106 protein-coding genes, 2 tRNA genes and 1 pseudogene (1 of these 109 running past the window's edge) are annotated in these 115,343 nt (G+C 63.7%); 40 read left to right on the top strand and 69 right to left on the bottom strand.

What is annotated here, in order from left to right; translation table 11 throughout:
* The 10 genes from phoB to R2N16_RS19445 all read right to left on the bottom strand — a co-directional run.
* Positions 1-63, bottom strand: partial view of a phosphate regulon transcriptional regulator PhoB gene (gene phoB / locus R2N16_RS19490; protein WP_039597542.1) — the beginning only. It extends 651 nt beyond the left edge of the window; 63 of the gene's 714 nt are visible here — the first part of the coding sequence; it begins with the start codon at positions 61-63; the stop codon falls past the left edge of the window.
* Positions 64-86: 23 nt separating this feature from the next.
* Positions 87-794, bottom strand: a complete 708-nt coding sequence (gene phoU, locus R2N16_RS19485; RefSeq protein WP_316667676.1) for a phosphate signaling complex protein PhoU — start codon at positions 792-794, stop codon at positions 87-89.
* A gap of 40 nt (positions 795-834) precedes the next feature.
* A complete protein-coding gene (pstB, locus tag R2N16_RS19480) occupies positions 835-1,626 on the bottom strand; it encodes a phosphate ABC transporter ATP-binding protein PstB (protein WP_428984147.1) in 792 nt (263 codons plus the stop codon).
* Positions 1,623-2,507, bottom strand: coding sequence for a phosphate ABC transporter permease PstA (pstA, locus tag R2N16_RS19475; RefSeq protein WP_316667672.1), 885 nt, complete (start codon positions 2,505-2,507; stop codon positions 1,623-1,625). Before pstA ends, pstB begins: the two co-directional genes overlap by 4 nt.
* Before the next feature lie 38 nt (positions 2,508-2,545).
* Positions 2,546-3,520, bottom strand: a complete 975-nt coding sequence (gene pstC / locus R2N16_RS19470) for a phosphate ABC transporter permease PstC (RefSeq protein ID WP_316667670.1) — start codon at positions 3,518-3,520, stop codon at positions 2,546-2,548.
* Positions 3,521-3,636: 116 nt separating this feature from the next.
* Entirely contained in the window at positions 3,637-4,671 is a 1,035-nt protein-coding gene (pstS, locus tag R2N16_RS19465) for a phosphate ABC transporter substrate-binding protein PstS (RefSeq protein ID WP_316667668.1), read from the bottom strand.
* A 191-nt stretch (positions 4,672-4,862) separates the two neighbouring features.
* Positions 4,863-6,206 carry a phosphoglucosamine mutase gene (gene glmM / locus R2N16_RS19460; protein ID WP_316667666.1) on the bottom strand — a complete coding sequence of 448 codons (1,344 nt, stop codon included), beginning with the start codon at positions 6,204-6,206 and terminating at the stop codon, positions 4,863-4,865.
* Between the two features lie 108 nt (positions 6,207-6,314).
* Positions 6,315-7,178 (bottom strand): dihydropteroate synthase, encoded by an 864-nt coding sequence (gene folP / locus R2N16_RS19455; protein ID WP_316667754.1) that lies wholly within the window; start codon positions 7,176-7,178, stop codon positions 6,315-6,317.
* A gap of 145 nt (positions 7,179-7,323) precedes the next feature.
* Entirely contained in the window at positions 7,324-9,210 is a 1,887-nt protein-coding gene (gene ftsH, locus R2N16_RS19450) for an ATP-dependent zinc metalloprotease FtsH (RefSeq protein WP_316667664.1), read from the bottom strand.
* Between the two features lie 132 nt (positions 9,211-9,342).
* Positions 9,343-10,008 (bottom strand): RlmE family RNA methyltransferase, encoded by a 666-nt coding sequence (locus R2N16_RS19445; RefSeq protein WP_316667752.1) that lies wholly within the window; start codon positions 10,006-10,008, stop codon positions 9,343-9,345.
* A 108-nt stretch (positions 10,009-10,116) separates the two neighbouring features.
* Here R2N16_RS19445 and R2N16_RS19440 point away from each other — a divergent pair, with 108 nt between their 5' ends.
* Positions 10,117-10,617, top strand: coding sequence for a YhbY family RNA-binding protein (locus R2N16_RS19440; RefSeq protein WP_004634261.1), 501 nt, complete (start codon positions 10,117-10,119; stop codon positions 10,615-10,617).
* A 57-nt stretch (positions 10,618-10,674) separates the two neighbouring features.
* Here the strand turns inward: R2N16_RS19440 and R2N16_RS19435 are convergent, their stop codons facing one another.
* The 8 genes from R2N16_RS19435 to gloB form a co-directional block, all read right to left on the bottom strand.
* Positions 10,675-11,142 (bottom strand): DUF4149 domain-containing protein, encoded by a 468-nt coding sequence (locus R2N16_RS19435; protein ID WP_316667660.1) that lies wholly within the window; start codon positions 11,140-11,142, stop codon positions 10,675-10,677.
* Between the two features lie 20 nt (positions 11,143-11,162).
* Positions 11,163-11,639: a transcription elongation factor GreA gene (gene greA / locus R2N16_RS19430; RefSeq protein WP_316667659.1), complete on the bottom strand. Its 477-nt coding sequence runs from the start codon at positions 11,637-11,639 to the stop codon at positions 11,163-11,165.
* Between the two features lie 193 nt (positions 11,640-11,832).
* Positions 11,833-15,078 carry a carbamoyl-phosphate synthase large subunit gene (gene carB, locus R2N16_RS19425; protein ID WP_316667657.1) on the bottom strand — a complete coding sequence of 1,082 codons (3,246 nt, stop codon included), beginning with the start codon at positions 15,076-15,078 and terminating at the stop codon, positions 11,833-11,835.
* A gap of 16 nt (positions 15,079-15,094) precedes the next feature.
* Positions 15,095-15,769: a leucine efflux protein LeuE gene (leuE, locus tag R2N16_RS19420; protein WP_316667655.1), complete on the bottom strand. Its 675-nt coding sequence runs from the start codon at positions 15,767-15,769 to the stop codon at positions 15,095-15,097.
* Between the two features lie 21 nt (positions 15,770-15,790).
* A complete protein-coding gene (gene carA / locus R2N16_RS19415) occupies positions 15,791-16,927 on the bottom strand; it encodes a glutamine-hydrolyzing carbamoyl-phosphate synthase small subunit (RefSeq protein ID WP_316667653.1) in 1,137 nt (378 codons plus the stop codon).
* 345 nt (positions 16,928-17,272) lie between these two features.
* A complete protein-coding gene (gene prpE / locus R2N16_RS19410) occupies positions 17,273-19,174 on the bottom strand; it encodes a propionate--CoA ligase (protein WP_316667651.1) in 1,902 nt (633 codons plus the stop codon).
* A gap of 144 nt (positions 19,175-19,318) precedes the next feature.
* Positions 19,319-20,869 carry a transglycosylase SLT domain-containing protein gene (locus tag R2N16_RS19405; protein ID WP_316667649.1) on the bottom strand — a complete coding sequence of 517 codons (1,551 nt, stop codon included), beginning with the start codon at positions 20,867-20,869 and terminating at the stop codon, positions 19,319-19,321.
* Positions 20,870-21,007: 138 nt separating this feature from the next.
* A complete protein-coding gene (gene gloB / locus R2N16_RS19400) occupies positions 21,008-21,847 on the bottom strand; it encodes a hydroxyacylglutathione hydrolase (protein ID WP_316667647.1) in 840 nt (279 codons plus the stop codon).
* On the opposite strand from gloB, the gene R2N16_RS19395 reads away from it, so the two are divergent.
* Together R2N16_RS19395 and rnhA are read left to right on the top strand one after the other, a co-directional pair.
* Positions 21,846-22,751, top strand: a complete 906-nt coding sequence (locus R2N16_RS19395) for a class I SAM-dependent methyltransferase (RefSeq protein WP_316667645.1) — start codon at positions 21,846-21,848, stop codon at positions 22,749-22,751. The genes gloB and R2N16_RS19395 overlap by 2 nt on opposite strands.
* Before the next feature lie 39 nt (positions 22,752-22,790).
* Positions 22,791-23,237, top strand: a complete 447-nt coding sequence (rnhA, locus tag R2N16_RS19390) for a ribonuclease HI (RefSeq protein ID WP_316667643.1) — start codon at positions 22,791-22,793, stop codon at positions 23,235-23,237.
* Positions 23,238-23,254: 17 nt separating this feature from the next.
* On the opposite strand, the gene R2N16_RS19385 is transcribed toward rnhA, so the two are convergent.
* From R2N16_RS19385 to R2N16_RS19370, 4 genes are all read right to left on the bottom strand, one after another.
* The gene (locus tag R2N16_RS19385) at positions 23,255-23,764 is read right to left on the bottom strand and encodes a hypothetical protein (RefSeq protein WP_316667642.1); all 510 of its coding nucleotides are present in this window, start codon (positions 23,762-23,764) and stop codon (positions 23,255-23,257) included.
* Between the two features lie 34 nt (positions 23,765-23,798).
* A complete protein-coding gene (locus R2N16_RS19380; RefSeq protein WP_316667640.1) occupies positions 23,799-24,251 on the bottom strand; it encodes a lysozyme in 453 nt (150 codons plus the stop codon).
* Positions 24,241-24,915: a DUF2589 domain-containing protein gene (locus tag R2N16_RS19375; RefSeq protein WP_316667638.1), complete on the bottom strand. Its 675-nt coding sequence runs from the start codon at positions 24,913-24,915 to the stop codon at positions 24,241-24,243. The genes R2N16_RS19380 and R2N16_RS19375 overlap by 11 nt, the downstream gene beginning before the upstream one ends.
* 211 nt (positions 24,916-25,126) lie before the next feature.
* Positions 25,127-25,795 carry a DUF2589 domain-containing protein gene (locus R2N16_RS19370; RefSeq protein WP_316667636.1) on the bottom strand — a complete coding sequence of 223 codons (669 nt, stop codon included), beginning with the start codon at positions 25,793-25,795 and terminating at the stop codon, positions 25,127-25,129.
* 248 nt (positions 25,796-26,043) lie between these two features.
* On the opposite strand from R2N16_RS19370, the gene R2N16_RS19365 reads away from it, so the two are divergent.
* Entirely contained in the window at positions 26,044-26,703 is a 660-nt protein-coding gene (locus tag R2N16_RS19365; RefSeq protein ID WP_316667634.1) for a response regulator transcription factor, read from the top strand.
* Positions 26,704-26,871: 168 nt separating this feature from the next.
* Positions 26,872-27,150 (top strand): DUF1488 family protein, encoded by a 279-nt coding sequence (locus R2N16_RS19360; RefSeq protein ID WP_316667632.1) that lies wholly within the window; start codon positions 26,872-26,874, stop codon positions 27,148-27,150.
* Positions 27,151-27,240: 90 nt separating this feature from the next.
* On the opposite strand, the gene R2N16_RS19355 is transcribed toward R2N16_RS19360, so the two are convergent.
* The 7 genes from R2N16_RS19355 to R2N16_RS19325 form a co-directional block, all read right to left on the bottom strand.
* Positions 27,241-28,749: a SpoVR family protein gene (locus R2N16_RS19355; protein WP_316667630.1), complete on the bottom strand. Its 1,509-nt coding sequence runs from the start codon at positions 28,747-28,749 to the stop codon at positions 27,241-27,243.
* A gap of 118 nt (positions 28,750-28,867) precedes the next feature.
* A complete protein-coding gene (locus R2N16_RS19350; RefSeq protein WP_316667628.1) occupies positions 28,868-30,130 on the bottom strand; it encodes a YeaH/YhbH family protein in 1,263 nt (420 codons plus the stop codon).
* A gap of 53 nt (positions 30,131-30,183) precedes the next feature.
* On the bottom strand, positions 30,184-32,106 hold the full coding sequence (locus R2N16_RS19345) for a PrkA family serine protein kinase (protein ID WP_316667626.1): 1,923 nt from the start codon (positions 32,104-32,106) through the stop codon (positions 30,184-30,186).
* A 665-nt stretch (positions 32,107-32,771) separates the two neighbouring features.
* Positions 32,772-32,846: transfer RNA gene (locus tag R2N16_RS19340), tRNA-Val, on the bottom strand.
* Between the two features lie 71 nt (positions 32,847-32,917).
* On the bottom strand, positions 32,918-33,646 hold the full coding sequence (gene dnaQ, locus R2N16_RS19335) for a DNA polymerase III subunit epsilon (RefSeq protein ID WP_316667624.1): 729 nt from the start codon (positions 33,644-33,646) through the stop codon (positions 32,918-32,920).
* A 25-nt stretch (positions 33,647-33,671) separates the two neighbouring features.
* A complete protein-coding gene (gene purU, locus R2N16_RS19330) occupies positions 33,672-34,538 on the bottom strand; it encodes a formyltetrahydrofolate deformylase (RefSeq protein ID WP_316667622.1) in 867 nt (288 codons plus the stop codon).
* Positions 34,539-34,546: 8 nt separating this feature from the next.
* Positions 34,547-35,401: an NUDIX hydrolase gene (locus tag R2N16_RS19325; protein WP_316667620.1), complete on the bottom strand. Its 855-nt coding sequence runs from the start codon at positions 35,399-35,401 to the stop codon at positions 34,547-34,549.
* A 104-nt stretch (positions 35,402-35,505) separates the two neighbouring features.
* On the opposite strand from R2N16_RS19325, the gene R2N16_RS19320 reads away from it, so the two are divergent.
* Complete coding sequence (locus tag R2N16_RS19320; protein ID WP_316667618.1) at positions 35,506-35,901, top strand: hypothetical protein; 396 nt, start codon at positions 35,506-35,508, stop codon at positions 35,899-35,901.
* A gap of 20 nt (positions 35,902-35,921) precedes the next feature.
* Here R2N16_RS19320 and R2N16_RS19315 read toward each other — a convergent pair whose 3' ends face one another.
* Positions 35,922-36,482 carry a hypothetical protein gene (locus tag R2N16_RS19315; RefSeq protein WP_316667617.1) on the bottom strand — a complete coding sequence of 187 codons (561 nt, stop codon included), beginning with the start codon at positions 36,480-36,482 and terminating at the stop codon, positions 35,922-35,924.
* A 261-nt stretch (positions 36,483-36,743) separates the two neighbouring features.
* On the opposite strand from R2N16_RS19315, the gene lpxO reads away from it, so the two are divergent.
* The 12 genes from lpxO (at position 36,744) to R2N16_RS19255 (ending at position 50,568) form a co-directional block, all read left to right on the top strand.
* The gene (gene lpxO / locus R2N16_RS19310; protein ID WP_316667615.1) at positions 36,744-37,646 is read left to right on the top strand and encodes a lipid A hydroxylase LpxO; all 903 of its coding nucleotides are present in this window, start codon (positions 36,744-36,746) and stop codon (positions 37,644-37,646) included.
* Between the two features lie 308 nt (positions 37,647-37,954).
* A complete protein-coding gene (locus R2N16_RS19305; RefSeq protein ID WP_316667613.1) occupies positions 37,955-38,572 on the top strand; it encodes a BPSL1445 family SYLF domain-containing lipoprotein in 618 nt (205 codons plus the stop codon).
* Positions 38,573-38,780: 208 nt separating this feature from the next.
* Entirely contained in the window at positions 38,781-39,932 is a 1,152-nt protein-coding gene (locus R2N16_RS19300) for an ABC transporter substrate-binding protein (RefSeq protein ID WP_316667611.1), read from the top strand.
* A 166-nt stretch (positions 39,933-40,098) separates the two neighbouring features.
* Complete coding sequence (locus R2N16_RS19295; protein ID WP_316667609.1) at positions 40,099-41,073, top strand: LysR family transcriptional regulator; 975 nt, start codon at positions 40,099-40,101, stop codon at positions 41,071-41,073.
* Positions 41,070-42,569, top strand: a complete 1,500-nt coding sequence (locus R2N16_RS19290; protein WP_316667607.1) for an FAD-dependent oxidoreductase — start codon at positions 41,070-41,072, stop codon at positions 42,567-42,569. The genes R2N16_RS19295 and R2N16_RS19290 overlap by 4 nt, the downstream gene beginning before the upstream one ends.
* The gene (locus R2N16_RS19285) at positions 42,566-43,549 is read left to right on the top strand and encodes an ABC transporter permease (protein ID WP_316667604.1); all 984 of its coding nucleotides are present in this window, start codon (positions 42,566-42,568) and stop codon (positions 43,547-43,549) included. Before R2N16_RS19290 ends, R2N16_RS19285 begins: the two co-directional genes overlap by 4 nt.
* Complete coding sequence (locus R2N16_RS19280) at positions 43,546-44,475, top strand: ABC transporter permease (protein WP_316667602.1); 930 nt, start codon at positions 43,546-43,548, stop codon at positions 44,473-44,475. The genes R2N16_RS19285 and R2N16_RS19280 overlap by 4 nt, the downstream gene beginning before the upstream one ends.
* Positions 44,472-45,479 carry an ABC transporter ATP-binding protein gene (locus R2N16_RS19275; protein WP_316667601.1) on the top strand — a complete coding sequence of 336 codons (1,008 nt, stop codon included), beginning with the start codon at positions 44,472-44,474 and terminating at the stop codon, positions 45,477-45,479. Before R2N16_RS19280 ends, R2N16_RS19275 begins: the two co-directional genes overlap by 4 nt.
* Positions 45,476-46,477 (top strand): ABC transporter ATP-binding protein, encoded by a 1,002-nt coding sequence (locus R2N16_RS19270; RefSeq protein ID WP_316667599.1) that lies wholly within the window; start codon positions 45,476-45,478, stop codon positions 46,475-46,477. Before R2N16_RS19275 ends, R2N16_RS19270 begins: the two co-directional genes overlap by 4 nt.
* Before the next feature lie 49 nt (positions 46,478-46,526).
* On the top strand, positions 46,527-48,095 hold the full coding sequence (locus R2N16_RS19265; protein ID WP_316667597.1) for an ABC transporter substrate-binding protein: 1,569 nt from the start codon (positions 46,527-46,529) through the stop codon (positions 48,093-48,095).
* Positions 48,096-48,100: 5 nt separating this feature from the next.
* On the top strand, positions 48,101-49,981 hold the full coding sequence (locus tag R2N16_RS19260; protein WP_316667594.1) for a CMD domain protein: 1,881 nt from the start codon (positions 48,101-48,103) through the stop codon (positions 49,979-49,981).
* Positions 49,978-50,568 (top strand): peroxidase-related enzyme, encoded by a 591-nt coding sequence (locus R2N16_RS19255; RefSeq protein WP_316667593.1) that lies wholly within the window; start codon positions 49,978-49,980, stop codon positions 50,566-50,568. The genes R2N16_RS19260 and R2N16_RS19255 overlap by 4 nt, the downstream gene beginning before the upstream one ends.
* A gap of 68 nt (positions 50,569-50,636) precedes the next feature.
* Here the strand turns inward: R2N16_RS19255 and R2N16_RS19250 are convergent, their stop codons facing one another.
* Positions 50,637-50,879, bottom strand: coding sequence for a hypothetical protein (locus R2N16_RS19250; protein ID WP_316667591.1), 243 nt, complete (start codon positions 50,877-50,879; stop codon positions 50,637-50,639).
* Positions 50,880-50,939: 60 nt separating this feature from the next.
* Positions 50,940-52,316 (bottom strand): FAD-binding oxidoreductase, encoded by a 1,377-nt coding sequence (locus R2N16_RS19245; protein ID WP_316667589.1) that lies wholly within the window; start codon positions 52,314-52,316, stop codon positions 50,940-50,942.
* Positions 52,317-52,568: 252 nt separating this feature from the next.
* Here R2N16_RS19245 and R2N16_RS19240 point away from each other — a divergent pair, with 252 nt between their 5' ends.
* A complete protein-coding gene (locus R2N16_RS19240) occupies positions 52,569-52,826 on the top strand; it encodes a DUF4242 domain-containing protein (protein ID WP_316667586.1) in 258 nt (85 codons plus the stop codon).
* Positions 52,827-52,838: 12 nt separating this feature from the next.
* Complete coding sequence (locus R2N16_RS19235) at positions 52,839-55,910, top strand: AAA family ATPase (RefSeq protein ID WP_316667584.1); 3,072 nt, start codon at positions 52,839-52,841, stop codon at positions 55,908-55,910.
* Between the two features lie 24 nt (positions 55,911-55,934).
* On the opposite strand, the gene R2N16_RS19230 is transcribed toward R2N16_RS19235, so the two are convergent.
* The 4 genes from R2N16_RS19230 to R2N16_RS19215 all read right to left on the bottom strand — a co-directional run bounded on the left by R2N16_RS19230 (position 55,935) and on the right by R2N16_RS19215 (position 59,351).
* Complete coding sequence (locus R2N16_RS19230; protein ID WP_316667582.1) at positions 55,935-58,232, bottom strand: xanthine dehydrogenase family protein molybdopterin-binding subunit; 2,298 nt, start codon at positions 58,230-58,232, stop codon at positions 55,935-55,937.
* Positions 58,229-58,696, bottom strand: a complete 468-nt coding sequence (locus tag R2N16_RS19225; RefSeq protein ID WP_316667580.1) for a (2Fe-2S)-binding protein — start codon at positions 58,694-58,696, stop codon at positions 58,229-58,231. Before R2N16_RS19225 ends, R2N16_RS19230 begins: the two co-directional genes overlap by 4 nt.
* A 152-nt stretch (positions 58,697-58,848) precedes the next feature.
* A tRNA-Ser gene (locus R2N16_RS19220) sits at positions 58,849-58,939 on the bottom strand.
* 130 nt (positions 58,940-59,069) lie between these two features.
* On the bottom strand, positions 59,070-59,351 hold the full coding sequence (locus R2N16_RS19215) for a DUF7696 family protein (RefSeq protein ID WP_316667578.1): 282 nt from the start codon (positions 59,349-59,351) through the stop codon (positions 59,070-59,072).
* Between the two features lie 529 nt (positions 59,352-59,880).
* Between R2N16_RS19215 and R2N16_RS19210 the strand changes: the two genes are divergently transcribed.
* The 4 genes from R2N16_RS19210 to R2N16_RS19195 all read left to right on the top strand — a co-directional run bounded on the left by R2N16_RS19210 (position 59,881) and on the right by R2N16_RS19195 (position 66,104).
* On the top strand, positions 59,881-61,887 hold the full coding sequence (locus R2N16_RS19210; RefSeq protein WP_316667577.1) for a CocE/NonD family hydrolase: 2,007 nt from the start codon (positions 59,881-59,883) through the stop codon (positions 61,885-61,887).
* A 526-nt stretch (positions 61,888-62,413) separates the two neighbouring features.
* Positions 62,414-63,976, top strand: coding sequence for a methyl-accepting chemotaxis protein (locus R2N16_RS19205; protein WP_316667750.1), 1,563 nt, complete (start codon positions 62,414-62,416; stop codon positions 63,974-63,976).
* 306 nt (positions 63,977-64,282) lie between these two features.
* The gene (locus R2N16_RS19200) at positions 64,283-65,296 is read left to right on the top strand and encodes a hypothetical protein (RefSeq protein WP_316667575.1); all 1,014 of its coding nucleotides are present in this window, start codon (positions 64,283-64,285) and stop codon (positions 65,294-65,296) included.
* Between the two features lie 4 nt (positions 65,297-65,300).
* Positions 65,301-66,104, top strand: coding sequence for a bestrophin-like domain (locus R2N16_RS19195; RefSeq protein WP_316667573.1), 804 nt, complete (start codon positions 65,301-65,303; stop codon positions 66,102-66,104).
* A gap of 123 nt (positions 66,105-66,227) precedes the next feature.
* On the opposite strand, the gene R2N16_RS19190 is transcribed toward R2N16_RS19195, so the two are convergent.
* Entirely contained in the window at positions 66,228-68,291 is a 2,064-nt protein-coding gene (locus tag R2N16_RS19190) for a sodium:solute symporter family protein (RefSeq protein ID WP_316667571.1), read from the bottom strand.
* A gap of 22 nt (positions 68,292-68,313) precedes the next feature.
* Positions 68,314-70,296, bottom strand: coding sequence for an acetate--CoA ligase (gene acs, locus R2N16_RS19185; RefSeq protein ID WP_316667569.1), 1,983 nt, complete (start codon positions 70,294-70,296; stop codon positions 68,314-68,316).
* Positions 70,297-70,499: 203 nt separating this feature from the next.
* Here acs and R2N16_RS19180 point away from each other — a divergent pair, with 203 nt between their 5' ends.
* The 4 genes from R2N16_RS19180 to murI all read left to right on the top strand — a co-directional run bounded on the left by R2N16_RS19180 (position 70,500) and on the right by murI (position 74,674).
* Positions 70,500-71,471 (top strand): DMT family transporter, encoded by a 972-nt coding sequence (locus tag R2N16_RS19180; protein ID WP_316667567.1) that lies wholly within the window; start codon positions 70,500-70,502, stop codon positions 71,469-71,471.
* 87 nt (positions 71,472-71,558) lie between these two features.
* Positions 71,559-72,098 (top strand): TIGR00645 family protein, encoded by a 540-nt coding sequence (locus tag R2N16_RS19175; RefSeq protein WP_316667565.1) that lies wholly within the window; start codon positions 71,559-71,561, stop codon positions 72,096-72,098.
* Between the two features lie 189 nt (positions 72,099-72,287).
* On the top strand, positions 72,288-73,811 hold the full coding sequence (locus R2N16_RS19170; RefSeq protein ID WP_039599659.1) for a fumarate hydratase: 1,524 nt from the start codon (positions 72,288-72,290) through the stop codon (positions 73,809-73,811).
* A gap of 14 nt (positions 73,812-73,825) precedes the next feature.
* Positions 73,826-74,674, top strand: coding sequence for a glutamate racemase (gene murI / locus R2N16_RS19165; protein WP_316667561.1), 849 nt, complete (start codon positions 73,826-73,828; stop codon positions 74,672-74,674).
* A 60-nt stretch (positions 74,675-74,734) separates the two neighbouring features.
* Here murI and R2N16_RS19160 read toward each other — a convergent pair whose 3' ends face one another.
* The gene (locus tag R2N16_RS19160; RefSeq protein ID WP_316667559.1) at positions 74,735-76,012 is read right to left on the bottom strand and encodes a dicarboxylate/amino acid:cation symporter; all 1,278 of its coding nucleotides are present in this window, start codon (positions 76,010-76,012) and stop codon (positions 74,735-74,737) included.
* Between the two features lie 369 nt (positions 76,013-76,381).
* Between R2N16_RS19160 and R2N16_RS19155 the strand changes: the two genes are divergently transcribed.
* The 5 genes from R2N16_RS19155 to R2N16_RS19135 all read left to right on the top strand — a co-directional run bounded on the left by R2N16_RS19155 (position 76,382) and on the right by R2N16_RS19135 (position 80,455).
* Positions 76,382-76,723 (top strand): DHCW motif cupin fold protein, encoded by a 342-nt coding sequence (locus R2N16_RS19155; RefSeq protein ID WP_316667557.1) that lies wholly within the window; start codon positions 76,382-76,384, stop codon positions 76,721-76,723.
* A gap of 135 nt (positions 76,724-76,858) precedes the next feature.
* Positions 76,859-78,922 (top strand): ribonucleoside triphosphate reductase, encoded by a 2,064-nt coding sequence (locus tag R2N16_RS19150; RefSeq protein WP_316667555.1) that lies wholly within the window; start codon positions 76,859-76,861, stop codon positions 78,920-78,922.
* On the top strand, positions 78,919-79,095 hold the full coding sequence (gene nrdD / locus R2N16_RS19145; protein ID WP_316667554.1) for an anaerobic ribonucleoside-triphosphate reductase: 177 nt from the start codon (positions 78,919-78,921) through the stop codon (positions 79,093-79,095). Before R2N16_RS19150 ends, nrdD begins: the two co-directional genes overlap by 4 nt.
* Entirely contained in the window at positions 79,058-79,771 is a 714-nt protein-coding gene (locus R2N16_RS19140) for an anaerobic ribonucleoside-triphosphate reductase activating protein (RefSeq protein WP_316667551.1), read from the top strand. The genes nrdD and R2N16_RS19140 overlap by 38 nt, the downstream gene beginning before the upstream one ends.
* Before the next feature lie 6 nt (positions 79,772-79,777).
* Positions 79,778-80,455, top strand: coding sequence for a Crp/Fnr family transcriptional regulator (locus R2N16_RS19135; RefSeq protein ID WP_316667549.1), 678 nt, complete (start codon positions 79,778-79,780; stop codon positions 80,453-80,455).
* A 14-nt stretch (positions 80,456-80,469) separates the two neighbouring features.
* Here R2N16_RS19135 and R2N16_RS19130 read toward each other — a convergent pair whose 3' ends face one another.
* The 6 genes from R2N16_RS19130 to R2N16_RS19105 all read right to left on the bottom strand — a co-directional run bounded on the left by R2N16_RS19130 (position 80,470) and on the right by R2N16_RS19105 (position 86,928).
* Entirely contained in the window at positions 80,470-80,859 is a 390-nt protein-coding gene (locus R2N16_RS19130) for a putative zinc-binding protein (RefSeq protein ID WP_316667547.1), read from the bottom strand.
* 13 nt (positions 80,860-80,872) lie between these two features.
* Positions 80,873-81,298 (bottom strand): ubiquinone anaerobic biosynthesis accessory factor UbiT, encoded by a 426-nt coding sequence (ubiT, locus tag R2N16_RS19125; RefSeq protein WP_316667545.1) that lies wholly within the window; start codon positions 81,296-81,298, stop codon positions 80,873-80,875.
* A complete protein-coding gene (locus R2N16_RS19120) occupies positions 81,295-82,179 on the bottom strand; it encodes a U32 family peptidase (protein ID WP_316667543.1) in 885 nt (294 codons plus the stop codon). The genes ubiT and R2N16_RS19120 overlap by 4 nt, the downstream gene beginning before the upstream one ends.
* A gap of 10 nt (positions 82,180-82,189) precedes the next feature.
* Positions 82,190-83,206, bottom strand: coding sequence for a ubiquinone anaerobic biosynthesis protein UbiU (ubiU, locus tag R2N16_RS19115; protein ID WP_316667541.1), 1,017 nt, complete (start codon positions 83,204-83,206; stop codon positions 82,190-82,192).
* Between the two features lie 45 nt (positions 83,207-83,251).
* Positions 83,252-84,532, bottom strand: coding sequence for a hypothetical protein (locus tag R2N16_RS19110; RefSeq protein WP_316667539.1), 1,281 nt, complete (start codon positions 84,530-84,532; stop codon positions 83,252-83,254).
* 74 nt (positions 84,533-84,606) lie between these two features.
* Positions 84,607-86,928 (bottom strand): AAA family ATPase, encoded by a 2,322-nt coding sequence (locus tag R2N16_RS19105; protein ID WP_316667537.1) that lies wholly within the window; start codon positions 86,926-86,928, stop codon positions 84,607-84,609.
* Between the two features lie 516 nt (positions 86,929-87,444).
* On the opposite strand from R2N16_RS19105, the gene R2N16_RS19100 reads away from it, so the two are divergent.
* From R2N16_RS19100 to hemP, 4 genes are all read left to right on the top strand, one after another.
* Positions 87,445-88,101 carry an energy transducer TonB gene (locus R2N16_RS19100; protein ID WP_316667535.1) on the top strand — a complete coding sequence of 219 codons (657 nt, stop codon included), beginning with the start codon at positions 87,445-87,447 and terminating at the stop codon, positions 88,099-88,101.
* Positions 88,102-88,149: 48 nt separating this feature from the next.
* Complete coding sequence (locus tag R2N16_RS19095; protein ID WP_316667533.1) at positions 88,150-88,878, top strand: MotA/TolQ/ExbB proton channel family protein; 729 nt, start codon at positions 88,150-88,152, stop codon at positions 88,876-88,878.
* Positions 88,879-88,887: 9 nt separating this feature from the next.
* Positions 88,888-89,298 (top strand): ExbD/TolR family protein, encoded by a 411-nt coding sequence (locus R2N16_RS19090; RefSeq protein ID WP_024975369.1) that lies wholly within the window; start codon positions 88,888-88,890, stop codon positions 89,296-89,298.
* A 244-nt stretch (positions 89,299-89,542) separates the two neighbouring features.
* Entirely contained in the window at positions 89,543-89,824 is a 282-nt protein-coding gene (gene hemP, locus R2N16_RS19085) for a hemin uptake protein HemP (RefSeq protein WP_316667530.1), read from the top strand.
* A 196-nt stretch (positions 89,825-90,020) separates the two neighbouring features.
* On the opposite strand, the gene R2N16_RS19080 is transcribed toward hemP, so the two are convergent.
* From R2N16_RS19080 to R2N16_RS19060, 5 genes are all read right to left on the bottom strand, one after another.
* Positions 90,021-90,434: a GlcG/HbpS family heme-binding protein gene (locus R2N16_RS19080; protein WP_316667529.1), complete on the bottom strand. Its 414-nt coding sequence runs from the start codon at positions 90,432-90,434 to the stop codon at positions 90,021-90,023.
* A 308-nt stretch (positions 90,435-90,742) separates the two neighbouring features.
* The gene (locus R2N16_RS19075) at positions 90,743-90,958 is read right to left on the bottom strand and encodes a hypothetical protein (protein ID WP_316667528.1); all 216 of its coding nucleotides are present in this window, start codon (positions 90,956-90,958) and stop codon (positions 90,743-90,745) included.
* A 247-nt stretch (positions 90,959-91,205) separates the two neighbouring features.
* Positions 91,206-91,547: a hypothetical protein gene (locus R2N16_RS19070; RefSeq protein WP_316667527.1), complete on the bottom strand. Its 342-nt coding sequence runs from the start codon at positions 91,545-91,547 to the stop codon at positions 91,206-91,208.
* A gap of 146 nt (positions 91,548-91,693) precedes the next feature.
* Positions 91,694-91,933: a hypothetical protein gene (locus R2N16_RS19065; RefSeq protein ID WP_316667525.1), complete on the bottom strand. Its 240-nt coding sequence runs from the start codon at positions 91,931-91,933 to the stop codon at positions 91,694-91,696.
* A gap of 301 nt (positions 91,934-92,234) precedes the next feature.
* Positions 92,235-92,702, bottom strand: a complete 468-nt coding sequence (locus R2N16_RS19060) for a phasin family protein (RefSeq protein WP_316667748.1) — start codon at positions 92,700-92,702, stop codon at positions 92,235-92,237.
* Positions 92,703-93,140: 438 nt separating this feature from the next.
* Here R2N16_RS19060 and R2N16_RS19055 point away from each other — a divergent pair, with 438 nt between their 5' ends.
* The 3 genes from R2N16_RS19055 (at position 93,141) to R2N16_RS19045 (ending at position 95,293) form a co-directional block, all read left to right on the top strand.
* Entirely contained in the window at positions 93,141-93,341 is a 201-nt protein-coding gene (locus R2N16_RS19055) for a YMGG-like glycine zipper-containing protein (protein WP_004634401.1), read from the top strand.
* Positions 93,342-93,499: 158 nt separating this feature from the next.
* Complete coding sequence (gene nodI, locus R2N16_RS19050) at positions 93,500-94,462, top strand: nodulation factor ABC transporter ATP-binding protein NodI (RefSeq protein WP_316667520.1); 963 nt, start codon at positions 93,500-93,502, stop codon at positions 94,460-94,462.
* 9 nt (positions 94,463-94,471) lie between these two features.
* On the top strand, positions 94,472-95,293 hold the full coding sequence (locus tag R2N16_RS19045; RefSeq protein ID WP_316667518.1) for an ABC transporter permease: 822 nt from the start codon (positions 94,472-94,474) through the stop codon (positions 95,291-95,293).
* A gap of 69 nt (positions 95,294-95,362) precedes the next feature.
* Here R2N16_RS19045 and purF read toward each other — a convergent pair whose 3' ends face one another.
* The 19 genes and pseudogenes from purF to sdhB form a co-directional block, all read right to left on the bottom strand.
* Positions 95,363-96,901 carry an amidophosphoribosyltransferase gene (purF, locus tag R2N16_RS19040; protein WP_316667516.1) on the bottom strand — a complete coding sequence of 513 codons (1,539 nt, stop codon included), beginning with the start codon at positions 96,899-96,901 and terminating at the stop codon, positions 95,363-95,365.
* Positions 96,902-96,999: 98 nt separating this feature from the next.
* Positions 97,000-97,497: a CvpA family protein gene (locus tag R2N16_RS19035; RefSeq protein WP_316667514.1), complete on the bottom strand. Its 498-nt coding sequence runs from the start codon at positions 97,495-97,497 to the stop codon at positions 97,000-97,002.
* Between the two features lie 90 nt (positions 97,498-97,587).
* Positions 97,588-98,448: an SPOR domain-containing protein gene (locus R2N16_RS19030; protein ID WP_316667512.1), complete on the bottom strand. Its 861-nt coding sequence runs from the start codon at positions 98,446-98,448 to the stop codon at positions 97,588-97,590.
* A 13-nt stretch (positions 98,449-98,461) separates the two neighbouring features.
* Complete coding sequence (folC, locus tag R2N16_RS19025) at positions 98,462-99,760, bottom strand: bifunctional tetrahydrofolate synthase/dihydrofolate synthase (protein WP_316667510.1); 1,299 nt, start codon at positions 99,758-99,760, stop codon at positions 98,462-98,464.
* A 93-nt stretch (positions 99,761-99,853) separates the two neighbouring features.
* Positions 99,854-100,726, bottom strand: coding sequence for an acetyl-CoA carboxylase, carboxyltransferase subunit beta (accD, locus tag R2N16_RS19020; protein ID WP_316667508.1), 873 nt, complete (start codon positions 100,724-100,726; stop codon positions 99,854-99,856).
* Positions 100,727-100,756: 30 nt separating this feature from the next.
* Entirely contained in the window at positions 100,757-101,554 is a 798-nt protein-coding gene (gene trpA, locus R2N16_RS19015) for a tryptophan synthase subunit alpha (protein ID WP_316667505.1), read from the bottom strand.
* 15 nt (positions 101,555-101,569) lie between these two features.
* The gene (locus R2N16_RS19010) at positions 101,570-102,388 is read right to left on the bottom strand and encodes a DNA-methyltransferase (protein ID WP_316667504.1); all 819 of its coding nucleotides are present in this window, start codon (positions 102,386-102,388) and stop codon (positions 101,570-101,572) included.
* 15 nt (positions 102,389-102,403) lie between these two features.
* Positions 102,404-103,597 carry a tryptophan synthase subunit beta gene (gene trpB / locus R2N16_RS19005; protein WP_316667502.1) on the bottom strand — a complete coding sequence of 398 codons (1,194 nt, stop codon included), beginning with the start codon at positions 103,595-103,597 and terminating at the stop codon, positions 102,404-102,406.
* A 95-nt stretch (positions 103,598-103,692) separates the two neighbouring features.
* Positions 103,693-104,394 (bottom strand): phosphoribosylanthranilate isomerase, encoded by a 702-nt coding sequence (locus tag R2N16_RS19000; protein WP_316667499.1) that lies wholly within the window; start codon positions 104,392-104,394, stop codon positions 103,693-103,695.
* Between the two features lie 14 nt (positions 104,395-104,408).
* Complete coding sequence (gene truA / locus R2N16_RS18995) at positions 104,409-105,233, bottom strand: tRNA pseudouridine(38-40) synthase TruA (protein ID WP_316667497.1); 825 nt, start codon at positions 105,231-105,233, stop codon at positions 104,409-104,411.
* An 83-nt stretch (positions 105,234-105,316) separates the two neighbouring features.
* Positions 105,317-108,226 (bottom strand): FimV/HubP family polar landmark-like protein TapV, encoded by a 2,910-nt coding sequence (tapV, locus tag R2N16_RS18990; protein ID WP_316667495.1) that lies wholly within the window; start codon positions 108,224-108,226, stop codon positions 105,317-105,319.
* Between the two features lie 387 nt (positions 108,227-108,613).
* The gene (asd, locus tag R2N16_RS18985; RefSeq protein ID WP_316667493.1) at positions 108,614-109,717 is read right to left on the bottom strand and encodes an aspartate-semialdehyde dehydrogenase; all 1,104 of its coding nucleotides are present in this window, start codon (positions 109,715-109,717) and stop codon (positions 108,614-108,616) included.
* A gap of 82 nt (positions 109,718-109,799) precedes the next feature.
* Positions 109,800-109,985: a hypothetical protein gene (locus tag R2N16_RS18980; protein ID WP_316667491.1), complete on the bottom strand. Its 186-nt coding sequence runs from the start codon at positions 109,983-109,985 to the stop codon at positions 109,800-109,802.
* Positions 109,986-110,057: 72 nt separating this feature from the next.
* Positions 110,058-111,128 carry a 3-isopropylmalate dehydrogenase gene (leuB, locus tag R2N16_RS18975; protein WP_316667489.1) on the bottom strand — a complete coding sequence of 357 codons (1,071 nt, stop codon included), beginning with the start codon at positions 111,126-111,128 and terminating at the stop codon, positions 110,058-110,060.
* Positions 111,129-111,157: 29 nt separating this feature from the next.
* Positions 111,158-111,808, bottom strand: a complete 651-nt coding sequence (gene leuD / locus R2N16_RS18970) for a 3-isopropylmalate dehydratase small subunit (protein WP_316667487.1) — start codon at positions 111,806-111,808, stop codon at positions 111,158-111,160.
* A gap of 23 nt (positions 111,809-111,831) precedes the next feature.
* Positions 111,832-113,241, bottom strand: a complete 1,410-nt coding sequence (leuC, locus tag R2N16_RS18965) for a 3-isopropylmalate dehydratase large subunit (RefSeq protein WP_316667485.1) — start codon at positions 113,239-113,241, stop codon at positions 111,832-111,834.
* A 213-nt stretch (positions 113,242-113,454) separates the two neighbouring features.
* Complete coding sequence (gene gltA, locus R2N16_RS18960; protein ID WP_004634431.1) at positions 113,455-114,756, bottom strand: citrate synthase; 1,302 nt, start codon at positions 114,754-114,756, stop codon at positions 113,455-113,457.
* Positions 114,757-114,880: 124 nt separating this feature from the next.
* Positions 114,881-115,168 (bottom strand): FAD assembly factor SdhE, encoded by a 288-nt coding sequence (locus tag R2N16_RS18955; protein WP_009241006.1) that lies wholly within the window; start codon positions 115,166-115,168, stop codon positions 114,881-114,883.
* 71 nt (positions 115,169-115,239) lie between these two features.
* Positions 115,240-115,343, bottom strand: a pseudogene (gene sdhB / locus R2N16_RS18950) (succinate dehydrogenase iron-sulfur subunit); the annotation flags it as partial.

The following is a 115,343-nucleotide window of genomic DNA, read 5'->3' as shown; positions in this document are numbered from 1 at the left end:
GTTGACGGCGATCAGTTCAGCGATCGCCGGTTCGTCTTCTACGACGAGAATGCTGCTCGGCATGCTTACGTCTCCAGTCCTGCCTTTTATTCGCCCAGGATCTCGCGTTCCAGCGTTTCACGCGAAGCGTGCCGGACGTCCGTTCCCTTGACGATGTAGATAATAAACTCGGCGATGTTCTTGGCGTGATCGCCGATACGCTCGATGGCCTTGGCAATGAACAGCAGATCCAGCGCCACTGAAATCGTGCGCGGGTTCTCCATCATGTATGTGATGAGTTCGCGCATGAAACCGCGGAATTCCTCATCGATGGCCTTGTCTTCCTGCAGGATCGACACGGCGGCAGCGGTGTCCAGGCGCGCGAAGGCGTCCAGCGCGTGGCGCAGGATGGTCGCGGCCATCTCGCCCGAGCGCTCGACACCGGCGTAGTTCAACGCATGTGCCGACGGGTCCTGCATGATGCGCTTGGTGCGCTTGGCGATCTTCTCGGCCTCGTCGCCGGCGCGCTCAAGGTTCGTGATGGTCTTGGAGATGGCCATCACCAAACGCAGGTCGCGAGCGGTGGGTTGGCGGCGCGCGATGATGTTGTTGCAGTCGCCGTCGATCTCGATCTCGAGCGCGTTGATTTCCAGCTCCACGGCCATGACCTGATCGCACATGGCGGTGTCGAAGCTGGCCAGCGCGCGCATGGCGCGTGCAATCTGCGCTTCCACCAGACCACCCATCTGCAGCACCTTGGTGCTGATGGAGGTCAGGTCGGTGTCAAACTGCGATGACAGATGCTTCTCAGACATCGGTTTCTCCTTGTCGCTTCAGCTTCAGTGTTGTTGCAGATCAGCCGAAGCGGCCGGTAATGTAGTCTTCTGTTTCTTTGCGCTGCGGCTTGATGAAGATCTTTTCGGTATCACCAAATTCGATCAGCTCGCCTAGGTACATGTACGCCGTGTAGTCGGAGCAACGCGCCGCCTGCTGCATGTTATGCGTGACGATGACGACCGTGTAGTCGTCCTTCAGTTCGGCGATCAGCTCTTCGATCTTGCCGGTGGAAATCGGGTCGAGCGCCGAGCACGGCTCGTCCAGCAGCAGCACTTCGGGGCGGATGGCAATGCCGCGTGCGATACACAGACGCTGCTGCTGGCCGCCCGACAGGCCGTACCCCGACTGGTTGAGCTTGTCCTTCACTTCGCTCCACAGCGCGGCCTTGGTCAGCGCCCATTCCACGCGGTCGTCCATCTCGGAGCGCGACAAGCGCTCGAACAGCTTCACGCCGAAAGCAATGTTGTCGTAGATCGACATCGGGAACGGCGTCGGCTTCTGGAACACCATGCCGACCTTGGCACGCAGCAGAGCGATGTCCGTGCGCGAGGTCAGCAGGTTCTCGCCATCCATGTTGATCTCGCCTTCGGCACGCTGCTCCGGATACAGCGCGTACATCTTGTTGAACGTACGCAGCAGTGTCGACTTGCCGCAGCCCGACGGGCCGATGAACGCGGTCACCTGCTTCTCGGGAATCTGCAGTGAGATGTTCTTCAGCGCGTGGAACTTGCCGTAATAGAAATTCAGATCGCGAACATCGATCTTCGGGCTTTGCGTGCGCACTTCGAGGGACGTAGCAGTCATGATCATTTCTTGGTGAACAAGGCACGCGCGAGGACGTTCAGCCCCAGCACACCCAGCGTAATCAGGAACACCCCGGCCCAGGCCAACTGTTGCCACTCGGGGAACGGGCTCATCGCAAACTTGAAGATCACGGTCGGCAGCGTGGCCACCGGCTGATTCAGATCCAGACTCCAGAACTGGTTGTTCAGCGCGGTGAAGAGCAGCGGCGCGGTTTCGCCGGCAATGCGGGCGATGGCCAGCAGTACACCGGTGATCACACCGGCATACGATGCCTTGAGCGTAATCGACAGGATCATCTTCCACTTGGGCGTGCCAAGCGCCATGGCGGCTTCACGCATCGCGTTGGGCACCAGGTTCAGCATGTTCTCGGTGGTGCGCACCACGATCGGAATCTGCAGCAGCGCCAGTGCAAGCACACCTGCAATGCCGGAGAAGTGCTGCACGCGCGCCACCACGACGGCATACACGAACAGGCCGATCACGATGGACGGTGCCGACAGCAGGATGTCATTGATGAAGCGCGTGGCGCTCGCCAGCATCGACGTCTTGCCGTACTCGGCCAGATAGATGCCGGCCAGGATGCCCAGCGGCGTGCCGACCAGCGTGGCCATGCCCACCAGCAGGAACGAGCCTGCGATGGCGTTGGCAAGGCCACCTCCCGGCGTGTTGGGCGCCGGCGTCATCTCCGTGAAAAGCGACATCGACAGGCCGCCCACACCCAGCGAGAGCGTGGTCCACAGAATCCACGCCAGCCACACCAGGCCGAAGGCCATGGCGGCAAGCGAGAGTGCCAGCGCAATCCCGTTGACGTTGCGGCGGCGGGCCTGCAGGCGTGCCTTGACCTTTTCAGAGTCGGCACGGACGGCAGGGACGGAAGGCGTACGCATGGTATTGGGTCTCATAGCGTCAGGCAGATCGCGTTGGTTCACTTCTGACCCTCGCTCTTCTGCAGGCGCAGAAGCAGCAACTTGGAGGCCGCCAGGACGATGAACGTGATGACGAACAGGATCAAGCCCAGCTCCATGAGCGCCGCGGTATGCAGGCCCTGGCCCGCCTCCGCAAATTCGTTGGCCAGCGCAGAGGTGATGCTGTTACCCGGCGAGAACAACGACGCATCGGACAGCAGGTTGGTGTTGCCGATCACGAACGTCACGGCCATGGTCTCGCCCAGCGCACGACCCAGGCCCAGCATCACACCGCCGATCACACCAGCCTTGGTGTACGGCAGCACCACGTTCCACATAACTTCCCACGTCGTGCAGCCCACGCCGTAGGCAGATTCCTTGAGCAGCGTCGGCGTGATCTCGAACACATCGCGCATCACCGCCGAGATGTACGGAATGATCATGATCGCCAGGATCACGCCGGCGCACAGCAGGCCAATGCCGATCGGCGCGCCCTGGAACAGCGCCCCGATGACCGGGATCTTGCCGACGGTGGCAGCCAAGGGCTTTTGAAAGTACTCGCCGAAGATCGGCGCAAACACGAGCAGACCCCACATGCCATAGACGATGGACGGCACTGCGGCGAGCAGCTCAATGGCGGTACCCAGCGGTCGACGCAGCCAGGCTGGCGACAGCTCGGTCAAGAACAGGGCAATGCCGAAGCTCACGGGCACGGCAATGATGAGCGCGATCAGCGACGTGACCAGGGTGCCGTAGACGGGCACCAGCGCACCGTATATGTCGGAGGGCGGATCCCACTCCGAATTCCACAGAAACGACAGGCCGAATTTCTCGATCGTGGGCCACGAGCTGATGATGAGCGAGAGGATGATGCCGCCCAGCAGCAGTAGCGTAACGATTGCGGCAAGGCGGGTCAGACCGCCGAACACCAGGTCGCCGAAGCGGCTGGGTGGTCGCATACGGGAAGCGCCGGAGGAATCAGAGAGCGTGGCCATGAGGGAAACCGGTCAGCCGTAAAAGAAGCTTTTTGGAATGGTGCGGGCGGCCAATTCACCGCCTGCCCGCACCTTGTACCGCACTTACTTACGAGCCCTTATGCAGCAGGCAACGATCAGTGGTTGTAGACAACCTTGCCCGATGCATCCTTCACGCTCGACTTCCACGTTGCGCGGATCTGGTTCTTCACGGCGTCCGGCAGCGGCACGTAGTCCAGGCCCTTGGCAGCGTCATCGCCACCCTTGTAGGCCCAGTCAAAGAACTTCATGACTTCAGCGCCCTGCTCCGGCTTGGCTTGCGTCTTGTGCAGCAGGATGAACGTTGCACCGGCGATCGGCCATGCGTCCTTGCCCGGCTCGTCCGTGAGGATCTGGTAGTACGACTTGCTCCACTCGGCGCCGGCAGCGGCAGCCTTGAAGGCTTCAGCGGTCGGTTGGACGGTAGCGCCCGCCTTGTTCTGCAGGTTCACGTACGTCATCTTGTTCTGCTTGGCGTAGGCGTACTCAACGTAGCCAACTGCACCACCCAGACGCTGCACGAAAGCGGCCACGCCTTCGTTGCCCTTGCCACCCGTACCGGTCGGCCAGTTCACGGTCGTGCCTTCGCCAACCTTGCTCTTCCACTCGGCGTTCACCTTCGACAGGTAGTTCGTGAAGATGAACGAGGTGCCCGAACCGTCAGCACGGCGCACCACCAGGATGTCCTGGTCCGGCAGCTTGGCCTTCGGGTTCAGCTTGGCAATGGCCGGATCATTCCACTTCTTGATCTTGCCCAGGTAGATGTCACCCAGCAATTGGCCGTTCAGGGTCAACTCGCCCGGCTTCACGCCCGGCAGGTTGATCACGGGCACCACGCCGCCAATCACGGTCGGGAACTGGATCAGACCATCCTTGGCCAGCTCTTCGTCCTTCAGCGGCATGTCCGATGCGCCGAAGTCGACGGTCTTGGCGGTGATCTGCTTGATGCCACCCGACGAACCAATACCTTGGTAGTTCACCTTGGTTTGGGTCGCCTTGTTGTAGTCGGCCGCCCACTTGTTGTAGACGGGTGCCGGGAACGTTGCGCCTGCACCAGTGATGTCAACAGCAAATGCGGCACCAGCGAACGCCAATGCAGCCACGCCAGCGATTGCGGTTTGGACCAGTTTCATGAGTTCTCCAGAGGAGCGGTTGAGCGATGACAGATTTTTGACACCCGAACTTTAGGCCGCGCGAATGACAGTTCTGTGACAACACGAAAACTTCTCATAACTGACCTGCAAGGCACGAAAGTCGGCTCACGTGCATAAAAAAAGCGACCCGGAGGCCGCTTTTTGACTTGCTTACTTGATCTGGCAGCAACTTACTGCAACGTCGCGGCAAGACGCTCCGCATGTTGGTTGGCCAGTTCGGCATCCTGCGCTTCCACCATCACGCGGACGACCGGCTCCGTACCGGACGGGCGAATCAGCACGCGTCCCTTGCCGTTCAGCTCGGCCTCGCTGGTCTTGAGGGCAGCCTGCAAGCCCGCGTGCGATTTCCAGTCGAACCCCTTTTCGACCCGCACGTTGATGAGTTTTTGGGGGAACAGGCGCACGCCGTCCAGCATCTGATCCAGCGTCTGGCCGCTGCGACGCAATGCCGCAAGCACCTGCAACGCCGAGATGATGCCGTCGCCAGTGCTGTGCTTGTCCAAGCAAAGCAAGTGGCCCGACCCTTCGCCGCCCAGCAGCCAACCATGCTTCTTCAGCTCTTCCAGCACGTAGCGATCGCCCACCTTGGCGCGCACGAACTCCACACCCTGCGCCTTGAGCGCCAACTCCACGGCAAGATTAGTCATGAGGGTGCCGACCGCACCCGGCACCGGCTGGCCCGCCGCACGCCGCGCCTGCACCATCACGTAGAGCAACTCGTCGCCGTTGTAGAGGCGGCCATTGCGGTCCACCACCTGCAGGCGGTCGGCATCGCCGTCGAAAGCCAGGCCGATGTCGGCGCCATGCTCGCGCGTGGCCTCGACCAGCTTGCCCGGCGCCGTCGCGCCATAGCCGTCGTTGATGTTGCGGCCATTCGGCTGGTTGCCGATCGACACTACGTCCGCACCCAGCTCATGGAAGACGTGCGGTGCGATGTGATAGGCCGCGCCATGCGCGCTGTCCAGGACGACCTTCATGCCGAACAGGTTCAGGTCGCTCGGGAACGTGCTCTTGCAGAACTCGATGTAGCGCCCCGCGGCATCCTCGATACGGCGGGCACGGCCCAGCGCGTCAGAGGCGGCATATTCCATCGGTTTTTCCAGCTCGGCCTCGATCTGCAGCTCGGTTTCATCCGGCAGCTTGTCGCCGGTGGCCGAGAAGAACTTGATGCCGTTGTCGTAATACGGGTTATGTGATGCAGAAATCACCACCCCCGCCGACAGCCGCAGCGCGCGCGTGAGGTACGCGACGCCCGGCGTGGGCAGCGGCCCGCTCATCAGCACGTCTACGCCCGCTGCGGTAAAGCCCGCTTCCAGCGCGGCTTCGAGCATGTAGCCCGACAGGCGCGTGTCCTTGCCGATCAGCACGGTCGGACGGCCGTGACCATGCGCTTCCCCGCCATGGGCCAGCACGCGGCCGGCGGCATAACCAAGGCGCAACACGAAATCCGGCGTGATGGGGCTTTCACCGACACGCCCACGGATGCCGTCGGTGCCGAAATACTTCCTGGACATTGGGAGTCTCTCCTGGAGAATGTTTCTTTCTTTGTTTGTAAGGCGCCGGCCATCGCCGGGCAATCCTCTGTTCGCTTGACCCCCAGCCGCTTGAGGCTGGGGCGGCTGTCATTCCAGTGGCGGATTCACGCGTTCGTGACGCATAGCCCACCAGAGTTGGATCGCTTCCACGGTCGGTTGCACGTCGTGCACACGCACAATGAACGCACCCCGCTCCGCCGCTAGCAGCGCTGCCGCCACACTGACCGTCACGCGTTCGGCTGGCGGTTTGCCGCCCAGCACGGCGCCCAGCGTAGATTTGCGCGACAAACCGGCCAGCAGCGGCAAACCGATGCGCTCGAACTCCGCCAAGCGATTGAGCATGATGAGATTGTGATCCGGCGTCTTGCCAAAGCCAAATCCCGGATCGAGCGAGATACGGTCGGCCGCCACGCCCGCTGCCGTCAGCGCCTCCGTCTGCGTGCGCAGAAAGGTCTCAACCTCGCCCATCAGGTCCGTATAGCTGGGCGCTTCCTGCATCGTTTCTGGATCGCGCTGCATGTGCATGACGCACAGCCCGGCGTTGCCCTTGGCCACGGCTTCAATCGCGCCAGGCCGGCGGAAGCCCCAGATATCGTTGATCAGGTCGGCGCCTGCATCCAGCGTGGCGCGCATCACCTCGGGCTTGTAAGTATCGATCGACAGCGGCTTACCGCATTCGCGCAGCGCCTCGACGATTGGCATCACGCGATCCAACTCGGCTTGCAGGCTCAACGGCTCGGCGCCTGGCCGGCTCGATTCGCCACCAATGTCGATCATGTCGACGCCTTCGGCGATCAGTTGTTCGGCGTGGCGCAACGCCGCGTCGCGCGTGGCGTGCTGCCCGCCGTCCGAAAACGAATCGGGCGTGACGTTGAGAATGCCCATGACCAGCGGACGCTGATCGCGTGCGTAGCGGAAACGTCCGCACTGGAAGTGCGTTGTGGTCGGAATAGAAGCAGACAAGATAGGTAGACAGGAATGCTGCGCAGGACCGAAATGCTACGTCAGGCCAGCTAGAAAGCGCCAACAAAAAAGCCGGTGCGCTTGCACCGGCTCTTCTGCGTCGCCTCCGGGGCGACAAACTAACGGGTCATCATCAGGCCGTGGCAGGCACGTTGCCCGGGGTCACGCCAGCTGGCGTGCCACCACCCGGGGGGGTGCTGCCACCACCGGTAGAGCCATAGCGCGGCGGGCGCGGCGGCTTGCCGTCCATGATGTCGTTCACCTGATCGGCGTCGATGGTTTCCCACTCGAGCAGCGCCGCAGTCATGGCTTCAACCTTATCGCGGTTCGCTTCCAGCAGCCCCTTGGCCAGAGCGTACTGCTCGTCCACGATGCGGCGGATTTCCGAATCCACCTTCTGCTGGGTCGCCTCGGACACCGTCTTCGATGCCATGCGGCCGAAGAAGCCGTCCTGTTCCGTGTCGACGTAGACCATGGTGCCGAGCGCGTCGCTCATGCCATATCGCGTCACCATATCGCGGGCCATCTTGGTGGCGCGTTCGAAGTCGTTAGAGGCACCGGTACTCATCGCACCCAGGAACACCTCTTCTGCGGCACGGCCACCGAACAGGATCGCGACCTCTTCAAGCATCGTGTCCTTGTAGGCGTAATGCTTGTCGTGCTCCGGCAGTTGCCAGGTCAGACCGCCCGCCCAGCCGCGCGGCATGATCGTGACCTTGTGCACCGGATCAGCCTTCGGCAGCAGCTTAGCGACCACCGCATGGCCCGACTCGTGGTACGCCGTAGCGCGGCGTTCCTCTTCTCGGATCACGGCGGACTTGCGTTCCGGACCCATGTAGATCTTGTCCTTCGCGTCTTCGAAATCCTGCATGTCGACCACGCGCTTGTTACGACGTGCGGCAAACAGTGCAGCTTCGTTGACCAGGTTGGCCAGATCAGCACCCGAGAAGCCCGGCGTACCGCGTGCCAGCACCGATGCATCAACGTCGTTGCCGATCGGCACCTTACGCATGTGCACCTTGAGAATCTGCTCACGGCCGCGGATGTCCGGCAGCCCGACGTAGACCTGGCGGTCGAAACGGCCCGGACGCAGCAGCGCCTTGTCCAGCACGTCAGCGCGGTTGGTTGCCGCGATCACGATGACGCCAGAGTTCGCCTCGAAGCCGTCCATCTCGACCAGCATCTGGTTCAGGGTCTGTTCGCGCTCGTCGTTGCCGCCGCCCATGCCGGCGCCACGATGACGACCGACCGCGTCGATTTCATCGATGAACACGATGCAGGGTGCCTGCTTCTTGGCGTTTTCGAACATGTCGCGCACGCGCGCCGCGCCCACGCCGACGAACATTTCAACGAAGTCCGAACCGGAGATGCTGAAGAACGGCACCTTGGCTTCGCCGGCAATGGCCCGAGCCAGCAGCGTCTTGCCGGTACCCGGAGGCCCCACCAGCAGCACGCCGCGCGGAATACGACCACCCAGCTTCTGGAATTTCTGCGGATCTTTCAGGAAGTCGACCAGCTCGACAACTTCTTCCTTCGATTCGTCACAGCCAGCCACGTCAGCAAACGTGACGCTGTTGTTGTTCTCATCAATCAGCCGCGCCCGGGACTTGCCAAACGAGAAGGCACCGCCTTTCCCGCCGCCCTGCATCTGCCGCATCATGTAGAACCAGAACACGATGATCAGCAGCGTCGGGCCGAGATAGTAAAGCGCAGTGAGAAGCACACCTTGCTCTTCTTCGGCCTTGCCTGTCACCTGCACGCCGTACTTCATCAGGTCGCCCACCATCCAGATGTCGCCCGGCGAGATGATGGAATACTTGTTGCCCTCGTTGGGCGTGACCAACAACGTGCGGCCCTGGACTTCGACACGCTTGACCTTGCCGGCCTTCGCATCGTCCATGAATTGCGAGTACGTCACACCCTCTTGGGTGCGCGGCTTGTCAAACTGCTTGAAGACGGTGAACAGCACCAAGGCAATCACCAGCCAGATGGCCGCCTTCTGAAACCAGTTGTTATTCAAGGCGAGACTCCTTTAGAAATGCCTTGACGGGATGCTTGGCATTGTAATGCACGGACACCGCCGCAGGTTGATTGCCCGCAAGACCACAGGCCGCCGAACCGTCGATCGAGAGCCTTTCCTGAGTAACGTCCGTCAGCCCGGATGCTTGAGCTGGCGTCCCAGCAGAAACGTCTCGGACGATTTGTCACGGGAAGCTTTAGGCTTGCGCGGCGCCACAATCTTGAAATGGCGCTTGAACATCTCGACGATCTGACTATAGCCGCTGCCGTGAAAACATTTGATCAAGAGCGCACCCTCAGGTTTCAGGTGCGCCATCGCAAATTCCACGGCCAGTTCGGCGATGTGCTCCATGCGTGCGGCATCCGCCGACGCCACGCCTGATAGGTTTGGGGCCATATCGGACAAAACAAGGTCCACTTTGCCACCGCCGGTTGCGTCCAGCACGATTTTTTCGAGTTCCTGGAAAACAGCTTCCTCACGGAAGTCGCCCTGGATGAAGGTAACGTCGGCGATGGCTTCCATCGGCAGGATGTCGATGGCGACGATTGCGCCGTCGATACGGCCATCCTTGGCGCGCGGCGAGGCGGCCAGCTTGTTGCGCACGTACTGGCTCCAGCTGCCCGGCGCGGCGCCCAGGTCAACGATGACCTGCCCCGGCTTGATCAGCTTGTCCTGCTCGTCGATCTCTTTCAGCTTGTAGGCGGCGCGTGCGCGATAGCCTTCGCGCTGCGCCAGCTTTACGTATGGATCATTGATATGGTCGTGCAGCCACGACTGGTTGAACTTGTTCTTTGCCATCGAATTGGTTGCAATTTCACCTGGAGGTAGCGCCAAACATGGCAGCCAGGACTGGTTTTGGCGGATAATACGCGCCGTTTGTCTCTTTGCGCGATCCCGCCCATATTTATGCCCGCCCTTATCCTCACCCCTGCCCAACGATCGGAACTGCGCTCCGAAGCGCACGCGTTGAACCCGGTCGTCATCATCGGTGCGGAGGGCCTGACCAAGGCCGTTCTGGCCGAAATCGACCGCTCGCTGGCGGCCCACGGGCTGATCAAGATTCGCGTCTTCGGCGATGACCGCGAAGCACGCATCGAACTTTATGACACCATCTGCGCTCGCCTGCAGGCTGCCCCCGTGCAGCACATCGGCAAGCTGCTGGTGATCTGGCGCGAAGGCCCGGCGTACCTGAAGGAAAACCAGCCGCGAGACCTCAAACCGCCGCGCAAGACCACCGTTGGTGCCGGTCCGCGTTCGGTCACCGTGCGCAAGCCGAACCCGAACAGTGCACGCCGCCCGAAGCCGGTCCGCCTGAGCGTGCTCGGCAACGAGCGCGTCACGGCCGGCGGCAACGTCAAGCGCGCCAAGCCGCGTCAAACCAGCCAGAAAAAGAAAGCGCTGTCCTGATCTGACTCGGGGCCTGCACGGAAAACGACCGGCTTTTCAGCCGGTCTTTTTCTTGTTTCAAGCGGCTTGCCGAACATCGGCGGACTTCCAGATCAGCACCAACCCCAAGAGACTCTGCGCCAGATAGAACACGCTCGATACGCCGTGCAGCATGCCAAACCGTGCGCGGTAAGGCGAATCCCCCACCGCCACGCCAAGCGCATCGGCCTGTTCTCGCAGCGAAGCCATGAACGGCTGCAGCCCGAAATAGCCCACTAGCACGCACAGCAGCATCGCCAGCACAAGCCAGCGCAGCCGCCGATAACCGGCCTGACCGCGACGCACCAGCGCCGTGGCAGCCAGCAGAAGCAAACACCCTGTCGCCAGGCCGATCCACGCTTCCGCATGAAACAGCCGGCCGGCAATGGAACCGGCCAACTGGCGATCATCCAGCATCGCAAACAGCGTCGGAGCGACGATGTAGCCGATGGTCCAGAGCGAACCACACCATACCGTGGCAAGCAACTGGAAGAAGCGCTGCGGCATGGTGGTTGTCTCGGATCAGGTTAGAGGTACTTGACGGCCAGGACTTCGTACTCGCGTTCGCCGCCCGGGGCGACCACGGTGGCGACGTCGCCTTCGAACTTGCCGATCAGCGCACGGGCGATCGGCGAGCTGATCGAGATCTTGCCGGTTTCCAGATCGGCTTCGTCATCGCCCACGATCTGGTACGTGACGGGCTTGCCCGAATCCAGATCTTCCAGGTCGATGGTGGCGCCGAAGACGACACGGCCATCCGCATCCAGCTCAGCGGGGTTGATGATGTTGGCGACGGCCAGCTTGCCTTCGATTTCCTGGATGCGGCCTTCGATGAAACCCTGACGCTCCTTGGCGGCATCGTAGTCGGCATTTTCGGACAGATCGCCCTGGGCGCGCGCCTCGGCGATGGCGTTGACGACAGCAGGACGCTCCACGCTTTTCAGGCGCTGCAGCTCTTCCTTAAGCATCTCTGCACCGCGCTTGGTAATCGGAATGGTGCTCATGTTGATTAATTCAGAATCACAAAAAAATCAGCCGCTGCGAAGCGGGAGGGCGCGTAGCGCACACCCGCCTGACGGCGGCTGTCGTTGTTTTGACACGGACGCTGTAGTGTAGGCGAACCGTCCGGAGGCGGCAACTGCGCCTCCGGACGGCTCACCGCGACGCTATGCCGCGCCGCGTGCCCCGGCGATGGGCTCACAGGGTGGCGTGCAGGCCCTGCAGGTCATACACATCGAGGTGCTGCATGTGCTTCAGACCTTCCACCGCAGCCCGAGCACCGGCGATGGTCGTGTAGTACGTCACGCGCTGGGCCAATGCTGCCTGGCGGATGGAACGCGAGTCGGCAATCGCGGCGCGCGTCTCGTCGACGGTCGTGAAGACGAGTGCGATCTCGCTGTTCTTGATCATATCGACGATGTGCGGACGGCCGTCCTTGACCTTGTTCACCACGCGCACCGGAATGCCGGCGGCTTCAATGGCCGAGGCCGTACCGCGCGTCGCCACGATCGGGTAGCCCAGCGTATGCAGCGCGCGAGCAACTTCCACGGCTTGCGGCTTGTCGCTGTCCTTGACCGTCATCAGCACGGTGCCCTTCTCGGGCAGGCGCGAACCGGCGGCGAGCTGGCTCTTGAAAAGCGCCTCGCCGAAGGTCTTGCCGACGCCCATCACTTCGCCGGTGGAGCGCATTTCCGGTCCAAGCACCGGATCGACGCCCGGGAACTTGTTGAACGGGAACACCGCTTCCTTGACGCTGTAGTATGCCGGCACGACTTCCGTCTCGACGCCTTGCGAATCCAGCGACTGACCAGCCATGCAGCGCGCGGCCACCTTGGCCAGCGAAATGCCGGTCGCCTTCGACACATACGGCACCGTGCGTGAAGCACGCGGGTTCACTTCCAGCACGTAGACGATGTCTTCGCCGCCCTTTTGCTGGATCGCAAACTGCACGTTCATCAGGCCGACCACGTTCAGCGCCTTGGCCATCGCTGCGGTCTGGCGCTTGAGTTCGTCAACGGTAGCCTGCGCCAGCGAGTACGGCGGCAGCGAACAAGCCGAGTCGCCCGAGTGCACGCCGGCCTGCTCGATGTGCTCCATCACGCCGCCGATGAACACGCGCTTGCCGTCGGAGAGGCAGTCCACGTCGCATTCAATGGCGTCGTTCAGGAAGCGGTCGAGCAGCACTGGGCTGTCGTTCGACACCTTCACGGCTTCGCGCATGTAGCGCTCGAGGTCGCGCGGCTCGTGCACGATTTCCATCGCGCGGCCACCCAGAACGTACGACGGACGCACCACAAGCGGGTAACCGATCTCTTCGGCCAGCTTGAGCGCTTCGTCCTCGGCACGCGCGGTCCGGTTGGGCGGCTGACGCAGGCCCAGCTCGTGGAGCAGCTTCTGGAAGCGCTCACGGTCTTCGGCCGCGTCGATCATGTCCGGCGACGTGCCGATGATGGGCACGCCATTGGCTTCCAGATCCAGCGCGAGCTTCAGCGGCGTTTGGCCGCCGTATTGCACGATCACGCCGACCGGCTTTTCCTTGTCGACGATCTCGAGTACGTCTTCCAGCGTCACAGGCTCGAAGTACAGGCGGTCGGACGTGTCGTAGTCGGTCGAAACGGTTTCCGGGTTGCAGTTGACCATGATGGTCTCGTACCCGTCTTCGCGCAGAGCCAGCGCAGCATGCACGCAGCAGTAGTCGAACTCGATACCTTGGCCGATCCGGTTCGGGCCGCCGCCCAGGACCATGATCTTCTTGTTGCTGGTCGGCTCGGCTTCGCACTCGCCATGCTCGGCTTCGTACGTCGAGTACAGGTAGGCCGTGTTGGTCGCAAATTCAGCGGCGCACGTGTCGACACGCTTGTAGACCGGGCGCACCTTCTCTGCGATGCGCTTCTCGCGCACGGCCTTGGCGGTGGTCTTCGTCAGCTTGGCGAGGCGGCGGTCGGAGAAGCCTTTCTGCTTGAGCAGACGCAGTTCAGCAGCCGACAGGCTCTCCAGCGTGCGCGCCTTGACGAGCGCCTCGGTCTTGACGATGTCTTCGATCTGCGCGAGGAACCACGGGTCAACGGCGGTCTCAGAGTAGACCTCGTCGATCGACAGGCCCAGGCGGAATGCATCGCCCAGGTACCAGATGCGGTCCGGGCCGGCTTCGCCGATCTCTTCGATGATTTCGTCGCGGTCAGTGGACTTTTCGTCCAGACCGTCCACGCCGACTTCCAGGCCGCGCAGCGCCTTCTGGAACGATTCCTGGAAGGTACGGCCCATGGCCATCACCTCGCCCACGGACTTCATCTGCGTGGTCAGGTGGCTGTCGGCCTGCGGGAATTTTTCGAATGCGAAGCGCGGCACCTTGGTGACCACGTAGTCAATCGAGGGCTCGAACGACGCCGGCGTCGCGCCGCCCGTGATCTCGTTCTTCAGTTCATCTAGCGTGTAGCCGACAGCCAGCTTGGCCGCCACCTTGGCGATCGGGAAACCGGTGGCCTTCGACGCCAGCGCCGACGAACGCGACACCCGCGGGTTCATCTCGATCACGATCATCCGGCCATCCTTCGGATTGATCGAGAACTGCACGTTCGAGCCGCCGGTATCCACGCCGATCTCGCGCAGCACAGCCAGCGACGCATTACGCAGGATCTGGTATTCCTTGTCGGTCAGCGTCTGTGCCGGCGCCACGGTGATGGAGTCACCGGTGTGGATGCCCATTGGGTCGAGGTTTTCGATCGAGCAGACGATGATGCAGTTGTCGGCCTTGTCGCGCACGACTTCCATCTCGTATTCCTTCCAGCCGAGCAGCGACTCTTCGATCAGCAGCTCGTTGGTCGGCGAGAGGTCGAGACCGCGCTTGCAGATCTCTTCGAATTCTTCGCGGTTGTAGGCGATGCCGCCGCCCGTGCCGCCCAGCGTGAACGACGGACGGATCACGATCGGGTAGCCGCTCGTGCCGGTTTCCTTGGCGATTTGCGACTGCACGGCCACGGCTTCGTCCATCGAATGCGCGATGCCCGACTTGGCCGAGCCCAGGCCGATCTTGGTCATCGCGTCCTTGAACTTCTGGCGGTCTTCGGCCTTGTCGATAGCCTCGGGCGATGCGCCGATCAGCTCGACGTTGTACTTCTTCAGCACGCCATGGCGGTGCAGGTCCAGTGCGCAGTTCAGCGCGGTCTGGCCGCCCATGGTCGGCAGGATCGCGTCCGGACGCTCCTTGGCGATGATGCGCTCGACGACTTCCCAGGTGATCGGCTCGATGTAGGTCACGTCGGCCGTGCTGGGGTCGGTCATGATCGTGGCCGGGTTGCTGTTGACCAGGACCACCTTGAAGCCTTCTTCACGGAGCGCCTTGCAAGCCTGCGCGCCGGAGTAATCGAATTCACACGCCTGGCCGATGATGATCGGACCCGCGCCGATGATCAGGATGGTTTTGATATCTGTACGTTTTGGCATAACCCGCTCGATTCGATTAATTCAGTGTGGCCGTCGCCAGCTTGGCGGAAAAGCCGATAAACATGGCGCCGACACCGCTGCTCATACCGGCAGACAAGCGTCGTCGCGCGCGGAACGCCGCGGCCAGCCGCGCGCCCACGAAGATGATGGTGGTCAGGTAGAGGAAACTGCAGATCTGGCAGACCAACCCCAGCACGACGAAGGACACCACCGGCAGTGCGTAGTGCGGGTCGACGAACTGGATGAAGAACGAGATGAAGAACAGGATCGCCTTCGGGTTCAGCAGGCTGATGATCAGCGCCTTCTTGAACGGATGCGATTCGTCGGCCAGAGCCGCGTTTTGTTCGACAGACTCGCCGGCCTTGCGCGCGCGCCAATTGCGCACCGCACCGCGCAGCATCTGCAAGCCGATCCAGGCCAGATACGCCGCACCGATGTACTTCACGACGTAGAACAGCGCCGGACTTGCCTTGAGCAGCGAAGCCACACCTGCAGCCGAGAGCACCATCAGGATGGCATCGCCCAGAAACACGCCGCAGGCGCCCTGGTAGCCCGCGCGCACACCGCGGCGGGCCGCCACCGACAGCACGTACATCGAGTTCGGCCCGGGCAGCAGCACGATGAAGATCGTGCCGAGCAGGAAGGTCCAGAACTCGGTGATGCCGAAGTGGGCGAGCATGAAGACGTTCATGGCGATGCGATCTCGTTTGCTTTATTGCTTGGCTGCGTCCATCGCCGCAGTGAAGCGGTCAAACAGATAGGCGATGTCGTGCGGCCCCGGCGACGCTTCCGGGTGACCTTGGAAGCAGAACGCCGGACGGTCGGTCAGCTCGAAGCCCTGCAGCGTGCCATCGAACAGCGAGACGTGCGTCACGCGGGCATTGGCCGGCAGCGATTCGGGGTCCACTGCAAAACCGTGGTTTTGCGAGGTGATGACCACGCGGCCGTCCTGCAGATCCTTGACCGGGTGGTTTGCACCGTGGTGACCGGTCTTCATCTTGAGCGTCTTGGCGCCGACGGCCAGGCCCATGATCTGATGACCCAGACAGATGCCGAACGTCGGCAGGCGCCGCTCCAGGAACTCCTTGGCTGCAGCGATAGCGTAGTCGCACGGTTCCGGATCGCCAGGGCCGTTGGAGAGGAACACGCCGTCCGGGTTATGCGCCAGCACATCGGCCGCACTGGTTTGCGCCGGCACCACCGTCACGCGGCAGCCACGCTCGGCCAGCATGCGCAGGATGTTGAACTTGACGCCGAAGTCATACGCGACCACGTGATACTTCGGGGCGTCCTGCTTGCCGTAGCCGCGGCCCAGCACCCATTCGGTCTGGGTCCACTCGTACGGCTGGGCGACGGACACCACCTTCGCCAGATCCATGCCCGACAGGCCCGGGAACGAGCGCGCGAGGTCGATGGCCTTCTGCACGTTGTCTTCGCCGGCGAGAATGCAACCGTTCTGAGCGCCCTTCTCGCGCAGGATTCGGGTCAGCTTGCGAGTATCGATCCCGGCAATGGCGACAACCTTCTCACCCTTGAGGTAATGCGAGAGCGAGTGCTCCTTACGGAAGTTGGACGCGAGGATCGGCAGATCCTTGATGATGAGACCGGCGGCATGGACTTTCGTAGCTTCGACGTCCTCACGGTTCACGCCAACGTTACCGATATGCGGATACGTGAGCGTGACGATCTGGCGCGAGTAGCTCGGATCGGTAAGGATTTCCTGATAGCCGGTGATCGCGGTGTTGAACACCACTTCGCCGATCGTATGACCGGCCGCACCGATGGAATAGCCACGAAAGACCGTGCCGTCTGCAAGCGCGAGAATGGCGGGCGGGAAAGACGGCAACACGGGTAGCTCCTGCTGGATTCACCCTGTGCCGACCTGATCACCTTGGCGCCGAAGCGGAATTCCGGCTGCGCGGAATCCGGGCCGTTTGCGCGTCGAGTCGGCACTGGGACAGAACTCACCAGAAATCACCGAGAAACGAGGCAGACGGGGCGGTAGGCGGGAGGTAGGAAGCGGTTGGCGCTAGGGTGATGGGTTTCTGAACTCAAACCTGAAAATTATACCCGGACGCCGCAAAAAACTCAATGAAAGGAAGGACTTAACGGCTTGCCCCCCCTGAATTGTGACGCCCCACCATGCCCGCAAGCCCCGCCTCCAAGCTGGCGAAAACGTCACTTTCCCGTTGCCCTACTCACCTCGCATGGCGGCCTGCACCTGAGCCAGCGCCGTGGGGTCCTCGATGGTGGTCAGATCCCCAGGGTCACGCCCTTCCGCTACGGCCTGCATCGCGCGGCGCAGCAGCTTCCCGGAGCGCGTCTTGGGCAGCGCCCCCACGAAGAACACGCGCGAGGGCCGCGCCACTGCCCCCAGTTGGACCTCGACCGTGCGCATCAACTCGCCTTCCAGGGCCAGGCGACCCGCCGGCTCGGCAATGCGCGAAGTATCACGCACGATAGCAAACCCCATCGCCACCTGCCCTTTGAGTGGGTCGGCTACGCCCACCACGGCTACCTCGGCGATGGCGGGATGCGACGACAGGCTTTCTTCGATCTCGCGTGTGCCCAGGCGGTGGCCCGCTACGTTAATCACATCGTCGGTCCGGCCGAGAATGGTTATGTAGCCCTCCTCGTCACGCACGCCCCAGTCGAAACTCGAATAAATGTGCCGACCAGGAAACGCGGACCAGTATGTCGTCAGGAAACGGGCATCGTCGCCCCAGACGGTGGTCATGCAGCCCGGTGGCAGCGGCGCGGCAACGGCGAGCAGCCCTTTCTTGCCCGGGGCGCAGCGTTCTCCGGTGGCCTCATCCAGGATGTCGAGCTTGTAGCCGTAGACCGGAAATCCGGGGGAACCAATCTTCTGGGTCGATGGCTCCACGCCCTGCGGAATGGCCAGCATCGGCCAGCCGGTCTCGGTCTGCCAATAGTTGTCGACGATGGGCTTATGCAGGGCGTCGCCGATCCAGTTGGCGGTCGGTTCGTCCAGCGGCTCGCCGGCCAGGAAAAGACGACGCAGACTCGACAGATCATGACGCTGCAGCAGCGCCGGATCCTGCTTCTTGAGCACGCGAATGGCGGTCGGCGCGGTGAACATCACGTTCACGCGGTATTGCTCGACGATGCGCCACCAGACCGCGCCGTCGGGGCGGATCGGCGTGCCTTCGTACATGACCGTCGTCAGGCCCGCGAGCAGCGGCGCGTAGACGATGTAGCTGTGCCCTACCACCCAGCCGACATCCGATGCAGTGAACATCGTGTCGCCAGCCTGAGCACCGAAGATGAGCGGCATCGACGCCGCCAGCGCCACCGCATAGCCGCCGGTGTCGCGCTGCACGCCTTTCGGTTTGCCCGTCGTACCCGAGGTGTAGAGGATGTACGACGGCTCGCTCGATTCCATCCATTCGCACGGCACATCGGCATCAGCGTGCTGCGCGGCGAGCGTTGCATAGTCGACATCGCGCGCGTTGTGCCGCATGGGCGCGAGTTTGCGATTGACGAGCAGCACACGCTCGGGCTTGTGCGCTGCCAGATCAATAGCCGCGTCGAGCAACGGCTTGTACTCAACCACCTTGCCCGCCCGCGAGCCCGCATCCGCACTGACGATCACGCGCGGCGTGGCATCGTCGATGCGCGTGGCGAGGCTGTTGGATGCGAAGCCACCGAACACCACCGAATGGATCGCCCCGATGCGCGCACAAGCCAGCATGGCAAAAGCGGCTTCGGGAATCATCGGCAGGTAAATCAGCACGCGGTCGCCGCGCCTGACGCCGAGCGCCTGCAGGCTGGCCGCCATGCGGTTGACCTCGCGATGGAGCTGGCGATACGTGTATGTGGTCTCAAGGCCGGTTTCAGTAGAGACATACACCAGCGCCGCCTGCTCGCCGCGCGTGGCGAGATGCCGGTCGACGGCGTTGTGGCACAGGTTGGTGCGTCCGCCCACAAACCACGTTGCGAACGGCAAGCGCGAATCGTCGAGGACCGCGGAATACGGCGTTTGCCATTCGATACGCTGGGCCTGTTCGTCCCAGAAGCCGGCAGGGTCGTCAATGGAACGCTGATACAGCGCGCGATACGCGGCGGACATAGGCATGACGTTGTCTCCTGGCCATCGTGTGCGACGGCTCGATCTTGGTTGAGTTTGATGCACCCACTTTGCGGTCGCCAACTTACGCAGGTCTTACCGCCGCCCCAAAACAAAACGGCGCCCCGCAGGACGCCGTTTCTCTTGCCAGCCTCAGCGCTTCTTGCGCTTGACCGAACTGGATGAGGTTGCCACCGGTTTAGCCTTGACCACCGGTTTGCCGGTCACCTTCGCGGTCGGCACGCGTGTGGTTGCCGCTGCTGCGCGTGACGTTGTAGCTGACACGCGCATCACGCGCACATGCCCGCCACGACTGCCACCGCGCGCTTGCGGCAGCATGAGCACGACGCTGTGCCCCTTGGGGATGGCGTCGCCGGGCAGCTGGTTCCACGCACGAATCTGGGCAACCGACACGCCGTAGCGCCGCGACAGCCCCGCAACCGTGTCGCGCTTGCCCGCGCGCACCACCACCTTTCTCAGATCCGGCATGTCGGGTTCGACCGCCATGGTGGCGTTCTCGGCCAGCTCGGGACTGATGTCGGGTACGTTTTCCTGGGCGCCGTCGGCACGCGGCACGACCACGGTAGAGCCGGCCTTTAGGCGCATGCCCTTCGGAATACGGTTGATCTCGCGAATGGTGTCCGGGTCGACCTTCAGCCGCGCCGCCAATGCCTCCACACGCTCGCGGTTGCCGACCGTCACGGCCGTCCAGCTGGAAAGGCCGCCGCGATAGGTGTTCAGGTTGTATTGGAACGTTTCCGCGTTGTCGTACGGCAGGAGAATCTGCGGGTTCGACGCGCCCAGGATCACCGGCCGGTTGAACGACGGGTTCAGCGCCTTAAACTCATCCATCGGCAGATTGGCCAGCTTGGCGGCCAGCGTCACGTCAATATCACGTGACGTTGTGACGGTGACGAAGTACGGATGGTTCGGGATCTCCGGCAGCGTGACGCCGTAGCGCTCTGGGTAGGCGATGATGTTCTTCACCGCCTGGAGCTTGGGCACGTACATGCGCGTCTCGGCGGGCATGTTCAGGTTGACGTAGTCCGTCGACAGGCCGGCTGCCTGGTTGCGCGCAATCGCCCGCGCAACCGCACCTTCGCCCCAGTTGTAGGCAGCCAGCGCGAGTTGCCAGTCGCCAAACTGGTCGTGCAGTTTGGAAAGATAGTCAAGTGCAGCGTCGGTCGAGGCGAGCACATCGCGGCGCTCGTCCTGGAAGACGTTCTGCTTGAGGTTGTAGGTTCTGCCGGTGCTCGGGATGAACTGCCACATCCCGGCAGCCTTGGCACTCGACACCGCCTGCGGGTTGAACGCGCTTTCCACGAACGGCAGCAGGGCCAGCTCGGTGGGCATGTTGCGCCGCTCCAGCTCCTCGACGATGTGATAGAGGTAGCGATTGGAGCGGTCCACCATGCGGCGGAAGGCATCCGGGCGCTGTGCATACCAGTCGGTACGATCGTCCACGGCCGAGCTTTGCAGGTCGGGCATGGAGAAACCTTGGCGAATGCGCGCCCAGAGATCCTTGGCGGGCCCTTTCAGGGACGCCACGGGCTGCTGATCGACATTGACAACCGGAGCCGGCGCTTGGCCGGCAGAGGTGGAGGCGCTGGTGCTGGCTGTGTCGGCGTTCGGCCCGGGGGCCGTTGCACAGGCCGCAAGGAGCAGACTGAGCACAGTTGCCGCAAGAAGTCGCACGGATCGCATCAAGTTCTGAGGGGTTAGGGCTAAAAATTGCCCCAGATAGTAAGAAACGCATCCGACCGCGTCAACCCGCGTTCACCCGGCGTGGCGCTTGCCGGATGCATCACATGGGACCGCGCCACCGCCGCGCGCCAAGCATTCTCAACGGAAATCGTTCTTCCACTGGCGCAACGCGGCGAAAACCGCAACCGGATCATCGGCGTCGATACCGGCATGGCTTGCCACGGCCTGCGTCACACTGGCGTCATCCGATCGCATGAAGGGATTGGTCGCCCGCTCGTGGCCAACGGTAGTGGGTACGGTCGAGCGGCCCTCGGCCCGCAACGCCGTTACCTCATCCTCCCAGGCTGCCAAGTCGGCGTTGCCAGGCTCGACTGCACGCGCAAAGCGCACATTCGATGCAGTGTATTCATGCGCGCAGTAGACACGCGTATCGGGCGCCAGTGCCGCCAGCTTGGCCAGCGACGCGCGCATCTGCGCAGGCGTACCCTCAAAAAGCCGGCCGCAACCGGTGGCGAAGAGTGTATCGCCACAAAACAGACTCGCCGATGCGGCATTACCCTGAAGGTGCCCCACATAGGCGACGTGACCGCTGGTATGACCCGGCACATCGATCACCCGGAATGTGATGGCCGGCTGCGTGAGGGTGACGACATCGCCTTCGCGCACGGCCTGCGTGCGGCACGGGATCGATTCACCCGCTGGGCCGATGACCTGCAGCGGGGCACCCTCGGGATTCTCCGGATACGCCGCGAGCAGTTCGCGCACCCCGCCGACGTGATCGCCATGATGATGTGTGATTACAATGGCACCGAGCGCCAGCCCGCGTTCCTTCAGGAAGCGCAGCACCGGTTGCGCATCGCCCGGGTCGACGACAGCAGCCACACGGCCATCGTGCAGTGCCCAAATATAATTGTCGGCAAACGCAGCGATCGCCTCGACCTCAAGCGCTACACCACGTGGCACACCACCCTGGACCATGTCCGACTCCTCTAACGATCGTCGCATTATAGATTGGCACCACTGGCTGGCTTCGCCGCCCGGGCAATACGTCCTGCGCTGGGAACAGGCCCAGTTCGATCGCACGGTGGCCGACATGTTCGGCTTCCACGCGTTGCAGCTCGGCCACCCTGGATTTGGGGCACTGCGCGAAAACCGCATCCCGCTCATCGCCCGCGTGGTGGATGACATCGACCCGACGGCCCCCACCGAAACGCTCGACCCGATGGACGGCGACCCGGCTGAACCCGCCGACGCCGGTGACGGCGAATCCGAGGCCAACACGCCACAGCGCCAAGCCACGCCCCGCGTGATCTGCCGCTATGACGAACTTCCCTTCGCTTCGCAGAGCATTGATCTCGTCGCCCTGCCCCACGTGCTCGAGTTCACTGACGATCCGCACGAAGTACTGCGCGAGGTGGCGCGCGTGCTGATGCCCGAGGGGCGCCTGATCATCACCGGCTTCAACCCGCTGAGCTTGTGGGGCATGCGCCAGGGCATGCGGCGCCTGGGCACGGAATCGTTCCTGCCCGCGCAGAGCCAGATGATTGCGTTCACGCGTCTGAAGGACTGGCTCAAGCTGCTCGGATTTGATATCGTGCGCGGCCGCTTCGGCTGCTACTGCCCGCCCAATCGCTCAGACAAATGGCTGCAGCGCACTGCCTTCATGGAAAAGGCCGGCGACCGCTGGTGGCCGATCTTCGGCGCGGTTTACATGCTGCAGGCTGTCAAGCGCGTACGCACCATGCGCCTGGTGGGTCCGGCATGGAAGACGCGCAAATCGCCGGCGCTGGTCCCGGCCGGTACGCCGGTCGCGACACCTTCGGGCTCGCATTCGACCAAGGCGCCATCGGCCACGGCGCGCGACGGCAAATCGCGCGCCTGAGCGTGGCCGTTCCACTCACTGATCACCCATCGTTTCTCAATGCAGGAAGTCACCGTCTATTCCGATGGCGCATGCAAGGGCAACCCCGGCCTCGGCGGCTGGGGCACTGTGCTCGTCTCGGGCAGCCACGAAAAAGAACTCTTTGGCGGCGAAGCGCTGACCACCAACAACCGCATGGAGCTGATGGCCGTGATCGAGGCCTTCCGCGCGCTCAAGCGGCCGTGCCGTGTACAGGTGTACACCGATTCCCAGTACGTGCAGAAGGGCATCAGCGAATGGATGACCGGCTGGAAAGCGCGCGGCTGGAAGACAGCCGACAAGAAGCCGGTCAAGAACGACGACCTCTGGCGCACACTCGACGAACTCGTCGCCGGACATGACGTGAGCTGGCACTGGGTCAAGGGCCATGCCGGCCACCCCGGCAACGAGCGCGCTGATGCGCTGGCCAACAAGGGCGTCGAGATGGCGCGCCAGGCAAGCGCCTGACGCGTCCGGGCGCACGCTCACTTGCCCGCGCAGCGCTGCGTCGGGATTTGCGGCGCATTGGCGGCGGCGGTGGTGACGTACTGCGGCTTGCCATCCTGCGCATAGATCAACCGCAGCGGGCCGCGCTTGGAAAGCCCATCGTCGATATCCGCCTGCAGCAGGCCGGTCTGCGCCCATAAATCACCGCCGATGCTGCGCTTCTGCATCATGGCCGGGCGGTTGGTGCCCGGCTCCCAGTTGGCCTGTCGCTCGGGCACGTAACGGTTGGGCAGCGTGCCATAGGCGTAGAGCTGATTCAACGTGTCGGCCAGGTAGCGCCCGGCTTGATCATTGAAAGTCGGCAGATCCTGGTTTCCGAGTTCGCTGCGGATGCGCTGGGCCTCGGCCATACAGGTTGGTGCGCCATCGTCGGCGGCGCGGGCGTAGGACATGCCGATCGCAATGGCGGTGGCGGCAAGCCACGTCAGTGCGCGATACAGGCGGCGCGGACGGGTGGTGGGAATCACGGACATCGGTTCGGTATGCATGCGAGCTTCTCCGTTGAAATAACGTGGTTGTGAATCAGGACAGGAACAACTTGCGCTCGGCCTGACGACGTTTCGTCAGGCCCTTGAGCGGCTTGCCGCCGGCCTTGTCCCACAGCAGGAACTGGTTGGCCGCGCCAGCGTAATCGCCCGCATTGAGCTTGCGCAGCAGCGTCGACGAGCGCAGCCGCCCTGCCCCCAGGTTGAAGACGAACGACGCCAGCGCGTCGAACTGCCCCTGCGTGATCGACACGCGCACGGCCTTGGTAATGCCCTGCTCGGTGTCGGCCAGGTCTTTGCGCAGCAGCGCCTCGGCTTGCTGCTGCGAGATCGGCCCGTTGAAGGTCTCGCCAGGCCGAATCAGGTGGCCGTAACCGATGGTCGGCTTGCCCACCGCATCCAGATACGTCGATAGACGCAGCCCTTCCGATTCCTTGATCAGCGCGAGGCCTCGCTCGCCGGTGGTGCGCGGATTGTGCTCAGTGCTCATCGTTCGTCTCCTGGGGCGTGCTGGATGTGCCGGGGCCATCGGAGCTGGCGGCATTCGGCTGGACGGGCCTTGGCACCAGCCGATTCGTGTATTCGTCAATCAGCCGCATCACGGCCTCTGGCGGCTGCAGCGCGGTGAACTTCATCTCGATGTCGATGTGCTCGCTGTCGCGGCCGGTGTCGCGTTTGGAATGCGGCGCGAGCGAGACGTAGAACCGGCCAACGCTGCCGGTGCCTCCGCCGTGCGCGGGCAGGGTCTCGGCGATGTCGCTGCGCACGGTCATGTTCACCGTCATTTCATCGAGCGCGAGGCCACGCGGCATCGCCAGCGATACCAGCGGCAGCGCGAGCCGATGCTGACTGTCGAGCGCAAGTTCCACCTCGCGGGCGACCAGCGTGCCGTTTTCATCCGCATCGAAAAACTGATCGAGCAGCGCGGTGTACTGCTGCGCGAGCATCTGGTTGGCGGATGCGGCGGCGTGCTGCATGCCTCGCGTGATGTCGTCCAGCGTCAGGCCATTCAAGCCCGGATGACCGTGGCTGTTGCTGCCACCGCTTGCGCCACCTCCTGGCGGCGACGAACTTGGTGGCGACGGTGGAGGCGCATCGGACGCAGTCTCGGGAAACGGCACAGCATCGGAAGACGCAGCGGGCTGCGCAGACACAGGTGACGCTGGTAGCGCACTGGCGGACGGCGCCGGGGGTGTGGCGGGCGCTGACGACGCACGGTCATCATCACGCCGGCGGCGGCTGAAGAGTTTGAACATGGTGTCGGGTCGGTCGGGTCGATCGGATCAATAGGCGGCGCGCGACAGGCGCGCACCGATCAGGACACCGGCCGTGGGGAGGCCGGCCGGCGTCCGTTGTCGTGGCGGCTTAGGGATTTGCCGGAGCCGGGGCCGGCGCGTTGCCGCCAGCGGGCGCCTTTTCGCCGATCATCGTGCCGTCGGTCGGCGTGGCCGGCAGCGGCTTGATGTCGTTCTCCTTGCCCTTGACGACCACCGGCTTGGTTGCCGCGTCAGTCAAGAACTCCATCACGCGCATCAGTGCTTCGGGCGGGTTCTGGCGCTTGACCTGGGTATGGAAGGAGTACTTGGCACGCGTATCGGTGCTGCGCGTCTGCTCCGACTTGTGCGAAGCACGGCCCGACACCGACACACTGAACGGCCCCCAGCCGAGCTTGGCCTGGAACGACCCTTCTGCCTCGGTGCTGGACGACGATTTCTCCGACTGCGAAATCTCCAGCTCGAAGTCGATCGTGCCCTCTTCAATCGCGATCACCGGATGCACAACCGCGCACAGCAGCGGAATGCGCATCGTCTTCTGGATCGTGCCCTGCGACACCCCCTTCTCGTCGACGATGGTTTCGTCGTAGTCAAACTGCACCGCAACGGCTTTGCCGTTCTGAATACACACCTGCAGCAGAAAATCCGCATAGGATTTTGCCGCCGAGGTTTGCGCTGCGATCATCGCCTGCAGCGGCGCAGAGATCATCTTGTCGATCGGCAGCGCATTGATAACCGACCCGATAAGTCCGTTGTCCATTTAAAACTCCTCACATTGAATTATTTGGACGCACAGGTTTGTGCGCCCGAATCCAAAGTAAGAGTTTTTCCCGCGGGGTTCGATGCCTCGAAAGTCCCAGCCAAGGCCACGGAACAGCGGCCCAGTACCGATCGATAGGCTGCCCGTGACTTTCGGCACTGAACTTCAGTTTCAATGCATCCGGATCGATCCCGCCCTACAAAATAATCGGTTTCGCTGAAAATAATTAACTGAAGTACGAGGGGTCGATGAATATTCTGGTAATCGATAGCTTGCCGCTTTTTGCGGCAGGTGTGTCCAATGTATTGAATGCACTCGACGCGCAGGGTGTGTTTATCGATACGCACTACACTGCGCAAATCGGACCGGCTTGCAAGCAAGCCGAACCCAGAGCCGTCGTGATGGAATGGAGCGCGCAGGACGACGACGCCCGGCAGCGCCTGTCGGAGTTGAAAGCGGTGTTGCCGGAAGTGCCTGTGTTGCTGACGGTGCAAGCTGTGGGCCGGCACGTGGTGGGCGACGCGCTGCGCTTCGGCGCGGCCGGTGTGGTCGACCGGCAGGCCACGGCCGACGTTCTGCTCGAAGCCCTGCTGCGCATTACCTCGGGCGCGGTCTACTTGCCGCCCATCAGCAATCTCTCCCCCGACGATCCGCGGCAAGGTCCGGGGGAAAGCCCGGCCGAACTCTGGCGCCGGCTGACGCCGCGGCAGCATGAGGTGTTGCAACTGCTTGCAGAAGGCAAATCCAACAAGCAAATCTGCCGTGTGCTGAACGTGGCCGAAGGCACCATCAAGAACCATCTGTACGCGCTGTTCCGGCAGATTGGCGTCAATAACCGGACCGAAGCCGCGCTCTGGCTGTCGCGCTGCAAGGCGAGCCTCGTCCGCCTGCAGATGTGCGCGATGTAGCGCGCCCCTCCTCTTGCCCGTAGCATCCGGCAGCCTTGTCGGACGTTACGGGCCCGGGTTTCGCCACCTGTGAAAACACTGAGCCGGCCATTGCATTCACGCAACCACGCCATACACTGGTTGGAAGGCGGCGCACGGTGCATCGCCGTTTTTTCATGGAGGCCGCCCATGGAAATCATCGAGTTCCACACCAGCCCGCCACGCTACTGCGCCGCGGATCTCACTCTCACGTGCACAGCTAGCGTCGACGGCCACTTCGCCTGCTATGCGGTGACGGCCGAAGCGCTCGAAGAGCATTTCGGCGCTCGCTCGTGGCGGCGGGAAGATCTGCTGCAAGCCATGGAATCTCATCGCGGCACCATTGAAGACATGGCGCGCTCGCTGTTCAAGCTGACGGACTCGCACAACATCGTGCTGCGTAGCGGCCATTTCCGATTCGGCATGTAGCAGCGCAGTGAGCAGCATGGCCGACATCCGCGTCTGCGGCGGACAAAAAGAAGGCCAGCGAAAAGCTGGCCTTGTGGAAGCAGGCGCGTGCTAGTCAGGCTTGCACTCGTGCTTCATCTCGCGTCGTCCATCCTCGTAGACCACCTCCAGCCGGCACGTAAAGCCCCATAGGCGTACGACGTGCCGCAGCATCTCTTCGTAGTTCGGCCCCAGCGGGCGGCGGCTGCTCTGCAAGTGGCGCAGCGTCAATGAGCGATCCCCGCCCACGTCAACATTGGTCACCTGGATGTTGGGCTCGATGTTCGAGAGGTCGTACTGCCCGGCCAACAACTCGCGGATCTTGCGATAGCCATCGTCGTCATGGATGGCGGTGACGCGAAGCTTGGCGTCGCGGTCGTCATCGAGCACGGAGAACAGCTTCAACTCACGGATCACGCGCGGCGAGAGGAACTGCAACAGGAAGCTCTCGTCCTTGAAATTGCGCATGGCGAAGTCGAGCGTCTTCTGCCAATCGCTGCCGGCAATCTCGGGCGCCCAGCGGTAGTCCTCGTCTTCTGGTGATTCGCAGATGCGCCGGATGTCCTGGAACATCAGGAATCCCAGCGTGTACGGGTTCAAGCCACTGTAGTACGGGCTGTTGAACGGCGGCTGATAGATCACGTTGGTATGCGCCTGCAGAAGCTCAAGCATGAAGGCATCGTTGACGAGCTTCTCGTCGTACAGCTTGTGCAGGATGGTGTAGTGCCAGAAGGTGGCCCAGCCTTCGTTCATCACCTTGGTCTGCCGCTGCGGATAGAAGTACTGCGCGATCTTGCGCACGATGCGCACAATCTCTCGTTGCCAGGGCTGCAACTTGGGCGCGTTCTTCTCGATGAAGTACAGCAGGTTCTCTTCCGGCTCGGCCGGGAATTGCGGGTCGGGCTCTGGCGCATCGTCTGCGGTTGCCAACGCGCGGGCCCGGTGCGTGGGGAGCGTGCGCCACAGGTCATTCACCTGCGCCTCGAGGTATTTCTCGCGCTCCGCCTGACGAGCCTGCTCCTCGTTGATCGACAGCTTCTTGGGCCGCCGATAGCGATCGACACCGTAATTCTGCAACGCGTGGCAGGAGTCGAGCAGCAGTTCCACCTCCTGCTCGCCGTAGCGCTGCTCGCATTCGGCCACATAGTTCTTGGCGAAGAGCAGGTAGTCGACGATGGCGTCGGCATTCGTCCACGTGCGGAACAGGTAGTTGCCCTTGAAGAAGGAGTTGTGGCCGTAGCAGGCATGCGCGATGGTCAGCGCCTGCATCGGCATCGTGTTCTCCTCCATCAGATAGGCGATGCAGGGGTTGGAGTTGATGACGATTTCGTACGCCAGCCCCATCAGGCCGCGCTGGTAGCCACGCTCCGATGCAAGGAAGTGCTTGCCGTATGACCAATGGTTGTAGCCCAGCGGCAGGCCGGACGACGCATAGGCATCGAGCATTTGCTCGGCGGTGATGATTTCGATCTGGTTCGGATAGGTGTCCAGGCCGAAATCTGCGGCAATCTGGGCGATGCTTTGGTCGTAGCGCCTGATCAGCTCGAAGGTCCATTCCGAGCCCGTAGATAGGTAGGCCATGCTCGTTCCCGTTGGTCCATCACACAGGGTCACAGGTGGGCGCGCCCGCCATGGCACACGCTGCCACTGCGCGGCGGCAACGCCCGGCCAGGAGCAACCCGCTGCCGCCGATCAGTGATCAGGCGGCCCGCTTCTGAAACAGCTCGTGCAATACCGGATAGATTTCGTCCGCCTTGAGAATGCGCTGCATCGCAAAATTCTCGTGCCCCGCCTTCAACGTAAGATACTCCTCCCACAAGTTCTGCGGCTCCGTGGAGACCACCTCAACATAGGCGTAATACTGCGTCAGCGGCAGAATCGTTTCGCGCAGCAGCTTTGCGCAGAGTTCCGAATCGCCCGCCCAGTTGTCGCCATCCGAAGCCTGCGCGCAATAGATGTTCCATTGGCTCGGCGAATAGCGCTCCTGCATCACTTCCGCCATCAGTTTGAGTGCGCTCGACACAACAGTGCCGCCCGACTCGCGGGAGTGGAAGAAGTCCTCCTCATCCACCTCCTTGGCCACGGTGTGGTGGCGGATGAAGACGACGTCGATGCGTTCGTAGTTCCGCTTCAGGAACAGATAGAGCAGCATGAAGAAACGCTTGGCCAGATCCTTGCGCGATTCATCCATCGAGCCGGAGACATCCATCACGCAGAACATCACCGCCTGCGCCTGCGGCCGCTTGCGCAGCACGCGGTTGTTGTAGCGCAGGTCGAGCTTTTCAATGAACGGCACGCGATCCAGGCAGGAGCGCAGATGGCGCATCTCCTTCATCAGTTCTTGCGCGCGTACGCTGTAAGGGCCGTCGTTTTCCAACTCCTCGCTGTACTCGCGCTCCAGCTCATGCAGGCGGCGCTGATACGGGCTGGACAACGCGATACGACGACCGAGCGAGCTGCGCATCGTTCGCAGAATCGACAAGTTGGATGGCGTGCCATCAAGCGAGAAGCCCGCACGCACCTTGCGCACCTCTGCGATCTTGGCCAGGCTGCGCTTGGCAAGATCGGGCAACGCCATGTCTTCGAAGAAGAAGTTGAGGAAGTCCTCGCGCGACAGCGTGAAGATGAAATCGTCCTCGCCCTCGCCCGAGTCGCTGGCCTGCGAACCGGTGCCGCCGCTGCCCTGCTGCGGGCGGTCGAAGCTGTCGCCGCGAATGAACTCCTTGTTGCCCGGGTGAACGCCCTCGCGACGCCCGCCCGAGCCATGGTGGAACATGGGCTCCGAGATGTCCTTGACGGGAATGGACACCTGCCCGCTCTGCTCGATGTCCATGATCTTGCGACCCGTCACGGCCTTGGCCACCGCGCGGCGGATCTGGTCCCGGTAACGCTTGATGAAGCGTTGCTTGTTGACGGTGCTCTTGCCGCCACCGTTCTCCCGCCGATCAATGATCGTGCCCATGTGACTGCCCTCGGTTGGAAGTTCGCTGGGTGTCTTTACCTCTCCTTATCTGCTTAAGATGACTTCCGGACGCGCAGGTACCACTCCACCAGCAAGCGCACCTGCTTCTGGGTATAGCCCTTCTCCACCATGCGGTTGACGAAGTTCTGGTGCTTCTCCTTGTCGTCGTGCGACGACTTGGCATTGAACGAGATCACGGGCAGCAGGTCCTCTGTGGTCGAGAACATCCGCTTCTCGATCACCGCGCGCAATTTCTCGTAGCTGGTCCAGACTGGGTTCTTGCCACCATTCTTGGCCCTCGCCCGCAGCACGAAATTGACGATCTCGTTCCGGAAGTCCTTGGGGTTGGAAATGCCCGCAGGTTTCTCCACTTTTTCCAGCTCGTCGTTCAAGGCGCTGCGATCGAGAATTTCGCCCGTGTTCGGGTCCCGATATTCCTGATCCTGAATCCACAGGTCGGCAAACACGACATACCGATCGAAGATGTTCTGCCCGTACTCCGAATACGACTCCAGGTACGACGTCTGTATCTCCTTGCCGATAAACTCCACGTACGGCGACGTGAGGTATTCCTTGATGTAGGACATCAGCTTGGATTCCGTCTCCGGCGGAAACTGCTCGCGCTCGATCTGCTGCTCGAGCACGTACAGCAGATGCACCGGATTGGCCGCCACTTCCGACCCATCGAAGTTGAACACCTTCGAGAGCACCTTGAAGGCAAAGCGCGTCGACAACCCCGTCATGCCCTCGTCGATGCCGGCAAAGTCGCGGTACTCCTGATACGACTTGGCTTTCGGGTCGACATCTTTCAGGCTCTCGCCGTCGTACACGCGCATCTTCGAGAAAATGTTGGAATTCTCGGGCTCCTTGATGCGCGTGAGCACCGCGAATTGCGCCATCATCTTCAGCGTGTTCGGCGCGCACGGCGCTGCGGCCAGCGAGCTGTTGCGCAGCAGCTTGTCGTAGATCTTCACCTCGTCCGAGACACGCAGGCAGTACGGCACCTTGACGATGTAGATGCGATCAAGGAAGGCCTCGTTGTTGCGATCGGACTTGAAGCTCTGCCACTCAGCCTCGTTCGAGTGCGCCAGGATGACGCCATCGAACGGGATTGCACCAAAGCCCTCCGTGCCCTTGTAGTTGCCCTCCTGCGTGGCCGTCAGCAGCGGGTGCAACACCTTGATCGGGGCCTTGAACATCTCCACGAACTCAAGCAGCCCGCGGTTGGCAAGGCACAGCCCGCCCGAATACGAATACGCATCCGGATCGTCCTGCGGATAGTCCTCCAGCTTGCGGATGTCGACCTTGCCGACCAGCGACGAAATGTCCTGATTGTTTTCGTCGCCCGGCTCGGTTTTGGAAATCGCAATCTGCGACAGCACCGACGGATGCAGCTTCACCACGCGAAAGCGCGTGATGTCGCCATTGAACTCGTGCAGCCGCTTGACCGCCCACGGCGAGGCAATCGAGTTCAGATAGCGCCTTGGAATACCGTAGTCTTCCTCCAGAATCTTGCCGTCTTCGTCGGGCGAGAACAGCCCGAGCGGAGACTCGTGAATGGGCGAGTCCTTGAGCGCGTAGATGGGAATCTGCTCCATCAGCGCCTTCAACTTCTCGGCAAGCGAGGATTTGCCGCCGCCCGGAGGCCCCAGCAGGTAAAGAATCTGTTTGCGCTCTTCAAGACCCTGCGCGGCATGTTTGAAGAAAGAGACGATCTGCTCGATCGTGTCCTCCATGCCGTAAAACTCGCGGAAGGCCGGATAGATCTTGATGACCTTGTTGAAGAACAATCGCGACAGACGGGGATCATGGTGGGTATCCACCAGTTCCGGCTGACCGATCGCGGTGAGCATGCGCTCAGCGGCGGTCGCATAGGCGGTCGAGTCCTTCTTGCAGATATCCAGATACTCCTGGATGCTGTACTCGTCCTCTTTGCGAGCTTCAAAACGCGTTGCGTAGTGGCGGAAAATATCCATATCTCCCCCGTAGATTTCTTCCCTACTCCACACCAACAAGCGAGAGCCAGGCTAGTTCTTGCGTGCGTTGCTGATTCCACTGTAGACGAATCACCGATGATCACAAGAACGGTTGAGCGCCCGGAACGGTGCACAACGAATCGCGATGGCGTTAGCGCTCGACTGCATGAAGTGCTAAACGAACCTTGCACCATGCATCAGCACAGGCACCACGACGATCAACTACCCCGAGCACAGCAGAAAGCGTACCCATCATGCCTTCCCTGCGCGCTCGCAGGTTGGTACGTAACCGATCGGCGTGAGTTCCCGCACGCACGCTGAATACAGGAGGGGGATATCCCTGCGTTTCAGTGTCTCGCCAACTGTGGTACCGCGCATGGCGCGCACCGGCGGTGCTACGCTTGTAGCGGCAGCTTTCCCCCGCTGGGACGCAACAACGCGTTGTGCAAAGCATTGGGCGATGCGTTTCGTCGCCCAGCATACGCCCGCAGCGCTTGGCGGAACGACCGAAACAGATCGGCCGAAGGTGTCTCTTTTTTACGCCAGAAGGAAAGTTTTGCCGGACGCAGCGAAGAAGCGGTCCGAATAGCCCGCACGGGAACGCGGACAAAGAAAAAGGCCCTCGGCATTTGCCTGAGGGCCTTTTAAGCGATTTCTCGCCAGTTTGGTGGGTGGTACAGGGATTGAACCTGTGACCCCTGCCGTGTGAAGGCAGTGCTCTACCGCTGAGCTAACCACCCGAATGCGGTGAAAACGAGATTATGGCGAAAAGGCGCAGCCGTGTAAATACCCTGGCCGCACATTTTTTTGATCAGGCAGCCGGCGGCGCAGATTCCGCAGCTTCACGCGTCCAGACGGTCTTGCCGCCGCTGGCCTTGTCGATCTCCTTGAGCACGCCGGCGTGCGCTTCGGCCTCGGCTTCGGTCGCCAGCAGCACCGGCAGTTGCAACGCGCTCAGGTCGACAGCAACGGCTTCGGCCGATGCGCCTTCGCCCGACTCCAGCATGTCGATCACCAGCGTGTTCTGGCCGCGCGTCATGGCCAGGTAGACCTCGGCCAGCAGTTCCGCATCCAGCAACGCACCGTGCAGCGTACGGTGCGCGTTGCTCACGCCCAGACGGTCGCACAGCGCATCCAGGGAGTTGCGCTTGCCCGGAAACATCTGGCGCGCCTCGCGCAGCGTGTCGATATGGCCCGACAGGTGCTCGCGGAAGGCCGGCAGGCCCAGGCGCTGGAATTCCATGTCCAGGAAGCCCAAGTCGAACGCGGCGTTGTGGATGATCGCCTCTGCGCCCTGGACGTAGTCACGGATCTCATTGACGATCTCCGCGAACTTCGGCTTGTCGGCCACGAATTCGTTGGTGATGCCGTGCACGGCCATCGCGCCCGCGTCGATCTCGCGCTCGGGGTTGATGTAGAAGTGCAGGTTGCGGCCGGTGAGGCGGCGGTTGACCATCTCCACGCAGCCGATTTCGATCACGCGGTCGCCGGTGGCCGCATTCAGGCCGGTGGTTTCCGTATCCAGAATGATCTGTCGCATCGCGCGCTCCCCTACTCTGACTGGATTACTTGAAGACGACGGTCTTGTGGCCGTTGAGCAGGATGCGATGTTCCGCATGCCACTTCACGGCACGGGCCAGCGCCACGCACTCCACGTCGCGGCCGACGGCAGTGAGCTGCTCCGGGTCCATGCTGTGGTCCACGCGCTCGATTTCCTGTTCGATGATCGGGCCTTCGTCCAAGTCGGCCGTCACGTAGTGGGCCGTTGCGCCGATCAGCTTCACACCGCGCTCGTGCGCCTGGTAGTACGGCTTGGCGCCCTTGAAGCTCGGCAGGAACGAGTGGTGGATATTGATGGCTCGGCCTTCCAGCTTGCGGCACAGGTCGTCGGAAAGAATCTGCATATAGCGCGCGAGCACCACCAGGTCGATCTGCTGCTCCTGCGCGATCTCCCAGATCCGGGCTTCCTGCTGTGCCTTCTGCGCGTCCGTCGCCTGCAGCAACGGCAGGTGCATGAACGGCACGTCGTACGACGCGGCCAGTTGGTAGAAATCGCGGTGGTTAGAAACGATGGCCGCGATCTCGATCGGCAGTTGGCCGGCGCGGGCACGGAACAGCAGGTCGTTCAGGCAGTGGCCGATCTTCGAGACGAGAATCATCACGCGCGGCTTGACTGCAGCGTCGAACATGCCCCACTGCATGGAGAAACGCTCGCCGATGGGCGCAAAGCGGTCGCGCAGCGCGGCGAGATCAAGCGGCTGGCCCTGCGGCACAAAATGCACGCGCATGAAGAAACGACCCGTGAATTCGTCGCCGAACTGGTCCGAATCGAGAATGTTGCAGCCCTGATCGAACAACAGGCCGGACACGGCGTGGACGATGCCAGGCTGGTCGGGGCACGACAGGGTAAGAATGAAACCGGAGTGACTCATGAAGCGTTTTATCTATTGTTGTCGGGCGCAAACCGCTGTGGCGCATGGGGCGAACTCAGGCGCGCCAGGGCGTCGAGGGTAACGAGCGTGGCGTCGACCGTCATCGCGAAGTCCGCCATGATATCAAGCGCCACGTCGGGGCTGGCGCGCAGGTGCCCGGCGACCTCGCCGTCCTGATTGGCGGGGACGAAGCTGGCCGGCAGTGTCAGGTCGAAGGCGAAGAGCGTTTCGCACTGGACGCCTTCGGGCACTTCGCGCAGCACATCCAGCGTGCCGCGCGGCACCAGCCGGGCCGCCAGATCGGGGCCGATGCCGGCTTCTTCCCAGCATTCCTTCTCCAGTGCGCCGCGCGCATCGAAGCCATGGCCAATGCCGCCGGCGACGAGGTTGTCCCACATGCCGGGGTCGATCGGCTTGGTTTGGGCGCGGCGGGCCAGCCAGAGCGCCGGCCCGGCGTCATCAACGCCGTCGATCAGGCCGTTCATGTGCGCAGCATAGGTACGGATGCCGAAGAAACGCGCGGCGGCGCGTTCGATCAGTGCCAGCGTGGGTGTGCCCCAGCCGGTGTTGACGGCAAAACGCTCGTCGCGCCAGCCGCGCACGTGGCCGTCTTCAGCCAGCCGCGCGATCACTTCGGCCAGCGCGGCGGTGCGTTCGGCCTCGGTGGCGAGTGTCACGCGCAAGTCGACCCGCTGCGTCGACACGTCGAACCACTGCGGCCAGCGCGCAAGCAGCGAAGCGCGCTCGCGACGCAGCCAGCCGACGCGTTGTCCGGCAACAACCCAGGGGACCAGCGCGTCGGCATCGAACGCCTGCCGGGCGGCCAGGCCGTCCCGTATGCGCGGCACGCGGGGATCGGTCATGTCAGCGCCTCACAATGTCGTGCGTGCATTGTGCTTTCCGTGCAGCACGGGTCGCGCGATAATGCTTCGTTAATACAAGCCGTCATCAGACTGGAGAAACAAGGATGGATGAAATCGACGAGCTGTCGGATCTGCCGACCCCGCGCTTTATCTGGGGCTTCGCCATTGCCGTCACACCGTCCGGCGAAGTGTCGCACGATGAATTCGAATATCTGACGCACACCCGCGCACCACGCTTCACCTGCCGCGTGGTCGAACTGGAAGACGCACCGGCCGAGCCGGAAGACGAAGGCGACATCGACGGCCGCATCGTCCACTTCGACAACCCGAAGCGGATGTTCTACATCACAGACTTGGGCCTGGCGCTGATGAACTTCACGCTGTTCGACAAGGTGGACAACAAGGCCAAGCTGAAGAACGCCTGCGACGAAGCCATCGCCGACTGGCTCACCCGCCGCGAATTTCTCGACTCCGAGCCGGACGACGACGAGGAGGATTGATCGCTTGATCGCTTGATCGATCAGCCCTGACCGCCGGCGCTGCCATCCTCGGCAAGACGCAGGTCGGTCAGGCGCACATCGGCGTAGGCACGCCCCGCGTCCAGCAATGCCGAAACCTGCGCCTTCACCCGCTCCTTCTGAGCGCGCAACGCACGCGGCGGCACAGTCGAATCCTGGCCGGTGTGGTGCAGATACAGCATCTTGTAGGTGAGTTGGCTCACCATCCACTGCCGCAGCACGCGGCGCCGGCCGGCATGGTCGGCTTCCAATCCATCGATTTGCCCCAGCAATGCGGAAAACGCCCGCGCCAGGCTTGCCGGCTCCGTTGCCTCGCCGGCGATGCAGCGTTCGGCCAGGGCGCGCGCTTCGGCCGGTGACATGGCGCCGTCCGTCTCAACAAAGCGCTCTGTGGCCGGGTCCGGGCGTGGGGCCGGTGGTCGGCTTGCCAGTCGCGCAGACACCGCCGACAGCGCTGCCTGGGCACGGCGGATGGACGCTTCCAGCGATTCCGCATTGCCCGGCACGATGCCAATGGTGGTCGGCATGTCGCTGGGTTGTTCGTCGCGTTTTTTGACGTCCATCGCTCCCTCCGGTGATCGCCCTGGGCCAGGTGTGCCTGGCGGACGAAGCCGAATTGTAGAACGCAACGCACATTTCGCGACAAATCAATACAGAGGTTCCGCATTGCAAAGATGGCGCAAACGGTAACGTGGCTTCACAAAACGAGGGGGCACTGTTGGCGGTGACCCACGCGGCCCGGCCTCGCCACGGGTAAAATGCCGGATTGCGCTGCCAGCGCATGCACTCAATTGCTGACCGCCCCGTGCGGCAAGGAAATCGCCTTGATCAAGTGGATTATCGTGGCCCTCTATCTGGGCTCCATTCTGTACGTGCACTTTCGCGGCAAGGTTCGCCTGAAATTCTGGCGCCAGATGTTCGACCACTCGGCCGTGGTCGCGCCGGTCAACTGCTTCATGTACGCATTCTCGGGCGTGCCCCAGACGCCGTATGTGCCGGTCGAGCGCTTTCCCGATCTGGAAAAGCTGCAGGCCGCGTGGCCGCAGATTCGGGACGAAGGCCTGGCGCTCATCAACCTGCGCAAGATCAAGGCCGCGGAGAAGAACGACGATGCCGGCTTCAATTCCTTCTTCAAGAATGGCTGGAAGCGTTTCTACCTGAAGTGGTACGAGGCCCATCACCCGTCAGCCGAACAGCTCTGCCCGCAGACCGTCGCGCTGCTGCGCGATCTGCCCAGCGTGAAGGCAGCGATGTTTGCCGAACTGCCGCCGGGTGGGAAGCTGAACCCGCACCGTGATCCTTTTGCCGGCTCGCTGCGCTATCACCTCGGCTTGTCCACACCCAACGACGACCGCTGCTTCATCGAGGTCGACGGCCAGCGCCACAGTTGGCGCGACGGTCAGGGCGTCGTCTTTGACGAGACCTATCTGCACTGGGCAGAAAACGCCTCCGACAAGGATCGCCTGATCCTCTTCTGCGATATCGAACGCCCGATGAAATTCGGCTGGGCGCAGCGCGTCAACAAGTGGCTCGGCCGCAAGGTCATGACCGCCGCCAGTTCGCCCAACGACGACGGCGACCAGACCGGCGGGATCAACAAGCTGTTCCGCTATGTGTGGATGATGGGCCAGTACCGCCGTCGCTTCAAAGCCTGGAACCGCAAGGTCTACTACGTGGTGAAGTTCGGCTTGATCATTGGCGTGGCAGCGTTGATCATCTGGATCTGATTGCTGAACCTCTCCGTCCTGCCTCGCACAAAGAACCGGCCTGAAGCGCCGGTTTTTTGTTGCGTATAAAAAGGCAACCCGCATTGCAGTCGGCTTGCGTTTTTACAAAGCAGTGAATAAAAAGCGCCACATCGGGCACAAATCTCGCCTAATGTCAGGAATTGAGCGCTCCCGCGCTTATGCGATATGGCGGGCACGCCGCTTGCTCCACCTTGGTCGACACCCTTGCGCATTGCATGGGACCGAGTCGGAGCGGGACGGTGTGCCTATGTCCCTCGTCAACAACAAAGACAGTGAGATCGATCGCCATGAAAAAGAACCTCATTAGCCGCCAGACCCTCGTCACCCGCGCCGCCGCGCTTGCTGCTATCGCACTGCTCGGTACCCAGATCGCGGCCTGTACCACGACCAGCCCGAATGCCCAGGGCTCCGACGTGATGACGTCGACCAACAAACATGCCACCACCAACTCGCAGGCCGATTCGGTGCTCTCGCGCCTGTACACCACGGCCAACGGCTCGCGGGAGCTGGTCGCGCGCGCCAAGGGCGTACTGGTGTTCCCCTCCGTGCTGAATGCCGGCTTTGTGGTGGGTGGCCAATACGGCGAAGGCGTGCTGCGCACCGGCGGTGGCCGTCCGCTGGGCTACTACAACATTGCCTCGGCGTCGGTGGGCTTCCAGGCTGGGGCGCAATCGCGTGCGCTCATCGTCCTGTTCATGACGGACGAGGCGCTGCAGAAATTCCAGAACAGCCAAGGCTGGACGGCCGGTGTGGATGCCACCGTGGCACTGGCAAAGATTGGTGCGAACGGCGCGGTGGATACCAACACCGCACAGCAGCCGATCATCGGCTTCAACCTGACCAACGCAGGCCTGATGGCCGGCGCGTCGATCGAAGGCACGAAGATCACGAAGCAGAACAACTGATCCGCGCGTCGCTGATCGCCAATACCGCCGTTTCGTACGGCGGTTTTTTTTCGCGCACCCGCGTGAAGCGTTGCGGCAATGTTGCGGCCCTAGGGAAATCCGGAGGGGCGGCGCGAGGCTTCTCGGCTAGCATCGTCCGGCCGATGTTGCAGTGCGCGCCACCGTATCGGCACACGACAAAACAATCACCCAGAAAAAAGGGGGAGACATGACAGGTCGCAACGCTGCCTTGCGCAGCGCCGTTGTATGCGCATGGCTTTCGGGGCTGTTGCTGGCGTCTGGTCAGACGATGGCCGAGCCGGGCATCACCGACAACAAGATCGTCATCGGCCAGACCGCGGGCTTCACTGGCCCCGCCGGCGAGCAGGTTCAGGAGATGACGCAGGGCGCCAAGCTCTATCTCGATGCCGTAAACCGCGCGGGCGGCGTGAACGGACGCAAGATCGAGTTGATCTCGGAAGACGACGGCTTTGATGCTGCCGCCTCCAAGAAGCACGCGCACACGCTGCTGGTCGACAAACAGGTCTTCGCCCTCTTCCTGCCGCGCGGCACACCGAATACCGAAGCGATCATGGCCGAGGCTCGCCCACTCGGCGCGCCGGTGGTGGCGCCGTCCACCGGTGCTTCAACGTTCTTCGATCAGCCCGACCCGCTGCTCTTTGTGGTGCGCGCGAAATACCAGGCGGAGATTGCCGAGCTGGTGCATTACTTCGACACGCTGGGCTTGCGCCGCCTGGCGCTCGTCAACGTGAACGACACCTTCGGCAAGGACACCGAGATCGGCTTCAGCAACGCCACGAAAAAGCTGCCTCCCGACGCGCACAGCATCTTCACCGTCGACCGCCTGAAACCGGATATCGCCAAGGCCACGGCAGACGTAGGCAAGTTCGCGCCGCAAGCGGTGATCCTGGCCTGCCCAAGCACGACGGCGCGCGCAATGATCGAGGCACTCAACAAGCAGGGCACGGTCACGCAGATTGCGGCGCTGTCCAACAACGCCGGTTTAGCCTTCGCGAAATCGCTCGGGGCGCTGGGGCGTGGCGTGGTGATCTCGCAGGTGATGCCCTCGCCGGTGCGCTCGACTTCGTTGCTGGGCCGGGAGTTGGCGTCCAGTGCAAAGTCTGCCGGCGTGGCACCGTCGTATGCCATGATGGAGGGCTACGCAGCCGCGCGCGTGCTGGTCGAGGGGCTCAAACGCGCGGGCAAGTCGCCCACGCGGGCCAGCTTTGTCTCGGGGCTGGAAGCCGCCGGCACGATCGACCTGGGCGGGTTGGAAGTCCACTATGGCCCGAATCTGCGCAAGGGCTCGAACTACGTGGAGCTGACGGTGATCGGGCCGAACGGCACCTTCGTCAAATAGACGGGAGCGCACCGTGGGGTCGGCTGCCTCGGCAATAGCTGCACCGCAGGAAATAGCGGTTGCCAGCGCAAAACGCATGAGTACATAAGAAAATACTATTTGGAATTCGCATACTGCCTCTAACAGAATGCATGAACCACATGCATGACTTGGATCAATCAGGCGGATGGAACTCCGACAACTCGAAGCGTTTGCCGCGGTCATGTCGACCGGCAGCGTCACCGCGGCGGGCAAGCTGCTGGGACGCTCACAGCCGGCCATCAGCCGGCTCATCCAGGATCTCGAAGCCGAGATCGGCTACGCCCTGTTCACGCGTGCGGGTCCACGCGTCTCGCCCACGGAGCAGGGTTTCCTGCTGTACGAAGACGTTGAACATACGCTGATCAGCTTACGTCAGATCCGCACGCGTGCCGACGAAATCGCGCGCGGCGAGGCACGCCCGCTGCGCCTGGCGGCCACGTCCGCATTGGCGGCAGGCTTGCTGCCCGCCGCCTTGGCCGATGAGCCTGGGCTGGCGCAGCACGTCCAGATTCGCAGCGCTTCGCCCGAGCAGGTTGTGCACGCCGTGCTGACCGGCGCTGCCGACCTTGGCATCAGCAGCCTGCCGCTGGAACATCGCGGCGTGACAGTGCATTGGATCGGCGAAGCCGCGTGCGTGGCTGCCGTGCATGCAAACGACGCGCTGGCCGCCAGCAAGCGCGTGGCATTGGCCGATTGCGCCGGGCAGCGCATCATCACGATGCACAACCCGTATCGATTGCGCCGCCGCCTGGATCAAGCGCTGGCGAAAGCCGGCGTGGAGCCCGTCTCGCTCATCGAGACCAACGCGTCGCTCAATGCACTGACCGCCGTGCGTGCGGGCCTTGGCGTCGCGTTGCTGGAGCCGGTGACGGCGTACGGCGTGCCGATCGACGGCGTGGCCGTGCGCCCGATCGATGCCGAAATCCCCTTCTTCTTTGGCGTGATCACCCCCGAGGCCAAGCGGCCGTCGGCGGCGGTGACTTCACTGATCGACGCCCTCGCGCGCGCGGCGCAGCGTCTGCTGCCGGACTGCAAGCTGCACGATCCGGCGCGCCATGCCAGCATGCTGCAGGTGCTGTATGGCGAACCCATCAACGAAACCGAAGGCGCGTCCGCATGACCGCTGCACAACAAGACAACGCGCCGCAAGTCACTGGGCTCGCAGCGCTGGAAGCGCGTTTGCACCAGGACCTGTCCTGGCTTGAACTCCCCGCCAAAAACTGGACGCTGCCACACACGGTGGATGGTCAACCCGTGCTGGATGTGGCTGTCATCGGTGGCGGCATGGCGGGTCTGGCGGCAGCGGCATCGCTCAAGCATCTCGGCATCGGCGTGGTGGTGTTCGACCGCTCGCCCGTCGGCTTCGAGGGCCCGTGGGCAACGACGGCGCGCATGGAAACGCTGCGCTCGCCCAAGCAACTGACCGGCCCCGCGCTCGGCCTGCCGGCGCTGACGTTCCGCGCGTGGTTTGAAGCGCAGTTCGGCACCGATGCGTGGGAGGTGCTCGACAAGATCCCGCGCCTGCAATGGATGGACTACCTGCGCTGGTACCGCCGCGTGCTTCAGCTCGACGTGCGCAACGACCATTACGTGAAGAGGATCCACCCGCGCGTGGATGGCGCTGTTGAACTGCTGATCGACGCGCCGGGCCAACCGACCCAGCGCGTGTTTGCGCGCCGCGTGGTGCTAGCCACCGGCCGTGATGGGCTTGGCGGTGCATCCGTGCCGGACTTTGCGCACCGGCTGCCGCGCCGGTGGTGGGCGCATTCGTCTGACGAGATGGACTACGGCACGCTGGCCGGCAAGCGCGTGGGCGTGATCGGCGCCGGTGCATCAGCCATGGATTCGGCTGCAACGGCCCTGGAAGCCGGGGCCGCCAGCGTCGACATGCTGATCCGGCGCCCCGATCTGCCGCGCGTGAACAAGGGCAAGGGTGCCGGCAGCCCGGGGCTCGTGCATGGTCACCTGCATCTGCCCGACGCGTGGAAATGGCGTATCCGGCATTACATCAATGTCGAGCAGGTCCCACCGCCACGCGGCAGCACGCTGCGCGTGTCGCGGCATCCGAATGCGCGCTTCAACCTCGGCTGCGGCATCCTGGGCGTGGACGAGCACGATGGCGTGCTGCACGTGGCCACGACCAAGGGCGTGTTCCAACTGGACTTCCTGATCTTCTCGACGGGCTTTCGCACCGATTGGGCCGCACGCCCCGAGTTCAGCGCACTGGCGCCACACATCCGCCAATGGCGCGACCGCTACACGCCGCGCCCCGGCGAAGAAGACGCGGAACTTGCCGATTCGCCCGACCTTGGCCACGCCTTCGAATTTCGCGAGAAAACGCCCGGCACGCTGCCCGGCCTGTCGCGCGTGCATTGCTTCTGCTATCCGGCGTCCGTCACCCACGGCAGCGTCTCGGGCGACATCCCGGCCATCAGCGAAGGGGCGAAACGCTTGGCGCAGGGCATTGCCGGCTTGCTGTATCAGGAAGACATCGACGCGCACTACGCCGCCATCCAGGCCTATGCCGAGCCGGAAATCTTTGGCGATGAATGGACGCCTGCCCCGCCGCCCAGCTTGCAAGCGAGTACCACTTCCAGCCAGGAGGCTGCACGATGACAGGTTGGTTAATCCGCCGCATCGGCCAGGCGCTGCTGGTCGTGCTGGTGATGACGGTGATCGTCTTTATCGGCCTGCACGCCATCGGCAACCCGGTCGACATCCTGATCGGTCAGGACGTGGACCAGATCGACCGCGCGCGCATCATTGCCGAGCTGGGTCTGGACAAGCCCTTGTGGGAACAGTACCTCGCCTTCCTGAACGGCGCGCTGCACGGCAATCTGGGCAAAAGCTTCGTCTACAACGAACCGGCCATCCAGTTGATCCTGCAACGCCTGCCGGCCACGCTGGAGCTGGCGTTTTCCGCCCTGATCATCGCGGTGGTGATTGGCGTGCCGTTGGGGCTGTTCGCGGGGCTGTATCCGCGCCATCCGGTGTCGCGCTTGCTCATGACGGGCAGCGTGGTGGGTTTTTCGCTGCCGACGTTCTGGGTGGGCCTGATGCTGATCATGGCGTTCAGCGTGAGCCTCGGCTGGCTACCCGCCAGCGGACGCGGCGAAACGGCGCGCCTGTTCGGCATCGAATGGTCGTGGCTGACGGTTGATGGGCTGCGCCACCTCGTGCTGCCAGCGGTCAACCTGTCGCTGTTCAAGCTGTCGTTGGTGCTGCGGCTGACGTCTGCCGGCGTGCGTGAGGTGCTGCCGCAGGACTACGTGAAGTTCGCGCGGGCCAAGGGCTTGTCGCCGTTGCGCGTGGTGCTGGCGCACGTGCTGCGCAATACGCTGATCCCGCTGGTCACGGTGCTGGGCCTGGAGCTTGGTTCGACCATCGCGTTTGCGGTCGTGACCGAGAGCATCTTCGCGTGGCCCGGCGCGGGCAAGCTGATTCTGGACAGCATCAACTCACTGGACCGCCCGGTCATCGTGTCCTACCTCATCGTCGTGGTGTGCCTGTTCGTGTCACTCAACCTGATCGTCGACATCCTGTATCGGATGCTGGACCCGCGCGTACGAGCGGCGGATAGCGCGGAGGCTGCATGATGAACACGACTTCGCAATCTACGACGGCAACGACGGTGCCCGCCCCGCGCAAGCAATCGCCCTGGCGGCGAGTGGCATCGGATTTCCTCGCATCCAAGGCTGCCATCTTCGGGCTGGTGGTTGTCGTGGTGCTGATTCTGGCCGCGCTGGCCGCGCCTTGGATCACCCCGCAAAACCCGTACGACCTGATGCAGCTCGACGTGCTGGACTCGCGCCTGCCGCCCGGCTCGCCGGCCGGCACGGGCGCGTTCACGTATTGGCTCGGGACAGACGGCCAGGGACGTGACTTGTACTCCGGCATCCTCTATGGCCTGCGCATCAGCCTGGGCGTGGGGATCGGTTCGGCAGCCGTGGCGGCCGTGATCGGCACGCTGTTCGGGCTCGTTGCAGCGTATGCGGGCGGCCGCGTCGACAGCATCATCATGCGCACGGTCGACCTGCTGCTGTCGTTCCCGTCGGTGCTGGTGGCAATGATGATCCTCGCCTATCTCGGCAAGAGCATCAGCAATGTCGTGCTGACGCTGGTGCTGCTGGAGTGGGCGTACTACGCGCGTACGGTGCGCGGGCAGGCCCTGGTCGAGCGTCGCCGCGAATACGTGGAAGCCGCGCGCTCGCTCGCCCTGCCCGGCTGGCGCATCGCACTCAAGCACATCCTGCCGAACTGCCTGCCGCCGCTGATCGTCGTGGGCACGCTGCAGGTGGCGCGCGCGATCACGCTGGAAGCAACGCTGTCGTTCCTGGGCCTGGGCGTGCCGATTACCGAGCCGTCTTTAGGCCTGCTGATCTCCAACGGATATCAATACATGCTGTCTGGCCAGTACTGGATCAGTTTCTATCCGGGCATCGCGCTGCTGCTTGCGCTGGTGGCCATCAACCTGGTAGGCGACCGCCTGCGCGAAGTGCTGAACCCGAGGACGCAACGATGACGGCGTCCAACAACGCGACCACACTCGAAGTCCGCAACCTGCGCACGCATTTCTTCACGCGCGACGGCGTGCTGCCAGCCGTGGACGATGTGTCGTTCTCGCTGGCGCGTGGGCGCATTCTCGGGCTGGTGGGTGAATCGGGCTCTGGCAAATCCGTCACCGGTTTCTCGATCATGGGCCTGGTGGACCCGCCCGGCCGCGTGGTCGGCGGCGAGATCCTCTACCAAGGCCGCGACCTGACCAAGCTTGTCCCGCGCGAGCTGCGCAAGCTGCAGGGCAACCGCATCGCCATGGTCTTCCAGGACCCGATGATGACGCTCAACCCCGTGCTGCGCATCGAGGCCCAGATGACCGAGGCCGTGCGTGCGCACACCAGCATGAGCCACAGGCAAGCCCGTGACCATGCGCGCGACACGCTCGGCCTGATGGGCATTCCGAGCCCCGAAGAACGGCTGCGCGCGTATCCGCATCAGCTGTCCGGGGGCATGCGCCAGCGCGTAGCGATTGCCATTGCGATGCTGCATCGGCCTGACCTGATCATTGCCGACGAACCGACCACGGCGCTGGACGTGACCATCCAGGCGCAGATCCTGTCCGAAGTGCAGAAGCTCGCGCGCCAGCACGGCACGGCGCTGATCTGGATCACGCATGACCTCTCTGTTGTTGCCGGTCTGGCCGATGAGGTGGCCGTGATGTACGCCGGCCGCATCGTTGAACACGGGCCGGTCGATGCCGTGCTCGATGCACCGCTGCACCCCTACACCATGGGCCTGATCGACAGCCTGCCGAGCGAGAACCGCCGCGGCCAGCGCCTGCGCCAGATTCCGGGCATGACACCGAACCTGTTGTCGCTGCCGGCGGGCTGTGCATTTGCGGCACGCTGCCCGCGTGCAACCGATCTCTGCGGCGTGCGCCCCGAGATCACCCAGCCGATACCTGAGCGCCTCGTGCGCTGCTTCCATCCGGGCATGCAGCACGCTGGCTCCTCGCGGGAGGTCGCATGAGCACGCCCCTCGTCGAACTCAAACAGGTCAGCAAACGCTTTACCGATCGCAAGGTCGGCATGGGTGATCGCGTTTTGCAGCGCTTCGGCCTGGCACATCCGCAAGCGATTGTTCGTGCTGTCGATGGTGTCGACCTCGCGATCCAGCCCGGTGAAGTCGTCGGGCTCGTCGGCGAATCGGGCTGCGGAAAATCCACGCTCGGCCGCATTGCTGCGGGCTTGATGCCCCCGTCGGCCGGCGAGGTGCGCGTGGACGGCAAAGCCTTCGATGCGCTCTCCGGAGATGAAGCCCGCGCGGCCCGCCTGAAGATCCAGATGATCTTCCAGGACCCCTACGCCAGCCTCAACCCGCGCCTGCGCGTGGAAGAGATCATCGGTGAAGCGGCGCGTGTGCATGGGTTGACCGACCGCGCCAACTTTGCCGATTACGTGGCTGCGCAGATGCAGCGCGCGGGCCTGGACCCTGCGCTGCGCGACCGCTATCCGCACCAGTTCAGCGGCGGCCAGCGGCAGCGTATCGGAATTGCTCGAGCGCTGGCGGTGCAGCCGTCGATGCTCGTCTGTGACGAGGCCGTGGCAGCGCTGGACGTTTCGATCCAGGCGCAGATCCTGAACCTGTTCATGGACCTGCGCGAGCAGCTCAACCTGACCTACCTCTTCATCAGTCACGACCTGGGTGTGGTGGAACACCTGTCGGACCGCGTAGTGATCATGTACCTCGGCCGCGTGGTGGAATCCGCGCCGGCAGAGGAAGTCTTCCGCCGCCCGAACCATCCTTACACGCAGACATTGCTGGCGGAGATTCCGCGCCTGTCTGCCCGGCACAAGACGTTCACCGCCATTCAGGGCGAGATGCCGAGCCCGCTGCACCCGCCCACGGGCTGCCACTTCCACCCGCGCTGCCCGCACGCCATGCCCCGCTGCACGACCGAAACGCCGACGCTGCGCGGCATTGCGGTCAACCATGTCAGCGCCTGTCATCTGAACGACGCGAACTGAACGACATTCAATGAGCCAACAATTCCAAAAACAGGAAAAGGGAACCAACGTGAAACGCCTCCTAGCCTCGTCGCTTGCTGTTGCGCTGTTTGCCGCTGCCGGTGCTGCCAGCGCGCAGACGCTGAACATCGCCTTTGCCGATCCCCTTTCGTCGCTCGACCCACAGTTGAACAACCACGCAGGGGACCGTTCCGTCGACGTGCATTTCTGGGATCTGCTGGTCGAGAACAAGTGGAACAAGCTGCAGCCCGGCCTGGCGCTGTCGTGGAAGACCCTGGACCCGAAGACGTGGGAATTCAAGCTGCGCCCAGGCGTGAAGTGGCACGACGGCCAGCCGTTCACGGCGGATGACGTCATCTTCTCGTACCAGCGTGCGCGCAGCGTGCCGGGCAGCGTGGCGACGTTCGCCGGCTATCTGCGCACGGTGGAATCGGTCACGGCCAAGGACCCGCTCACGCTCATCATCAAGACGAATATCCCGAACCCCGACCTGCCGCTGAACCTGGCGTCCGTGCACATCGTCAGCAAGCACGTGGGCGAGAAGTCTTCCACCGAGGACTACAACGCCGGCCGCGCCGTGGTAGGCACCGGCCCGTACAAGTTCGTCTCGTACGTGCCCGGCGACCGCGTGGTGATGGCGCGCAATGACAGCTACTGGGGCGGCAAGCAGCTCTGGGAGAAGGTCAACTACCGCTACATCAACAACGCCGCCGCACGCACGGCCAACCTGCTCTCCGGCGAGGTGGACGTCATCGACAAGGTGTCGGTATCCGACCTCGCGCGGCTGCGCCAGTCGCCCAACGTGAAGGTGTTCGCCTACCCCGGCCTGCGCGTGATGCTGCTGCAGCCAAGCTTCCGCAAAGGCGAGAACCCGTACATCACCGGCAACGACGGCAAGCCGCTGCCGAACAATCCGCTGCTCGACGTGCGCGTGCGCCGTGCGCTGTCGCTGGCCATCGACCGCAAGGCCATCGTCGACCGCATCCTGCAAGGCGCCGCCACCGTCGCCAACCAGTGGATGCCGTCGGACACGTACGGCTACAACCCGGATGTGAAGGACATCGCCTATGACCCGGCGCAGGCCAAGAAGCTGCTGGCTGACGCAGGCTTTCCGCAAGGCTTCAACCTCGTGATGCATGTGCCGAACGACCGCTACCCGCAGGGCCCCGAAACGGCGCAAGCGGTGGCGCAGTTCTGGACCCGCATCGGCGTGAAGGCACGCGTGGAAGTGGTGCCCTGGTCGGTCTACTCCGGCCGTGCCAACAAGAATGAATATGCGATGAGCATGCTGGCGTGGGGCAACGGTACGGGTGAGGCCAGCTACGCGCTGGTCAATGTGCTGACCACAGTCGACACGAAGAAGGGCCTGGGCGCCTCCAACTGGGGGCACTACAGCAACCCCGCCGTGGACAACGCGCTGAACGCCTCCACTGAAGAATTCAACGTCGAGAAGCGCGCGGCCATCCTGCGCCACTCGGTCAGGCTGGTGTCGGATGACGTGGGCGTGATGCCGCTGTACCACTATCAGAACGTGTGGGCCGCCAAGAAGGGCCTGAAGGTGACGCCGATGACGAGTGATCGCACCGCGGCTCAAATGGTCGTCAAGGACGGCAAGTAAGCGCCATGGGAACGTTCGCGCTCAGCGTCACACCGGTAGGTGACCTGATCGACGTATCGCGCAGCATCGTCGTGACGGGGCTCGCACCCGGCGCACAGGTCGGCATCGTGGCGCAAACGCGTCGTGGCAATGGTGTGCTATGGCACAGCCGCGCCGCATTCGTTGCCGATGCGCAAGGCACCGTCGACCTGACGCGCGACGCGCCTGTTTCGGGTGACTACAGCGGCGTCAGCGCCATGGGCATCATCTGGAGCCAGCGCCCGGAAGACGGGAAGGCGCGCGAGGTGTTTCCGCAACCCGTGACGCAGCCGCTGACGACCGCACTCACGGCCACTGCCAACGGCGAGTCGGTCCATGCGAGCTTCGTGCAACGGCTGGCCGCGCCGGGTGTGACGCGCCACGATGTGCGTGACGACGGTTTGGTCGGCACGCTGTACCTGCCCGACCCCTATGCGCACCCGGGCCCGCGCCCGGCCGTGCTCATCCTGAATGGGTCGGGCGGCGGCATCAACGAGCCGCGTGCGGCGCTGTATGCCTCGCACGGTTATGCGGCCTTTGCGCTGGCGTACTTCAAGGCGCCGGGGCTATCGGACTACATCTCGAACACGCCGCTGGAGTACTTCGAGCGCGCGCTCGCGTGGCTGCGCAGGCGCGTGGGACCGCTGCACGACTTCGTTGCCGTGAGCGGCCAGTCGCGCGGCGGCGAACTGGCGTTGCTGCTGGGCGCGACATTTCCCGAAGCGGTGTCTGCGGTGATCGGCTACGTGCCTGGCGCCGTCGTGCACAGCGGGCAGAACGCCGCCGACCCCGCCGTCGGCCGCGAAGGCCCGACATGGCTGTATCGCGGTCAGCCGCTGCCGCACCTGTGGGAAGGCAATCGCACCGCGACCTGGGCGCCTTTTGACGAAGGCCCCGCACCGCATCGGCATGAACGCGCCATCCGCACCGCGCTGCAAGATGCGGATGCGGTGGCACGCGCGCGCATCCGCATCGAACGCGCACGTGGGCCGGTGCTGCTGCTCTCCGCAACGGATGACGGCTCGTGGCCTTCGGGCGACTACTCGCGCATGGTCACCGCCAAGCTGGCCGAGGTACGCCACCCTTACCCCGTCCATCACTTCGACTACGAAGGCGCAGGCCACGCCATCGTCTTCCCGTACGTGCCAACCACGCAGCTCGTCTACGCGCACCCGGTGTCGGGCCGCATCAGCACCGGCGGTGGCGAGCCACGCGCCAACGCCCGCGCCGACGCCCAATCGTGGGCCGCGGTGCGACGCTTCCTCGCCAGCGCGGTGGCCGCGCGCGGCGCCTCCGTACCCGATTCCCGGAGTCTTTCATCGATGGATTTCACGCCTGCACAAGACGTGGTCGACCACGTTGCTGGCCTGGGCGACGGCAGCCCCACGCATGCGCTGCGCCACGCCCGCGAAAAAGTCGCAACGGCGACACAAGGCAGCTACGAAGCGCTATTCGACGTGGCCCTGCCCGGCCTCACGGCGGGCGAACGCCTGCTCGTGGCGCTGTACACCTGCCGCCTGACACCCGCGCCCGAACTGGCCGAGCACTACCGCGCGCGCCTGGCGAGCACGCCGGTCGACGCAGAGGCCCTGCAAGCTGTCGAGCACGGCGATGTAGACACGCTGACCGACGCGCGCCTGCGCGCCGTACTCGCCTTCACCCGCACGCTCGTCGAGCGCCCCATCGAAGGCGACCGCGATGCGCTGTTGCGCCTGCCCGCAGCGGGCCTTGCCACAGCCGACGTCGTGACGCTCGCGCAGCTCATCGCGTTCCTGTCGTATCAGACACGGCTCGTAGCCGGTCTGCGCGCGCTTCGCGAAGCCGCCGGCACCGGTCGCGCCACCGCCTCCACGGAGACCGCAGCATGACCGAGATCATTCGCGCCCACGGCTTCACCAACGAATCGCTTGAGTGGCAAGCGTGGCTCGATGTGGTCGACCTCGATCGCGCCACGCCCGAGCAGATCGCCGTGCTGGAAGAAAGTCACCCAAAGGCGAAAACGTCCGACTACTACCGCTTTCTCGTTCACCAGCCCGAGATCCTGCGTCAGCGCTCGGCGGCGTTCAACGCGATCATGTATGCGCCAGGTGGCCTGTCGCGCGCAGAACGCGAACTCGCCAGCGCAGTGGTGTCGCGCGTAAACGGCTGCGTGTATTGCGCGTCGGTCCACGCGCAACGCTTCGAGCAGCTTGCCAAGCGCAACGACGTGATCAAGCAGGTCTTTGAAGACCCGCATATCGCAGGCACCAATGCGCGTGAGCGCGCCATCGTGCTGTTCTCGATCGACCTGACGCTGCACCCCGGGGATGTGCGCGGCGAAGACCTGCAGCCGCTCAAGGCCGCTGGCCTGACGGACGCGGAGATTCTCGACCTGATACACGCCGTGGCCATCTTTGCGTGGGCGAATCGACTGATGCTGAATCTGGGGGAACCCGTGTTTCCGGACGCGGCCTGAGCCAGGCAGCATCGCCGCAAGAAAAGAAGCCGCAGGCGAAAACCTGCGGCTTTTGTGTTACTGGCGGGCTAGTGCACGCGGTCCGTCATCGGCACGCGCATGCCGTCAGTATAGGAATCGAATTTTCCGGCCTTCGCGCCGTCCGCATAGACGTCGAATTTCGTGGCGAGTCCGCCATCGGTGTAAGGATTGCGCGCGTCCATGGAGGCGCTGCCATCCGTGTACACGTCCCGTGTGGCGCTCGCATGCGCCACGGGTGCACCCAACGCAGCGGCGGTCACCGCGACGAGGGCCCACAGTCTCTTATCCATTTCACACCTCCTTTCATGCAGGATGGGTTTTCTGCAACCAACGAACCAAAATGAGCATGCTCACGACGCTGGTCTCACGTTCTGGTTGACACGGAATAGGTTGCCCGGATCGTATCGGGCCTTGATCGCTGCCAACCTGGGATAGTTGTCACGATAGGTGGCCTGCACCCGCTCCTGCCCTTCGTCCATCATGAAGTTCACATAGGCGCCGCCTGCCGAGTAGGGGTGCAGAGCGTCCCAGTACCCCTTGCACCAGTTGGTAATGCGCTCGCGCTGGGCAGGATCGGGGTCAACGCCCACGATGACGGCCGCCCACTTCGAATCGCGGTAGGCAAACGGTGTTTCCTTGCGTCCCATGCGATGCACGGCAGCATCGATCGGATACAGGTGCATCGTGGAGTGCATGGTCGGCAGTTGCGAACCATGTTTCACATGCAGCGCGATGGCATCTTCCGGCAGGTCGTTGACGAAGTCGGCGCGCCAGTACCACTGCAGGCCGGGCGGATATAAAGCATCAAAGGCGGTTTGCAGCATCGGATAGGGCATGGTCCCTACGCCGTACAGCGCTGGTTGCTGGGCTCGCACTGGCGCGAATGCCTCTTCCGCACCTGCCGGGTCGCCTGTGTAGCACCACACGACGGCGCACATCTTCTGCAGATGCAGCGCCGGCGGAAACGGCGGTGCTGGCGGCACAGTAAGGAACGCAAAGAAGCCGTTGAGTTCGGGCGGCGCCTTCGGCAGGAAGTCGCGATACCAGCGCAGCACCTCGGCGGCTCGGTCCAACGGCCACAGCGTGGGGCCCGCGACCACGTTGCTCACCGCATGCAGGCGGAACTCGAATGAGGTCACGACACCGAAGTTGCCGCCGCCGCCGCGCACCGCCCAGAACAGATCCTCGTTGGCGCGCGCATTGGCGGTGACGAAGCTGCCATCGGCGAGCACGATGTCGACCGACAGCAGATTGTCGATCGTTAGTCCAAAGCGCCGCGCCAGGTGGCCGATCCCTCCCCCCAGGGTCAGCCCACCAACGCCGGTGGTGCTGATGACACCGGCCGGCGTTGCCAGACCGAACGCGTGAGTCGCATGATCGACATCACCCCAGGTACAGCCGCCTTCGGCACGCACCGTGTGTGCGAAAGGATCGACGCGAATACCGCGCAGACGGGCCAGGTCGATCACCAGACCGTCGTCGCACACGCCAAGACCGCCGCCGTTGTGAGCCCCCCCGCGCACGGCCAGCAGTAAGCCGTTGTCGCGCGCAAAGTTGACTGAAGCAATCACGTCAGCCACATCCGCGCACTGGGCGAAGAAGCGCGGCCGCTTGTCGATCATCGCGTTGTAGACGCGGCGCGCTGCGTCGTAGTGAGGATCGCCGGGTTCGACGAGCGGCCCCCGCAACTGCGCACGGAAAGCCTGCACCGTGGTGTCTTCGATCATGTTGGTCTCCTCAGCGAGCGTGGCCAGGCCGCTCTGGCAGGGTCTGCAGAGTGGTGGAAAATCAGGCGGGCGAATGGTGATGGAAGTCTAGAAAGGGGCCGTCGTCCGTTCTATCCGCTGCCTTGATCATTTTTGTGCGGCGGTCGATCGGCCCCGGGATAGTCAATACTGACTATTTGTTTTGCCCTGTCTTCGGCCTTCAATAAAACGCAATGGCGGCATGGCCCGTCGGTGCATCAGGAGGGAAGACAAATGCCGCTGTTTCTCATCGAACGCCAGTTTGCGGAAGAATTGGAGATCGGCGCCGCGAGCGTGGCGAATATCCAGCACATCAATGCAGATGTGGGTGTGAACTGGGTCTTCTCGTTTCTCTCGGCCGACCGCAAGAAAACCTATTGCCTGTATGAAGCGCCGAGCGCAGATGCCATCCGACAGGCGGCGCACTTGGCAAGCCTGCCTGCCGACGTCGTGATCGAGGTGACCCAAGTGCGTCCGGAGAGCTTCGTGTGACGCTCTGCAACCATGCACTGCACTCGCTGCCACCGCTTGTGCCGACCGGACGCGAAGTTTTGCGACGGCTGCGGCACGCCGCTGCCGGCGGGATCTGCATCACCTGGTGACGGTGCCGCCAACACCGACAGCGCATCGGCTACGGCGCGCTTCGTTGGCCGTGAGCATGAACTCGAGGTACTAGGCCGCCTGCTGACGCGAGCGCAAGACGGCACCGGCGGCATTGCGGCGTTGGCGGGGGAACCCGGTATCGGAAAAACGCGCACCGCCGAAATCGTTGCCCAAGAGGCTGAGCGGCACGGTATGCAAGCGCTGTGGGGCCGCTGCAACGAGGAGCCAGGCGCACCGCCCTACTGGCCTTGGCAACAGCTCGTGCGGGGCTGGATCGCCTCGCACGACGAAGGCTGCATCCGCCAAGCATTGGCCTGCGGAGTCGCCCCGCTCGCGGAAATCGTGCCGGACCTTGCCGACCGGCTGCCCGATCCCGTGCGTGACCGCGCTATTGCCACGCCAAGTACCGAAGTCGCCCAGGCACGCTTCCGGCTGTTCGACGCCGTGAACACCTTTTGGCAGCGCGCGGCGCAACAACATCCGCTGCTGCTCATTCTCGACAACCTGCACTGGGCCGACGCGTCGTCGCTGCGCCTGCTCGAATTTCTTGCGCCCGACCTGTGCGGTAGCCGCATTCTGCTGCTCGTGACGTACCGCGATGTCGAACTATCGAGACAGCACCCGCTGTCGGCCACGCTGGGTGAACTGGCGCGCCAACCGCGCTTCGAACGGTTGCGCCTGAGCGGGCTGACCCATGCCGAAACAGCGCACATGATGGAACTGGCCGGTGGTGCGACCCTCGCGCCCGCGCTGGTCGATGCGATCCATGCGCAGACGGAAGGCAACCCCTTGTTCGTCGGTGAAATGACGCGTCTGCTGGCACAGGAAGATTCAGCGGCCAGCACGGGCTATGTACTGCGCATCCCGGAGGGCATCAAGGAAGTCATCGGCCGCCGCTTGAATCGCTTGTCCACGAACGCCAATAAGGTGCTTACCGCAGCGGCGGTCGTCGGGCGCGCATTCGAGTTCCGTCTGCTGATCGCGTTGGCGGACGATGTCGATGAAGACATCTGCAGCGCCGCCATAGACGAAGCCCTGCAGGCTCGTCTGGTTGAGGCCTTGCGCGAACCCGGCCACTATCATTTTGCCCATGCCCTGTTCCGCGAGACCCTCTACGACGAGATTCCCATCCCTCGGCGCAGCCGGCTCCACCTGAAGCTGGCGCACGCCATCGAGATGATCCACGGCGATGACCTCGAACCGCACCTGCCAGCGCTGGCCTATCACCACTGGGCAGCCCTGCCCGGAGGGGACGCCGCGCTGGCGGTGGATTACGCGCAACGTGCGGCGCGGCGTGCAGACCGCCAGCTCGCGCACGAAGAGTCGGCACGCTATTGCCAGATGGCACTGCAGGCCATGGACGCTGGCAGCGGTCTATCGCGCGACACGCGCTGCACCCTGCTCAATGCGCTAGGCGCCGCGTACAGCCACGCCGGCGATTGGCTCCAGGCCATGCAGACGTTCAAGGAGGCGGCCCGCCTGAGCGCGGAGTGCGGCAATGCAAGGGAACTCGCACACGCCGCGCTCGGTTTCGAAACGGCGAGTTGGGCGCCAGGACTGCCTGGCGGCCCGGCGGCCGAACTCCTGCGCGAGGCCCTCGCGGCCCAGGGCACCGGCGAGCCCGTGATGAGCGCCCGCCTGCTGAGCGCCCTGGCGCGCGCGCTCATCTTCAGCGGCGAGGAGGCGCAAGCAAGCCGGGTGCACGAGCAGGCCATCGCAGTGGCACGACGGGCTGGCGACCCCGCAACACTGGCCGACACCCTGGTAGCCACCGTGTCGCTGCGCTGGCAGCAGGAGCACATTGCCGAGCGCATCGCCGCATCGGATGAAGCCTACGAACTGGCCAGGCAGGCCGGTGACCGCACACTGATGTGCGCAACACGTGCGTGGCGTTTCTTCGATGACTTTGAACTCGGGGACATGGCATCCTGGCGAGCAAATCTCGAGGAATACGAGCGCAGTGGCGAGACGCTGCGCCAGCCCTTCATCCATTACACCGGCAGCATGTCGCGCGCCATGCATGCACTGTTCGAAGGACGTTTTGCCGATGCAGAGCGCCTGATACCGAACGCATACGAGATCGCGCGACGCATGCCTGGCATGGATGCCGCCGGCGTGTACGGCGTCCAGATGTTCATGCTGCGCCGCGAGCAGGGCCGCCTGCTCGAGGTGGCCCCCCTGGTGGAATATTTCGTTCAGCACACCAGCGCGATGGAGATCTGGCAGCCGGGCATCGCCTTGATGCATGCCGAGCTTGGCCAGATGGAGGCAGCACGGAAAAAATTTGACACGCTCGCCAACGCCAATGCCGACTTCCGCGCGATCGCGCGCGATGGCGTCTGGGTGGCCAGTCTCACGTATCTGGCCATCGTCTGTCATGCGCTTGGCGACGCCGCTCGGGCGACGACGCTGTACCAACTGCTTGCTCCGTTCAGTAGGCGCAACCTCGTGTTCGGCACCGCGATCGCGTCATTCGGCGCAGCCGACGCGATCCTGGGCGCATTGGCCGCAACGATGGGCGACTGGCCGCAAGCACAGCAACACTTCGAAGCCGCACTGGCGATGAACGAGCGCCAAGGTGCAAGGCCGGCGCTCGCGCGCACGCGTCTGCACTTTGCACAGATGCTCTTGCGTCGTGGCGAGCCGGGCGATCTCGATCGTGCCGATGTTTTGTTGACCGCCGCGGAAGACGAGGCCGCAATGCTTGGGATGGCAGGTTTGCCTGCACACATCGAGGCCGCAAGAACGTTGGCCAAGGCTTCTGCGGTGGAGCATTACCCAGCGGGATTGAGCCGGCGGGAAGCCCAGGTGCTGCGCCTGGTCGCGCAGGGCAAGGGCAACCGCCAGATTGCCCGTGAGTTGTTTGTCAGCCCCAACACTGTGGCGAACCACGTGAGCAGCATCCTCAGCAAGACGCACAGCGCCAACCGGGCGGAGGCGGCTGCGTTTGCCATCCGCCACGCGTTACTGTGAGTTCGATGCCGCTGTGGCAGACCGTTAGACGATCGGCAACTGTCGCACCGGCTTGCCCGTCAACTGCGCGACCGCATGGGCCACGGCCGGCCCGATGGGCGGCACACCCACCTCGCCCATCCCGCTGGGCTCTGCCGTGCTCGGCACGATGTGCGTTTCGATGACGGGCGTCTCGGCCATCTTGAGCGCCGGGTAGTCGGGGAAATTCGACTGCACGACCTGGCCGTCCTTGATGTCGATCCGGCCATACAGCGCCGCCGTCAGGCCAAAGATGACCGCGCTTTCCATCTGCTGCGCGACGATGCCCGGGTTGACCACCGTGCCGCAATCGACCGCGCAGACGACGCGATGCACGCGCGGCTTGCCGTCTTTCATCGACACCTCCACCACCTGCGCGACCACGGAACCGAAGCTCGGGTGCAGAGCAATGCCGCGCGCACGCGGTGCGCCGTCAGCGGCCGGTGCCAGCGGCTGCCCCCAGCCGGCTGCCTGTGCGGCCGTGTCCAGTACCTTCAACTCACGCGGATGGGCCTTCAGCAAGTCACGCCGCATCGCCAATGGGTCAAGCTTGGCCGCGGCCGCCACGTCGTTGAGAAAGCCCTCCATGAAGAACCCGTTGTACGAGTGGCCAACGCTGCGCCAGAACCCCACGGGAACCGGCAGCTCGACTGCCAGGTGCGCGATGTGCTCGTGCTCGATTTCGTAGGGCAGATCGAACAAGCCTTCAGCGGTGTAGCGGTCGATGCCCACCGACGGCGCACCGAACAGGCGATCCAGCTCGCCCGCCAGGATCGATTGTCCGGCGCTGCGCGACGCGATCGCCGTGACCTTGCCGTTCTCGACACGCGCCTTGAGTCGGGCGATGGCCTGCGGGCGATAGAAGTCGTGGCGGACGTCCTCTTCGCGCGACCAGATGACCTGGACGGGCTTGCCTCCGGTCTTCGTGGCGATGGTCACGGCCTGGCCGACGAAATCCGACTCCAGCCGCCGCCCGAAACCGCCGCCGATGAGCGGGATGTCGATATGCACCTTGTCGCCGCTCACCCCTGCCGCGCGCGCCGCCACCAGCTGTGCCAGCGTGGCCACCTGCGTGGGGGCCCAGAGATGCACGCCGTCCTGCGTCACCTGCGCGGTGCAGTTGATCGGCTCCATTGTGGTGTGCGCAAGATACGGCGCGGTGTATTCAGCCTCGACGATGGTGGCGCCCTCGGCCTTGTCAAAGGCCTTCAGGCCATCGCCCATCGATCGATATGTGAAGCCGCCTTTGTCGCTATCGAGTGCACTGACGAGTTGTCGCCGAATGCCCGCGGAATCGAGCTTGGCATGCGGGCCGTTGTCCCACACGGGCTCGAGCGTTGCCAGCGCCTGACGCGCCTGCCAGTAGTGGTCGGCCACCACCGCGACGCCAGGTGCGCCACCGGCTGTGCCCTCGAACGGCACGACGTAACGCACACCGGGCATGCCAAGCGCCGCTTTCGATTGAAACGTCTTGAGCTTGCCGCCAAACACCGGGCACATCACGACGGCGGCATACAGCATGCCGGGCAGGCGCGTGTCGATGGAGAAGCGCGCACTGCCATCCGTCTTCGCGGCGAGATCGTTGCGCGGTGCCGGCTTGCCGATCAACTGGTATTGCGAAGCCGGCTTGAGCGTGACGTTGGACGGTGCGGAAATACCGCGCGCCGACTTGGCCATGCCGCCAAACGTGGACTGCTTGCCGCCGGGGCCGATCAACTGGCCTTCACGGATGCTCACTTGCGCAGCCGACACATTCCATTCGCGCGCTGCTGCTTCCACCAGCGCTGCACGCGCCGTGGCGGCGGCCTCACGCACGGGCTGCCAGCCGTCGGCGGTGCTGCTGCTGCCGCCGGTAATGATCAGACCGATCTCGCGCGCACTCTTGGCCATGATCCAGTGCAGTGCGCGTGCCCAGGTTTTGTCGGCGCTGTCGGGATGCAACGGCAACGAGCTGTCGCCCATGGCGACCACGTTGCCGTAGATGCGCTCCACCGGCGAGCTTTCGATGCTCACGCGCGCGAGTGGAATGTCCAGCTCTTCCGCCGCCAGCATCGACAGCGCGGTGTGGATGCCCTGCCCCATCTCCACACGCGGCATGGCAAGCACGACGTTGCCTTCGGGCGTGATCTTGATCCAGCCGTTCAGCGCAATCTCGCCGTTGTGCTCGGGAAAGAGGGCCGGATCGCCCACGCGGCTGCGCGGCGGCATCACGCCCCAACCCACCACCAGTGCGCCGCCAATGCCGAGCGCACCCAGCAGGAAACGGCGGCGCCCGCTACGCGGTTTCGTTGCCTTCGCGTTCATGCGCGGCCCTCCCGCAACGCCTTGGCAGCGCGCTTGATGGCAGCGCGCATGCGCGGATAGGTGCCGCAGCGGCAGATGTTGGTCATGGCCGCGTCGATGTCGGCATCGCTCGGGTCAGGGTGTTGGGCAAGCAAGTCCGCCGCGGCCATCAGCATGCCGGATTGACAGTAGCCGCACTGGGGCACCTGCTCATCCACCCAGGCTTGCTGCAGCGCGTGGCGTTTGCCTTCGCCGCCGGCCAGGCCCTCGATGGTAGTGATGTGCTTGCCGGCCACAGCCGCCACCGGCAGCACGCAGGACCGCACGGCCGCGCCGTCCACGTGTACCGTGCATGCGCCGCACGCCGCAACGCCGCAGCCAAATTTGGTGCCGGTCAGGTTCAGGTGATCACGCAACACCCACAGCAGGGGCGTGGCCGGGTCGCAATCAACGCTGACCGGCTTGTGGTTGACGTCCAAATCCATGGGGCGGTGGTCTCCTTGTCTTTTGTGATTTTTTTTTGCTGACCAAGCGTACGTTCAAACGGCTGAGGTCAGCAATAGTGGTCACCCTCGACATGGCAACCGCCCGGAACGCAAAAAGGCCCGAGCACTTGCGCGCTCGGGCCTTGGATTCTTGGCGGAGAGAGGGGGATTCGAACCCCCGATAGGTTATTAACCTATACACGCTTTCCAGGCGTGCGACTTAAACCACTCATCCATCTCTCCGAAGCCCGCGATTGTAGCACACCATACGGGCTCGCCAAGGTCCGCTCAAACAAAAGGCCCGGTCTCCCGACAAGGCCTTTTGCAGCCCACCGCCGACACGTCTTGCGTGGTCGGCATCCCCTCGCGTAACTCAATGCAGCGTGGCCTGCGTATCGCTCATCAGCAGCGTCTGCGTAATCTGATCGCGAATCGACTGCGCTTTCAGCAGCAGGCGCAGGGCAATATCGGCGCCACGGCTATTGGCCACGTGCTCGATAAACGCGGTGCGTGCGCGTTCATTCAACGTGGCAACGTGCGCGGCTTCGGACCACACCCGCCACGCGGCGGGCTGACCGGCAAACTGCTCGCGGCGGCGGAGCAGGTCCGAGTCAATGGCAGCGGCAATCTCGACGTCTTGAATGGTGCGATTCATGATGGCCCCCTTGCGGTCTGTGCTGATTCTGCAATCTGTGCGTGGCGCCCTGTGCCGGGCGTGCCAGCCTCAATATGCAACCTCCATGCCAATACCAATGCGCCGCTCAATGGGCGCTTTCTGCATGCATGCGTTGTCGTTTTGATCCGTTTGAAACGCCCTGTTGACGGGGGTTGGCGGACGGCATCCCTACGTTGGTGGGGTGCAAAATCCTCATCCGAAAACGGCTGCGCGAGGCCGCTCGTTACGCGGAACGTTACGTTACGCGCGGGGTGTTCTGTGCCCCACCACACGAGCCACGCCGCCGTACAACGCCATCTGCAGGTGACGTGTCGATAGGCATGCTTGGTGCTTTATCCATGCGCCCAAGCCCGCTGGCGCGCGGTCGGTCGTGTCACCCACCCCTCTTCTGCGCCGGCCTCTTCGCTTGCTTCGCTTTCCCACCGGGAGCGATCAGTCGCGTGCCGCCACCCTCAGCACGTCGGCCATTCCCCCCAACACAACAAAAGCATTCAAGAGGAGACACCCCATGCAGATGGGCAACCCACGCGTGCGGCGCGGCCGCATGCTGATGTCGGTGCTGCTGTGCGCGGCGCTTTCGCTGTCGGGCTGCGGCGGCGATAACGGCTCGACCGTCGCCAACAGCACCCCCGCCGATTCAAACACCACCACGCAGCCAACACAGCCGGCGCAGCCCGCCGCAGTCAACTGGACCACGCTTGGCACACGCGCCGCACCCGCGCAACCAGGCACGTCCATCACAAGCAACGCGGGCGCCAAGTGGGTCGACTACAACCCGCCCGCCCTCTACGCAGGCGTCGCGCGGCAGGCCACGCAATCCATCACGATGCCCGACGGCACGAAGCTCGCGGCGTATGTGACCTTGCCGGCCGATGCATCGGGCAACGCAGCGACGGGCACCTTCCCGACGGTGCTGGTGCAGACCTCGTACAACGGCGGCAACGCGCAATACGAAGCATCGATCGGTGCAGCGCTGGGCGCGGCCGACCCGTACATCGTCCAGCACGGCTACGCGACGGTGGTGGTGGACGTGCGTGGCACCGGCCAGTCGCAGGGCGCGTGGGACGCCTTTGGCGCCGATGAGCAAAGCGACTACGGCCACGTGGTCGACTGGGTGACGCAGCAATCGTGGAGCAACGGCGCCATCGGCCTCTACGGCGTGTCGTACCTCGGCATCACGACGGTCATCACGGCGGCGCAGAACCATCCGGCGGTCAAGGCGGCCTTCCCCATCGTGCCGATTGGCGATGGCTACCGCGACATCGTCTTCACGGGTGGGCAGACCAACCTGACGTTCATCCCGGCGTGGTTCGGGCTGGTGTCGGTACTGAGCCTGACCGATCCGACGCTGGTGACAGACCCGACCATCGGTCTGCCGGCCGTGCTGCAGCACCTGGTGTCTGCGGTAACGACGTTCCAGTTGCCGACCATGCTGCAGGCGCTGCTCGGCACAGCGGCCACGGCCTATGACGGCGCGTTCTGGGCGACGCGCTCGCCGCTGGAAAACGACGGCAAGATCCAGGTGCCGACCTTCGTGGTGGGCGGCCTGCACGATCTTTTCCAGCGCAGCGAACCGCTCACGTACGAGAGCATCAAGACGCAGGCACCTGCCAAGCTGCTGATCGGCCCGTGGACGCATCTGCAGGCCGCGTTAGGCAGCGGGTTGCCGGCCGATGGTGTGCCGCCGCTGAACCACATTCAGTTGCAATGGTTCGACCAGTACGTCAAAGGCATGAACGTGGGCGCAGATGCGCTACCCAACGTCACTCAATACGTGACCGGCCACGGCCACTACGCCAGCGCCACGGACTGGCCGCATCCGCAAGCGCAGGCGCAGCAGCTCTTCCTGCGCGGCGACAAGAGCCTGTCGACCACCGCGCCGGGCGCCAACGAAGCGTCAAACAAGGTGGTGCAGCAGCCATTGAACGGGGCTTGCTCGATCAGCCTGTCGCAATGGACGGCCGGTTTGACGGGGTTCATCCCGCTACCGTGCCAGACCGACGACACCCTTGCTGAAGCCGCCGATGTGAAGTTCGAAACGCCGCCCATGCCAGCCGATGTCTACCTCAACGGGCCGATTGAAGCGGATGTGTGGGTCTCGACCACCGCGCCGGACGCCGGTGTGTCGGTACGCATCGACGACGTGGATGCCGCGGGCAATGTCACGCCGCTCACCGATGGACTCCAGACGGCTTCGCTGCGTGCGGTGGACGCCAGTCGTTCGCGCACGATGAACGGCCTGATGATCCAGCCGTGGCATCCATTCACACCCAGCTCCGTGCAGGCGCTCATACCGGGCCAGGCTGTGATGGTGCCGGTCGAGGTGTTCCCGACCAGCGCGCTCATTGCCAAGGGCCACAAGCTGCGGGTGGCCGTGGGCGCGAGCAACCTGCCGCAAGGCGTGCCGCCGCTGCCCACACTGCTCAACTCGCTGATCGGCGTGCTGACGATCTATAGCGATGCGGCCCATCCGTCCAAGGTCGTACTCCCTGTGGTGCCGGCCACGGCGCTGTAGCAAACGCCTCGCATACCGGCGACCTGACGGCCCGCCTCGGCGGGCCGTTTTCTTTAAGCCGTAGGCACGATCAAAATATCTAGCGTCCAAATACATACGTAAAACCATGCATCATGCACCGACACAAATAAATAAATATATCCGGCTTTAGGTAACCCAAATACGGTAGGAAAACGTTGGCGTAATACAGTTTGCATAACCCATCCCACGATTCGGAATTATGTCCAGCCAAGCCTTGCCCGATAAGGTTTCACCGGCAAAACAATGGCCCTCCCATTGCATTAAGTGAAAACACGTATGAAGAATGTTATTCAGGATTTTCTTTTCGATGCCGATAACCCCGTGGAGACCGGAAAATCCAACCAAGACAAATCGGTCACACCGTGACACAACCTGCATCTTTCTCAAGTACGCAGCCCTTGCACATAACAAACGTGGTCGTCGACCGTCTTTCTCAAGCCGCTCCGGTGCGCGACCCCATCTCGATTCATTCTGCAAACCGGAGGACGCTGTGAACCTTTCTCAGATGACCATCAAGGCCAAGCTCACCATGGGCTTTGGCGTGCTGGCCGCCATCGTCGTCGTGGTATCGGGCATGTCGTTGCGGGCCCTGTCCGAGTCGACCGAGGGATTCTCGAACTACGTGCACGGCATCAGCGCCCGCGCAGACGTCGCCAACGACGTGCGCACGGCGGTGGACCGCCGCGCCATTGCTGCACGCAACCTGGTGCTCGTGGTCACGCAGAAAGACCTGGATCTGGAAAAGGCTGACGTCTTTCGTGCGCACGAGGATGTGAAGAACAAGCTCAAGCAGCTCAATGACTTGATTGCGGGTGCCAAGGACGCCAGCGACCGCGCCCGTACGCTCGTGGAAGACATCAACCGCGTGGAAGCGCAGTACGGCCCCGTGGCGACCGACATCGTCGGGCTGGCACTGGCCGGCAAACGCGACGAAGCCATCCAGAAGATGGACGACGAATGCCGTCCGCTGCTGGCCGCCCTCATCAAGACCACCGATGCGTACGCCACCTACACGCACGAGCGCCAGGAACAGCTCGTGCAGGCATATGAGGCGCAGTACGTCATGCAGCGCAATCTGCTGGCCGGCCTGTCGATCGGCGCGGTGCTGCTGGCAGTGGTCGCGGGCATCATCATCACGCGCTCGATCACGCAGCCGATCCGCACCGCCGTGGATGTCGCCCGGACGGTGGCACGTGGTGACCTGAGCAGCCGCATCGAGGTGCAAGGCAAAGATGAGACGAGCCACTTGCTCTCTGCCCTGCGTGACATGAATGGCCGCCTGACCGAGATCGTCGACAAGGTGCGCGACAGCAGCAGCAGCGTCGCCGGCGCGGCCAAACAGATTGCCGCCGGCAATGCCGACCTGAGCCAGCGCACGGAAGCCCAGGCATCGTCGCTGCAAGAAACGGCCGCCAGCATGGAAGAGCTGACGTCCACCGTCAAGCAGAACGCCGAAAACGCACAGCACGCCACCGCACTCGCCTCGACCGCGTCGGACGTGGCGCTGAAAGGCAGCACGGTCGTCAGCCAGGTCGTGTCCACCATGCAGGACATCAGCGACCGGTCGAGCAAGATTGCCGACATCACCGGCATCATTGAAGGCATCGCATTCCAGACCAACATCCTCGCGCTGAATGCCGCCGTGGAAGCCGCGCGCGCAGGCGAACAGGGCCGCGGCTTTGCAGTGGTCGCCAGCGAGGTGCGCAGCCTGGCGCAGCGTTCGTCAACAGCGGCCAAGGAAATCAAGGAACTGATCGCCTCGTCGGTGGAACGCATTCACGATGGCTCCACGCTGGCAGGCGAAGCCGGTGAGACCATGACGGAGGTCACGCAAGCCGTGGCCCGCGTCACGCACATCATGGAAGAGATTGCCGCCGCGTCGGTCGAGCAGAGGCGCGGCATCGAGCAAGTCAACCAGGCCATCTCGCAAATGGATGAAGTCACGCAGCGCAATGCGGCGCTGGTGGAAGAAGCCGCAGCCGCATCGCAATCGCTGCAGGACCAGGGGCAAGAGCTGAACGCAGCAATGTCTTTTTTCCGCGTCGACCGACACGCCGTACACGCCTGATCCGGGCATCGCAGTAGCTGTCATCTCCAAGCTGTCATTGCGCCTGCCGCCAAAAGGCCGCGGGCGTTTTCTTTGTGTCCTGTGTCTTTCGTTAGGCCGTCGTTCGTGACTTCCGCCGCATTGGCGGGCTTGCATGCGCGACGCAAAGTGGACTGGCCCCTGCAAAGCACGCGACGGGGCAGACCAGGGCCGCGCACGGCCCACCCTGCCGACGAAGGCCATCATGCGACACAACAGCCCACACCAGCGACGCAGCCCGCCCCGCGCCATCCGGCCGCGCATGCCACGTAACGGCGGGAGGCCGGCATGATCCCGCTCGCCCTCTCGCACTGGCTGCGCCTGCGCGCGGTGCCGCAGGCGCACCCCATCCCAGCCCTCGCTGACCAGTTGCGTGAAGAATGCGAGGCCATGGCCCGCTACGCCCTGCACCACGGGCTGCCGGTCGCACCGGAACTCATCGCCCAGCTTGGCGGGCTGATCGACCGGCAGATGCCGCCGCATGCCACACCGCACCACGCGCTGGCGGCCATCCACCGCAAGCTTGCAGCCGCCATCGCACCGGCCACGCCGCAGGCCGTCACACTGCTCGACGCGCAGCATCGAAGCGATCATCCGTTCGCCTGGCTCGGTCCCGTGCCGTTGATCCGGCTGCTGACCGGCGCCGCGATCGTCTTCCTGATCGCCGTGATTGCCACCGGCATGTCGCCCGACGTGTCGAGCGCGAACATCGACCGGGGTTTCCTGCATGCGGACGGCACACGCCTGCTGTGGAACACGCTGTTCCTGCTGTTCTGCGCGGGCCTGGGGGCCTCGTTTGCCACGCTGTTTCAGGCACATCGCTACGTGGCCGCCTCCACGTACGATCCGAAATACGACGCCTCCTATGGCGCACGGTTGATCCTGGGGGTGATTGCCGGGTTGATCCTGGTCGAGATGCTGCCGGCGCAACTGTTCGATCAGGGCAGCATGCACAACTTCGGCAAACCGGCGCTCGCGATGCTGGGCGGCTTCTCTGCCACCGCCGTGCATCGGCTGCTGCAGCGGCTGGTGGACGCGCTGGAAACACTCGTGCGCGGCGACCGCTCGGCCGATGCCGACGCCGCCATGCAGACCTACCGTGCCCGCGCCGCCAGCGAGCGTACGCAGTGGCAAAGCGAACTCGCCGCCAACCTGATCGATCTGCAACAGTCGCTTGACAGCACGACTTCACCCGAGGCGATGCGCAAACGCCTGGCCGACTTCACGCGCGCCATGCTCGCCGCCAGCGACCCGGCGGCCGCCGCTCCCCCGTCTTTGTCCACCCGGCCATCCAAGGAGTGACCTCATGCTGTTCCTCTACAACATCCCCGCATGGGCGATGGGCGCGGTCATCGTCTTCGCCACACTGTTCGTGGCATTGGGTGGCTACGGGCTGTTCCGCCGCATGTTCCCGGTCGCGCTCGACGCCGAACAACGCAACATGACCATCGCCATGATGACGGCCGTCACCACCATCAACTCGTTGCTGGTCGCGTTCTCGGCCATCTCGGTATGGGGAGCGTATCAAGCCGCCGCCGACATCGTGGCCGCCGAGGCTGCGTGCGCCACAGAACTTGCGCGCGATCTCTCGGCGTTCTCGCACCCGAGCGCCACAACCGCGCGGCACGAGCTGGTGACCTACCTGGAACACGTCGTCCATGACGAATGGCCAAGCATGCAGCAACAATCGCGTCCCGATGCCGACACGGAGGCTGCGTTCAGCAGCATGTTCGCCACCGCTAACCGCATCACACCCCGGGACGATCGCGAGCGGGTCCTGCTGATCGAGGTGCTCGCCCGCGTCAACGAGATGGTGAAGTTCCGAGAGAAACGCCTGCAGAACCTGGAAGCCGCCATGCCCGGCACGCTCTGGGGCGTGATGCTGATCGCCAGCGGCTTGTCGCTGTTGCTGCTCTATGCCCTGCCTGCCACGCGTTTTCACATGGCGCTGGTGGCCGTGTGGGCTACCACGCTGGGCCTGGCGTTCTTTTTTGTGCTGGCTGTGGACCGGCCCTTTGCAGGCGAAGTCAGCGTAAGTGCGGCGCCGCTCGAGCGTGCCATCCAGACGCTATCGAACGACAAACCGCGGACGAGTCCCTTAACCGATTGAGCGCGCACCGCCTCGCCGTGCCGCCCCACTCGCGTTGCGGGCTGGCGGGAGAGGTCAGCCCCGGGGCCGGAGCCCCCCACGCTTTGGCCCCGCCCTTTGCCGGCTCGTCGGGAGCCGGCTTTTTTACAGCGGATCGCGAATGTAGCCGACCAGCTTGTCGACCACCGGCCGGTTCGGCTTGGTCAGTAGGCTCACGACAATCGCTGCAACAAAACCCGCTGGCACGCCGAACGCGCCCGAGGCAATCGGGTCCACGCCAAACCAAGGCTGGCCCAGCACACCCGTCATGCGCGTAAAAAACGGATAGTTGGCAATGATGTAGTACACGCTCACGGCCAGCCCAGTCAGCATGCCCGCGATGGCACCGGCACGATTGGTGCGCTTCCAGAACACGCCCAGCACCAATACCGGAAAGAAGCACGACGCAGCCAATGAGAAAGCCGCCCCGACCAGAAAGAGAATGTTGCCCGGCTTCAACGACGTCACATAAGCCGCCAGCAACGCCACACCCAGCAAGACCACCTTGGCGCTCGTCACGCGCCGCTGATGGCTCGCCGTGTTGTCGATCATGTGGAAGTACACGTCGTGCGACAGGGCGTTTGCGATGGTCAGCAGCAGGCCATCGGCCGTCGACAGCGCCGCCGCCAGCGCACCCGCCGCAATCAGCCCGGACAACACGTAGGGCAGCCCGGCAATCTCGGGCGCGGCCAGCACAACCATGTCCGGCTGCAACATGACTTCCGCCCACTGCACGATGCCGTCGCCGTTGATGTCATGCAGCGCAAACACGGGCGGATCGACCTTGCGCCACGGCACGATCCACTGCGGCAGGTCGGCAAACGGCGCCCCAACCAGGTGCTGCAACAGATCGAGCTTGACGAGCGCCGCCAGCGCCGGCGCCGACACGTACAGCAGCGCCACGAAAACCAGCGTCCAACTCACTGAATTGCGGGTCTCGCGCACCGACGGCGTGGTGTGAAACCGCGTGAGGATGTGCGGCAGGCTGGCCGTGCCCACCATCAGGCAGAACACCAGCAGCACGAAGTTCAGCCGCTCGGTGCCACGCTCGTGTTCCGACGCCGACGGGAATGGCTCGGTGGATGGCGGCGCCACGCGGCTGCGTGCCAGCGCGTCTTCGCGTTGCTGGTTCCAGAGGATCGACGCGGTGGCCGCATCGGGCGGGAACGCTTCGCGCTCGCGCTCCAGCGCCTTGATCTCGCGAAGTGGCGCATTGCGTTCGCGGGCAAGTTTGAGCTGCGTGTTCAGTGTGTCCCGCGCATGCTCAAACGACTGCGGCAGCTGCGAGATGCGCTCCTGCAGCGCCTGCGCCTCGCTCAGGAACTGGTCGCGCACGTGCTGCTCGGCAGGGTCATGCGCGATGCGCCGCTCCTCCTTTTCGATCTGCACCAGCAGGCGGCCCGTCGAAAGCTGCGGCACCGGATCGTGATACCGATGCCAACCGATGATCGATACCACGCCCAGGAACGACACGATCATGATGATGTACTGCGCCACCTGGGTCCAAGTCACGGCACGCATGCCTCCCAGGAACGAACACACCAGAATGCCCGCCAGCCCAAAGAACACGCCCACCGAAAACTCCACGCCGATAAAGCGCGTGACCACCAGCCCCACACCCTGGATCTGTGCAACGAGGTAGACGAACGAACAGAGCGTCGCGCCCAGCACCGCGATGCCACGCACGACAGAACTGCCGCCGCGCTCTCCGTTGCCGTAGCGGTTGGCGAGAAAATCCGGCACCGTGTAACCACCGAACTTGCGCAGGTACGGCGCCAAGAGGAACGCGACGAGGCAGTAGCCGCCCGTCCAACCCATCACATAGGCGAGGCCCTCATAGCCCGAGGCGAACACGATGCCTGCCAGGCCGATGAACGACGCGGCGCTCATCCAGTCAGCCGCGGTGGCCATGCCGTTGAAGAACGCCGGCACGCGGCGCCCCGCCACGTAATACTCGGTCAGATCGGCCGTGCGGCAGATCAGTCCGATGCACGCATAGATGGCAATGGTGACGAACAGGAATACATAGCCGAGCCACACGCCCGCCCCGCGCACGCGCTCGATCGCGCCCATCATCGCGATGAAGAGCAGCAGCCCTACGGTATAGAGCCCGTAATACAGAAACAGCCGCTTGCGGAAGCGGCTGTCCTGTTGGGAGTCGGTGGCCAAGGTGGGCGGCCAGCGCTGGCGGTTAGCGCGTTTCCTTCAGTTGATCGAGGATGGCCGGGTTCTCCAGCGTGGACGTGTCCTGCGTGATGTCCTCGCCCTTGGCCAGAGACCGCAGCAGGCGGCGCATGATCTTGCCCGAACGCGTCTTGGGCAGGTTGTCGCCAAAGCGGATGTCCTTGGGCTTGGCGATCGGACCGATCTCCTTGCCCACCCAGTTGCGCAGCTCCGTGGCGATCTGCTTGGCCTCATCGCCCTCGGGGCGCGAGCGCTTGAGCACCACGAACGCGCAGATGGCTTCGCCGGTCATGTCATCGGGGCGCCCGACCACGGCGGCCTCGGCCACGATCGGGTTGGACACCAGCGCCGACTCGATCTCCATCGTCCCCATGCGGTGGCCCGAGACGTTCAGCACATCGTCGATGCGGCCCATGATGGTGAAGTAGCCGGTGTCCTTGTCGCGGATGGAACCATCACCCGCCAGATACAGCTTGCCGCCCAGCTCTTCCGGGAAGTAGCTCTTCTTGAAGCGCTCCGGGTCACCCCAGATGTTGCGGATCATCGACGGCCACGGGCGCTTGACGACGAGGATGCCGCCCTGCCCGTTCGGCACGTCCTGGCCCGTTTCATCGACGATGGCGGCCATGATGCCCGGCAGCGGCAGCGTGCACGAGCCCGGTACCAGCGGCGTGGCGCCCGGCAGCGGCGTGATCATGTGGCCGCCGGTTTCGGTCTGCCAGAACGTATCCACGATCGGGCAGCGGCCGCCGCCAATGTTCGTGTGGTACCACATCCAGGCTTCCGGGTTGATCGGCTCGCCCACGGTACCCAAAAGGCGCAGGGTGGAGAGGTCGTACTGCTTCGGGTGAACCTTCTCGTCAGCTTCGGCCGCCTTGATCAGCGAGCGGATGGCCGTCGGTGCGGTGTAGAACGTGTTGACCTTGTGGCGCTGGATCATGTCCCAGAAGCGGCCGGCGTTCGGATACGTTGGCACACCCTCGAACACGACTTGCGTGGCGCCGGCAGCGAGCGGGCCGTACGCAATGTAGCTGTGGCCCGTCACCCAGCCGATGTCGGCCGTGCACCAGAAGATGTCGTCGGGTTTCAGGTCGAACGTCCACTGCATGGTGAGCAACGCCCACAGCAGGTAGCCACCCGTGCTGTGCTGCACGCCCTTCGGCTTGCCGGTCGAACCCGAGGTGTAGAGGATGAACAGCGGATGTTCTGCGCTCACCGGCGTGACTTCGCAGGTGTCGGGCTGGCCCGCCTCGACCTCGTCCATCGCGCGGTCGCGGCCTTCCACCCAGTTCACGTTGCCGTTGGTGCGGCGATAGACGATGACGTGCTTGACTGCGTCGGTGCCTTCCATGGCGAGCGCTTCATCGGCGATGGCCTTGAGCGGCAGCGCCTTGCCGCCGCGCATCTGTTCGTCCGCCGTGATGAGCGCCACGGCACCCACGTCGACGATGCGTTCCTGCAGCGACTTGGCCGAGAACCCGCCGAACACCACCGAGTGCGTTGCACCGATGCGCGCGCACGCCTGCATGGCAATAATGCCTTCCACCGACATCGGCATGTAGATCACGACGCGGTCGCCCTTCTTGATGCCCAGGGCCTTCAGGCCGTTGGCGAAGCGGCAGACGCGTGCGTGGAGTTCGCGATACGTGATGCGCGAGACCTTGGCGTCATCCGTTTCGAAAATGATGGCGACCTTGTCGGCGTTGCCGTTCTCAAGGTTGCGTTCGAGGCAGTTGTACGAGGCGTTGAGTTCGCCGTCTTCAAACCATTTGTAGAACGGTGCGTTGGATTCATCCAGCACCTTGGCGAAGGGCTTGTGCCACAGCAGGTGCTCGTGTGCCAGACGCGCCCAGAAGCCTTCGTAATCGTGCTCGGCTTCGGCACACAGCGCACGGTACGCCTCCATGCCGGCGATGTTTGCCTGTTTGACAAAGGATGCGGGCGGGTCGAACACGCGCGTTTCCTGCAGGACAGATTCAATGCCAGCCATGGTGTCTCCTGATAGCGATGTCTGTAGTCGTTTTGCGGCGAATCTAAGGGGCTGACCTGACTCCAGCCTTACGCATTTCTGCACCGCAAGACGACGCGAAGGGCATTACTATAATGCGTCACTTCACGTTACGGCACGCATCGCAGCGCAACATGACCGGCCAGAGAGCCGCGTCCCGTGCCGGTTTCCACTGATTTCCCATCGTGCCCATCCACGCCCTTTTCCTGATTGCTGCCATGGCATTGGTCGGCAGCAACGTCGGTTTCGGTAAATCGATCGTCGCCGTCATGCCGGTGATGCTGTTTGCATTGCTGCGTTTTCTGATTGCCATCGTTTGCATGGCGCCGTGGTACAAGCCCTCGCGCATGCGCCGCGTGACCCGCGGCGAGTGGACCAACCTGTTTCTCCAGGCTTTCTTCGGTACGTTCGGTTTCACGCTGCTGATGCTGAACGGCGTCCGGCTGACATCGGCGCTGGCTGCGGGCATCATCACCAGCACGATTCCGGCCTCGGTGGCGTTGCTGTCGTGGCTGGTACTGCGCGAGAAGCCGTCGGGGCGCACGCTGGCGTCGGTGGCGCTGGCCGTGGCGGGCGTCGCCATTCTCAACGCCTATCGCGGGGGCGAATCTTCGGGCGCTGTGCCTGCCGATGCCACGCAAGCGCTGCTGGGCAATGCGCTGGTGATGGGCGCGGTGTTATGCGAATCGATCTACGTGATCCTGTCGCGGCGGCTGACACAAACGTTGCCCGCCATCGAGATCTGCGCCTACACGCATTTGATCGGCGGCCTGCTGATGCTGCCGCTGGGGCTGATGCCGCTGCTCACATTCGATATGTCGAATGTGCCGCTGTCCATCTGGGGCCTGGTGCTTTGGTATGCGCTGTCGGCCAGCATCTTCTCGTTCTGGCTGTGGATGAAGGGCATTCGGCACGTGCCGGCCCACCTTGCGGGGGTGTTCACCTCGGTGCTGCCGATTGCGGCTGCCACTTACGGCATCGTCGCACTGGGCGAGACGCCAGGCTGGCCGCACGGCATCGCGCTGGGGTGCGTAGTGGCAGGCATCCTCGTGGCAAGCTGGCCTGCACGGCCACGCCAGCCGATACAGCGTGGGCGACAGCGCAGCCGCGTGGCCGATCCGCTGGACCCGCTCGATCCGTCGCTGGATCGCGAATAATGCGCGTCGCAATCGTTTTCCCGTCAGCGGTTTTGTCATCGCGGAACGTTACAATCGCACGGTTTTCCGCCCCCCTCCGTTCCGCCAATGAAGTCGCCCACCGCTCCGCTGCGCCCGATCCCGCGCCTGATCTTCTTTTCCCGCTGGCTGCAACTGCCGCTTTACCTGGGGCTGATCATCGCCCAGGCAGCGTATGTGTACCTGTTCGTCGTCGAGGTCTGGCACCTGGTTTCGCACCTGGGCGACATGGACGAAACCAAGATCATGCTGGCCGTGCTGGGCCTGATCGACGTGGTGATGATCTCCAACCTGCTGGTCATGGTCATCATCGGCGGGTACGACATCTTCGTATCCAAGCTCGGCATCGAGGGGCATGAAGATGAGCCCGAGTGGCTGGACCACGTCAACGCGGGCGTGCTGAAGGTCAAACTGTCGATGGCGCTGATCAGCATCTCATCGATCCACCTGCTCAAGACGTTCATCGACGCGGCCCAGAAAGACACGCACACGATCCTGTGGCAGGTGGCGATTCACGTGGCGTTCCTGGTGTCTGCGCTGGTGATGGCCTGGGTGGATCGCATCGTTTCGCATGCGCATCCGCACGGCGAGGCTGGCAACGCACATTGACGCGGCGCCCTTGCTGGCGCGGCGATTCCGACGAACGCGCTCGGACAATCCACGCCCGACATTGGGTGTATGATCTCAGGCTGTTCTGAGCCTGCGGCGCCCGCCGTCCAGGCCACAGGCAGGGAGTGCAGGTCACTGACCACTGCCCTGCCGCACCGGCTTTTCATTCCTATACGTTGGTCCCCCACCATGACCGTCATTCGTCAAGAAGACCTCATCCAGAGCGTCGCCGACGCCCTGCAGTACATCAGCTATTACCACCCGATGGACTACATCACTGCTCTGGGCCGCGCCTATGAGCAGGAGCAGAGCCCGGCGGCCAAGGATGCCATCGCGCAGATCCTGACCAACAGCCGCATGTGCGCAGAAGGCAAGCGCCCGATCTGCCAGGACACCGGCATCGTCACCGTGTTCCTGAAGGTCGGCATGAACGTGCGCTGGGACGGCGCCACGATGAGCCTGGAAGACATGGTCAACGAAGGCGTGCGCCGCGCGTACAACGACGTTGACAACAAGCTGCGCGCAAGCGTTCTGGCCGACCCGGCCGGCAAGCGCACCAACACGAAGGACAACACCCCGGCCGTGATCAACATGTCGATCGTGCCGGGCGACACGGTGGATGTGATCGTCGCGGCCAAGGGCGGCGGCTCCGAGGCCAAGTCGAAGTTCGTGATGCTGAACCCGTCGGACTCGATCGTCGACTGGGTGCTCAAGACCGTGCCGACCATGGGCGCCGGCTGGTGCCCGCCGGGCATGCTGGGCATCGGCATTGGCGGCACGGCTGAAAAGGCCATGCTGCTGGCCAAGGAAGCCCTGATGGAGCCGATCGACATTCAAGACCTGATCGCCCGCGGCCCGAGCAACCGCGCTGAAGAACTGCGCATCGAACTGTACGAGAAGGTCAACGCACTGGGCATTGGCGCACAAGGCCTGGGCGGCTTGGCCACCGTGCTCGACGTGAAGATCCTGGACTACCCGACCCACGCGGCCAACCTGCCGGTCGCCATGATCCCGAACTGCGCCGCCACGCGCCACGCACACTTCACGCTGGACGGCAGCGGCGTTGCCAAGCTGGAAGCGCCTGACCTGTCGCAATGGCCGAAGGTCGAGTGGGCACCGAACACGGAAACGTCCAAGCGCGTGGATCTGAACGCGCTCACGCCGGAAGAAGTCGCCTCGTGGAAGCCGGGCCAGACGCTGCTGCTCAACGGCAAGATGCTGACCGGCCGCGATGCCGCACACAAGCGCATCGCCGACATGCTGGCCAAGGGCGAGAAGCTGCCGATCGACTTCACCAACCGCGTGATCTACTACGTGGGCCCGGTCGATCCGGTGCGCGATGAAGTGGTCGGCCCGGCCGGCCCGACCACGGCCACGCGCATGGACAAGTTCACCGAGACGATGCTCGCCCAGACGGGCCTGATCGCGATGGTGGGCAAAGCCGAACGCGGCCCGGTGGCCATCGAATCCATCCAGAAGCACAAGTCGGCCTACCTGATGGCCGTGGGCGGTGCGGCATATCTGGTATCGAAGGCCATCCGGGGCTCGAAGGTGCTGGCGTTCGAAGACCTGGGCATGGAGGCCATCTACGAATTTGACGTGAAGGACATGCCTGTCACCGTCGCCGTGGATAGCTCGGGCACGTCGGTCCACAAGACCGGCCCGGCGGAATGGCAAGCCAAGATCGGCAAGATTCCGGTCGCAGCAGGCTGATCCGTTCGTTCAGTATGACGACACGCGCGCAGGCACCGGTCGGAGTCTTTGATTCCGGCCTCGGAGGGCTCTCCGTCCTGCGCGCGATTCGCGCCGAACTGCCGGCCGAATCGCTTCTCTACCTGGCGGATTCCCGCCATGCCCCTTACGGGGAAAAATCTCCCGAATACATTGCCGACCGCACGCTGCGTGTGTGCGAATGGCTGGTCGACCAGGGCTGCAAGGCGTTGGTGATCGCGTGCAACACCGCCACGGCGCAGGCCGTGCATGTGCTGCGTGAAAAGCTGGCAGTGCCGGTGATTGGTGTTGAGCCGGGTTTAAAGCCAGCAGTTGCCGCGTCCAAGAACCGTGTGGTCGGCGTGCTCGCCACCGAGAGCACGTTGCGCAGCGAGAAGTTTGCACGCCTGCTGGCGGCCGCCTCCGGCGATTGCACGGTGCTGAGCCAACCCGGCTACGGCCTCGTCCCCCTGATCGAACGCGGCGACACCCACTCGCCTGCGGTGCGGGAACTGCTGCAGGCCTATCTACACCCGATGCTCGATGCGAATGCCGACACGTTGGTGCTCGGCTGCACGCACTACCCGTTTCTGGAAGGTGCCATCCGCGAGATTGCAGGCGATCGGCTGACATTGATCGACACCGGTCACGCCGTCGCGCGCCATCTGGGGCGTACGCTGACGGCGGCGGGATTGCAGGCGGCGGGCCAACCCGCATCGCCGCGCTTCATGAGCACCGGCGACGTGCTTCCGCTGCAAGCCATGGTGGCCGCATTGCTGGGAGAAGCGCCGATGGCACAGCACGTCGACATTGGTGACGCGCCCCAGAGCCCGGCCGTGGCTTCGCTTACTTCTCACCCCGAATAACGCCGCCCACATATGACAACGCCGCCCTGGAAGGCGGCGTGTTGTCATCTTGGCTGAACGTCAGCCGACGATCGGCTGCACTGCAGGTTCGGTGACTCCCGCCACCTCTTCCTCTTCTGCCGGCTCATATTTCGCCACCACCGCCGTGGCCAGGCTGTTGCCGATCACGTTGGTGGCCGTGCGGCCCATGTCGAAGAACTGGTCGATCCCGATGATCAGCAGCAAGCCGGCTTCGGGCAGGTGGAACATCGGCAGCGTGGCCGCCACCACCACCAGCGAAGCACGCGCCACGCCAGCCATACCCTTGCTCGTGAGCATCAGCACCAGCAACAGCGTGACCTGTTGGGTGAAGCTCATCTCGATGTTGTAGGCCTGCGCGATGAACAGCACCGCAAACGCCTGGTACATCATCGAGCCATCGAGGTTGAACGAGTAACCCAGCGGCAGCACAAAGCTCGAGATGCGCTTGGGCACACCAAAGCGGTCCAGCGCTTCAATCGTCTTCGGGTAAGCGGATTCGCTGCTTGCGGTCGCAAACGCCAGCAGCGTCGGCTCGCGAATCAGCCCCAGCAGGCGGCCCAGCGAACGGCCGAGCAACACGTAGCCGACGAAGAACAGGATCGCCCACAGCAGCGCCAGGCCCAGGTAGAACTCGCCGATCAGCTTGCCGTACGTCCACAGCACGCCCACGCCCTCCACCGTGATGGCAGCGGCCATGGCGGCAAACACACCCAGCGGCGCAAAGCGCATCACGTAGTCGGTAATGCGGAACATCAGCTTGGTCAGCTCTTCCAGGCCACGGCCGATCACGCTGTCCATCGGGTTCTTCATCGTCGACAGCGCGGCGCCGAAAAACAGCGAGAACACCAGGATCTGCAGGATCTCGTTGGTGGCCATGGCCTCCACGATGCTGCGCGGGAACACGTGCGTGATGAACGCCTTGAGCGTGAAGTCGCCCGTCTTCAGGCCCGAGGTGGCCGACACATCCGGCAGCGCGAGGTTCATGTGCACACCCGGCTGGAAGAAGTTGACCAGCAGCATGCCCAGCGCCAGCGACGTGGCCGACGCGCACACAAACCAGACCATCGCGCGCAGGCCCACCCGGCCGACCGAGCGGCCACCGCTCATGCTCGCCAGGCCCGTCACCAGGGTCGAGAACACCAGCGGCGCGATGATCATCTTGATCATGCGCAGAAAGATGTCCGTGATGATGCTGAAGTACGAAGCGATGTCCTTGGCCGCCGCGGCGTCCTTGGCGTATTCGTGGCAACCCCAGCCGACAGCAATGCCCAGCAGCATTGCCAGCCCGATGTGAGAGGTCAGACGTTTGGTGTTCAAGACTTTCTCCAAGGAATATCCGTGGCCGGAGGGACGGCGCACGCAGACGCGGATCTCATGGGGCCAAGGGCCGGCCCAAGCTCGTCACGCTTTGTAAAAAGCGACGATATTAGAGAAGCGCATGGCGATCGTTATGTCGATGTTGCATAGCACCATGCAATTTCTGCATACATTGATATGGCGCCTCTGGCGCTCTGCTGCGATGCCGCATGGGCAGTGGAATCGGCCGGCGCGCGGCGGATTATTGAGCCGCACGCAATGCCGTCGGGGCGTACCAACAAGCGCCGTTTAAAGCACATGAAATGCGACGCTTGCACCACGTAAGCCGCTGATACCATCGTGGACTTACGTCACCCACCGGAGCCCGCGATGAAAATGGCACCCTTCGCCTTTGGCACGACCGACTGGTCCGCCGTTGAACCGACCGAACACACTGGCGAGACCGGCATGGCGATCTGGCGCACCCGCTACTTTGGCGACGCGTCGAACCGCATCCGCGTGCGCATGGTCGAGTACACGCCCGGCTACCTGGCTGACCACTGGTGCAAGAAGGGCCACATCCTGTTCTGCCTGGATGGCGAGCTGGAAACCACGCTGGAAGACGGCCGCAAGTTCACGCTCACGCCCGGGATGAGCTATCAGGTGGGCGACGATGCTGAAGCCCATCAGTCGTACACCAAGAATGGCGCCCGGCTGTTCATCGTCGACTGACAGTGACACGCACTTTCCGCGTCACACACGAACCGGTTGACCGGGGTCAAGCGATTCAAAAATCCAGGTCATTCAGGCTCATTGACCACAATATGTAGTGCTAGTCTGACTCCATACCACTAGATGGAGTACCCCATGACGAGCACACAGGTCAGCAGGCAAGTCACCAAGCGCGACGGTTCATTGGCACCGTTTGATGCGCAGAAGATCCGCCAGGCCATCGCCGCAGCCGGCCAGGCCATCGGCGAATTCGACACCGTCGAGGCGCAGCGCCTGACCGCGGGCGTGCTCGGACATCTCGCCCCGCTTCCCTGCCCTGATATCGAAATCATCCAGAACTGCGTGGAAGAGGTACTGGTGAACGCCGGCTATTGGCGCACCGCGCGTGCCTACATCGTCTACCGCGAGCAGCACGCCCGGCTGCGTTCGCTCAAGCACACGCTGGTCGACGTCGAGAGCACGATGGACGAGTACCTTGAGCAGCGCGACTGGCGTGTCAATGCCAACGCCAATCAGGGCTACAGCCTGGGCGGGCTGATCCTGAACGTGGCGGGCAAGGTCACGGCCAACTACTGGCTCTCGCACGTCTACAGCCCCGAAGCCGGTGCGGCGCACCGCGAAGGCGACCTCCACATCCACGATCTCGACATGCTCTCGGGCTACTGTGCAGGCTGGTCGTTGCGGCAGTTGCTGACGGAAGGCTTCAACGGCGTGCCGGGCAAGGTGGAAGCCACGCCGCCGCGGCATATGTCCGCAGCCATCGGGCAGATCGTCAACTTTCTCGGCACGCTGCAAAACGAGTGGGCCGGCGCGCAGGCGTTCAGCTCGTTCGATACGTACATGGCGCCGTTCATCCGCCGCGACGGGATGTCGTATGCGGCGGTAAAGCAATCCATGCAGGAGCTGATCTACAACCTGAACGTGCCCAGCCGCTGGGGTACGCAAACGCCGTTCACCAACCTCACGTTCGACTGGACTTGCCCAGCCGACCTGCGCGAACAGATTCCGTACATCGGCGGCGAAGAGATGCCCTTCACCTACGGCGATCTCCAGCCCGAGATGGACATGATCAACCGCGCGTACATCGAGGTCATGATGGCCGGCGATGCGAAGGGTCGCGCGTTCACGTTCCCGATTCCCACCTACAACATCACGCCCGATTTCGATTGGGAACACCCGAACACCACGCTGCTGTTCGAGATGACGGCGCGCTACGGGTTGCCCTACTTCCAGAACTTCCTCAACTCCGATCTGGAGCCGCACATGGTGCGCTCGATGTGCTGCCGACTGCAGCTGGACCTGCGCGAGCTGCTCAAGCGCGGCAACGGGTTGTTCGGGTCGGCAGAGCAGACAGGGTCCATTGGTGTGGTGACCATCAACTGCGCACGGCTGGGCTATCTCCACGCCGGCGACGAAGCGGCGCTGCTGGCGCGGCTCGACACGCTTCTCGCCCTCGGCCGCGACGTGCTGGAGGTAAAGCGCAAGTTCGTGCAGCGGCTGATCGACCGGGGGCTGTATCCGTACACGCGCCGCTACCTGGGCACGCTGCGCAACCACTTCAGTACGCTGGGCGTGAACGGCATCAACGAGATGGTGCGCAACTTCACGCGCGATGCCGATGACATCACCACACCATTCGGCCACGCCATGGCGGTACGCCTTCTCGACCACGTGCGCCAGCGCATGACGGAATTCCAGGAAGCGACGGGGCACCTGTACAACCTCGAAGCCACGCCCGCAGAGGGCACGACCTACCGCTTCGCCCGCGAAGACCGCAAGCGCTGGCCAGGCATCCTGCAAGCCGGCACGACCGAGCAGCCGTATTACACCAACTCCAGCCAGTTGCCCGTGGGCTACACCGATGACCCGTTCGAAGCACTGGCGCGCCAGGAAGCGCTGCAGAGCAAGTACACGGGCGGCACGGTGCTGCACCTCTATATGAACGAAGCGATCTCATCGCCGCAGGCGTGCAAGGAACTCGTGCGCCGGGCGCTGGCGAACTTCCGCCTGCCGTACATCACCATCACCCCGACGTTTTCGATCTGCCCGAAGCACGGCTATCTGTCTGGCCATCACGCGTTCTGTCCGAAATGCGATGCCGAACTGCTGGCCCAGCAGCCTCACACCAAGTGCGACTGCACAGCGGCGGGCGTTCCAGGTTCTTCCACCCACCTCCATCACGAAGGAGCCTCCGTATGAGCACCGTTGCACAAACCGCCAACCTCACCGTTGCACTCGACGACAGCCAGCGCACGCGCTGCGAAGTCTGGACCCGCGTGATGGGCTATCACCGGCCCGTCAGCTCGTTCAACATCGGCAAGCAAGGGGAATTCCGTGAACGCCGCTTCTTTGTTGAAGACCGCGCCCGCTGAGCCGCCGCACTGCCCGCCGCCGGCCATCGGCGGCCTGGCACCGTTCTCCAGCGTCGACTGGCCTGGGCAGCTTGCGGCAGTGGTGTTCGTGGCCGGCTGCCCATGGCGCTGTCATTACTGCCACAACCCGCACTTGCAGACGCGGGCACGCACGCTGGATTGGGATGATGTCTTCGCGTTTCTGCAGCGCCGCGCGGGCCTGCTCGATGCGGTCGTCTTTTCCGGCGGTGAACCGCTGAGCGAGCCGCACCTGCCGCAGCTGATGCGCGACGTGCACGCCCTCGGCTACAAGATTGGCCTGCACACCGGCGGCATCTATCCGGCGCGCCTGGCCGACGTGCTGCCGCTGGTGGACTGGGTGGGGCTCGACATCAAGACCAGCGCACCGCGCTACGACGCGCTCACGGGCCGCCGCGGCAGCGCCGCGCCGGTCGACGCGTGCCTGGATCTTCTGCTGCAAAGCGGCGCCGCATTCGAGTGCCGCACCACGTGGCACCCCGATTGGCTGCCGGAACCACAGCTCCTTGCGCTGGCGCAAAACCTCAGCCAGCGCGGCGTGAAACACTACGCACTACAAGCCTACCGAAGTGCCCCCGGAACCCCGGCCATCACGCTGCCCAGCGAGGGCACCCAGCGCGCATTGGCCGCCTGCTTTTCTTCTTTCTGTTGCCGGTGACACACCATGCACGACAGCCTCAATGTGGGCGATCTGCTCAAGCACAGCCCGCTGTTCCAGGACTTCGACGACGATGACATGGCCGTGCTCATGCGCGACAGCCACGCAGTGCGCGTGTCGCGGCATGACTTCGCGTTTCACCGCGGCGAGCGCGCAGATGGCTTCTATGTCGTGGTGGTCGGCGCCATCAAACTCGTATTGCCAGGCGCGCACGGCCAATGCAAGGTCATCGAGTTCTTCGGACCTGGCGAATGCTTTGGTGAGCCTTTCATGTTCCTGAACCGCCCCTACGCCGCAGACGCGCAAGCCATGGAAGACAGCCTGCTGGTGTGGATCGACAAGCGCGCCATCGATGATGCCCTGCACGTGCATCCGCGCCTGGCGCGGCAAATGCTCGCGGGCCTGTCCGCGCGCCTGCACACGCTGATGTGCGACATCGAAACCGTGAACCTGCAAAGCGCCAATGAACGGCTGATCGGGTATCTGCTCTCGCTGCCGCGCAAGTTTGATCGCACGCGGTTTCCATGCAGCAAGAGTCTGGTCGCATCCAAGTTGGGGCTGGCACCGGCCACGCTTTCCCGCACGCTGCGGCAGTTGATTCGCGACGGCTTGATCCGTGTGGAAGGCCGCGAGGTCGTGATCCCGAACACCACGGCGTTGCAGCGTCAGCTCATCGCTGGATAAAAGCAGACCGCAGGTCAATCAAGCGCAATATCGAGCCGATGCTGGAGCACGTTGACGGCATCGTCCACCAGCGCGGCGGCGGCACGCAATTCATCGTCACTGCAATCGGCGTGATAGCGCTTCCTGGCGCCGAACTGGTTGAGCACGAGGTGAATGTCCGGCGCCACGCCCGCCGTTGCCAGGCAGGCCTTCACGCACGCCAGCGCGCAACCGTCGAGCGCGAGAATGGGCCGCCCGCTGCGTGCCGTCTTGACGAGCGCACGCACCCCACCGCCGACACCGCTGATGCAGGACATCTCTGCCCTGCCCGCACGGTCCAGATCGACAGCCAGGCGGTTTGCCGCTTGCGCCACGCTCGAACAACCCGAGCATGCATAGACGAGCGGCAACGTACGTGATGACATGGCGCCCCTCTCGCTACCGCGATTGCCAGCGCGCAAGCCACGCCGGGCGCGCTGCCGCATCGAGCCAATTCTTGACGATCAGCCCAAGCTCCGTGTCGCCCGCAATCTTGAGGCGGCGCTGGAAGAACAGCGTGTCCGCATCGGCCGTGCCGCGAATGAGCGCAACGAAATCGCCCACGCCGGCACGCAACTCCAGTTCGGGTTCGGGGCTTGAAGCGGAAAGCGTATGGAACGCTCCGCCGCGGCAGCAAAAGCAGGCGCGCAGGCCGAGGTCCTCCACGGTGATGGCAAAGCGCCGCCCTTCCAACTCCGGGGGCGGCGTCAACCAAGACAGGCGGCGGGCCAGATCGAGCCCCATCACAAAGGGAAACGACGTCAGCGGCACCGGTAGGCTGCGTGCCATGCGAACGAACACTTCAGGTGGGCGCAAGCGCGTCATTGCGGCGCCTCCAGCCATTCAATGCCGGCCTGCCCGTGCCAGTAGCCATTGCAGCGTGCAATGCCTTGCGGCGGCTGCACCTCCCGCACTGGCAGGCCAAGACGCAGGGCATCCAGCGCCGCCACGGCCTCCAGCGTACCGCGCGATTGCGGGCTGACACGCAGCACCTTGACGCCCAGAGCAGACAACGCGGGTGCTTGATCCAGAATGTCCAGGCATTGCCCTGATTGCGTCTGGATGCCGTTGATGGCGAGAAACTCCTGCCCTTCACGCGTGCGCACCGCCAGGCCATCGGGATGCTCAATGCAGCGGAAGCCGCAGTCGTCCTTGTTGAGGCGAAAGTGCCGCGCCGTAAAGCAGCGTGCAGAAAATGCCAGCGGCAAGCGCCCCCACACCATCGCTTCGATTGCCATCTCGGCAGGCTTCTCGCGCATCAGATCTGCCAGTGTGGCCTGGCTCATCTCGAGCGGCAGGACCGCACGCACCGCGCCCAACCCGGCCAGCCATGCCAGCGTCGCGCCGTGATACGCATTGCAATGCGGCCCCGCAACGAATGGCCGGCCACTCAGTAAGCGCACGGCGCCAAGCTCGCCGGCTTCGACCATCCAGGCGTCCTGCTGACATTGCTTACGCAATGCCTGCGCCTCGGCGCTGGTTTCGATGAGCGTGCGTGTCGACAGCACAACCGATTTGCCGGCCTCGCGCAGCATGGCCGCGATATCGAGCCAGTCGTCGGCCCGCAATTCGTGGCGGCGGCTGCACACTGTCTCGCCCACGTAGACGATGTCGACAGGGCTGGCGGCGACTTCTGCGTAAAAATCGAACGTCTGGAGCCGCGGCCAGTAATACAGCAGCGGTCCAAGCGAAATTTCGTAAGACATGATGTGCCTTCTATTTCCAGGGCCGATCGAACGCGCCTTGCGTGACGTGCGCGCCTTCAGCGTGGCGCACGAGTGCGGCCTGCCAATCGGGCTTGACGGAGAAGCGCGCCGGGTCCGCCTGTGCAGCATCCAACGCGGCCCGCAGCGTGGCCACCACCTGCGCCACATAAGCCGGACTGCGCTGGCGCCCCTCGATCTTGATCGCCGAGACTCCCATGGCGAGCAGCCTGGGCAACAGGCTCAGCGCGTTGAGGCTCGTGGGCTCTTCCAGCACGTGGTCGACCTCCCCGTCGACAAGGAAGCGCCCCTTGCACAGCGTCGGATACCCAGCCGGCTCGCCCGGTGCGTATTGGTCGATCATGATGTTGTTCAGGCGTGCATCCAGGCTGCCGTCGCGCTCAACCCAGCGCACCGCGTGCGCGGGCGAACACACGCCCTTGTTGTTGGGCGAATCGCCCGTGGCATACGACGACAACAGGCAGCGCCCCTCAGCCATCACGCACAAGCTGCCAAAGCCGAACACCTCGATCTGCACCGAGGTCTGCCGGATGACGCGTTCGACTTCGGTCAAGGTCAGCACACGCGGCAGCACTGCGCGGTGGATGCCGAACTGCTCGCGCATCAGCTCGATGGCGTCCGCATGCGTGGCCGAACCCTGCACGGATAGATGCAGCCGAAGGTTCGGATACCGGTCGCGCGCGTAGGCCATCAACCCCGGGTCGGCCAGGATCACGGCATCGGCGCCCAGCATGTAGGCCGCATCGACGGCCATGCGCCATTCGATGCCGCGGCCAGGCTGCGGGAACGTGTTGATGGCAAATAGCACCTGGCGCCCTTTCCGATGCGCAAACTCGACACCTGCGCGGATGTCGCTCTCGGTAAAGTTCAGGCCGGCAAAGTTGCGCGCGTTGGTCGCGTTCTTCAAGCCGAGGTAGACGGTATCGGCACCGGCCTCCACGGCTGCCTTGAGTGCGGCCAGGCTGCCGGCAGGCGCCACGAGTTCAATGGGGGAAGCGTTCTGTGTCATGGCGGCCAGTCTGCGACTTGTCCGCCAATAGGGTTTTGCGTTCCGTCAATCGGGCGCAAACGCTCGCGAGACGCGGCGAAACGTCAGCAGGGCACGGCACAGCATCGCACCCAGCCACATGTGCGACAGCGCGAACAGCATACCGGCGATCACCTTCATCCATTCGGGCTGCAACGGCACCAGCAACAACGCCAGCAACACGAACAGCAGCAGCCGTGCATGCCAATGCTGTTGCCGCTCGCCGATCAACGTTTGCATGGCCGGCAGCCGCACATGCCGCGGCACCCGCCTGCGCAAGTGCATCCAGATCATGAACGGGATGATCTTGCCGAGCATCGCGTTGACAGGCAGCACGCCGCCGCCCACGAGGGCCAGCACGCCCATTTCCCATCCGATGGGCCAGTCTGCCGGCAGCCACGATGCCGTCAACCCGAGCACGGCCAACATCAGCCAGGCTACGGCAGCGGCCAGCCACAACCGCCAGCCCGGATCGTGCCGACGACGCGCGCTGCACGCTGCACCCACGCCCACCATCGCCAGCGCTGCCAGGGCGAGCCACCCCCATGTCTGCCAAAGCACCGCGCCGCCCACGCCGCTGCATACACTGCCAACGAGCAGCGGTGCCCACAGCCACCACGGCATCAAGCGATGCCAGGGCTCTGGTAGACGCCGCGTCTGCCAGAACATCGGCAACACCGTCGACGCCACGCCCGCGATCAACGTTGCCAGCCAGCCGCCGACGCCCCAGCCAACATGCAGGTTGAGCAGCACGGATGATGGCGCAAACCCTCCGCTCGCCAACGCCGCGGCAAGCGTTGCCCCGCTTGCCAGCGTCGCCAACAAGGCCCAGCCGACGCGGCGCAGTGTTCGCACCGTCGCGTGTGTGCTGTGCGTCTGCGCCACCCGCATGCCAGCAAGAAGGATCAGCGCAGCGGGCACCGCCAGCAGCGGCGCCCCCACCCCTGCAGCCAGCGCGAACGCACGATGCCCCGCGCCCAGAAAGCCCGTTGCCAGTGCAGATGCCGTTGCCACGCACGACAGCGCCACCCACGGCGACACCCATTTCGCACCGCGCACCGGCACACCGGCCACGACCGGAAGCAGTTGAAATAACGCACCGAGCATCGCGGGCAATAGCATGCCAACGGCCAAGGCGTGAACCAGCGCGAGCGACAACGGTGCGAAACGGTCGGGCAAATCCGCAGACGGCCCCAGCGCCAGCAGAAGACCTGCCACCGCGCCCACCCACGGCACCGGCAGCAGGCAGCCGAACACCACGCCGGCGGGCGGCATGCGTTCGTAGAACAGCGTGGGTGCGGTAGGCATCGGTCGGCTGCAGATCTATCCAGCCGACCACGTTAGAGCAGACGCGCCTGCATGCGCTTGATGTGCGTTAAGCGTCAGCGCGATGTGAATCCAATGGAGCGGCGCTCGCGCAGTTCCGGCTTGATGGAATGCTCCTGCCGCAGTTGCGCGAGGAAGGCCTCCGGGTCAAGCGTCTCGCCCAGCAACACAGACTGTTGCTTGACCACTGCAAAGTCGCCAGGCGTCAGCATGTCGAGCGACGCCAACATTTCGCGCCACACAGGCTTGAGCGCCTCGGCCTTTCCCCCAAGCGCCTCGGCAATGAACATCTGCTCGCGCTGGGCCCGTACCAGCGGCTTGAAGCAGATCTTGAACGCAAACCGCCGCAGCGCCGCCTCGTCAATCCGATCAAACAAATTGGTCGTGCAGATGAAGATGCCGTCAAAGCGCTCCATGCCCTGCAGCATCTCGTTGACTTCCGACACTTCGTAATTGCGCACCGCGCCCTGTCGGCTCTGCATGAAGCTGTCCGCCTCGTCGAGCAAGAGCAGCGCGCGCTCCTCTTCGGCGCGCGAGAACATCGCCGCAATCTGCTGCTCGGTTTCGCCGACGTACTTGCTCATCAAGTCCGACGCACGGCGAATCATCAACGGCATGTCGAGTTGCGCTGCGATGTGCTCTGCCAGCACCGTCTTGCCCGTGCCCGGCGGCCCATAGAAGCACAACGTGCCGCGTCGCCGCGCGCGCAGCGCCTCAATGATCCGCTCGACGGAAAATCGTGTTTCCAGGTTCAGATAGTCCAGCTTGTATTCGGTCACGACGCGGTGCGCCTGCACGTCCGGGCGCAGGCCCATCGCCTGATCCGCGTGGTCGAGCTGACGCTCGATCAGCGATTCGGCGGGTTCTTCCATTGCCGGCTGCGTCAGGCGGGCAAATCGTGCGGCTGAATCGATCTGCGCAGGTGTGAGCGTCTTGCGTGCCGCCAGCTTGGCCATGAACGCGTCAGACACCTCCAGCCCTTCCAGATGCTTGCGGATGATGCTCTCGCGCACCGTCGGCGGCGGCACCTTCAACTCAAGGTGGAACTGGAAGCGGCGCAGGTACGCCGGGTCGATCTGGCGGATGGAATTCGACACCCAGATCACCGGCACGGGGTTCTGCTCCAGCGTCTGGTTCACCCACGCCTTGCCGTTGACGGAGCCGCGCGGTTCATCGTGGCCAAAGAGGCTCATCAGCTCGCGCGTTGGGCCGGGGAATACATCCTCCACTTCGTCGAACAGCAGCACTGCGCCGGGCCGTCCGCGCAGGAACGCTTGCGACACCTGCAGCGAGCGATAGCGGTCCTTGCCTGTGAGGCTGTTGCCGTCCTTATCGAGGCAATCCACCTCGTACAGCTCGCAACCGGCGTCGCGCGCCAGCACGCGGGCCAGTTCTGTCTTGCCGGTGCCAGGCGCGCCATACAGCAGGATGTTCACGCCCGCCGCGCGCTGCTGCGAGGCATTCTCCAACAACGCCGTCAGGTAGCGCGCATCGGTTTCCACATGCGGGTAGTCGGACTGCGACAGTGTGGTCGGCGGCGCGGGGCGCGTGAAGACGGCCATCATGTCCGCCTCGCTGGCGTAGTCGCCCAGCAGCACGTGCAGCAGGCGGTCCGAGATACGCATCAGGTCGCCCAGGTCGGTGACGCTGTTCTCGGGCAGCGGCGGCTCGATCAGCCCCAGCGTTTCCAGCCGCGAACCGGGCCGCAATGACGCAGCGACTTCGGCCGTGCTGGCCCCCGCCAAGCTGGCGAGCAACTGGAACGCTTCCTGGCTGTGCGCGACTTTGCAGTCGACCATCACCGCGCGCAGGTCGCGCTTGTATTTCACCAGGGACGCAAACAGCAGCAGCGCACGTTCATGCGACGGCAGGCCCAGCACGCGGGCCAGCATGTCGATGTTGCCGACCAGCAGGACGCGCTCGCTGGAGAGCCGCTCGCCCAGCGCTTCGCACGACGCACCGAATACGGTGAACATGTCCTTGGCGTGATGCTTGACGTACTCGTCAAGGTAGTAGAACAGCGAGCCCTCATCGAACGCGCTGCTCCACTGGCCGTGGCGGTCCATGAAGGTGGGCAGGTCGAGCTTGCCGACGGCGCGCCAGCCCGGCATGTCGGCGCAGCGTGCAGACAGAAAGCGCTGCAAGCGCTGGATGACCGTGACGGGCCAGATCAACTCCGGCGCGCACACGGTGAGGATGTCATTGATATTGGTGCGCAGGTTAAAGCGCAGGCCCATCGCGCAGACCGTGCGCAGCGCAAATTGCGCGCACATGGAATCGAGCGAGGACAACAGCAGCGCCTGCGGTTGCCTGCCGCCCGTGGGGACGAACGTGCCATCGTCGTCAGCGTCGTCCATGTTGAGGTTGGCTTCATCCATGGTCGCCCCCTTCTTCCCCGTTTCACGGTTGGCCGGCCGGTCACCGTGTTTGAATGATTTTCATCCTAGCGCGTTTGCACACACAGCGTACCCCGGGTGGACCCGTGTCTATGCAAGTTGCGAGCCCGCGGCGCCTTGAATGGCCAACCGCCTGCACAGGCAGTTTCTCGCCATCAGCCGTCTGGACGTGAGCCTCACCCCACGAAAGAGCGGGAATTTGTTCGCAAATAGGAATCATTATCGTTTATACTTTGCCTATCGACACAATAGGCTGAACGCAAACCGTGTTCGGTTGTCGCAACACTGTTGCAGTTGCGGGCCTACAATACCTGTCACGCTGGCGGCGACCCCGCTGGCTTCAACGCTAGGCGCCATGGAATTGCTCCTGAGTCTGCTCATCAGCATTGGGGTTTCACTGATCGTCTTCGGCAAGCGCTGACGCTGCGCCGCTTTCGTTGTTCATCCCACCACCATCGCATCGCATTCCTTTTTTCTGCTTTCGATTCCCGGTCGTTGATGATTCACCCTCGTACTCTCAAGATTCTGGTGGTCGTGCTGTTGCTGCACGCGGGCGTGCTGATGCTGATTCAGCTCGGCCTGATCGCCCCGCGCCCGACTGTCGAAGAACCGCTGGAAATCCAGGCGCACATCATTCCGGCCGCGCCTGAGCCGATCAAGCAACCGGAGCCGCCTAAGCAGCAGCCGGTCAAGCAAGAGACACCCAAGCCCGTCAACATCGTCAAGCCGGTCGCGCAGCCCAAGCCTACGCCGATGCCGACACCCACGCTGCCGCCGTCGGACAACGCCCCCGTGGTGCCCGCTGCACCGCCCACGCCGCCGGCACCGGCTCCGGAAGCTGCGCCCGCGCCGGCACCGGTTTCGTCCGGCCCGATCAGCGTCGGCATCAATGACATCCAGTGCAGCGATCCGCCGCTCGTCTATCCCAGCATGTCGCAGAAGATGGGCGAGGAAGGCCGCGCGATGGTCAAGATCTCCATCGGCACCGCCGGTGAAGTCACCAACGTGGCGGTCACGTCGTCCTCCGGCTCGCCGCGCCTGGACCGCGCCGCCACCGATGCCGCGCGTGCCATCAAGTGCAGCCCCTACAAGCAGAACGGCCACGCCGTGCCCGTGGTGGCCAGCAAGCCGTTCGTCTTCAAGCTCGATAATTAGTCGATTCCGCTTCTCGCTTAGCCTCTCGCTCAATTCAGGACATTCATCATGCAGGAACTCGGTCTTTCCCACCTCTGGACACAAGGCGATATCGTCACCCGCGCCACGGCGATTCTGCTGCTCATCATGTCGCTCGCCTCGTGGATTGTCATCTTCACCAAGGCGTGGGACATCGTGCGTCTGAAATCGATGGCGCAAGGCGCTGAAAAGCGTTTCTGGCACTCGGATGATTTCGATCACGCCATGCAGACGCTGGGCTCGCCCAAGGACAACCCGTTCCACACGCTCGCGCAAACCGGCCGCGAAGCCGCGCAGCACCACCGCGCCAGCCAGCCGCAACTGCATGATGTGATGGACATCTCCGACTGGATCACGCGCTCGCTCAAGAGCGCCATCGACGAGGCCGTTGGCCAGATGCAATCGGGCCTGGCCGTGCTGGCTTCCGTCGGCTCGACTGCGCCGTTCGTCGGCCTGTTCGGCACGGTGTGGGGCATTTATCACGCTCTGCTGGGGATCGGCGCCGTGGGCGTGCCAACCATCGACAAGGTCGCCGGCCCCGTGGGTGAATCGCTCATCATGACGGCCTTCGGTCTGGCCGTGGCCATTCCGGCGGTGCTCGGCTACAACGCGCTCACCCGCGGCAACAAGGCCATCATCGCCAAGCTCAACCGCTTCGCGCACGACCTGCACGCCTACTTCGTGACCGGCGCGCGCCTGCGCCCGGGCACCTCGCGTGACGACGCCGGCGTGCGCCTGACTGCGGTCAAGCAGCAGTAAGGAGCAGCCATGTCTTTCGGATCTTTCGACAGCGATGACGAGGTCATGAGCGAGATCAACATGACGCCGCTGGTCGACGTCATGCTGGTGCTGCTGATCATCTTCATCATCACCATTCCAGTGATCAATCACGCGGTGAAGATCGACCTGCCGCGCGCGTCCAACAAGCCCGACGATGCCAAGCCGCAAAGCGTGAATGTCGAAATCAACGCAGACGGCCAGGTGTTCTGGAACAACCAGCCGGTTGACGAGGCCACGCTGCAAGCCGACATCGCCCAGGCCGCGCAGCAGCAGCCGCAACCCGAAATGCACCTGCGCGCTGACCGCAACGTGCGCTACGAGCGAGTGGCGCAGGTGATGGCTTCCATCCAGCGCGGCGGCCTTTCGCGCATCGGCTTTGTCACGGAGCCCCAGCACTAACGCGGCATACGCCACGTTGCCCCGGCACCCCGTCTCGTACGGGGTTCGTCGCGCCAGGGCAACTGACGCACAGTACCTCCACGCAACCGGGCCACGCGCCCGGTTTTGCTTTTCAGGCCGGATCAGCCCATCGTCAGCTCACGCTTGTAATGATAACGATTCTCATTTAATCTAGCCGGATTCGCTGGGAGCACCTTGCCAGCCAACGCCTTCCGCTACCTTTCTTGCCCGTCAGGACATCGCCATGAATGCTGCCGAACACCAAGACGCCGGACGTACCGTGACCCGCCGTCGCCACGTCATCGTGGCCCGCAAGCACCCCGCCGGCCTGGATGCCGTGCCCGCAACGTCCTCTGCATCGGCAGCACCTGACGCCGCTCACGGTGCGCCCGCCTCCCTCGGCAACACGCGAGTGATGACCTCCCAACAACTCTTTGCCGGTCAGAACGCCGTGACCATTCGCCACAACGGCGCGCTCTACACGCTGCGCGTAACGCGCTTCGGCAAGCTGATTCTGACCAAGTAGCACCGCGACACGCCCCGACTTTTGTGGGACGTCTCTCTCAGGAAACATTCGGCCATAGCCAGCCGTCGCGATCGTGATTTCGGGCTGGCAGACGACCGCCGGCCAAGCCATTTTTTTCCTCTACCGGGCGCCCAAAGAAAAAGGGCGCGACCTCCGCCGCGCCCTTCCCTTTGATTCTTTCTTTCGTGATTGCGTATCAGCAGATCACGTGCACCGCCGCAATACCCGCCTTGGCGATCACGACATCTTCAGTCGACTTCACGCCCGACACACCTACCGCTCCGGCACACACGCCTTCCACCATCACCGGCACGCCGCCTTCAAGCATGCCCTGCAGATGCGGCGCCGACAGGAACGAGATGCGACCGTTGTTGATGATGTCTTCGTAGACCTTCGACTCGCGACGGCCCAGCGCTGCCGTACGCGCCTTTTCCGGGGCAATGTACGCCGATATGGTGGCGCAGCCGTCCATGCGGCGCAGGCCCATCAGATGGCCGCCATCGTCCACCACGGCGATCGTCACGTTCCATTGGTGCGCGCGCGCTTCTTTCTCGGCAGCGTCCAGGATCTTGGTGACATCGTCCTGGCACAGGCACGGTTTCGTTTTCATGACGTTCTCCTTGGGGTTGTAATGCAAAGGCGCAAGGGCTGCGTAGAGCCCGTATCAGGCAAAAGTATGCCATCGGCATCGATCACTTCCACAGCATGATCCCGTACCAATGAGGCAAAAGAGCCGATACATTCCTGCGTTTCAGTATCGTTGAGTATGGTGTCGCCTGCGCCGTCCGCCAGCGTTTCCGGCGTCCCTTGCGGGCCAACGTTAACACGCGGCGTCCGTCAGAAAGATGCGCAAAGAAAAAGCCCGGGTATCGCCCGGGCTTGATGTTGCGATGCGGCAGCGGCTCTGCCATTGTCCCTTTACGGCTGACGATCGGTACAGGCGCCATCGGTGTAGGGATCAGCACGGCTTACCTTGGCGCCGTCGGTATAGGGATCAGCGCGGCTCACCTTGTGGGTGGGCTGATACGGATCGATCGAGCCGGCGTGTGCGACCGCCGCGCTCAGCGCCAGGGCCAAGCCGCCTGCGGCTGCAACCAGGGTGCGCGTTGCAAAACGTTGCGTGGTGATTTGCATGAGGACTCCTTCGGTCATGACACTGCGAACATGACGTGCACCGCTGAGGCACACGTGTCCGCGTCGTTCGAGCGGACGTCAGATCGACCGGTTAGGCGAGCCGCCAGTTCTGCACCGCGCTGCTTTGCCACGGTGGTGGCTGCGCGCCTACCGTCATCTAGGTCGACGCAGATGCCGTGCCGCGCGTGCATGTGCCGGCAAAGAAAAAAGGCTCCCGGAGGAGCCTTTCTCTTGGCGGGTGTGCCGCTTAACGCCAGTGGCCCCAGTGACGGCCGTCGTACCAGCGATAACGCGGGCCCCAGCGGTACCAGCCAGCGCCCACCACAACCGGTGCCGGACCGTAGGCGGGCGGGCCGTAATACACGGGCGCCGGGGCGTAATACGCCGGGGGCGGCGGGGGCGGCGGTGCGTAGTAGACCGGGGGCGGCGGCGGGTAATACACCGGAGCGGGCGCCACATACACAGGCGCCACGGGCACGCCAAACCCGATGCCGACGCTCACGTGCGCCGACGCCATCTGCGGCACAGCCAGCACTGCCAGTGCGGCTGCACCTGCAATCCACAGCACATTGCGTCGAACCATTTTCATCACCTGCAGCTTGAGCGCCGGGCGAATCCGTAGCCGGCGCGAAATACGGTATTTGTATTGTATTCAGGGCCGCTGACACAGGTGATACGGCGCTCGCGAATTGGTAACAGAACGTAACGCCACATCGTCCGCAAGGACCGCCGCCATCAGTCCAGTGCCGGGCTGCAGTCGAACTCGCCGGAGGCGATCATCGCTTCGGCATATGCGCGTGCGGCTTCCAGCGCGCTGGCAGCGCTCGGATAGGTGTTCGCCGATTCCCGCACGGTCGTACGGGCTAACAGGGTCTCACCGTTGCTGACGCGCAGGATGCTGACTTCCGCGCGCCACGCTTGCGGCGAGAGTTCATAGGCAGATACCTCGATTGTGCAGTCGTCTCGGAAAGTCATGTGTCCTCCGGTTCGTATTGGATAGGCCCGGCCCCGTGTCAATGCACGAAGAGCCAGATCACCAGCAACACAAGCGCGGGAACACCCAAGAGCCACGCAACGAGATAGGACATGACAACCTCCCACATGTTGATAGGCATGTAGGAAGTGTAGAAACACGCGCACGGGCGGAATGTCGACCTCCGCCCGCGCCGTTTTGTAGGACTGTACCGAAATGACTGTCGGCCCACGCCGACGCGTCTCACCCGTATAGAGGAACCTCAGCGTGCAGTGCCGTCCTTGGCGGCCACGTCACTTGGGGTCAGGATTCGGCTCGCGCGGCATCCTCGGCCGCCTCTGCAGCGGCCACTTCCAGGCCCACCGACGCCTTGAAGAAATTCACCGCCGCCTCGGCGCCAGGGGGCGCGGCGTCTGCCAGGTTTTCCGCGACGAAACCCCATTGACGGCGCACTTCGTCACCGTGGCGCTGCAAGGCGCGCGCAATCCCATTCTGCGTCTCGACGCCAATTTCGACGAAGTTGCGTGTATAGCCGGAGACGCGTTCGCCGGCCGGTTGCAGATAGCGCGCTTGTGCGTTCCACCATTCGCCTGCGTCCTGCGCGCCGGCGGCGTCGTGCAGGCAGTGCTCCGTCTCGCCAAGACCGGCCTTGAGGGCCTGCAGGTTGAGCCCGATCAGTCGGTTGACGCCGCTCACCGCCTCTTCAGTAACAGCCATCCAGGTTTCGAGCTGCGATCGTTGCAGAACGCCGAGTTGCTCCAGAGTCATCATGTCGGTTACTCCCTCGTGAGATCGGTGAATACGCCCAGCAGGTGCCGGCGTTTCAGTGTAGCCGTGCGCGATGTCGATGTCCGTGACATCACCCGTTTGCCCGACAGGCGTTTCGGACACCCTCGCCCTGCGGCGCCTGCCATGTGCGCGTTAGCGTGAAACGCTTCCCTCACCAGACCACGGAGTGACGATGAAACGTCTCGCCGCTGCCCGGATCGCCGCCTGGCGCCACCAAAGACGCCATCAAGGCACTCCCGGAGTTCAAGTACGAGCGCCAGCAAAAGCCTGCCAAAGCCTGATGACCCGCGGGAACTTTGCCCACAGAAGCCGCGCTGAAGGTGTGGGAATCGGCTGACACGCCTTTCAGGCAACGTGACCTGCACCTACCGGCGCGCATGATCTTGAATGGAGGTACACAAACGACAAAAGGAGTTTGTTATGCGTGCCTTCGTATCCTTGATTCTGGCGGCCGCATTGGCATCCGTCAGCGGATGCGCGGACATGACGCCAAAGCAGCGCAATACCGCGCTAGGCGCAGCCGCAGGTGGTGTCGCCGGGGCGGCCATCTGGGGCGGTCCGGGCGCCACGCTGGGTGGTGCGGCACTGGGTGGCGTGGTTGGTAACGCCGTCACCAAGTAACCCGCCACGCGTGCATCTGCTGCGCGCGCTGCAAGCTGGGGCCAGGCCTGTCGCCTGGCCCTTTTTATTGCCTGAGAGCGGCGCCATACCATTGCACATTCCCCTCATACGCATATGCGGATGCCGGCGCATAATCGGCGTTTTGCAACGGAGGCAATGTGCGATACGAGCAAGAAGGTTTTGGCGTGGGCAGCACACCGATCTTGAGCGTCGAAGGCCTGCGCAAACGTTACGGCGACCAGACTGTTGTCGACAACCTGAGCTTCAGCGTTCGGCGCGGCCAATGCTTTGGACTGCTCGGTCCCAACGGCGCCGGCAAGACCACCACGCTGCGCATGCTGCTCGGCATGACGATGCCCGATGCAGGCACCCTGAGACTGTGCGACGAGCCCGTCCCCGAAGCCGCGCACCGTGCGCGCATGCGCGTGGGCGTGGTGCCGCAGTTCGACAATCTCGATCCTGATTTCTCCGTCTCTGAAAACCTGCGCATCTTCGGGCGCTACTTTGGCCTGTCGTCCGCGACCATTCGCAAGCGCATTCCTACCCTGCTGGAGTTCGCGCGGCTCGAACAAAAAGCCGATGCCCCTGTACGCGCCCTCTCAGGCGGCATGAAGCGGCGGCTGACGGTCGCGCGCGCACTGATCAACGATCCCGACATCCTCGTGATGGACGAGCCCACCACGGGGCTCGACCCGCAAGCGCGACACCTGATCTGGGAGCGCCTGCGTTCATTGCTCGCTGCCGGCAAGACCATCCTGCTGACCACGCATTTCATGGAAGAAGCCGAGCGCCTGTGCGATGAACTGTGTGTGATCGACAACGGCCGCAAGATCGCGCAAGGCAAGCCGCAAGAACTCATCGCGCGCGAAATCGGCTGCGACGTGGTCGAGGTCTACGGTGACGACCTCAACGCCCTGCGCACATTGCTCGCGCCCCTGGCCGACCGCGTGGAAATCAGCGGCGAGACGCTCTTCTGCTATGCACGCGATCCGCAACCGCTGGTGGCGGCGCTGCGCACGCAGGCAGAAACGCACACCATGCCCGGCCTGCGCTACCTGCACCGCCCGGCCAATCTGGAAGATGTGTTCCTGCGCCTGACCGGCCGCGAAATGCGCGACTGAGAGACCTCAATGTCCACTGAAACCGCACGCCCTCCAATGCAGCAACAGGCCTTTCCGCAGCCGCTGCTGCCGCTCAACTTCCGGAACTGGCAGTACGTCTGGCTGCGCAACTTCATGGTGTGGCGCAAGCTGGCGATTCCGTCGATGGCCGGCAACCTGGCCGACCCGATGATCTACCTGTTCGGGCTCGGGCTTGGCCTGGGCCTGCTGGTCGGGCGCGTCGACGGCGTGTCGTACATCGCGTTCCTGGCGGCCGGCACGGTGGCGTCCAGCACGATGATGTCGGCGAGCTTCGAAGCGATGTACTCCGCTTTCTCGCGCATGCATGTGCAACGTACGTGGGAGGCGATTCTTTACGCGCCGCTCAGCCTGGGCGACGTGGTCCTCGGTGAGCTGATCTGGGCCGCCAGCAAGTCGGTGCTCTCGGGCCTGGCGATCATGCTGGTCGCAGGCGCGCTCGGCTATGCGTCAATGCCGCAAGCGCTGCTGGCCCTGCCCGTCATCGTGCTGACCGGTTTCACCTTTGCCTGCCTGGCGATGAACATGACGGCGCTTGCGCCCAACTACGACTTCTTCATGTTCTACCAGACGCTGGTGATCACGCCGATGATGCTGCTCTCGGGCGTGTTCTTCCCACTGTCGCAATTGCCGGCGCCCGTGCGCGCGGCGACGAGCGTCCTGCCATTGCCGCACGCGGTGGATCTGATCCGCCCGCTGATGCTGGGCCGCACGCCCGACAACATCCTGCTGCACCTCGGCGTGCTGCTGCTGTACGCCGTTGCCGCGCTGCTGCTATGCCTGTGGCTGCTGCGCCGTCGCATGCTCAAGTAAGGCGCGATCCCAACGCCCAACAAAAAAGCCCGTCACGATGACGGGCTTTTTTGTTGCTGCGTTCGAGAATTACTCGTTCACGGCGGAGCGCTGCAGATGCAGTTGCGTGCGCGGATCGTCGTTCTGCGCGTTCTCACGATCGGCCTTGGCGGCCGAGCTGTTGCGCGCGGCCTCAAGGCGATCGAGGTACGCCTCGTCAATGTCGCCCGTCACGTACTTGCCGTCAAAGCATGACGCATCGAAATCCGTCAGTGCGGGATTGACGTCGCGCACGGCGCGCTTCATGTCTTCCACGTCCTGGTACACAAGCTGGTCTGCACCGATGATCTTGGCAATCTCTTCATGCGTGCGGCCATACGCCACCAGTTCGCCGCGCGTCGGCATGTCGATACCGTACACGTTCGGGAACTTCACCGGCGGCGCGGCTGAAGCGAAGATCACCTTCTTTGCACCGGCATCGCGTGCCATCTGCACGATCTCCGAGGACGTCGTGCCGCGCACGATGGAGTCGTCGACGATCAGCACGTTCTTGTCCTTGAACTCGATCGCCATGGCGTTGAGCTTCTGACGCACGGATTTCTTGCGCACCGCCTGACCCGGCATGATGAAGGTGCGGCCCACGTAGCGGTTCTTGAAGAAGCCTTCGCGATACGGCACGCCCAGGCGGTTGGCCACTTGCATGGCAGCGGGACGCGACGAATCCGGAATCGGCATCACCACGTCGATCGTGTCGGTAACCTCGCGCTTGATCTTCTCGGCCAGGTAATCGCCCATGCGAAGGCGTGCGTCGTACACCGACACACCGTCCATGCGCGAGTCCGGACGGGCGAGGTACACGTATTCGAAAATGCACGGCGAAAGCACCGGGTTCGCGGCGCATTGCTTGGTGTGCAGCTTGCCGTCGAGGTCGATAAAAATGGCTTCGCCAGGGGCCACATCGCGCTCGAACTTGAAGCCGATACCTTCCAGCGCCACCGATTCCGAGGCGACCATATATTCGATGCCGCCTTCCGGCGTTTCCTGGCTGCCCAGTGCGAGCGGGCGGATGCCGAACGGGTCGCGCACGGCCAGCACGCCGTAGCCCGAAATCTCGGCAGCGATGGCATACGAACCACGCACGCGGCGATGCAGACCTTCCACCGCGGTGAAGATGGAATCGCGATTCAGCGGAATGTCGTTACTGGCGCGTTGAAGCTCGTCGGCCAGCACATTGAGCAGCACTTCGGAATCGGACTGCGTGTTGATGTGGCGGCGGTCGCGCCGGAACATCTCTTCGCGCAGCTGATCGGAGTTCGTCAGGTTGCCGTTGTGTGCCAGAACGATGCCGAACGGCGCGTTGACGTAGAACGGTTGGGCTTCTTCCTCGCTAGAGGAGCCAGCCGTCGGATAACGCACTTGGCCGATGCCGCTGGTACCTGGCAGGCCACGCATATTGCGCGTGCGGAACACATCACGCACCATGCCGTTGGCCTTGTGCATGTGGAAAGTGCTGCCTGACGCGGTGGCAATACCGGCCGCGTCTTGCCCCCGGTGTTGCAGGAGCAACAGGCTGTCGTAGATCAGCTGATTGACGGGCGTGGCTGAGACCACCCCAACGATACCGCACATGTCGAACTCCAGCGAGAACGTATTTGGTGGCGCCCACACCCGTTGCGGGCGCCGAAAAAGCTTCCCGGATCGCCTAGCTTGTGGCCAGACGCTCCAGATCAATAGTGCACATACTTTGCGACATCCTGCGGCAACAACGGCTTGGCCGCTTGTGCCACCTGCTCCGCGTAGGGCCGCGTTACTGCCTCGCGCCAGAACGGTTGCTCGGGCAGACTGGTAAAGCCGGCCACCGTCATCAACACGAGGATGATCACGCCTGCGCGTGCCACCCCGAACACCATACCCAGGCCACGATCTGCCGGCTTGAGCCCCGCGCTTGCCAGCGCTGCCGAAAGCAGCGCGCCGACCAGCGAAGTTGCAATCACCGTCACGATAAACAGTAGGACGAAACCGAGAACGGTGCGTGCGACCGGGCCACCGGGCAGCGATTCCGGCATCCAGCCCGCCGCCATGCCTGAAAACGTGTACGCCACCCAGGCCGCAAACAACCACCCGAGCAGCGCCAGCACTTCGCGGATCAGCCCGCGAAACAACCCAATCAGCGCCGACGTGACGATGATGAACAGCACACCGTAGTCAAAGAAAGTCGGTTGCATCGGGCAGCGGCCTGGCTTGACTGTGGCGGAAAGCGGCGCGATGAATCAGCAAATCTGACGAGTGCGCTGAGAACACGTTGGACCGCATCGTTATTGCTGCACGAGTTTGGGCGTGAGGCCAATCTGTTCCGCACGCTTCTGCGCCGCTTCCGCAGAGGCACGATCACTGAATGGGCCCGCTCGCAGCAACGCCAGATCGCCCTTTTCAGGCACCTTCTTATGTTCGATGTAACCAGGAATCTTCTCGCCCTTGAGCTTGCCCAGCCAGTTTCGGGCGCGGTCTTCGGAAGCGAAGGCGCCGATCAGGAGAATGAACTTGCCGCCGTTGGCCTCGCTGCCCGGTGCAGCCGCTTGCTGTGCGGGCTGGGCGGCCGGTTGGGCGGGTTTCGTTGCTGGCTTGGATTCAGCGGGTGGCGTCAGGCTGGCGACAGGCTTGGGCGTTGTCGCTGGCTTGGCTGCAGCCAGCGTATTCTGAGCAGCCGCCGGCGCGTCGTTGCTTGCGACAACCTCTTCGCCCTGGTCAAGCGCCTGCGCCTGATCCGTCGACGAATCTGCAGGACGCGACGCGGAACGTCGACTGGCGACCTTCGGCTCATCGGTCGAAGCCTTGGCACCACGATCGACCGGTTGATCCTGGATCTGCACGGCGACGGCATCGGTCACGGGGCGCGGTTTCGCATCGAACACCAGGGGCAGCACGATCACGGCGGCGCCCACCAGCACCACGGCGCCGATCAGGCGGCGGCGTGCACGTTGCTTTTGCGGGAGTTCGGGGTCTAGGCCGTCGTCGTCATCATCGGTGCGACGGGAGGCGCGACTGCGGGCATTCGACGATGCGCGAGAACCGCGCACCGCATCGCGAGCCACATCGGCAGCACTGCCGGCGGCTACGCCGCGCGAGCGTTCGCCTTCAGCGTTCTTGCGGGAGGAAAAGATGGAAAACAGTCCCATGAGGGCCCCGGGTTTAGTGCGCGCGACTCTTGCGCTCCGCCAGCACGCCGGCAACGGTGTAGAACGATCCGAAGACCACGATTCTATCATCCTCGGTCGCGCGCTCCATGGCGTTGCGATACGCTGTGGCGGGATCGCTGAACGTGCTCACGCTCGATTCCTTCCCTGCGCGGAAACCGGCGTCGGCCAATGCCTGCGCCAGGCTGGCCGCACTTGCGGCGCGCGGCGTGGGCAAGTCGGTCAGGCACCAGTGGTCGACCTTGTCGAGCATGTGACCAAGCACGCCAGCAATGTCCTTGTCCTGCATCGCACCGAACACCGCGTAGGTGTAGCGGTAGAAACCCATGTTCTCGAGGTTCTGCCCAAGCGCAGCCGACGCGTGCGGGTTGTGGGCAACGTCCAGGATGACCGACGGACGGCCCGGCAAAACCTGGAAGCGCCCCGGCAACACCACTTGCGACAGCCCCAGACGCACGTCCTGCGCCGAAATCGGCAACCGGTCGCGCACCGATTCCAGCGCTGCCAGCGCCGCAGACGCATTCAGCAGCTGATTCGCCCCGCGCAATGCCGGATACCCGAGGCTCGGCCAACGGCGCCCGCGCCCGCTGAAGCCCCACTGCTGCTTGTCACCTTGAAAGTTGAAATCGCGGCCGATCAGCCAGAGATCTGCCGCAATGGCCTCAGCGTGCTTGACCAGGGAGATCGGGGGCACCGGGTCAGAACAGATGGCTGGCTTGCCCCCACGGAAGATGCCGGCTTTCTCAAAGCCGATCGCCTCGCGGGTATCGCCCAGGTAGGCCATGTGATCGAGATCGACGCTGGTGATGATGGCGCAATCGGTATCGACAATGTTGACCGCATCCAACCGCCCGCCCAGGCCAACCTCCAGGATCACCGCATCGAGGCCAGCGTTGGCGAACAGATGCATGATCGCCAGCGTAGTGAATTCGAAGTACGTCAGGCTGACTGGCTCGGGAAAGCTGCAGCGCGCGCGCTCCACCGCTTCGAAGTGCGGCAGCAGCATCGCGTCGGTGGCGATCTCGCCATTCACGCGAGCACGTTCGTTAAAGTCGATCAGGTGCGGCGAGGTATGGCAACCCACCTTGTAGCCGGCAGCCAGCAGGATCGCCTCCAGCATCGCGCAGGTCGAGCCCTTGCCATTGGTGCCGCCCACCGTGAAGACGACCGACTTGAATTCCAGCCCGAGCGCATCGCGCACGCGACTGATGCGGGCCAAGCCCATGTCGATGCCGACCGGGTGTGCGGTTTCCAGGTGGGCCAGCCAGTTGGGCAGCGTGTCGAATGTAGGCATGCGAAATATGTGGCGCGGCTTCGGGCAAACCGGCCGCGCAAAAACAAGAAGCGCGGACTCTCGCCCGCGCTTCGGTTCAACAGGTGTGCTGCATCAGGCCAGTGCGTCGGCCGGTTGCTTCTGCAGGAGCGCCAGAAGCTCGGCGATCTCGCGGCGCATGTTGCGGCGATCGACAATCATGTCGATCGCACCCTTCTGCAGCAGGAACTCAGCGCGCTGGAAGCCTTCCGGCAGCTTTTCGCGCACGGTCTGCTCGATCACGCGCGGGCCGGCAAAGCCGATCATCGCCTTGGGCTCGGCGATCACCACGTCGCCCATGAAGGCGAAGCTGGCAGACACACCGCCCGTGGTGGGATCGGTCAGCACGCTGATGAACGGCAGCTTGGCTTGCGCCAGCTTCTGGACCATCGCAGTGGTCTTGGCCATTTGCATGAGCGACAGGAGGCTTTCTTGCATGCGCGCACCGCCCGAGGCCGTCACACAGATGAACGGAACTTTCTGTTCCAGCGCCATCTGCGCGCCACGCGCGAAACGCTCGCCCACCACCGAGCCCATGGAACCCGTCATGAACTCGAACTCGAAGCACGCCACCACCACCGGCAGTGCATGGATGGCACCGCCCATCACAACCATGGCATCGGTTTCACCGCTGTTGTCCATGGCCGCCTTGATGCGGTCGGGGTACTTCTTGCTGTCCTTGAACTTGAGCGCGTCGACCGGCAGGATCTCCTGGCCAAGCTCATAGCGGCCCTCGGCGTCGAGCAGCGCGTCCAGACGGGCGCGCGCGCCGATGCGCATATGGTGATCGCACTTCGGGCAGACGTGCAGATTAGCTTCGACGTCGGTACGGTACAGCACCGACTCGCAGGCCGGGCATTTGACCCAGAGGCCTTCGGGAATGCCCTTGCGTTGCGACGGATCGGTCTGTTGGATCTTGGGCGGAAGCAGTTTGTCCAGCCAGCTCATGCGTGCTCCTTGAATGCAATGTCGCCGAGACTAGGCGTCGAGCGCCTGGCGAATCTCCGCGATGAAATCAGTCAGGTATTGTACCGCTTGTTCGCGAGGTGCCTCCTCAAGCAATTGCACAATGCGGGATCCAATGACCACCGCATCCGCCACACCGCTGATCGCACGTGCTGTGGCCGCATCACGGATGCCGAACCCGACACCCACCGGCAGCCGTGCGTGCTGGCGGATTTGCGGGATGCGCGCAGCCACTGCGTCCAGGTCGATGGTGGCCGCGCCCGTCACGCCCTTGAGCGAAACGTAATAGATGTAGCCGCTCGCCACGCGGGCGATCTGCGCGATGCGCGCCTCGGTGGACGTGGGTGCCAGCAGGAAGATCGGATCGATGCCGGCAGCGCGCATGGTCTTGGCAAAGGCCTCGCACTCTTCGGGCGGGTAGTCGACGACGAGCACGCCGTCCACGCCCGCTTCGGATGCCGCCTTGGCAAAGGCATCAACGCCCATGCGCTCGATCGGGTTGGCGTAGCCCATGAGCACCACGGGCGTCGTCGAATCGGTGGTGCGGAATGTGCGCACATACTCCAGCACCGTGCGCAGGCCGACTTTATTGGCCAATGCGCGCTCCGAAGCACGCTGGATCACCGGGCCATCGGCCATCGGGTCAGAGAACGGCACGCCCAGTTCGATGACGTTGGAACCGCCTTTGACCAGCGCGTGCATCAGGTCGACGGTCATCTCGGGGTACGGATCGCCCGCCGTGATGAACGGAATCAGGCCCTTGCGGCCCTGTGCGGACAACTGCGAAAAAGTTTGAGCAATGCGGGACATAGCGGGATCAGTGTGTCAGGCGACCTTGATGGTGTCGGGCGCCCGCGATTCAGTCGGTTGGGCGGCAAATGCGGCGGCATGCACGGCGGCCACGCGCTCGCGCGCCACGCGGCAATAGTCGGCGTTGATCTCGAAGCCGGCGAAGCGGCGGTCAAGCCGCGCACACGCCGCAGCCGTGGTGCCGCTGCCCAGGAACGGGTCCAGCACCAGGCCGCCCGGCGGGCAGCTTGCCAGGATCATGCGTTCCACCAGTTCCAGCGGCTTCTGCGTAGGATGCTCGGCGCGCTCCGGGTCTTGCCGGTGCAGGCGCGACACGCTCCACACGTCCTTCGGGTTGTAGCCGACTTCCAGCCACTTCTTGCCCTCGAAACGCTTGCGGCTGCGCGCTTTCTTCGTCTCGGCGTCGTACGGAATGCGCACGGCGTCGACGTCGAAGTAGTAATCGCGTGAAGCGGCAAAAAAGCCGATGTTGTCGTGCACCGACGAGAACTTGCGCGTGCTGCCACCCATGCTGGGCACGCGGCGGTCCCAGATGATCTCGTTGACCATTGTGAGACGCCGCTTGAGCATCACGAACAGTTCCGGCGCGTATTGCCACGTGCAGAACAGGTAGAGCGAACCGTTGCGCGCCAGCTTCGGCCGCACCGCATCGATCCAGCGTTCAGACCAGGCGAGGTAGGCATCGCCCGACAGCTTGTCGGAATCGTTGCCGTAATCCTTGCCCAGCCCGTACGGCGGATCGGCGATGACGAGGTCCACACTGCCGTCGGCCAGGTGCCCGACCCCGGTAATGCAGTCCTCGTTGAAGATGCCGTCGATGGCGCGCTCGGTCATGCGTGTGCCGTGCCGTTAGAGTTGGATGCCGGAGAGTTCAGCGACGGTATGCATATCCTTGTCACCGCGACCCGACAGGTTCACCAGCAAGATCTTGTCTTTGGGCAGCGTCGGCGCCAGCTTGCACGCATACGCCAGCGCATGGCTCGATTCCAGCGCCGGGATGATGCCCTCCATGCGGCACAGGTCATGGAAGGACTGCAGCGCTTCCTTGTCGGTAATGCCGACATATTCCGCGCGCCGCACATCCTTCAACCAGGCGTGCTCCGGACCGACGCCCGGATAATCGAGCCCCGCCGAGATCGAATGCGTCTCAATGATCTGGCCATCGTCATCCTGCAGCAGATAAGTGCGGTTGCCGTGCAGCACGCCCGGGGAGCCACCCGTGAGCGACGCAGCGTGGCGGCCGGTCTCGATGCCCTCGCCCGCCGCCTCCACGCCGATCAGCTTGACGTCAGCATGGTCGATGTACGGATAGAAGATACCCATGGCGTTGGAGCCGCCGCCTACGCAGGCGATCACGGCGTCCGGCTGGCGCCCGGTCATCTCCGGCATCTGCACTTTGCATTCCTCGCCGATCACGGCCTGGAAGTCGCGCACCATCATCGGATACGGATGCGGCCCCGCCACCGTACCGATGATGTAGAAGGTGTCGGCCACGTTGGTCACCCAGTCGCGCATCGCTTCGTTCAGCGCGTCCTTGAGCGTGCGCGAGCCCGACTCCACGGGCACCACGGTCGCCCCCAGCAGCTTCATGCGGTAGACGTTGGCGGCCTGACGGCGCACATCTTCGCTGCCCATGTACACGACGCATTCCATGCCGTAGCGCGCGGCAATCGTGGCCGTGGCCACGCCGTGCTGGCCGGCACCCGTTTCGGCAATCACGCGTGGCTTGCCCATGCGGCGTGCCAGCAGCGCCTGGCCGATCACGTTGTTTACCTTGTGCGCGCCGGTGTGGTTCAGGTCTTCGCGCTTGAGGTAGATCTGCGCGCCGCCGCAATGTTCGGTCAGGCGGCGTGCGTGATAGATGGGCGACGGACGGCCAACGAAATGTTTCAGCTCGTACTCGTATTCCTTGATGAACTCGGGGTCGTGCTGGTAGCGCGCATAGGCGTCGCGCAGTTCATCGAGCGCGTGGGACAGCGTTTCCGAAACGAAGGTGCCGCCGTAGGGGCCGAAATGGCCGTGGGCGTCGGGCAGGTTGTACATGGCAATCTCTCGAGGCGTCCGCCGAGGTCAGAGTCAAGACCCGTCGGCGGCGATATTCAGGAAGGCGTGCGCCGCGAGAAACCTGCCAGATCGGCTCAGGCCTGAACCGATGCGCCAAGGGCTGCATCGGCCTCGCGGACCGCACGCACAAATGCAGTCATCCGGGCGTGGTCCTTCACGCCCCGTGCGGCCTCGATCCCGCTGCTGACGTCAACAGCGTACGGCCGCACGCGTTCAATCGCGCCAGCGACGTTTTGCGCGCTCAACCCACCACTCAAAACGAGCCGAGGAGCGGCGCTTGGGGTTGGCAAGGATGGCGATTGCGGGAGCCATTGCGGGGGAATGAGGGTCCAGTCGAAGACGTGGCCGCCGCCGCCATAACCCTCGACAAATGCGTCGAGGAGCAGGCCTTGGGCAGCGGCAAACCGATCGGCGAATTCTACCAAATCGGCCCCCGGCTGAACACGCAGGGCGCGCAACCAAGGCAGCCCCACCTTTCCGGCAATCTCGGCGCACAGCTCTGCCGGCTCATCACCGTGGAACTGGAGCAACGTCAACGGCACTTGGTCGAGCACGCGCGCCACGTCATCCGCGCCGGCGTTGACGAACAGGCCCGTCACGGCGACGAACGGACCAGCGCGGCGGGCCAGCTCTGCCGCACGCTCGATGGGGACGTAACGCGGGCTGGGCGGATAGAAAACGAGCCCAATCGCATCGGCGCCGAGCGCGACGGCGTGGTCAACGTCGGCCGGCCGGGTCAGGCCACACAGCTTGATACGGGTACGGTGCAACGGCATGGAGGAAGCGGGATTCACGGGCCGGCGTGCTCGTCGAACACGCCACGAAACAGGCTGGACGATGCCGGAGACGCCGGCAACGAGAAGGCATCAGGATAGCCCACCTCGGCCAGATACAGTCCGTCGGGCATAAAAGTCGGGGCAGCGGCTACGCGGCTGCGGGCCACCAGGACCTCGCTCATCCAGGACACGGGCCGGCGGCCACGCCCGATCGCCACCAGGCAGCCCATGATGTTGCGCACCATGTGGTGCAGGAACGCGCTGCCGCGAATACGCACGAACACCCATTCGCCATCGCCCCGAACCTCTATCGAGTACATCGTTTTGACGGGCGACTTGGCTTGACATTCGGCCGCACGAAAAGACGAGAAATCGTGCTCGCCGACCAGTACCTGCGCGGCCTCGTTCATGGCTGCCACGTCAAGGGATTGGCCGGGCGGCAGCATCACGTAGCCAGCCTTGTCTTCGAGCAACGGTGCGCGCGTCGGACCGAAGGTCAGCGCGTAGTAATACGTGCGGCGATGCGCAGAGAAGCGCGCGTGAAAATCCTCCGGCATCTCCTGCGCCCAGCGCACAGCCACCGTCGGCGGCAGAAAGGCGTTGGTGCCGCGCACCCACGAGAAGGGCTCGCGTACGAGGTCGGTGTCCAGGTGGACCACCTGACCCAGCGCATGCACACCAGCATCGGTGCGACCGGCGACCGTGGTCGGCAGCGCCACGCCGGCAAACTGCCGCAGCGCTGCCTCCAGCGCGTCCTGCACGGTGTTGCCGTGCGGCTGCGATTGCCACCCCGAAAACGCGGCACCGTCGTACTGGATGCCGAGCGCGATGCGCGTCATGCCTTGTGAATCCTCATGCGGAAAGAAAAACGCCGGCAGGATACCACCCTGCCGGCGCTGTCGATGGCGTCAAGCGCGGTGCGTCAGCCGATCTGGCGCATCAAGGCTTGTGCCTCGGCGTGGAACGACGGATCGCCCAGGTCCAGCACTTCCTGCAGCAGTTCGCGTGCGCCTTCCTTGTCGCCGATCTCGATGTAGGCCTTGGCCAGATCGAACTTGATCTGCAGATCGCGCACACCGTCGGCGCCATGCTCGCCGGACAGCGTGTGCGGCAGGTTGGTATCCAGACGGATGGCCGATTGCGGCTCGTCGTTGGCGACCTCGGCGTGCTCTGCGTGATGCGGCTCGGATTCGAAGTGCATCGGGGCCTGCGACAGGTCGGTCGGCTGGGCCCAGCTCGGCAGGCTTTCCTCTGCGACAACAGATGCTGCCGGAGCAGTCGCTTCTGCCGCGGGCGGCGTCGGGTTCAGATCCAGCGACAGGTCCGACAGGTCCATATGCAGCGGCGGCGCGGCAACGGGCTGATAAGCCTCGCCAGCGTGCGCGTTGAACTGCGGCAGATCCGCTTCGGGTTCGGCATGCATCTTGAAGATGTCCGAGGCCTCTTCCGGTGCGGTGATCGGCTCACCTGCTGCCGGCGCCGGGAACGACTCCAGCGGCAGATCGAAATCTGCCAGTTGCGGTGCCTTGGTTGACGGCGCGGACGGGTCCAGATCCGGAGACAGCGTCGTCCAGTCGTCCCCGCGACGGGTCGTCTGGCCCGTCACCGTCGGGCTGAACGCTTCAGCAGCCACCGCAGCGCCCACACCGGCCAGGGCAGCAGCGCCCGCCACTGCAGCACCAGCGTGGCTCGGATCTTCATGCGCTTGGGCACCCGGATGGTTTCCATCACCCTGCACCGTCAGGTACAGCGGGTTGGCCGGATCAAACTTGCGACCCATCGCCGCAGCCTCTGCCCATTCCGACGAGCCCGCGCCAACTTGCGCCAGCATCTCTTCTGCAATGGTCTGGAAGCCGTGGGCGTCCTGACGATTGGCGTAAATTTCCATCAACTTCAGACGAATAGCTTGGCGCTCTGGATGTTGCTCCAGTGCCTCGCGCAGGATTTCTTCGGCTTGCACGTCGCGACCGTAGGCGATGTACACATCGGCCTCAGCAATCGGGTCGACTTCATTGCTCTCGTTGCCGCCGCCAATGCGGAAATCCGCACCGAACACGCTGTGCTGCGAGGTATCGACGCTCTGACCGCCAGCCGCGCCAAACAGCGAGTTGGCGCCCGCCATCACGGTGCTTTCCTGCGAGAGCAGGCTGTCCTGGAAGCCATGTGCCTGCTCCGGCTTCTGCTGGCGGCGGCGATACACGACCAGACCACCCAGCAGCGCCACCACCAAGCCACCCAGGCCCAGGGCCATCGGGTTGCCCAGCAACGAAGAGAGGAACGATTCTTCCTGAATCGGCGGCGGGGCCACGACCACTGGCGCCTTCTTCGGCGCAGCCGTAGGAGCCGACGCAGCAGCCACCGGAGCGCTGGCAGCCGCTTGCGGTGCCGAGGCTGCTGCCACCGGCGCCGATGCAGCTTCCGGCGTGGAAGCCGCTGCGGCCGCCGTTGTCGACGACGCCGGTGCAACAGCGGCCGTTTCTGCCGGCGCGGCGGCAACTGGAGCCGGTGCTGACGATGCCGCTGCAGCCGGTGCCTGCGCATTGGCCGCCGCTACCGCCGGAGCAGCCGTCGACGGCGCAGCACCAGCGGCCGGCTTGGCAGCGCTGGCTGCCTTGGCCAATTCAGCGTTCTTCAGTTCAACCAGGCGCTGCATGTCAGAGAGATTCTTCTCCAACTGTGCAACGCGCGATTCCATTTCCTTGAGCGCGCGTTCCTTGGCGACGAGTTCCTCATCGCGGGCAGCGGCCGCACCGGCCTTGCCGGTACGATCAGCCTTGGACAGACGCAGCTCATCGCGGCCGCTGGCTGCCGGCGTGGCTTGATCCTGCACGCGGGCCGACACGCTGCCGTTTTGCTGGCGGGCGGAGTCGGTATCCGTGGCCGCGTTGGCTTCGGCAGCCGTTGCCAAGCGATTGCGATAGCCGGCAAAGCCCGACGTTTGGGCAATGACTTCGCGGCGCGCTTCACGCGCTGGCGTTTTCTGCGCCTCGGCCTGCGACGGCACTTTCAGCACCGAGCCCGTACGCAACCGGTTGATGTTGCCGCCAATGAAAGCGTTGGGATTGTTGCGATACAGCGCCAACAGCATCTGGTCGAGCGACACGGCGTCCTGACCTTGTGCGGCCGTCGATGCCACGTCGTACAGGCTATCGCCGCGCTGCACGGTGTACGAGCCGCCGGGCGTAGCGTCCGGCGTGGCTGCAGCCGGAGCAGCTTGCTGGGCACGTGCAGCCTGCCGAGTGGCACGGGGCTGGCGTGCCGGTGCCGGCGCCGCGGCGGCCGGAGCAGCCGCCTGCGGTTGGACGGCCGAAGCAGCCGGCGCCGATTCAGCGGCGCCCGGCGTCGTGGCCTGCACCACCGGCGTCGGCGCGAAATTCTGTGCGGTACTGCTGGAGCCCACCGGGTCCAGCAGGAATGTATAAGCGCGCGAAACGTGGCCGCTCGCCCAGTTCAGGTCAACCAGAACATCCACGAATGGCTCAGCGACGGGCTGGGTCGAGCGCAGACGCACCACGTAGTTGCCATTCGATTGGCGCTCGAGCGATGCGCGCAGCGAGGAGACGATCGGGTTATAGGTCAGCCCGGCACGCGAATAGGCGTCCGGCGCAGCCAGTTTGGCGACCAGGTTTTGCACCTCTTCTGGCGTCACACCGGTCAGATCGATTTCGGCCTGCAGCGGCTGGCCGAGGCTGGAACGCACGTGCAGCGCACCGAAACCGGCCGCTTGCGCTGCGGGCTGAATCAGCAGCAGGCTCGCCGCAGCAAACGCGACGGCCGACCAGCGAGGACTGCGATGGGACGATTCTCTCCGGCGGTATTGGCTCACCCTCACCTTCGACTCCGTTATCTTTTAATGTGCAAACGAACTTAACATCAACGAGTTAGCGCAGCAAGTTCACCCAAAAAGTGAAGTGCTGGATAAGAACCGCCGTCAATCTTTATGAAAACGACACAATTGGCGAGATTCTGAAGCACCCGACGTACCCCCCGGAATGCGCGTGCTTCATGTGGCGCTAACCCTTCCCCGCGCCCCGTCCACCCCACGAATGGGCGGACGGCGTTCCGGCCGCTATTGTGTACCAACGTTACAGGCCGTGCGCATCCAGATGGCACAACGCCGCGCAGGCCGCGCGGCGTTGGTGGAAAAAGCACACTTTCTGTTGTCAGGCCGCAACGACAGCCGCCGACGCCCTGCCCGACATCGAAAGCAAAGCCCGAATCACTTGCCCAGCAGGATACGCAACGTACGGCGCAGCGGCTCAGCGGCCCCCCACAGAAGCTGGTCGCCGATCACGAAGGCGCTCACATACTCCGGCCCCATGTTCAGCTTGCGCACGCGACCCACGCCGATTTCCAGACCACCGGTGATGGAGGCCGGCGTCAGTTCCTTCTCCGTGATGCTGCGGTCGTTCGGGACCCACTTCACCCAGGGGTTGCCCGAACGGATGATCTGCTCGATTTCTTCGAGCGGCAGGTCGCGCTTGAGCTTGAGCGTCAGGCCCAGGCTATGGCAGCGCATTGCACCAATCCGCACACAAAGGCCGTCGACCGGAATCGTCTGCGCCGTGCCCAGGATCTTGTTGACCTCTGCCTGGCCCTTCCACTCTTCCTTCGACTGACCGTTGTCGAGCTGCTTGTCGATCCAGGGGATCAGCCCCCCAGCCAGCGGCGCCGGGAAGAATTCGGTCGGCACATCTTCGCGGATGGTCTTGGCAACCTTGCGGTCGATGTCGAGGATGGCGGACGCCGGATTCGCCAGTTCATCAGCCACGGCGCTGTGGATCACGCCCATGCCCTTGAGCAGTTCGCGCATGTGGTTCGCACCACCGCCCGAAGCCGCCTGGTAGGTCATCGAGCTCACCCATTCGACCAGATCCTCGCGGAACAGGCCACCCACGCCCATCAGCAGGATGGAGTTGGTGCAGTTGCCGCCGATGAAATTCTTGGTGCCAGCCGCCACCGCGTTCTTGATGAGCGACAGGTTGACCGGGTCCAGCACGATCACGGCGTCGTCTTCCATGCGCAGCGTCGAGGCGGCATCGATCCAGTAGCCGTTCCAGCCTGCCGCGCGCAGCTTCGGGAAGACTTCGGTGGTGTAGTCACCGCCCTGGCACGTGATGATCGTGTCGCATGCCTTCAGTGCTTCGATGTCATTGGCGTCGGCCAGGGGCGCATCCGTCTTGGCGAATGCGGGCGCCTTGCCGCCGGCGTTGCTGGTGCTGAAAAACACAGTGTCGATCAGGTCGAAATCCTTTTCTTCCTGCATGCGCTGCATCAGCACGCTGCCGACCATCCCGCGCCAACCGACGAGACCTACCTTCATGATTGTGAACCTCTAGTGATTTTCCCCGCCTCGGTCGCCCGGCGTGACCGCGCGGGGAAGGCGAACGGACACGACGGACGATCTAGGAGATCGTTTTTTTGGTAATGATTTTCGTGGTCGTGCGAATCTCGACAGGCGTCATGCGAGCGCGCGCGGCGGTGCCCTTGGCGGCGATAGCCAGGGTGCCCAGAATACCCAGTACGAGGACGGGGAGCGCGATCGAGATCATCTGCAAAAATATACACGATTTGGCGGCGACAAAATGCACTGCAACATGTGTCCGCCGAAAAAACGACGATTGCGGTGCCGCATGTGACGGCACCGCAACGCGTGTTTGCCTTTACAAGGCAGCGACCACCGCGTCGCCCATCTCTACAGTGCCGACCTGTTTGCAGCCCGGCGTCAGGATGTCGCCAGTGCGATAGCCCTGCTCCAGCACCTTCTTGACAGCCGCCTCGATGCGATCCGCCTGCTCGGTCTTGTTCAACGAATAGCGCAGCATCATCGCCGCCGAGAGGATCGTCGCCAGGGGGTTGGCAACGCCCTTGCCCGCAATATCCGGCGCGGAGCCGTGCGACGGCTCATACAGGCCCTTGTTGTTCGCGTCGAGCGACGCCGAGGGCAGCATGCCGATCGAGCCCGTCAGCATGGCGGCCTCGTCCGAGAGAATGTCACCGAACATGTTGCCGGTGACGATCACGTCGAAGTTCTTCGGCGCCTTCACGAGTTGCATGGCCGCATTGTCGACGTACATGTGCGACAGCTCGACGTCCGGGTACTCCTTGTGCACGTCGGTAACGATGTCCCTCCAGAACTGGAACGTCTCGAGCACGTTGGCCTTGTCGACGCTGCACAGCTTCTTGCCGCGCTTGGCGGCGGCCTGGAAGGCGACGTGCGCGATCCGGCGGATTTCCGGCTCGCTGTAGCGCATGGTGTCGAAGCCTTCACGGGCCCCGGCGAAGACACCGTCCGGTGCCGCACGCACGCCGCGCGGCTGGCCGAAGTAGATGTCGCCGGTCAGTTCGCGCACGATCAGGATGTCGAGACCGGACACGATCTCGGGCTTCAGGCTCGATGCGCCGGCCAGCTCCGGGTAACAGATCGCCGGACGGAAATTGGCGAACAGCTGCAGATGCTTGCGCAGGCCGAGAATGGCCTGCTCGGGACGCAGTTCGCGCGCCAGCGTGTCGTATTTCCAGTCGCCCACGGCGCCGAACAGGATGGCGTCAGCCTCCTTGGCGAGCTTGAGCGTGTCCTCCGGCAGCGGATGGCCCTTGGCCTCGTAGCCGGCGCCGCCCACCGGGGCGAATTCCATCTCGAACGACTCGCCCAGCACCTTGAGCACTTTCACGGCCTCGGCGACGATTTCCTTGCCAATGCCGTCACCCGGCAACACTGCAATCTTGGTCATGCGTATGTCCTTATTGTTCTGTGGTCAGCTCAGCCGACGAGCTTGTGTGCGAGCCATGGCATCTTGGCCAGGCGCTGCGCTTCGTAAGCCTTGATCTGGTCGGCGTAGCGCAAGGTCAGACCGATGTCGTCGAAGCCGTTGAGCAGGCAGTATTTGCGGAACGCCGTGATGTCGAACGGATACGCCGTACCGCCCGGCGTGACGACAATCTGCTTGTCCAGATCGACGGTCAGCTGGTAACCGGTAAAGGCTTGCGTCTCGTTGAACAGATGGTCGACCTGCGACTCCGTCAGCACGATCGGCAGCAGGCCGTTCTTGAAGCAGTTGTTGAAGAAGATGTCGGCAAAGCTCGGCGCGATGATGGCGCGGAAGCCGTACTGCTGCAGCGCCCATGGTGCGTGCTCACGCGAGCTGCCGCAGCCGAAGTTCTTGCGCGCCAGCAACACCGAGGCACCCTTGTAACGCGGCTGGTTCAGCACGAAGTCGGGGTTCAGCGGACGCTTGCTGTTGTCCTGGCCGGGCTCACCGGCGTCCTTGTAGCGCCACTCGTCGAACAGGTTCGGCCCGAAGCCCGTGCGCTTGATCGACTTGAGGAACTGTTTCGGGATGATGGCGTCGGTGTCGACGTTCTCGCGGTCGAGCGGGGCCACGAGGCCGGTGTGGATGGTGAATTGTTCCATGATTGCTCTCTCTATCTTGCCGCTCAAGCGAGCTTGCGCACGTCGACGAAGTGGCCTTCCAGCGCCGCCGCTGCAGCCATCGCCGGGCTCACCAGGTGGGTGCGGCCACCCGCGCCCTGACGGCCTTCGAAGTTGCGGTTGGATGTGGATGCGCAACGCTCGCCCGGGTCGAGACGGTCGGCGTTCATTGCGAGACACATCGAGCAACCCGGCTCGCGCCACTCAAAGCCTGCCGCCCTGAAGATCTTGTCGAGCCCTTCGCGCTCGGCCTGTTCCTTCACGAGGCCCGAGCCCGGCACGACCATCGCCAGCTTCACGTTCGGGGCAATGCGCTTGCCCAGCTTCTGTACCACCCACGCTGCAGCGCGCATGTCTTCGATACGGCTGTTGGTACACGAGCCGATGAAGACCTTGTCGATGTTGATGTCGCTGATGGCAACGTTCGGCTGCAGGCCCATGTACTCAAGCGCGCGCTCCATGGCGTTGCGCTTGTTCGGGTCTTTCTCTTTGTCGGGATCCGGCACGCGGTCTTCAATGCTGACCACCATTTCCGGCGATGTGCCCCAGCTCACCTGCGGGCGGATGTCTTCTGCGCGCAGCTCGACCACGTGGTCGAAGTGGGCGCCTTCATCGGAATGCAGCGTGCGCCAGTAGGCGACGGCTTGCTCCCACTCCACGCCCTGCGGCGCGAATGGACGGCCCTTGATGTATTCGAGCGTGACGTCATCCACGGCGACCATGCCGGCGCGGGCGCCGCCCTCGATGGCCATGTTGCACACCGTCATGCGGCCTTCCATCGACAGTGCGCGAATGGCCGAGCCGCCGAATTCCATGGCGTAGCCCGTACCGCCGGCCGTACCGATCTTGCCGATGATGGCGAGCACGATGTCCTTGGCGGTGCAGCCGCGAGGCAGCGTGCCCTCCACCTTCACGAGCATGTTCTTGCTCTTCTTGGCGAGCAGCGTTTGCGTGGCCAGCACGTGCTCGACTTCCGACGTGCCGATGCCGTGCGCGAGTGCGCCGAATGCGCCGTGCGTGCTGGTGTGTGAATCACCGCAGACCACCGTCATGCCCGGCAACGTCGCGCCCTGCTCGGGTCCGATCACGTGCACGATGCCCTGACGCTTGTCGTTCATCTTGAATTGCGTGATGCCGTAGCTATCGCAATTGGCATCAAGCGTATCGACCTGCAGCTTGGAGACCGGATCGGCAATGCCGTGCGAGCGGTCGGTGGTCGGCACGTTGTGGTCCGACACGGCGAGGTTGGCGCTAATGCGCCACACGGGACGACCGGCCATCTTCAGGCCTTCGAACGCCTGCGGACTCGTCACTTCGTGCAGCAGTTGACGATCGATATAGAGGACGGTCGTGCCGTCTTCTTCGGTATGAACGACGTGATCGTCCCAAAGTTTGTCGTAGAGCGTCTTGGCCATGATGCGATCCGTGCACAACGCGCCCTGACATTCAGGGCCGCCGCGCGAGCAGTTTCGTGGGGAGTGATCGATTATGCCACCCGGTGCATCAGGCACCGGACGTGACTGACGAAAGGGGGTTTCGCCGTTTCGCGAAGGCCCTTCCGCCATCTGCGGGCAACAAAAAACCCCGCCGGTTTCCCGGACGGGGCTTCTGTAAGCAAAGCGCCTGGCTTAGCGCTTGTCGATCGACGGCACTTCGCGGGTAGCGGCGCCGTTGAACAGTTGGCGCGGACGGCCGATCTTGTATTCGGGATCGGTGATCATCTCTTCCCACTGCGAGATCCAGCCCACCGAGCGAGCCAGCGCGAAGATACAGGTGAACATCGAGGTCGGGATGCCCAGCGCGCGCTGCACAATGCCCGAGTAGAAGTCGACGTTCGGATACAGCTTGCGGCTGACGAAGTACTCGTCTTCCAGGGCGATCTTTTCCAGCTCCATCGCCAGCTTGAACAGCGGGTCGTTGTGCAAGCCAAGCTCATTCAGCACTTCGTGGCAGGTTTCGCGCATCAGCTTGGCGCGCGGGTCGTAGTTCTTGTACACGCGGTGGCCAAAGCCCATCAGGCGCACGCCGCTGTTCTTGTCCTTGACCTGCTTGATGAACTCCGGAACCTTGTCGACGGTACCGATCTCTTCCAGCATGTTGAGTGCAGCCTCGTTCGCACCACCGTGCGCCGGGCCCCACAGGCAGGCGATACCAGCGGCGATGGCAGCGATCGGGTTCGTGCCCGACGAACCGGCCAGACGCACCGTCGACGTCGACGCATTCTGTTCGTGGTCAGCGTGCAGGATGAAGATGCGATCCAGTGCCTTCTCCAGCACCGGGTTCACCTTGTAGTCTTCGCACGGCGTGGCAAACATCATGCGCATGAAGTTGCCGGTATACGACAGGTTGTTCTGCGGGTAGATCAGCGGCTGGCCGATGTTGTACTTGTACGCCATGGCCACCAGCGTCGGCAGCTTGGCGATCAGGCGAATCTGCGAGATCTCGCGCTCGCGCGGGTCATTGATGTTGGCCGCGTCCGGATAGAAAGCGCTCATTGCACCCACGAGGCCCGTCAACACGGCCATCGGGTGGGCGTCACGGCGGAAGCCTCGCAGGAAGAACTGCATCTGCTCGTGCACCATGGTGTGATTCGTCACCACATGGTTGAACTCTTCCTTCTGCTTGGCGTTGGGCAGCTCACCCTTCAGCAGCAGGTAGCAGATTTCCATGAAATCGCACTTGCTGGCCAGATCGTCGATGGCGTAGCCGCGGTACAGCAGCTCGCCCTTGTCGCCATCGATGTAGGTGATCTTGGAATTGCACGACGCGGTCGACATGAAGCCGGGGTCGTACGTGAACTTGCCCGTCTGACCGTACAGCTTGCGAATGTCGATCACGTCCGGGCCTACCGTGCCCTTGTAGATCGGCAGCTCGACGCTGGGCGAGCCATCGGAAAACGATAGGGTGGCTTTCACTTCGGACGGCGTCATGTCGGTTTCCTTCTCTGCTGTTTATAAAAATGAAGTCGGGAGACTCCCGCCAGACGGATCGAGGGGCGCCGGCCGGGGGGGCGGCTGGACCGATTCGTCTTGCGGCAACCTCTCGCGCGCCGGTTCAGACCGAGCGCAGCAAGGTCAGGACGTGCTGGATGTGAGGCACGTCGAGTTCGCCCTCCGGCTCCTTGCGCGCAAGCAGGAGATCCATCAGGTCGTTGTCGGGTAGCTCGAACAACTGCGAGAGTGCGGCAACGTCGTCATCCGACAGTTCCGTCTCGTAGCGATTGAAGAAGCGCTCGACGATGATGTCGTTCTCAAGCAGGCCGCGTCGGGCACGCCAGCGCAAACGGGCACGCTTGTGCGGATCGGACTGATGGGAGAACGTCGGAGTGTTCACAGCAACCATACTTCCTAAAAATGCGTCGCCGGAGAAACCGCTCCGGCGACACACAATGCCAAAGTGCGCTGACTCGCGGCTTACACCGCGCGGCGCACCATCAATTCCTTGATCTTGCCGATGGCCTTGGTCGGGTTCAGACCCTTCGGGCACACATCGACGCAATTCATGATGGTGTGGCAGC

It is taken from the genome of Ralstonia psammae, from assembly GCF_958405935.1.
Taxonomy (GTDB): domain Bacteria; phylum Pseudomonadota; class Gammaproteobacteria; order Burkholderiales; family Burkholderiaceae; genus Ralstonia; species Ralstonia psammae.
The sequence above is the reverse complement of the archived record's forward strand: the minus strand, read 5'-3'. Positions and strand labels throughout refer to the sequence as shown.

Bases quoted from the DNA above. Each gene is read 5' to 3' on its own strand.
- phoU (WP_316667676.1), bottom strand. From the start codon at position 794: ATGTCTGAGAAGCATCTGTCATCGCAGTTTGACACCGACCTGACCTCC.
- pstB (WP_428984147.1), bottom strand. From the start codon at position 1,626: ATGATCATGACTGCTACGTCCCTCGAAGTGCGCACGCAAAGCCCGAAG.
- pstA (WP_316667672.1), bottom strand. From the start codon at position 2,507: ATGCGTACGCCTTCCGTCCCTGCCGTCCGTGCCGACTCTGAAAAGGTC.
- pstC (WP_316667670.1), bottom strand. From the start codon at position 3,520: ATGGCCACGCTCTCTGATTCCTCCGGCGCTTCCCGTATGCGACCACCC.
- pstS (WP_316667668.1), bottom strand. From the start codon at position 4,671: ATGAAACTGGTCCAAACCGCAATCGCTGGCGTGGCTGCATTGGCGTTC.
- glmM (WP_316667666.1), bottom strand. From the start codon at position 6,206: ATGTCCAGGAAGTATTTCGGCACCGACGGCATCCGTGGGCGTGTCGGT.
- R2N16_RS19445 (WP_316667752.1), bottom strand. From the start codon at position 10,008: ATGGCAAAGAACAAGTTCAACCAGTCGTGGCTGCACGACCATATCAAT.
- R2N16_RS19440 (WP_004634261.1), top strand. From the start codon at position 10,117: ATGCCCGCCCTTATCCTCACCCCTGCCCAACGATCGGAACTGCGCTCC.
- R2N16_RS19435 (WP_316667660.1), bottom strand. From the start codon at position 11,142: ATGCCGCAGCGCTTCTTCCAGTTGCTTGCCACGGTATGGTGTGGTTCG.
- greA (WP_316667659.1), bottom strand. From the start codon at position 11,639: ATGAGCACCATTCCGATTACCAAGCGCGGTGCAGAGATGCTTAAGGAA.
- carB (WP_316667657.1), bottom strand. From the start codon at position 15,078: ATGCCAAAACGTACAGATATCAAAACCATCCTGATCATCGGCGCGGGT.
- leuE (WP_316667655.1), bottom strand. From the start codon at position 15,769: ATGAACGTCTTCATGCTCGCCCACTTCGGCATCACCGAGTTCTGGACC.
- prpE (WP_316667651.1), bottom strand. From the start codon at position 19,174: ATGCCTATGTCCGCCGCGTATCGCGCGCTGTATCAGCGTTCCATTGAC.
- R2N16_RS19405 (WP_316667649.1), bottom strand. From the start codon at position 20,869: ATGCGATCCGTGCGACTTCTTGCGGCAACTGTGCTCAGTCTGCTCCTT.
- R2N16_RS19395 (WP_316667645.1), top strand. From the start codon at position 21,846: ATGTCCGACTCCTCTAACGATCGTCGCATTATAGATTGGCACCACTGG.
- gloB (WP_316667647.1), bottom strand. From the start codon at position 21,847: ATGGTCCAGGGTGGTGTGCCACGTGGTGTAGCGCTTGAGGTCGAGGCG.
- rnhA (WP_316667643.1), top strand. From the start codon at position 22,791: ATGCAGGAAGTCACCGTCTATTCCGATGGCGCATGCAAGGGCAACCCC.
- R2N16_RS19385 (WP_316667642.1), bottom strand. From the start codon at position 23,764: ATGCATACCGAACCGATGTCCGTGATTCCCACCACCCGTCCGCGCCGC.
- R2N16_RS19380 (WP_316667640.1), bottom strand. From the start codon at position 24,251: ATGAGCACTGAGCACAATCCGCGCACCACCGGCGAGCGAGGCCTCGCG.
- R2N16_RS19370 (WP_316667636.1), bottom strand. From the start codon at position 25,795: ATGGACAACGGACTTATCGGGTCGGTTATCAATGCGCTGCCGATCGAC.
- R2N16_RS19365 (WP_316667634.1), top strand. From the start codon at position 26,044: ATGAATATTCTGGTAATCGATAGCTTGCCGCTTTTTGCGGCAGGTGTG.
- R2N16_RS19360 (WP_316667632.1), top strand. From the start codon at position 26,872: ATGGAAATCATCGAGTTCCACACCAGCCCGCCACGCTACTGCGCCGCG.
- R2N16_RS19355 (WP_316667630.1), bottom strand. From the start codon at position 28,749: ATGGCCTACCTATCTACGGGCTCGGAATGGACCTTCGAGCTGATCAGG.
- R2N16_RS19350 (WP_316667628.1), bottom strand. From the start codon at position 30,130: ATGGGCACGATCATTGATCGGCGGGAGAACGGTGGCGGCAAGAGCACC.
- R2N16_RS19345 (WP_316667626.1), bottom strand. From the start codon at position 32,106: ATGGATATTTTCCGCCACTACGCAACGCGTTTTGAAGCTCGCAAAGAG.
- dnaQ (WP_316667624.1), bottom strand. From the start codon at position 33,646: ATGCGACAGATCATTCTGGATACGGAAACCACCGGCCTGAATGCGGCC.
- purU (WP_316667622.1), bottom strand. From the start codon at position 34,538: ATGAGTCACTCCGGTTTCATTCTTACCCTGTCGTGCCCCGACCAGCCT.
- R2N16_RS19325 (WP_316667620.1), bottom strand. From the start codon at position 35,401: ATGACCGATCCCCGCGTGCCGCGCATACGGGACGGCCTGGCCGCCCGG.
- R2N16_RS19320 (WP_316667618.1), top strand. From the start codon at position 35,506: ATGGATGAAATCGACGAGCTGTCGGATCTGCCGACCCCGCGCTTTATC.
- R2N16_RS19315 (WP_316667617.1), bottom strand. From the start codon at position 36,482: ATGGACGTCAAAAAACGCGACGAACAACCCAGCGACATGCCGACCACC.
- R2N16_RS19305 (WP_316667613.1), top strand. From the start codon at position 37,955: ATGAAAAAGAACCTCATTAGCCGCCAGACCCTCGTCACCCGCGCCGCC.
- R2N16_RS19300 (WP_316667611.1), top strand. From the start codon at position 38,781: ATGACAGGTCGCAACGCTGCCTTGCGCAGCGCCGTTGTATGCGCATGG.
- R2N16_RS19295 (WP_316667609.1), top strand. From the start codon at position 40,099: ATGGAACTCCGACAACTCGAAGCGTTTGCCGCGGTCATGTCGACCGGC.
- R2N16_RS19290 (WP_316667607.1), top strand. From the start codon at position 41,070: ATGACCGCTGCACAACAAGACAACGCGCCGCAAGTCACTGGGCTCGCA.
- R2N16_RS19285 (WP_316667604.1), top strand. From the start codon at position 42,566: ATGACAGGTTGGTTAATCCGCCGCATCGGCCAGGCGCTGCTGGTCGTG.
- R2N16_RS19280 (WP_316667602.1), top strand. From the start codon at position 43,546: ATGATGAACACGACTTCGCAATCTACGACGGCAACGACGGTGCCCGCC.
- R2N16_RS19275 (WP_316667601.1), top strand. From the start codon at position 44,472: ATGACGGCGTCCAACAACGCGACCACACTCGAAGTCCGCAACCTGCGC.
- R2N16_RS19270 (WP_316667599.1), top strand. From the start codon at position 45,476: ATGAGCACGCCCCTCGTCGAACTCAAACAGGTCAGCAAACGCTTTACC.
- R2N16_RS19260 (WP_316667594.1), top strand. From the start codon at position 48,101: ATGGGAACGTTCGCGCTCAGCGTCACACCGGTAGGTGACCTGATCGAC.
- R2N16_RS19255 (WP_316667593.1), top strand. From the start codon at position 49,978: ATGACCGAGATCATTCGCGCCCACGGCTTCACCAACGAATCGCTTGAG.
- R2N16_RS19250 (WP_316667591.1), bottom strand. From the start codon at position 50,879: ATGGATAAGAGACTGTGGGCCCTCGTCGCGGTGACCGCCGCTGCGTTG.
- R2N16_RS19245 (WP_316667589.1), bottom strand. From the start codon at position 52,316: ATGATCGAAGACACCACGGTGCAGGCTTTCCGTGCGCAGTTGCGGGGG.
- R2N16_RS19240 (WP_316667586.1), top strand. From the start codon at position 52,569: ATGCCGCTGTTTCTCATCGAACGCCAGTTTGCGGAAGAATTGGAGATC.
- R2N16_RS19235 (WP_316667584.1), top strand. From the start codon at position 52,839: ATGCACTGCACTCGCTGCCACCGCTTGTGCCGACCGGACGCGAAGTTT.
- R2N16_RS19230 (WP_316667582.1), bottom strand. From the start codon at position 58,232: ATGAACGCGAAGGCAACGAAACCGCGTAGCGGGCGCCGCCGTTTCCTG.
- R2N16_RS19225 (WP_316667580.1), bottom strand. From the start codon at position 58,696: ATGGATTTGGACGTCAACCACAAGCCGGTCAGCGTTGATTGCGACCCG.
- R2N16_RS19215 (WP_316667578.1), bottom strand. From the start codon at position 59,351: ATGAATCGCACCATTCAAGACGTCGAGATTGCCGCTGCCATTGACTCG.
- R2N16_RS19210 (WP_316667577.1), top strand. From the start codon at position 59,881: ATGCAGATGGGCAACCCACGCGTGCGGCGCGGCCGCATGCTGATGTCG.
- R2N16_RS19205 (WP_316667750.1), top strand. From the start codon at position 62,414: ATGACCATCAAGGCCAAGCTCACCATGGGCTTTGGCGTGCTGGCCGCC.
- R2N16_RS19200 (WP_316667575.1), top strand. From the start codon at position 64,283: ATGATCCCGCTCGCCCTCTCGCACTGGCTGCGCCTGCGCGCGGTGCCG.
- R2N16_RS19195 (WP_316667573.1), top strand. From the start codon at position 65,301: ATGCTGTTCCTCTACAACATCCCCGCATGGGCGATGGGCGCGGTCATC.
- acs (WP_316667569.1), bottom strand. From the start codon at position 70,296: ATGGCTGGCATTGAATCTGTCCTGCAGGAAACGCGCGTGTTCGACCCG.
- R2N16_RS19175 (WP_316667565.1), top strand. From the start codon at position 71,559: ATGAAGTCGCCCACCGCTCCGCTGCGCCCGATCCCGCGCCTGATCTTC.
- R2N16_RS19170 (WP_039599659.1), top strand. From the start codon at position 72,288: ATGACCGTCATTCGTCAAGAAGACCTCATCCAGAGCGTCGCCGACGCC.
- murI (WP_316667561.1), top strand. From the start codon at position 73,826: ATGACGACACGCGCGCAGGCACCGGTCGGAGTCTTTGATTCCGGCCTC.
- R2N16_RS19155 (WP_316667557.1), top strand. From the start codon at position 76,382: ATGAAAATGGCACCCTTCGCCTTTGGCACGACCGACTGGTCCGCCGTT.
- R2N16_RS19150 (WP_316667555.1), top strand. From the start codon at position 76,859: ATGACGAGCACACAGGTCAGCAGGCAAGTCACCAAGCGCGACGGTTCA.
- nrdD (WP_316667554.1), top strand. From the start codon at position 78,919: ATGAGCACCGTTGCACAAACCGCCAACCTCACCGTTGCACTCGACGAC.
- R2N16_RS19135 (WP_316667549.1), top strand. From the start codon at position 79,778: ATGCACGACAGCCTCAATGTGGGCGATCTGCTCAAGCACAGCCCGCTG.
- R2N16_RS19130 (WP_316667547.1), bottom strand. From the start codon at position 80,859: ATGTCATCACGTACGTTGCCGCTCGTCTATGCATGCTCGGGTTGTTCG.
- ubiT (WP_316667545.1), bottom strand. From the start codon at position 81,298: ATGACGCGCTTGCGCCCACCTGAAGTGTTCGTTCGCATGGCACGCAGC.
- R2N16_RS19120 (WP_316667543.1), bottom strand. From the start codon at position 82,179: ATGTCTTACGAAATTTCGCTTGGACCGCTGCTGTATTACTGGCCGCGG.
- ubiU (WP_316667541.1), bottom strand. From the start codon at position 83,206: ATGACACAGAACGCTTCCCCCATTGAACTCGTGGCGCCTGCCGGCAGC.
- R2N16_RS19110 (WP_316667539.1), bottom strand. From the start codon at position 84,532: ATGCCTACCGCACCCACGCTGTTCTACGAACGCATGCCGCCCGCCGGC.
- R2N16_RS19105 (WP_316667537.1), bottom strand. From the start codon at position 86,928: ATGGATGAAGCCAACCTCAACATGGACGACGCTGACGACGATGGCACG.
- R2N16_RS19100 (WP_316667535.1), top strand. From the start codon at position 87,445: ATGATTCACCCTCGTACTCTCAAGATTCTGGTGGTCGTGCTGTTGCTG.
- R2N16_RS19095 (WP_316667533.1), top strand. From the start codon at position 88,150: ATGCAGGAACTCGGTCTTTCCCACCTCTGGACACAAGGCGATATCGTC.
- R2N16_RS19090 (WP_024975369.1), top strand. From the start codon at position 88,888: ATGTCTTTCGGATCTTTCGACAGCGATGACGAGGTCATGAGCGAGATC.
- hemP (WP_316667530.1), top strand. From the start codon at position 89,543: ATGAATGCTGCCGAACACCAAGACGCCGGACGTACCGTGACCCGCCGT.
- R2N16_RS19080 (WP_316667529.1), bottom strand. From the start codon at position 90,434: ATGAAAACGAAACCGTGCCTGTGCCAGGACGATGTCACCAAGATCCTG.
- R2N16_RS19075 (WP_316667528.1), bottom strand. From the start codon at position 90,958: ATGCAAATCACCACGCAACGTTTTGCAACGCGCACCCTGGTTGCAGCC.
- R2N16_RS19070 (WP_316667527.1), bottom strand. From the start codon at position 91,547: ATGAAAATGGTTCGACGCAATGTGCTGTGGATTGCAGGTGCAGCCGCA.
- R2N16_RS19065 (WP_316667525.1), bottom strand. From the start codon at position 91,933: ATGACTTTCCGAGACGACTGCACAATCGAGGTATCTGCCTATGAACTC.
- R2N16_RS19060 (WP_316667748.1), bottom strand. From the start codon at position 92,702: ATGATGACTCTGGAGCAACTCGGCGTTCTGCAACGATCGCAGCTCGAA.
- R2N16_RS19055 (WP_004634401.1), top strand. From the start codon at position 93,141: ATGCGTGCCTTCGTATCCTTGATTCTGGCGGCCGCATTGGCATCCGTC.
- R2N16_RS19045 (WP_316667518.1), top strand. From the start codon at position 94,472: ATGTCCACTGAAACCGCACGCCCTCCAATGCAGCAACAGGCCTTTCCG.
- purF (WP_316667516.1), bottom strand. From the start codon at position 96,901: ATGTGCGGTATCGTTGGGGTGGTCTCAGCCACGCCCGTCAATCAGCTG.
- R2N16_RS19035 (WP_316667514.1), bottom strand. From the start codon at position 97,497: ATGCAACCGACTTTCTTTGACTACGGTGTGCTGTTCATCATCGTCACG.
- R2N16_RS19030 (WP_316667512.1), bottom strand. From the start codon at position 98,448: ATGGGACTGTTTTCCATCTTTTCCTCCCGCAAGAACGCTGAAGGCGAA.
- folC (WP_316667510.1), bottom strand. From the start codon at position 99,760: ATGCCTACATTCGACACGCTGCCCAACTGGCTGGCCCACCTGGAAACC.
- accD (WP_316667508.1), bottom strand. From the start codon at position 100,726: ATGAGCTGGCTGGACAAACTGCTTCCGCCCAAGATCCAACAGACCGAT.
- trpA (WP_316667505.1), bottom strand. From the start codon at position 101,554: ATGTCCCGCATTGCTCAAACTTTTTCGCAGTTGTCCGCACAGGGCCGC.
- R2N16_RS19010 (WP_316667504.1), bottom strand. From the start codon at position 102,388: ATGACCGAGCGCGCCATCGACGGCATCTTCAACGAGGACTGCATTACC.
- trpB (WP_316667502.1), bottom strand. From the start codon at position 103,597: ATGTACAACCTGCCCGACGCCCACGGCCATTTCGGCCCCTACGGCGGC.
- R2N16_RS19000 (WP_316667499.1), bottom strand. From the start codon at position 104,394: ATGCCGTTGCACCGTACCCGTATCAAGCTGTGTGGCCTGACCCGGCCG.
- truA (WP_316667497.1), bottom strand. From the start codon at position 105,233: ATGACGCGCATCGCGCTCGGCATCCAGTACGACGGTGCCGCGTTTTCG.
- asd (WP_316667493.1), bottom strand. From the start codon at position 109,717: ATGAAGGTAGGTCTCGTCGGTTGGCGCGGGATGGTCGGCAGCGTGCTG.
- leuB (WP_316667489.1), bottom strand. From the start codon at position 111,128: ATGACCAAGATTGCAGTGTTGCCGGGTGACGGCATTGGCAAGGAAATC.
- leuD (WP_316667487.1), bottom strand. From the start codon at position 111,808: ATGGAACAATTCACCATCCACACCGGCCTCGTGGCCCCGCTCGACCGC.
- leuC (WP_316667485.1), bottom strand. From the start codon at position 113,241: ATGGCCAAGACGCTCTACGACAAACTTTGGGACGATCACGTCGTTCAT.
- gltA (WP_004634431.1), bottom strand. From the start codon at position 114,756: ATGACGCCGTCCGAAGTGAAAGCCACCCTATCGTTTTCCGATGGCTCG.
- R2N16_RS18955 (WP_009241006.1), bottom strand. From the start codon at position 115,168: ATGGTTGCTGTGAACACTCCGACGTTCTCCCATCAGTCCGATCCGCAC.